Here is a 115343-nt window from a genome sequence, read left to right as displayed (position 1 = left end):
CAAAATCAATCAGGTAAAAACCGTGGTTCAGGTTGGGGCAGAAAATTTGTTAAACGAATATTACAGTACTTATGCCGATTGGGGAAATATTCCGAGAATGGGACGTAATATTTTTACTTCTTTAAAATTCAATTTCTAATAAAAATGAGAAAAGTTTTTAGTATCACCATGACAATGCTGTTTCTGCTGGTTTCTTTCCAGCAGGCATTGATTATTGTGCACTTTAAACTCAATCAGCAAAGTATTGAACAGGAATTTTGTGTCAACAAAGCCCAGCCGAAACTCCAATGTCACGGTAAATGTCATTTGAAGAAAGAGCTTGAAAAATCAGATGCTACCGATTTGGAATTGACCAGTATTGGCAAGAAAATCGATATGGTCCAGATTTGGAATATTGAATTTAAAGTTCCTATTTTAAAATTGATAAAATCTAGTAAAACAACCATTTATAAAGAATTGGGCTTGTTAGAACCCTGTCTGGAAATTTTTGTACCGCCGCCTATTTATGATGTAGTACCTCGGTTTAAATCTTAAATAGAAATACAAAATTTTAAAAAAATGCAAAATTTAAAAAAATACCTTTTAGTATCGATTGCCTCTTTGGCATTAGTATCTTGTTCAAGCGATGATGACAATCCAGCAGCAAACAATTTAACATTGGAATTCAATAACACTTTCAAGAGTACAACAATTGTTTTAGGAAATGCGGCTTCAACTTCTGCTACAGCAAATACATCGGCAGCAGGACAAGTGCATCATTTTTCGGAATTGAAGTATGTCATCAGCAATATTCGTCTTGTGAAAGATAACGGAGATGAAGTTCCATACAATGTAAACGATTTGGATAAAGGCGCAACAGTAATCGATCAGGCAAAAACTGCTTCATTGAGTTATGTTTTAAGCAACGTTCCATCTGCAACTTTCAAGCAAATTAAATTTGGTTTAGGGATTAAACCAGAGCAAAATACATTAGATCAAGTACGATTTCCTAATTTTTATGCAGCAGCAGGAGCAAATGATACGCAAATGATGTGGGAATGGGGAAGCGGTTACCGTTTTACAAAGATTGAAGGTTTTTATGCGACCGATAATAAAGCAATGTCTATCCATACAGGAAGCACGGTTGAAGGAACTTCTCCAAACTACACACAAGGTGTAAATGCTTACAGAGATGTAACCTTAAATCTTACTGCAAATGCAGTTGTGGGAAGCAAAGCGCCAAAAATTAAAATTAAAGCAGATTTCGATAAATTGTTAAGCGGAAAAATAAACACAATTACGCTTTCAACTGGAACAGGAATGAATGACAATGCTACGCCAAATGTTCATACTGCAGCTCAAATGGTAAAATTTGTAGATAATTTGGGCGGAAACGGATCAAGTGATATTACAGGAATGTTTTCGGTTACAAGCGTCGAAAACTAAATTCATATTGCAGAACTGTCTGAATTTTAAAAGACAGACAGTTCTGTTTTAAATTCATTTAGAATGAAAAAAATAATTGGTTTCTTATCGATTTTAATAGTGCTGATATCTTGTAATAATGATGAATCAGATATGATTTCTATTGATAATCCTGAAGTCGAGCTGCAAATTCCGTCTGGATTTCCGGAGCTAAATGCTTTTGTGAGCCAAAACAAACCAACAAAATATGGCGTGGAATTGGGAGAAAAGCTTTTTTCTGAAAAGAAATTCAGTGCAGACAATACTATTTCGTGTTCGAGCTGTCATATTCAGGCCAATGCTTTTACAGACCAAAAATCTCAAGCTGTTGGAATTTCTGGCAGAATTGGACTTCGAAATACGCCGTCGATTCAGAATTTGGCTTTTATGAAGTTTTACAATTGGGACGGCAGTAAATTGCAATTGGAAAATCAGCCTTTGGTTCCTATTATTACGCACGAAGAAATGGATTCTTCTATTTTGGAAGTTATTGGCAAAATCAAAGACGATTCGGTTTACAAGGATTTATTCAGAAAAGCTTTTGGAGATGAAAACATTACGCCCGAAAGAATTTTCCAGAGTATTGCCCAATTTGAATACACTTTAATTTCGGCAAACAGCAAATACGATAAAGTAAACCGAAAAGAAACAGCTTTTACAGAAAGTGAATTGGAAGGTTATAAAACCTTTCAGCAGAAATGTGCAAGCTGTCATTCGGGAGAATTGTTTACTGATCAGAGTTTTAGAAATATTGGTTTTCCTTTAAATACCAATACAAATGAAGCAGGTCGCGGCAGAGTTACGGGAATTGTTTCTGATTTTATGAGTTTTCGTGTTCCTACTTTGAGAAATATTGAATATACTGCTCCTTATGGAAGCTTCGGTCAGTTTGCTAATTTAAGATCAGTTTTGGATTATTTTGATAATGGTGTCTTAGAATCAGATAATCTTGATCCGATTTTTAAAAATAACGGGGAAAGAATTCCGTTAACCGAAGAAGAAAAGATTGATCTTATTTCTTTTATGAAGACCTTAAGCGATATTGAATTTATAGTGAATTAAAGATATATCAATTAAAAGACCTTTAGTGCACATTTTGAAAGCAGACATTATAGGATTTTATCAAATCTGAAATTAGAGTGTAATATTTAAAAAGCCTGTTTATTTTAGATAAACAGGCTTTTCACTTTATATTAATTAAAACTTCATTCGTTGTATTCTAATTGCATTCAAAATAGCTAGCATAGCCACACCGACATCGGCAAAAACAGCTTCCCACATTGTCGCTAAACCACCAGCTCCCAGAATTAAAACGACTGCTTTTACGGCAAATGCTAAACCAATATTTTGATAAACAATTTGTTTGGTCTTTTTACCAATGTTTATAGCTGTGTATATTTTATATGGCTGGTCATTTTGAATTACAATATCTGCCGTTTCAATAGTGGCGTCACTACCTAAACCACCCATTGCAATTCCTGCATCTGCTAAAGCTACTACTGGGGCATCATTTACGCCATCGCCGACAAAAGCAATTTTTAGGTTTTGAGATTTTAATTCTTCAACTTTTTCGACTTTGTTTTCAGGCAACAAATCACCGTAAGCCTGATCAATATTTAATTCTTTTGCAACAGCATCAACAACAGCTTGTTTATCTCCGGATAGCATTACTGTTTTTACATTTATTTTATGCAAACTTTCAATAGCTTCTTTTGCATCTTCCTTGATTTCGTCAGCAATTAAAAAGTAGCCGGAATATTTTTGATTGATAGCAATAACGATTATTGTAAAGGGTGTATTCTCAATTTCAGCATCATAACTGATATTGAATTTCTTCATCAATTTTACATTTCCTGCCAAGATTTCGTTTCCATCGACTTTTCCTTTTAATCCGTGTCCTGCAATTTCTTCTACATCAGTAACGCTTACATTTTTTTCAGAACCTTGGGCATATTCTATAATAGCTGTTCCGACAGGATGTGTTGATTTGGTTTCGAGTGCTGATGTATACTTTACTAAATCACCTTCTGCAATATCCACAGGTACCACTTTTTGAACTTTGAAAACACCTTTGGTCAATGTTCCTGTTTTATCCATAACTACCACTTGAATAGCTGCCATTATGTCGAGAAAACTAGAACCCTTAAACAATATTCCATTTTTACTCGCTGCACCAATTCCTCCAAAATACCCTAATGGAATTGAAATTACCAAAGCACAAGGACAAGAAATTACCAAGAAAACTAATGCTCTGTACAACCAGTCTTTAAATACATAATTATCTACAAAAAGCATTGGAAGTAAACAAATTGCAATTGCTAAAAACACTACAATAGGTGTGTATATTTTAGCAAATTTTCTAATAAATAATTCGGTTGGTGCCTTTTTAGCTGTAGCTTCCTGAACCATTTCAAGAATTTTGGATAATTTACTATCTGTGTAGGCTGTAGTGACTTCAACTTGAACAACAGTATTTAGATTAATCATTCCTGCAAGAATTGTTTCTCCTTTTTGTTTCGTGTCGGGTTTACTTTCCCCTGTTAAAGCAGCTGTATTCAATGAAGCAGTGTCTGAAAGTAATTTTCCATCAAGAGCTACTTTTTCTCCAGGGCGCAGTTGGATAATCTCTCCAATAGTTATTTCGGATGCCTTTTTAGAAATAGTGTTTGCACCTTCAATTACCGTAGCTGTATCTGGTCTTTGATCCAATAATAATTTAATGTTCATTTTCGCCCTTTGTACTGCAAGTGTTTGAAATACTTCACCAACTGCATAAAATAACATTACTGCCACACCTTCTGGATATTCTGCAATAATAAAGGCTCCAATGGTTGCAATACTCATTAACAAAAACTCTGAAAAAATATCGCCTTTACGAATGCTTTCAAAAGCTTCTTTAATTACAGGAAAACCTACTGGAATGTAAGCTACAATATACCATCCAAGTCTTACCCAGCCAGTGAACCAAGATTGAGTAAAGTAATTATCAAAACCAATTGCAATTAGTAATAAAGTAAAGCTTATTAAAGATGGTAAAAACATTTGAAACGTCGTTTGGTCAGTATTAGAGTGGTCGTGACCGTCATCATCAGAATGTTTATCGTGGCTGTGTGCATCGTGGTCGTGACCATCGTTATTGTTGTGTGTCGCTTTTACTGGTTTTTCATCGGCACAGCAACTGTCTTCTTTAGTTTTGGCTTTGTTTTTTTTGTCTGCCAAATGATTTATTTTTTCTTCTTGTGTACAGCAAATTTGTTTGCCTTTTGCATCATATTTGTGTATATGATTTGAGTCTGTATTTTTCATAATTTGATTTTTTAAATTTGTTATTTTAAATTAGAAATTGCACTTATCGTGAGTGCTACTATAATTGTGTTAAATAGAAATGATATTAGGCTATGCATTAAAGCAAATCTTCTAATAGTTTTTGAAGTTATTACAACGTCTGATACTTGAAAAGTCATACCAATTACAAAAGAAAAGTAAGCAAAATCTACATAATCAGGTTTTGACTTACCCGGAAATTTGATTCCACCAATGCTAGAACCGGTGTTGAGCTCGTTGTGATCGTGGTAGAAATGGGCATAACGAATTGTGAAAGTGGTATGTAAAAGCAACCAAGAAAATACTACTGGTGATAAGGATATAATAGAATGAAACAGTTTGCTTTCCGGTATGTCAGAAGTCTGATCAATAAGTGATAAAGTTCCAAAAAGACTTAATACAACAGCAATAACCACTATACTAAAAATAGTTTTGAGATTTTCGTCTTGTTTAGCAACAATCTGACATAATTCATTTTCATTGGTTGAGAAAAAAAGTATCCAGCAAAAAAACAAACTAGTGATACAAAAAGTATCCCAACTTAATATAATTCTACTTTGGTTATCAATCTTAAAAGACAGCAGCACTAAATATACAATTAATGAAAATAGTATCGAAATAATTAATCTAATAACGCCGGAAATTTTTTCAATCCAGTTTTGTTTTATTTTATTTTTCATATTAAATTAAATTATCATTCCTATAAAAGGAATATTAAAAAAGCAAATAAAAAACTACTATTATAATTACTGCAAAATCGATCAAAATACTTTCAAAACATATTCATTTTTAATTTTTCTAAAATTATTTATCAGATCAACCAAACCTGAAGCCATAAAAGCGTACCTCAATTATTTAAAAACAGTCAAAAAAAAATCTCTTACATTTTTTGAGCCCTTTTTAAAGTGTATTACAACATTGAACTGAGTGTCAAATCCTATTTTTATAGTTTTCATTTGCTCTAATTTTAATTTTTATAATAGTTATCGAATCGCACACTTTCTTTTTGATAATTTACTTCCCCTATAATTTGATTGATATTATTTTCTATGGTATTGCAAATTGTGGTCATAGGAATATCAGTAGGTATATTCTCAAATGGATCCTGCATTATTATAGCTGTTTTTTCAAATGCTATAAACATTAAAGGAATTAAGGCGGTTAACAAAATTTCAGTAACAATATCTATTTCGCTTAGCCCAAAAGGCAATAAGGTCACAAATAAGTAAATCAGGCAATGTATCAAATAGCTGTAGTTTCTTGGAAAAACTGTATTTTTAATTCTTTCGCACTTACCCATAGCGTCCGTCAATCTAGCCAATGTTGTATATACCTGCACCTGCAGATTTGAATTTAAAGCATATTTTTCTGTGATAAAATGCAGGTTTTCGGAATGTTTTTGCAGTAAAAGCAGCGGGATATTATCGGCTTGTAAATTATTTTGCGTTAAATACTGCTGTACTTTATGAGAAGATTTTTGTCCTCTCAAAGATTCTGAAAGCGTGTAGCACCATATTATTTGTCTATCTGCATATATTTTAATATCAGATTTCCGCTCTTCATTATTAGGAATAAACAGCATTATCTGCCTAACCAAAGTTCTGGAATCATTAACAATTTCGCCCCATACTTTTCTGGCTTCCCACCACCGATCATAAGATTGAGCAATTCTGAATGCCAATAATAATGATATCATTGTGGCTATAACAGTTGAAATAGTGATGGGGATATTTATTAAAACTCCAACAGAACTATGATCAAATAAGCTTGCAATTATTGCATAGGATATTATCAATACAATTTGCCATTTGAGTCCTTTGAGAAAAAACAGAGTGGCTTTATAATTATTTTTTATCAGCATAAGTAGATTAATTATATGGGAAATAAAATCTTTATAGATTTGTTGAATTCATTCCCAGTTGATGCTATATTTTCTTCTAACTTTATTTATTATTCATTCTCGTGCTCTTCTCCATGTTTTTTAATCATTTTTTCTTTCCATTTAATATACCATTTAAAATGGTGTAATGAAAGTAAAAAGTACAATGTACCAGAGCCAATTACTGCTATAATAAACATATTCAATCCTATAGCAACGCCAACTGCTGAAGTACACCAAACTGTTGCTGCAGTTGTTAAGCCGTGCGATGTTCCTGCTCTAGAATTACGATAAATAATTCCTGCACCAAGAAAACCAACACCAGTTACAATATTTGCAATTACTCTTGAAGTATCCGCTGGATTATTTACTAAGTGGGCTGTGATTGCTGTAAACAAGGTTGCGCCAATACAAACTGCTGCATAGGTTCTTATTCCGGCATCATGACCATGCTTTTCTCTGTCTAAACCAATAAAAGCTCCTAACAAAAAAGAAATAATCAGTTTAGATATGATAATTAATTCGGCATTTATATCCATAAATTTACTTTCTATTAGTTTATTAAATTTTTAAATCTCTATTGCTTTATTGTCGTCTGCGATACTAATTTTATGTTTAAGTTTTACTTAAATTTACCAGCAAACCTGTTTGCTGTTTGCATCGTATTTGTATTGATGCTTTATAACAGTTATTTTTTTTCATGTTAAACAGAATCAGTAAATTGTTTAGTATATATATAATGTTAATGCATATTTATACCTGCTGTTATCAAAGGGTTTACTGTTGTATTCACCTTTAATACCATCTTTATATTCTACATCTATAATGAACATACCTTTTGAATTTGGTATAGTAAAAAAACCATTTTTATCTGTTTTTACTTCCTCCGGTTCACCTTTATCATTAGTAATTGATATTGATTTATTCGCAAATTCTATATTATCGAGAACTAATTGGTACTTTTCTTTTTTAACAACAATATCTATTTTGCTTGTGTCAAAATTTGCGAGTTGTGAATTTTTCACCTTTCCAACATTATAATTTACTTTTAAATTTTCAAAAGGTCTGATAATTCCCATGCCGTGTTTTGTCCAATCTTGAACTGCTCTTGAATTTTCTTTCATCATTATAGTGTAAATTCCATCGCTAGTTGGAAAAAAACTTGCTTTGTAACAATTACTGTCTTTTTGCAAAATCAAATCTTTTTTTATTCCCTTTGAGTCCAAATAATAGGCAGTAAACGATTCCATATTTTTAAAGAAATGTTCTTTGCTTTCTCTCAATCCTTTTTCAAATTCACCAAAATATAAATATACCGTGGCTGTATCATTTACTTTGCCATTGCCTTTTACTTCAAGCCAATACGAGTGTGCATTTGCATTTATACAAAAACCTATCATTGTGCATAAAATAATTATTTTTTTAGTTAACTTTTTCATTGTTCTACGTTTAAAATGTTGTTTTAATTAAAACTGGTTAAATTAATTATTTATTTTTTCTTCGAGTGTTAATATATTTTTGTCGGCATTGTATTGATATAAGTGTTATATTATTTTATTTTTATTTTCTTGCAATAAATAGAATAACAGCTATACCAATAATTATAATAGCCGAACCTATCAAATCGTATTTGTCTGGTTTAAAATTATCAATCTTCAATGCCCATATTAATGCCATAACAATGAAAATCACACCATAGAAAACATAAGATTTTCCAAAAGAGGCAGTTTGCAAAGTCATTACATATCCATATAAAGCAAGAATTATTGCTCCTGTAACACCGTACCAAACGGATTTTTCTTCTTTTAGCCAAAGCTATACAAGATACCCCCCGCCAATTTCACATAAACCTGCAAGTATAAAATAGACTATGGTTTTCACAAATGAAATCATACTATTTTGTTTTACAAAACCCCAAATTTAAAATGCTAAAACCTAACAAACTGTATTCATTTCGGTTTCCTATTGAAAAAACATTTTTACAATGGGGTTTGTTTTTATTTCACTAATTAATGTTCGTGTTCTCCTCCGCCTTTAGTTGCAGATAGTAAATAGAAAGCACCTTTGATTACAATTTTTGCATCGGCAGGAATTTTTTCCACAAATTTCACTTCGGTATAACCTAAATCCGTAGTTCCTGGTACAACTTCAATTGCTTTAAAATGAATTTCATTGTGTCCTTCTTCCTCTCCAGAAGCTTCCTCTGCATGAGCCTCGCCTTCTTTGTGTTCGTGAGCTTCTGCTTTTTTAGCTGTGGTTTTTTCTTCGTGTTCTTCTTGGATATACACAAAATATTTATCTCCATTTTTTACAACAGCATCTTTGGGTAAAGCTGGAACAGTTGCATTTTTAATATTGATATTGGCAGAAACATACATTCCGGAAATCAAATCTTTTGAATCAGCCGGATTAATTTTGGCGTGAACCGCTACAGTTTTACTTTCGTTTGAAAATGATTTATTGATACCAAATATTTTTCCTTTAATAGATTTGTTCCCTTGGTTTGTTAAAATAAAGTCTATCGTTTGTCCTACAGAAATAGATCCTAAATCTTTTTCATAGACATTCAAATCCAAATGCATCTGACTATTATCAACTACTTCAAAAAGTGTAATTCCTGTTTCAGCAAATGCTCCTTTGGCAATACTAATTTTCCCCACATAACCTGATATTGGAGAAACTATTGGTACCAGACTTGATCCTTTTGTATTCATATTCAAAGCCTGCAGTTTATCTTTTGATGCTTTAGCTCTTGCTTTTTCAATTGCTAATTTTGCTTTTACTTCCTGTAGTAATTTTCTAGGATTTACATCTTCGTCGCTTAATGTTTTCTGACGATTGTATTCTAATTGCAGGTATTCAATATTAGCAACAGCCGAATTATAATTTTCCTGCATTTCAACCACTTCCAAGTTCTGAATAGTTGCCAATACTTTTCCTTTGTTTACATAAGTACCTTCAAGAACTAAAATATCTTTGACAGTTCCACCAATTAAAGTAGAAACATTTGCCATATTTTGTGGAGGAACTGTAGTGTATCCATTGGCTTTTATTACTAAATTCAAATTTCTATTTTCTACAGAACCAGTTTCTACACCAACTGTTTTGAACTGCATAGCAGTCAACGCTACTTCATTTTCTGATTTTTCTTCTTCGTGAGCGGCTTCTTCGGTTTTCTTTTCTCCACAGGAAGTAAGAAGTAAGATGCAAGAGGTAATAAGTAAGAGTGTTGTTTTAATCTTGATATTTGAAATTGTATTTATCTTTATATTTTTCATTGTAGAAATTATTAGTTGTTAGAAATGGATGGGAATTGCAATTGAATAGCACTTTGATTGTAGGCGTTAGTTGCTTCGGCATTTTGCTTTTTGATATCGATAGCCTGATTCAAAAAACTGATATAGGACCAATAACTCATATCGCCACTAGCATAACTTTTTTGCGCTGTTGCAATAATCTGTTCTGCATATTGCAAGCCTTCCTTTTGATAATATTCTAATGCTTTTTGTTGTTTTTCGAAATCATTTTTTAATTCCTGCATTTTTAATTTCAAAGCCAATTTATTTTTGTCTAATTCTAATTGGGATTGGGAAATACTAATGGCTGATGCTTTCGCTTTTGCCGAATATACGCCACCGAATAGCGGAATTTGCAGGCCAGCGGTAAATCCTTGAAAATAAGATTTGGTATCAATCGTTTGTGCAAAATAACCCAATCCTAGTTTTGGAGTTCGCATTGCTTTAAACGTATTGGCTTCTTTTTGATACACTGAAATTTGTTGGGTGTAATAATCACTTACTAAAGTTGCTGCTTTAGATTGGTTTTCATCCAATAGTATTGAAAACTGCATTGGCGTTGCGCTGTCTGGCACAACATTGTCCTCGGTTTGAATAAAAAACTGTAATTGCTTTTGATAAATCGCCAAATCAAATTCGAGTTGTGCCTGTTGTGTTTCAATTTCTTTAGATTTTGCTTTAGCACTAATTACTTCAATTTTCCCACTTTCACCGGTTTCAAAACGAAGTTCTGCATTTTTCAGGAATTTTGAATAAATGGCTAATAAATCTGCATTTAGCTTTTGAATAGAAACACCGTACAAATATTGGTAGTAGGCGATTGATACCGCTTTTTCAATTTCATATTCGGATAATGCTTTTCGTTTTTCGGCTAGCTTTACCAATTCTTCCTGTAATTGGCGATTGGCTTTTGTAATTCTTCCTATTGGGAAATACTGCTGCACCGAAACATTGCTGTCATAATACTTACTATTAAATTGTCCACCCTGGTATTGTACCTGCAAAGGATCTGCCTGAAATGCTGTCTTTTTCAGAACAGTTTGTTTTTCAATTTCCTTATCGGCAATTTTCAAATCAATGTTGTTTGTTTTTGCCATTTCTATTGCTTTTTGAAGTGAAATAGGCTGACTATTTTGAGCAAAAGAAAAACTGCTTATCAATAGAATAATTAGGGTAATGATTGGTGTTTTGATTTTTTTTCTTCTTTTAATTCCTTTTTCAAACAACAAATAAAGTATTGGTAAAACAATCAATGTCAATAATGTAGCTGAAAATAATCCACCGATAACCACAGTTGCCAATGGTTTTTGAACTTCTGCTCCGCCGCTTGTTGATAATGCCATTGGCATAAAACCTAAAGAAGCTACCGCAGCTGTCATTAAAACTGGTCGTAATCTTGTTTTTGTACCTATTAGAACCCTTTGCAATGGATCTGTTATTCCCTCAGTTTTAAGCTGGTTGAAATAGGAAATTAATACAATTCCATTCAATACTGCAATTCCAAATAAGGCTATAAATCCAATTCCTGCCGAAATACTAAAAGGCATTCCCCTCATCCACAGCGCAAAAATACCACCAATGGCTGATAACGGAATAGCTGTAAATATTAATCCCGCCTGCTTCATACTATTGAAAGTAAAAAACAAAAGAACCATTATTAATCCTAATGCAATTGGCACTGCTATGGAAAGTCTTTTAGTAGCTTCGATTAAATTTTCAAACTGTCCTCCATACGTAACGTAATAACCTGCGGGAAGTTTAAAATCCTTATCTAGTTTTTGCTGAATTTCTTCGACAACACTTTTAATGTCCCGACCACGTACATTTAATCCAACAGTAATTCTGCGTTTACCATTTTCACGAGAAACCTGAACAGGACCTTGTTCATAAGAAACCGTTGCTACTTGTGAAAGCGGCACTTGTTGTCCGTTAGGTAAAGGAATAAAAAGGTTACTTACATCAGTAATATCACTTCTATTGTTAGCGTTCATTCTTACTACTACATCAAATCGTTTACTTTCTTCATAGATTTTGCCGGCACTTTCCCCTGCAAATGAGGAACGTATAATTTGATTGATATCAGTAATATTCAAACCGTATAATGCAATTTTATTATAATCGTATTTTACAGTAATTTGAGGTAACCCCGTTACTTTATCTGCTTTTAAATCGCCAACACCTTCAATTTTATTGATTTTGCTTATTAACTCGGTAGCTTTGTTACCTAAAGTTTCTAAATCATCACCAAATATTTTAATGGCAATATCACTTCGGCTTCCTGTCATTAATTCGTTAAAACGCATTTGGATGGGTTGAGAGACTTCTATATTAGCACCTGGAATGGCTTCCATTGCTGACTTCATTGCATTGGCTAAATCTTCCCAGTTTTTATAATCGCCAGTCCATTCACTTTTATCTTTCAGCACAATAATCATATCTCCACTTTCAATAGGCATTGGGTCGGTTGGAATTTCACCACTCCCAATTTTAGTAACTATAGTTTTTATTTCCGGAAATTTTGTTTTTAGAATTTTTTCGTATTCTGTTGTTGTTTTGACCATTTGCGAAAGCGAGCTTCCTGTCATAATAGTAGCATTGATTGCAATATCTCCTTCTTCAATTGTTGGAATAAACTCGCCACCCATATTTTGAAAAATTACGATTGCCAATACAAATAATCCTAATGAGATTGCCAAAACGATTTTTTTGAAATGCAATGCTTTTTCAAGAAATGGGGTATATATACCTTCTAACCAAGCCATCATACGGTCACTGAAATTAGATTTGTGTTCCGTATTTTTGGATAGGAACATCGCACTCATCATTGGTACGTATGTCAAAGAAAGAATAAAGGCTCCAATTACGGCAAAACCAACTGTCATTGCCATAGGTCTAAACATTTTACCTTCTGTCCCTACCAATGCCAGAATGGGTAAATACACAATCAGAATAATTATTTCCCCAAAAGCAGCACTATTTCTAATTTTTGAAGCCGATTGATATACTTCTTCATCCATTTCAGATTGGGTTAAATCTTTCTTTCTTTTGAGTTTCTGCAAATGATGCATTGTGGCTTCTACAATTATGACTGCACCATCGACAATAATTCCAAAATCGATTGCTCCCAAACTCATCAGATTTCCGCTGACCCCAAAAGCATTCATAAGTATAACTGCAACCAACATTGAAAGCGGAATTACCGAAGCAACGATTAATCCTGCACGAAGATTTCCCAGAAATAAAATAAGTACAAAAATTACGATTAATGCTCCTTCAAGTAGATTTTTAGTTACCGTTCCAATTGCATTATCTACTAATTTACTTCTATCAATAAAGGCTTCAGCAACAACTCCCTCGGGCAGGCTTTTGTTAATCTGAACCATTCTTTCTTTTACCCTTTCGGTTACGGCTTTTGAATTTTCACCTTTTAGCATAAGAGCCATACCACAAACAATTTCACCTTTACCGTCTTTGGTAGAAGCTCCATAACGCAAGGAAATTCCTTCTCTTACTTCTGCTACATCACGTACTAAAACCGGTGAACCATTTCTGTTTTTGACTACTACTTTCTCCAAATCTTTGATGCCAGTTGCCATACCAACACCACGAATAAAATAAGCATATTGGTCTTTTTCAATGTAAGCACCACCCGTATTTTGGTTGTTTTGTTCTAAAGCATCAAATATTTCTGTGATGGTTACTCCCAGACTATTTAAGGTATTTGGATTTACTGCTATTTCATATTGTTTTAATTTTCCACCCCACGTACTGACTTCGGCTACGCCTTCAACTCCCTGTAATTGGGGAATGATAATCCAATCCTGAATGGTTCGCAATTTTACTGCATCGTATTTGTTCTCATAGCCTTTTTTGGCGTAAACATCATATTGGTAAATTTCACCCAAGCCCGTAGAAATTGGACCTAAATCTGGTTTTCCTGCATATGCCGGTATGTTTTCTTCGGCTACTTTTAACCGTTGTGAAACTTGTTCTCTGGCCCAATAAATATCTACATCATCTTTAAAAACTACGGTTACTACCGATAATCCGAAACGAGAAATACTTCGCAATTCAATTACTTTGGGAATCGTTTTTACAGATTGTTCAAGAGGATAGGTAATTAATTGCTCCACTTCCTGACTTGCTAATGTCGGTGCTGATGTAATAATTTGTACTTGATTATTGGTTACATCCGGCAGAGCATCCAGAGGTAAATTTTTAAGAGAATAACTCCCCCAAGCTATAAGCACAAGGGTAAATAGGAGTATAATGAACTTGTTCTTTATACTAAATTGTATGATTTTGTCTAACATTGAAAATATTATAATGAATTAGAAATTAGCAAATAAATTATCTGCTATTATTTGTGAAAAAATCACAAGATTCTAACCCCGCCAAAGAAGGCGGGGCATCATTATGCTATTTGAGGCGGTTGCCAAATACTTCCGAAGAAATTGGAAGTAAAAATTGATTTGTATGTAGGTAATTGCGTTTTAATACCATTAGAAGGTATTGGAAAGTCAATAATTATAGATTGTAAAAAAGTTGTCATTTGTGAACCACAACAATTGCAAACACAAAACGGAGAACATAAATCATGTGCTGTATCTTTAGAATGCTTTTCATGGTTAGAAGCCAATGCTGTTTTACCATATGCAGAACTATCCACTTTCATATCTGCACAAGGCATACAAGAAAGTATTAGCAAAAGAATTGATAATATGTAGATTGATAATTTCAAGACAGTAAAAGTAATAATTTTTATTTATTGTAACTAATTAATTCCAATGATTCTTAAAATAGTGAATAAACTTTGCCACTATCCCTAATATCAAAATTAAGCAAACTAAAATTATAATTATAATACGAATCACTGCGTACGCTGTGATTGGCTTTTTAGATTTAGTTTTTGGTTGAAATTTTGGTTTGTTCTGTTTTTTTGTTCTTTGTTTTACCATATTGCAATGCGTAATTAATTTAAAATCCAAGAAATATAGGGATTGATTTTAGCAGAATTGTTTTCTTTATCCATAGCTTCAAATGCGAAATTTTATAGGCTTTAGCAACAATCGAAATTAACCCGGCAAATACCTAAATGTTAATTAATTTCTGATTCATTTAAAGCTAATGTATCAGAACCTCTAAACCATTTTTTATTATTGCTATTTCAATTTTATTGGTTTTTAAGTTGTGTAATTCGCCGTCAATTTGTGTGTCCAAGAAAATTTTCTTTGGCATTTCTATGTTTATCTTTTCGATTAATATGTGTTTTGCTTTTTTGAATTTCTCAATTGTATTTGTTAGTACACACACACCGAAGGTTAGCTTATCCAAAAAACTTAGTTTTGGAACAATTACTAAGTCTAAAAAACCGTCATTTAAATCTGCATTAGGTGTAAGGGTCATTCCATATCCCATTTGATTAGAATTAGAAATAAAAAGCATAAAGGCATTTGTACCGATAATTTTACCGTTAAATGATAGTGTCGCTTGAATGGGTTTAAAATCAATGCTTGATGCTATTGTAGCCCGAACATAAGAAATCAAAGTTCTCTTATTATATCTCTCATATTTCTTTATGATTAATGCATCAATTCCAACACCAACATTGCTGAAAAAATAATGTTCGTTTATTTTTCCAACATCAATAAATTTTGTTTTACCCTTACGTATTATTTCTGTTGCTTTTTCTAATGATCTTGAAATACTTAGATTTGAAGCCAGACCATTTCCAGAACCAACTGGAATGATTCCCAACTTAATTTCAGTATTGATCAAACAAGACGCTACTTCGTTTATAGTACCATCCCCACCACAGGCTACAACATAGTGGGGTTTTTTGGTAATTGCCTTTTGGGTAAGTACTATAGCGTGTTTTTTATAATTTGAATAATCAACTTCAATCTTATAAATGCTCTTTGGAAAAAATTTTTCTAATTCGGTTTTGGCAAAATTGTGTTTTCCACTGCCTGATATTGGATTGACAATAAAATGAATGTATATCATTACTTTAAGAGTTTATTGGTGAATAAATAATCGGCAGTTTGATACCATGAAATTGTTTCATTAAGAAAAGATTTATTCATTGGTAATGGCTTTAAACTATTATCAGTTTTATTCCATGTATAAAAAGTCTGCTTTTTTTGATCGGATAAAATCATTACTTTATCTTTTTTCATTAAGGCTAATTTTCTATATGTTCCTACCAAGGCTCGCTCTTCAAAATTTGATTCCAATACGTTTTTACCGAAGAAGTTGCTTTCATAGCTCCAATTCATCATTGCAAAAAAAGTTGGAAAAAAGTCTATTTGAGAACATTGTTTATTCACTTTTTGATTTAGTTCTTCTGGAAAATTTACTATAAATGCCGGAATGTGATAATTGGCAACATCTATTTCGTCTTTACCAGCACTGCTGGCACAATGATCGGCAATGATTATAAAAACAGTATTTTTGAACCAAGGTTTCTTTTTAGCCTTCTCAAACATTTTTTTTATCGCATAATCAGTATATTTCACAGCACCTTCACGACCAGTTCCCGATGGAATATCTATAGTATTGTTCGGATAGGTAAATGGTCTGTGGTTAGAAGTTGTCATTACAAAATTGAAAAATGGTTTATCGTTCTTGTGATGTTCATCAGCCACTCTAATCATTTTAGAATAGATGTCCTGATCACAAATTCCCCAAGCATTTTCAAAAGTTACTTCATCATCATTGATGTTATTTCGGATTGTCTTAATTTTGTCGCTCAATATACTACCACGTCCGCGATCGTAGATGGTAAAACCATTTCCGCCAAAATAGGCGTTCATATTATCAAAATATCCGTCGCCTCCATAAAAGAAATTAGCGTTATATCCTTTTCTTTTAAAGACATTTGAAATGGTATATAAGTTTTGATTTTCTGGACGTTTGACAATACTTTGCCCCGGGGTTGGCGGAATACAAAGCGTCACCGCTTCCATACCACGAACTGTTCTTGTTCCTGTAGCGTATAAATTTTCGAAGAAGATACTTTTTTGCGCTAAACTGTCTAAAAATGGTGTTATATTTTGTGTATTACCAAACTCTTTCATAAAACTTCCACTGAAACTTTCTGCCAGAATAAAAACTACATTCTTCTTACTTGGCTCTTTGTTGGTTGTATCTGTTATTGTTCTATAAATAGATAATCCTTCCGATTGGAATTTGCTGCTTTTATCGCCTAGTTTACCTCTAATAACATCAAAAATTATTTTGTCATTTATAGCAGTATAGAATTCATTGTACACCATTTGATTGTTTCTGAAAGCTGCGAAAAATGAATAAATTCCTGATTTTGAAATTTCAGAATTATATCGGTTTTTAGACCATTCTGCTTGTTCGTTTGTGATGAAAAATGTAAAAAATAATGTTATTGCAGTTCCAGTCGATAACGTAATGATTCTGTCTTTAATACTTACTTTGGAATGAAATGTGTTTTTGATAATATTTTTTTTATAAAAAACAAAAAGTATGATTGAAGTGATCATTAAAACGCCAGAAACAAGCATTGGTAACGGATATGATTCTTGTATGTTAGCAACTACTTCGTGAGTGTAAATTAAATAATCTACAGCGATAAAGTTAAACCTTGTTTTGAATTCGTCCCAAAAGGTAATTTCAGCAAAAAAAGTAAAAACTAATATAAAAATTATTAGAGAAGTGAAAAACCAAACTAAGGTTTTATCAAGCCATGATCCAATCCATTTATTAGGAAAGATAAAGTAATAGAGTAGTGAAGGAATTAAGACATAGCTTATAGTACCTATGTCAAAAAACAATCCAGTTAACAGTGTTCGAATAATTACAAACAAATTAAAAGAAACTTCGTCGTACTGCCAAATAATGAGTACTAGACGCAAAATGAACGAGAATGTAAGAAACCAGTACAAAAATGCAAAAAGTAAATTGTAACGCGGTGATATATTAATTTTATAGAACATAATTTACAATAGAATTATTTAAATTAAACCTTTCAAAGTTTCCTTCTTTTACTATTTTATCTCTTAGTGTAGGGAAGTTTTGAAAAGTATATTTTTGATTATTTGAAATACATTTTATTTGAAGTCACAGAAACAAAGGATATTATCATTAAAATTTTCAAGATTTATGATTTTACAATTATTTAAAAATTAATAATAACCAAACTGCTATTCAATAGCTTAAAAGAAATTGTAAGTACTCACACAATGATTTTGCCTCCATATGGTAAAAGGCAATAAATAAAGTGAGAATTGTTTATGCAATAGCCGCCAAAAGCTAATAGAATTAAAGCAAATAAACATATAAGCTTGTTCCTAAAGCTGAAGATTACATTTTGCTAAAGGTTGAAAATATTATAATGAATTAAAAATCAGCAAAAGTAGTTTTGCTTTTATTTGTGAGCAGTCACAATCTAACCCGAATCCCGAAGTGTCAGGACGGACTTTATTACACTAATTGAGGAGGCTGCCAAATACTTCCGAAGAAATTGGAAGCAAAAATCGATTTATAGGTAGGTAATTGTATTTTAATTCCTTTAAAAGGTATTGGAAAGTCAATAAAGGTTTGTGACAAACTTACCATTTGCAAGCCGCAACAGCTGCAAATACAAAATGGTGAACATAAATCGCGCTTGTTGTTATGAGAATGATCATCATCATGGTTAGAACCGAATTCCGTTCTAGTATGCGATGAAGCTACTTTCATATCTGCACAGGGCATACACGAAAGTATTAGCAAGATAATTGATAATATGGTATTTGTAAGTTTCAAGGCTGTAAAAATAAGTTTTTTTTTTAATCCATAGTTATTATTTGAGATGAATATTAAAACAGTACATAATCCTTTTTATTATAGCAGGTAAATAAGATTAGCAAATAGAGTTTTATGCAGTAATTGTTTTTTGTTTTTATCTTATTCATTGTGTGTTTATCATTAACTTTTATTATTTATAAAATGTAAAAAATATTGTGTCTTAAAATATTTTAGGGATAAAAATTTGTATTTCTAAATATTTTTTTAGCTTTGCCTAAAAATAAAATCATGAATTATTTAAATGTTTTTTTAAACAAATCTTTTTTGTTGATAATCATTTGTTTTTTCCTATTTTCTTGCGATGCAAGCTATGTTGAAATACCCTCTGATGATGAATTATTAGATGGACCGATTGATGGTTTGTCTAATTCTGAATCTGCACAATTCTTAAGAGGTGATGTAGCAGTAAACGAAGTTTTTACCCGGGAAACAGGTCTGGGACCAACATTTGTTGGGACGAGCTGTATCAATTGCCATGCGGGAGACGGAAAAGGGCATTTATTTACAACACTTACCCGTTTTGGACAAATTGATGAGACAGGAAATCAATTTTTAAATCAAGGAGGTCCACAACTTCAAAACAGAGCTTTACCAGGTTACTTACCGGAACAAATCCCAGCTGGGGCAACATTCTCTAAATTTACCCCCCCTGCATTTACAGGCTTGGGTTTTTTACAATATGTTTCTGATACTGATCTGATTCAGATGACAGATCCGGACGATAGTAATGGTGATGGTATTTCAGGTACTGTAAACTGGATTACTATTCCTGATTATTCAATTCCAACTTCCAATGCAATAACCCAAAATGGTAAATATATTGGCCGGTATGGCAAAAAAGCGTCTGCATTTGATTTATTACACCAAACTGTTAATGCCTATAGCCAGGATATGGGAATTACCTCTTTGTTTAACCCCATTGATCATTATTCTAATGTAGAAATTGACCCAGAGATTTCAACTGCAAAAGTCAATGATGTTGTTTTTTACTTGAATACCTTAAAAGCTCCTATCCAGCGGAATCAAAATGATGCTGCTGTTATTCGCGGTAAAAATATTTTTAACCAAATAAACTGTACAGGCTGCCATAAATCAGAACTGAAAACAGGTTATTCCCGTATAGGACCACTCTCCTATAAAACCTTTGCTCCATATACTGATTTGCTTTTGCATGATATGGGAAGCGCATTAGATGATGGTTACACAGAGGGAAGTGCCAAAACATTCGAATGGAGAACCCCGCCGCTTTGGGGTATTGGCCTTTCGGAAAATTCTCAAGGCGGAAACTTATTCCTGATGCATGATGGCCGTGCAAAAACTATTGAACAAGCCATACTATTACATGGCGGTGAGGGGGAACAAAGCAGAAATTCATTTGAGAAACTTTCTAAAGACGATAAAGAGGCTTTACTGAAATTTATAAAATCATTATAATAATGGATAGAAAACAATTTTTAAAAACATGCGGTTTCGGCTGTTTGGCAACAATTACCGGAGCAACTTTATTGCAAAGCTGTTCTTCTTCACAGATTATTTCACGAGAGATAAAAGAGTCCGATCTTTTAGTTCCTGTTTCTGATTTCATAATTCAAACTGGAACAAAAACAGAATTCAAAAAGTATATTATCATTCAAAATGAAATATTAAAAGCTCCTATTTGTGTATATAGATTTAATGCAGAGGATTATTGCGCCATGTTTATGTTATGTACGCATCAGGGCGCCGAATTGCAGGTGTTTGGAGATAAACTGCAATGCCCTGCGCACGGAAGTGAATTCAGTAACCGTGGAAATCTGGAGAGTGGCCCTGCAAATACTGACCTGAGAAGATTTCCTGTAACGATAGATAATAATATTTTAATAATATCTTTAAAATGAGATCGAAACTAACATTATTGCTAACGCTCACTTTTTTATCTTATATAAATTGTTCTGCACAGATCGATCCTGGTTTATTAAAAAGAATACCAAAAGATACAGTAAAAAGCATCTTAAACATGGATGCTCTTTACAATAGACCAACATTGAATATAAACAAAACACCAATTTCTATTGGAGGGTATGTTGAAATGAACTGGCAAAAACTAACCACAGATGGAGTATCAGAAGGTCATCAATTTCAAGCCAGAAGATTATCTATTTTCATGTCATCAGCCATTAGTAAAAGAGTGAAATTTTTAAGTGAAATTGAATTTGAAGAAGGAGGACAAGAAATTGCAATTGAATTTGCATCTGTAGACATTGAATTTGATCCTTTGGTAAATCTAAGGGCGGGAATAATATTGAATCCTATTGGTTCTTTTAATCAAAACCATGACGGTCCTAAATGGGAATTTACCGATCGGCCAATTTCATCAACTCAAATGTTACCCGCTACATTTAGTAATGCCGGAGTGGGACTTTTTGGGAAAAAATATACAAAAAATTGGATGTTTGGATATGAAGCTTATTTATCAGGAAGTTTTGATAATTCTATAATTGAAAATACTGAAAATAAAACTTTCTTGCCAGCAGCAAAAAATAACCCTGAAAGATTTGAAGAAATAAATAGCGGCGAACCTTTATTTACCGGAAAAATAGCCCTTAGAAATAATAAAATAGGTGAACTTGGAATTTCATATATGGGTGGGATTTATAACAAATTTAAGGATGATGGAATTGTTATTGACAAAAAAAGACGTGTAGCTGTTTTCGCCCTGGATTTTAACACTACACTGCCAAAAGTCAAAACCTTTATCACAACAGAATTTGCCTGGATTTATGTTGATGTTCCCGAAACTTATTCTCAACAATTCGGAAATAAACAAAAGGGAGGCTTTATAGATATTGTACAGCCCATCTTGACAAAAACAATTCTGGGCTGGGAAAAAGCAACTGTAAATATTGCCTGCAGATTAGAATATGTAGACTGGAATGTGGGAAAATTTGAAGAAACAGGTGGCAATATTGGAGAAGATTTATGGAGTATAATGCCGGCTGTTAGTTTTAGACCAACCTCTCAAACGGTGATCCGCCTTAATTACCGTTATCTAAAACAAAGAGATATTTTTTCTAATCCACCCGCTGTCACCGATGGATTTAACTTGGGAATTTCTACTTATTTTTAAACAATAAAGCCTGCAGAAATTATCCGGCAGGCTCTTGTTTTTATTTGCTGGAATTATATTTTAATTTTAATGCCGGCATTTACTACAAATCCATCAAGAGGAGCATAAATGTCTTTAAAGACAGGGTTTGAAATAGTTCCGGTATAAATAGTTCCAAATTTGGTTTGTCTGGTATCAGTAAAATTTTCGAAATTAGCGAACACTGAAAAATTCTCCCAAAGTTTTTCGACCATAAAACCAAAAATCCAGTATTCTTTGCCTGTTGTGCCGTCATTTAATTTTTGAGCACTGTAATAATAGGCCTCTAATCCGGCTTTCCACTTATCTTCCACTTCATACATTAAAACATTATTGAGTCTGTGTTTAGCAGTTAGAGGATTTTCAGATTTTGTTCCGTTACTAACTATAGACGCATCAGTGTAGGTATAACCTACAAATAGTTTGAAATCTTTATATCCTAATTTAACATTTGTTTCGGTTCCTTTGGTATCTAAATATCCATCAACATTTACAAACTGATAAATGTCATTAGGAAGCGAAGTTAATATCAGCGGATTATCGACATTGGTATAAAAGAATAATTGATTCAATGATAATGAAATATCTTCGGTAATTTTAGTTTTATAGTTTACATCAAAGTTAACACCGTAACTTTTTTCAAGTTTATTGAAATCACTACTGATAGGAAGTACATTTTGATATTGAATACGCTCGCTTTCTTCGGTAAAAATAGTCGGTGTTTTGTAGCCTAAACCCCCGCCAAGCCGAGAAGTAAGTTTAGGATTTATTTTAAATAAGGCTGAGATTCTAGGTAAAAATGAGAATCCATAATCAACAACATAATCACCTCGAAGACCAGTCTCGATATCCAGCCATTCTTTAGCTTTGATGGTATTCTGAACAAAAGCGCCATAAGTTATCTGATTATAGTTTCTTAATGGAAAAGCTGTCTGACTGTTTTCAGTAAACTTGTCAGTATATAAATTTCCACCGGCGACCCATTCTGCAATTTCTCCATTTTTAGAATAGCTGATTTCAGAAAAGGTACTGTTCTGCAGACCGTCAAAAATATAATCAGGAATAGTTATAATACGGCTGAAATTATTAAAACTGTTTTTAATCGTGATAGATTCCTGTTCATTAAATTTATGAGTAAGGGTAAACTGAGTGCTTATTCTCTGCGTTTTATTTTTTTCGAAATAACTGTCAGGATACTTACTTTCGTCTTTGATATAGTCAATATTCCCGCCGATACGATTTTCAAAAACGGTATTGATACCAAAATTTAGTTTAGTATTTTCATTAAAATTGACAAAAAGCTTTGGATTAAAATTAAAACGTTCGAATTTCGGAATAGCGGTAAGCTGTATGTCAGCAGGGTCATAAGGAGCGTTTCGATCATGAGATGCAAAAACAGTCAATCCAATTTTATCAAACTGCTGTGAATAAAAACCATTAATATTCAAACCAAGGGCAGAAGTCCCATTAATTAGAAACCGCAATTCTCTTTCTTCAGTTGGGGTTTTAGATACAAGATTAACCAAACCTGCAATTGCTCCGCCTCCATAAAGGGTAGAGGCAGAACCTTTAATTATTTCAACCTGTTTTAAATCTAATGGAGGAGTCTGCAGCAATCCCAGTCCGCTTGAAGCACCTGAATAAACTGGAAAGCCGTCTTTTAGAATCTGGGTGTATCTACCGTCCAATCCCTGAATCCTAATGGAAGAATTTCCTGAAGTAGCTGAAGTCTGCTGGGTCTGGATTCCGGTACTTTCATTAAGCATCATACGGATATCCCCCGGCTTCATATTTGCTTTTTCTTCCAGTTCTTCTCCTGCTATAAATTCAACTCTTGTCGGAATATTGCTGATTGTTCTGGTTCCTCTGGTTGAAGTAACTATTATTTCTTTCATTTCTTCAGCTTCTTGGTCCTTGCTCTGCAATGTTATTTCTATAAAATTGACAGCTGAAGGTGCTTTAAAAAGCGTTTTGTTTGGAGCATAACCTTCTACAGATAATGTGTAATCTCCATTTTGAAGATTTTCAATAATGATATTTCCATCATTATCTGATGTAAAAACTGAATTAGTTTCTTCAATTTTTGCCAATGCACCTTTTATTGGTTCATTACTGGTATAATCTTTTAGATGGAATTTGATTTTATTCTGTGCTTGTGCAGTGCCAATAGTTGCTATTGCCACAATCAGTAAAATATATTTAAACATTTAATTTTCTTAATAATTAATAAACATAATATGCTTGAATGATCTAAATCAAACAAGACAAAAGTGTATTGTATTAAGCGTTTTTTGGAGGCTGCCAAATTTTACAGGTAAAAGAAGAGTCAACAAATTTATCATATGACAATACCTGCACCATTTGATCAGAACTAAATTCTAATTTTTCATTAACGATTATGTAATTAAAATTTATTGTAAAGCCAGCACAACTTCCACAGGAATAAAACGGAGAGCACTTTCCATTACAATCATTGCCACAATCATGTGAATTCTTTTCACAATTTTTCTCTACACTGCATTCTGAGTGTTTAGCATATGCAGAGCACGGTACCGTTGAAAGAAACAGTACAATAAACGATAATATTGTTGCAAATATTTTCACTTTGCGAATTTATAGATAATATTTACGATAAACTTATTTCATTAGAAGTTTCTTTAAATGATTTTATCAACTATCTTTTATGAATTATAAAAAAGCAATGCTTCATTTTTTTATAGCTTTTGTGATTAAAAAAAGCTCGTCTTATTTTAAAACAGCTTTATAGCAGCAGAAGAGTATGTTTATTTTATCAGTTAGCAGCATTTTTTGTCCTGCTGAATAGGCGGACAAGCAACACTTCCAAAACTACAGTATACACAGCAGTCGCCTTGATTTGGTTTAAGAACCTGTTTGCAATTTTCACATTCATAAAAAAACTGGCAGGCATCAATAGGCATTGTTTCTTCTTTCTTGTGTGTACAGTTTGGGCAGGTAATTATTGATTGTAATATGATTTTCATTTTATTTTTTTGTTAGTCACAGAATATCCTGTTGAATTAATTGCTTTTTCAATTTCAGTAATATCGGTTTTGGAGTTATCAAATTCTACAATCGCTTTTCCAGTAACATAAGCGGTATTTGAAGTTATTATTCCAATCAATTTATTCACTTCGTGATTTACGTGTTGCTCACAGCTTGCACAAGTCATCCCACTAATTGAAAATTCCACTTTTTGGATTCTGGCTTTGTTTGCTACTATGATTTGCTTTTCTATTTTTGGATAGAAAATGTATGAATAGTAAGGAAAGGCCAACATAACAATTACAAATACAGTAATTATACCTAGAAACATTTTGGAATGAGTGAATTTTGGTTTTTCCTTAGCATCGCATTCACAATTAGTTTGCGTTTTAGGTTTTAACTTTTGATACCATGCAAAGCCAATAATTAAAATGGTAAAAATGATAAAATAAGGTCTGACAGGTTCAAGCCGGGAAAAAGTTGAAGCTAGTCCGCCTGTTCCGGCAATCAGGACCAAAACAGGAGTTATACAACACAAGGATGCTGCAATTGCAGTGAAAAATCCAGCTCCAATTAGTTTGTTAACTGTTTTCATATCGCTTCTAAAATTTTATTTTCTTCAAGTATTTTAAAAAATGGCTGCAGAATTTTTGTGTATTCCACAGTCAAGGAATAGAAAATTGTTTGTGCCTCTCTTTTAGTTTCAATAAGTTTTCTGTCCTTTAATTTTCGTAGATGTTGAGATATTGAAGAAATACTCATATCCAGAATATCACTTATATCACAAACACATAATCTTTTTTCTTCATAAAGTAAGAAGAGAATTTTTAGCCTAACATTATTACCCGCTAATTCAATTCCATTTGATAAATGCTCAAAAGAATCATTGAGTTCAGATACTCTATTTTTACAGCTGTTTATTTGCTTAATATCTGCTTTTTGTCGTATACAAGTACTATTGTCCATGATGCAAATATACATTATTTAATTATTTAAGCAATTGCTAAAATAATCAGCGTTAATTTTAAGGACTTTTACTTTTACTAAAAATTAGATTTTGAAATATTTGCAAGTATTTATAAAATCGCTATAAACTATAGATATACAATATATTTAAAATTCTTTATAATTTTTTGTTAAATTATTGTAAGTCAAATATTTAATACAATTTCAAATGCATATACTACGTAAATATTTTTCTTAAAGTGTTTAAAATATTTTTGAAGCAATCATTATTTTCTAGTAAAGTTAATTTGTCTTAAAATTTTATTAACAAGTATTTGGAAGCCGTGCTTGTATTTATCTAACAATGGTTTAAATCCTGAGTAGTAGCCTCAAAGAATATCAAAATCATTTTTAATACAGGTTAAAACTTATAGAATGTAGAACAAAGTTATACAAAAATGCTAAATGCTTCGATTTAACATTTTTGTAGAGTGCCCTTTTAACCAATTTGTGAATTATTTTTATGAGGTTTAATACATTTTCGAACCTAAATACTGTAACTCCTGTAAATACTAATGTCTATTTTTAAAATAATCACTGTTCCAAGATTTTGCCACAAACTAATAATGTCAACAAGTAAAATAATAAGAGGCTTGACAATCTTAATAAAAAAAATGATAAACAAACCATTTTTTTGACTACAGTTAGCAAGAGGTTCGGAGTAGATTGATCATATAATTTTAGTGTAGAAAGAGCATCTGAAATATGATTGTAATTATGTTGTAAAGTGTTTATTATTATTTAATTTGCATGAATTGTTTAAGGACGAAGTTCTAAATTTGCTATCTATTTTAAACCCAATTTCAGTGGTTAATTGATTTTGATATTAGATGGTTAATGGTAACGATTTTTGCACTAATTGTTATTTAACTTATAGAGTGGTTTATCAATTATCGAAAGTGTTTAAAAATAAAATACTAAAACACAAACATCGTTAGTTATATTGCGATTAGGTAATGAGCAATATAACTAACGATGTTGTTCCGTTTTAAAGCGCCCCGCAATTGCCCGCCCGTAGGAAGCTCAATTGCGGGGCGGCGGGCATCAGCCCACCATTATTGGTTCTGTTTTAAAACTTCCCAGATTCAGAAAAAATCCTCTATGACCAGTCATTCCTTCACGAAACAACTTCCATAAAAGTGATGCTCCCATACTGGAAAGTGTGGCATTTATAAACAAATCCTGTTTTTCGAGTGCCTCGGCAAGGGAACAGCTCGGCTCATTGTTATCGCTCTGCGCTTGCAGTAATTCCTTAAATTCATCAGTTACCATCGGAAGACTCGGCACAGTCCTGTATAGTTTGGAATCAGGCTGTTGAATTTCGCTGATGGTAGAAAGTATCGCCTGTCCCGTATTTTGAGCATTGCCGAGATCAAGCCAATATAGGGATTTGGTACGTTCAAAATCGCTGTTTACATTACAATTCAGCAGGAAATCTGCAATATCAAAACGTGCCGATACGGTATCCACACAACTTACATAGAGGTTTGCCCTGCCACGATTGGGCAGGGATTTCAGATTCTTTGTTGAGAACTGCTCTGTTACGGCTTTCCAATTCGTTCCGAAAAAACGGTTGGTGCGGTTGATGAGTGCTACGGCTTTAGGAAGTCCGACCTCAGTATCAGCAAAAAGCTGGCGTCCCTGATTGGCATTAGTGACTACATCATCATCAAATAAATTGACCTGCAATCCTGTATGACCTAAAGCAATAAGGCTGTGGTTCATTCTTGCGAGTTCTGTCAGCATCCTGCTTCCTGTTCCTCCTGCGCCAATCAGGTTTACTGTTATGGGATTGGTTGGATTTATAAGGTAATTGTGCGTATAATGTATTGTTTTTTGTGTGTTCATGATAGTATATTTTTAATTGTTAAATCATTTTTGAGTAATGATTTTATCGGAAACGGTTTATCGCTACCCATAAGTTTTTGCCAAAGCTGAATAATGTTTCCTTTTACAGGACTTTTATTTCCAATGAGGTGACTGAAATAGCTGTTAAAAAAATACTGCTCCCAAAGTGACATAAACTCTTCCAAATGGCAGTTGGGCTTTATGTTAACTGATACCGTTCCCATACAGACCCTGCCATCGGTGTATACATTAAAAAAGGGTGCATGATATAAATTAGTCTGTTCGTTTATCTGCGTTTCGGTATCCATTGCATAAATATAAAGGGTGCTTTTAGAAGCTTTCCACAGCAAAGGCGGTACGAATGCATCGCCGTTTTTTATCCCTAAACTTTCCACAAAAAACAAACTGACTTTTTGGGCAGGCGTGAACCAAATAGCAGAACCGTTATGGTCAGGATTGAGATGCAGTACATTTTTAGGTAACAGTCCTGATGGTTTTAGAAATTTACGTGTGAGTTCGTCTGACGTATCAAGGGCACTGGCGAGCTGTGTACTTTCTTTAAGGTTTAAGGGATGGGCGTTTATGGGACAGCCATTTTTATCCATGTCATACGCTTCCACATAAATGGATTTTTCAGCGGAATTTTTCTGATAGACTACAAAGGCTTTTACAGGATTGTATAGGCTTCCGAATTTTTGGGTTATATCTCTCATGGCATATTGTTTAAAAGGGTGCATAAATCATTTAGAAGCGGAAAGAGCCTGTATTCAAAATCAAGTGCTTTAGGTGTTAATTCGTTTTGGGTATCATAAATCTGCAGGAGTGTAGGTTCTTCTATTTCGGAGCATTCATTAAATTCATCATTGATTACCCGTGCGATATTTTCATAAAGTACTCCATCGGTATCTGCGATAAAAGAAATATACTGTTCTGCCCTTATAATCCCTTCCTCACTTTCAAATTCCCGATTCGATGTATTTTGAAAAATTGTACCTGAAGGATATTCGAGCATTAGTGCCAATGCCTGTTTGGCAACGCTCAGACATTCTTTTTCGAAACGGTTATTGCATTTATAATTGCCGATACGTTTTTCAAAAACACTCAAATGATAGGTATTGTACATTTTGCGGTGCATCACATCTCCATAATAAGAAGCCGTGTTTAATTCTGAAATCATACTAGTTCCACCTTGGCACTCTTCATCCTCCAACTCATCAATGAGCCATTCTTCCATGCATTCATAATGATAATACAGACAACTGCTGTCTTCCCTGTAATAGGGAATCCCTGCAATATGGTAGAGATAAGCAAAAACAGACAGCAGTAATTCTGCGGTTGGTTTTTGTCTGCTGTCCTGTAACAGCCTGTACAGGGGCAGTACAGGAATATAGTACAGCGTATTGCAAGTATTATAAATATGTTTGGTTGCTAATTTTACACTCCCATCATTTTCCTGTATAATTGACAATTCAATATCGCGACCCAAACCGTTAAGCTGTTTCTGCGCATCTGAATGTGCCAAGAGTATATTATAGGGATAGGATTTGCCTGTGGTGTCCAAAACTTTAAAACCATACAGTCTGGAAAGAACAGCAAGCGAACTCAAAAAATCTTTTTCCACCTGATTTGGCTTTGGTACTTTTTTACCCATTTCGAATACCGGCAGAAAGGAATGTCTTAAAAAACCATCGGCAAAAGGTCGAGTGGAGCGGAACTGTTCGGGTTGTTTTTTACTTCCTGTGCATCGGGAAGCCTGTCTGCGTTTTCTGCCCATGTCCCTAACTGTCTGTATAGTCTGCATAACTTTTTATTTTTGGGCAGTTTGATACTGCCTGTTATCGTTATCGTTTTCATGGTTTATCCTTTTGTTCCAATCTGTGATACAAATTTGTATTGCACGGCATCATCATTTATAACGGGTCCCTCTATGGATGCGGTTGTCAATATTGGATAGGTCTGGGCATAAAAGTTCAATACCGCTTCGGGACTGAATGACGGGGATGGGTCAGCGAGTTTTATCTCTGTTTCTTTATCCCTGAAAATAAATATGCGTTCTAAGGTGGTGGCTGTTAACATGGCTCTTCTGTATTAGGGTCATTGAAAAGGTCTATTGGGAATTTATCGGAAAGCTCTGCTTTGCGGGTGTGAATAATGTCTTTATACTCAGGATAAAGTTCAGCAGACGGGACTTTCATCCATGCCTCTTTAAACTTTCCTGCTGTTTCAAGTTCTTCTGCTTTTTTCATAGCAGATTCGTACTGTTTCTGCAATTCGAATTTTTCTTTGTCCATCTTCAGAATGTTGTCTTTTTCCATCTGCGAGGTCACTTTTGCCTGTTCTTTTTCTTTAAGGAACTGCTCCATATTGGCAAAAAGCTGTGCGGTATCTTGTACAGGCTGTGCAATCACTTCAAAAAATCCTTTGTCAAGTTCCTCAGCCGTACCTTTAAGCAGAATAGGCGGTACTTTTTTACGGGCATCATCGCCAATGGCATCGTTAAAGAATAGTACCGATACGATAAGCCTGTCAGTATCTTCCCGAGCTATGTTTATTTTCCAATTCCCTGCTACCTGCAAAGAAAGGACTGCTTTAAAAAAATTGGTTTCCATTGCTTTACTATTTTGTTTCTTTTACCTCTAAATCGCTAATTTTTATAAGTTTTTCATACATATCCTGCCAATAGGCTTGTCGTTTCTTATCAAACTTTTCAAAGAGTTTATCGGTATGGGAAAAATTTCTGAAATAATCTGCCTGCTTTATTGCTTGGTTTAAATTGTTAACCTCTACATTTTCTCCGTTTTTATCTTCTATCTGTATCATGCTGTCAGGGTTTAAAAGGAGAGGCAGTTTCTGCCTCTCCTGATTGGTTAATTCAGAATCAAAGCATCTGAACCTTTACTTACAAAATCCACACAAAGATTAAAAGCCGATTGTGTGCGAATCTGCGCTGTGCCACCCATCAAAAGGGAGGTTAATTTGGCTTCTTCATCTTTGTAATTTCTCATATTCTGGAAGTAGCCCGTTACGGCGTTGTACGCACCAAAGACAGTTCCTTTAGTTGTCTCCATAAGCTGTGTGGGGTTGTTCATAGCATACTCGAAAGCACTATCAACCATATTGGTAAAACAAGTTGAAAGTTCATTCTCTTTACCATCTTGTATGGTTTTAAGCACTTCTTTGCTCGGAACAAGGGCAGACTGTATTAGTTTTTTAACTTCATTGTCCGTGATTCGGATTTTTGTCCAATGGTTAAAAATGGATTCCATCTGCGCTGAGAGCCTATCGGATATGCCCATTACTTTGTGCGCCTGTTCCAAACGCTGTTTAGCATTAGAAGTATGACGAATACGAACGGTATTGGTCTTGTTGTTCATAGCGGCATTCAGCGTATTGTTGCATACTATTCTTATGGGCGTGAATGCAGCAGTTATGCTTCCGCTTCCGTCATGGGAAGTGGTCAGGAAAAGATATTTTTCAATCAAGTCATCATTACCGACCCTGATATAATCGGGCAGTTTTGCTGTTATAAAAATGCGTTCTCCTTTTCCGAGTGCTCCTGCGGTTTCGTATAGGATACCGTCACCGCCTACGATACTATCAAAAAAAGAAAAGGCATCCCTGTTTTGTACAATCTGGTAATCTTTACCAACCACACCAAGTACGGCATCATTATCGGTGCGCACCGTACTGAAATAATTCGGGACTTCTATTTTATTGTGAATGCTTTCATTATCCAAAATAATTTCGGCTGAAGTAGGTGTAAACAACTTTCGTTTTTCTACTTCATAATCCAAACCTGCGTGTAAAATAGCTTCGGCGCTTGTTGGATAATCGGTAATGATCTGTCCTAAATTGTGCCATGCTGTTTGTTTAGTGCTGAAAAAACTGTGTTTTCCTGACTGCTCGTTGTAATTTATATTATGTGCCATGATGTTAAATTTTAAGTTATTGTTATATTTGTTAAAAAGGTACATCCTGTGCTTTTTTTGCTTTCTTTTCCTTTACTGTTGAACTGGCTTTAGCTGTTTCTTCTTTTTTAGGAAAAACCAAAATTTTAATGTTATTGGTATGAAAGGTCAAAGTACCCACTGCTGTACCTTCGCTGTTATTGTACACATTCAAACCAATGCGCCCAAAGAGCTGTACGAGTGTTCCTTTTTTAAGCCACTGTGCTGTTTTAGCATTCAGCCAATAGTAACAATTGATATAGGTTGTTACTTCTTTTACTTCGGTACTGCCTTTAGGCTTATAGGTGTCATTGATGGCAATACTGAAATTGACCACTTGTTTTTCGCTGTTCACTTTTTGAACTGACGCATCCCCTGTTACTCGTCCTGTGATTTCCATAATTTTAATTTTTAAAGATTACTACTGTTTACTTTTTCTCTAATCCTGCCTTAACAAAAATTGTTTTCAAAAGAAAAAACGGAAAAAAAGAAAGCAAGATGCCAGTGGATTAAGGATGCGCAAGTGCTATAAGTCCCGAAGGGTGGCAAGGAAGCGCCGCCATTATGCGCACGCAGCATGCTTGAGCCACTATCTTAGCTGCCCTTTTAGTCCGTTTCGAGTGAAAGCATCTACTATAACTCAATAAAGAAGTAAGACATAACTATACAAACTAAATTAGGTAGTGAAGTTCTAGCTGCAGAAAGACAAAAAACATTCTTTTTAGCTATTCAGAATATTGAAGGAGATAATATTTAAAATTCTCGTGAATTAAACGTTATTGTTTAAACGATAAAAAAATGTAATCTAAATATTGTTATATTTGTTATTAAACGAAAATATTAAGATGAATAAATTAGATTTTTCAAAAATTGGATTTGATTATGGATTGAGGCCTCACTTAATGTTAGTTAGTGATCCTGAATTCTCAGTTTTATTTAAAGCAGCAAAATGTATCGGTTTAAGTTATGAGTTTTCAAAGGGTGAAAAGGATTTAATCAAGCCAGAAGCACTTTCATTTATGTTTGAAAATGAAAAACCTGCTGAAGACTTTTTTAATATATTATTAAACTGGATTGATAAATCGAATGGAGATGGAGATGCTGTAGCTTTGGATTTTATTGAAACAAATGAAGGTGGTTATGCTATGGGAATTTCACCTGATATAAAAAGATTTATTGATCGTATGGTTCCGAAAAGCCATAAAGAAAAAGTTTCTCCGGTTGCTATTATGTGTACCCAATTCAAGGAGATTCCAACTTTAAGTAAAAACTACCTTACTTTTAAAAATAATATAAATAATATAGACCAATTTTCTATCGGATATGTTATTGTCGAGAAAGAAAAAATCATAAAAAAAAGTAAAAAACATTTTATTAAAACAGAATTTAGCTTTTTTGAAGAAAATAATATTCCTGAAGACCATATGTTAGTCTCATATCGCGCAGTAAAAAAACAATCTGATTTTGTAAAAAAGTCTACGATAAAACGTCCAAAAGTACCAGTAAAAGAAATTGGGGAACGAAGACTTTTAGAAATGAAGTCATATCTTCCGTTGACTTTGAATAGATTAAAAAATAAATGGCTTGAAATCATTAGAGAAAAATTAGAGAAAGAATATGAAAATGATCAAATAGTTCAGGCTATTTGTAACTTGACAATATTTGAAAGACTAAGGCAAAATGCTGATCTTACTTCTGATTTTTCAGGTCACGGATATCCAAACAATATTTTAGATTACCTTTTATTTACGTTTGAATCATTTGACAGCTATTATCCTGATGATGATTTTTATACGGAAGATAAAATTATACAACAAATCCAAAATGATAAAAACGAACTAGAACAATATTTTAATAAACCTTAAAACTATGCTTACAATTTTTTCAGCAGTGAGTGCTTTTGTATTGGCCTATAAAGCTGATATTGCCACTAAAGTTATAGCCAGTGCTACTTATGATGTTTTAAAAAACACAATTGATTTTTCATCCTTAAAAGAAAGAATTAAGAAATTCTTTAAAAATGAGACGGAGGTTGATACCTATTTAGAAACTATATGCAGCCAAAAATCAGTAAATACTTCAAAACCACAGAGAGACATTGAAGATGTATTTGAATCAGTAACAGGGGAAAAATATAATGAAGATATCTTTTCGGAGATTAAAGAATGGATCAAAGAAAATGAATCTGTCCTAACACAAGTGTCCACAATGAAATTTAATAATACTAACGGCTTTAATATCGGAGTTCAGAATGCTAAAAAAAATATTATAAATATCTCTGGAGATTATAAACCCAACCAGAAATAATTTATGAAAAATGATATACCCTTACAGAGTGCCCATACTATATATAATGTAGCGGGAGGCTTGCATATAAATAATTCTCCTGAAATGCTTGAACTTCTTAATAAGCAAAAACAGGAGAAGCTTCAGGAACTATATTCTACACCGTTTTTTGAAGCATTGTCCGAGGGACTATCAAAAAAAAAACTTATTGAGAGAAAAGACAAGGTTTCAAAAATTCAAGATGTTTTAGAAGAACATAATCAATTGATCTTTTATGGAGAACCCGGTATGGGTAAGACAACCATATTATATCAGTTTGCAAAAAACCTTGAAAATGTCATCTATATTTCTGTTAAAGATAAATCTCCCATAAGTATCTTTTCGTATTTAATAAATAAAATTCGTCAGCTAAACGATGACGATTTGCTTGAAGTGGTTGATGTTGATCAAGCCGTTGAATGGCTTCAAAGTAGTTTACAAAAAACGAGCGCTACGATAATAATTGATGATTGCGAGCAGCTTTCGGATACTGTAGCAAAAATTATACCCCTGGAAAAATTCAATAATCAATTTTTATATGCAACCCGAAACAAAAATATTTTTTCAAAAGCGGGTGTAATAACTTATGAGTGCAAAGCTTTTATCGATTCGGAAATAAAAACTTTTTTGAACTCTCATGGCAAGATAGTTGGTGCTTTAGAATTCAATGAAATCCGAAAAGCATCGAAAGGTAATCCTTTGTACCTCTTCTACTTAACTAACTTCCAAATTACTTCATTGCCTGAAAGTTTAATTGCTTTTCAAGAAGCAATTTGGAGCGACTTAAAAACATCTGAACAAGAAATTTTAATACTAATTTCAGCTCCTCATTTTAGTATAAATAGTTTACAATTATCAGAAGTTCTTTCGTTTGCATCACCGCTGGAATTTTCTAAAGTGATTGAAAATTTATCTACATTGGTCTCCAATATAAATGGTTCATTGCATATTTTTCATCCTACCTTTAAAGAATTTGTTTTAGATAAGATAAATGATAAAGGACTACTTGGACATTATTTGATAAAACTTGGTGATTACTTTTTATCCAAGGATGAAATAATTCAAGCAACCTATCTCTTAATTGACTTAGCTCCGGAAAAAGTTGATAAATATTTGTTTGATGTTTTTCCAAGATTACTAGATTGGGGAGAACTTTTTTTTGCTGTAAAAGTTATAAAAAGAACTCTTAGTAAGGTTAAGAAAAATATTGAGAAAGGATATTTATACTATCATTTAAGCCATGCAAATCATCTACTTGGAAATAAGGCAGAATCACGTTCGGAATTAGATCATTCCATTTCTTATCTTGAAAAGGTAAAAAATAAAAAAATGCTAGCAGCTGCATTGATATTTAAAGCAGCTGATTTAGTTGAACAAGGATGTATTTCTGAAGCAACTGAAATGGCTGATAAAATTTTTTCTAATCTGAAAGAAGAAAATAAAGAAGTAAAAGCTCCATTATTAGTTACTCTGGCCAAAATTTATGTAGATATGTCAGAAACAACAAAGGCCGCAATGGTTAGTAAGGAAGCTTTTGAAATTTTCGAAGAGCTTGGAGACAGAAGAGGAATGATAAGCAGTTTAGCTAATTTAGTTTCAAGTCTTGCTCATGATGATACGTATCATAATGATGCAGAGAAATATGGTTTACAATTATTGGAAATTATAAAAGGTGACGATACTGAATTCTCCATTGAAGTAATCATTTTAAATGCACTAACATCAATTTATCGAAAAAAGAAAAAATTTGAGAAAGCAAAAATGCATTGCAAAAAAGCAATAGAACTTTGTCAAAAATATGAGATGAAGGACAGAGCAATTTTGAATTTAATTAATTTTGGTAATATCTTAAGGGATGAGAAAAATATTGAAGGAGCCAAGGCGATTTATAACGAGGCATTAGTTTATACAGTTCAGTATAATATCAAAAAAGATGAAGGCCGGGTTTATTGGATTTTGGCGAGTGTTGAAGCAGCGGATGGAAATTTAGAAGTTGGTCTTGAATATGCTGAAAAATCTTTTACCGCATGTTCCGCAGTAAATTATTATTACGGTATCGCTAATGCATTAAATGAAAAGGCAGAAATATTAGAATTACTTGGAGAAAATACCAAAGCGGCTCAGGCGTACGAAGATTGTGCTAATTATTATGCTAAAATTAAACAATACAACCAAAATTATAGAAGCAATACAGCTAAAGCTATAAATCTGTATAAATCTGTCGGAGCAAAAAAAGAAGCCAATATTTTAACTACAAAATTAATCGAAGATGCATTTGTTGATGAAGATTTTGATGGTATTGAAGAGGTAATAAGCAATGATTCCTCAGATGAGTCTGTTGTAGAGAATTTTAGAATTTTATTTCAAAAGTATTTTTCTCATTCAGATAATCACAATAATATAATTCAGCAATTTTTATCTTTTGTTGAATTTTGTAAAAAGCAAAATAAAGGAAAGGGCAAGTTACTTTTTAAAGAATTCCTAAATATCATTATTGATAGCGGTTTTAAAGCTAAATATTCATATAGTATCTTCGGATTAGCAATAGAACAATCTGAAGATCTATTATCAGATCAAGATTTAAATTTTATTTTCTCTCTACTTGAGAATTGTTTGCCTTTTCTATCATGCAGAACTATCGATGAGGAATTTCAAATATTGGTAAGTATAGCTGGTAAAATTAATTTGGAAATTAAAGTAATTTCGGATGAACTTATATGCAAAAAACTTGCTTTATCTTTATTAATGCTGCTTCATGAAAAACCAGATCTAATTGTTAATGAAGACACTATGAAAGAAAAAAGGTGTGGAATCTTTTTTTTAACGCATAACCCAGAAATGGAAAAGATTTTAAAAAATGAAATTCCAGCAAAAAGTAAAATTTTTACAGAACATTCACAGTCTGTTCATATGGGAAAAGCAGATTATTCTATACTTGAAATGATAATAATAAGCCCTGAATTTGAAACACATTGTAACCTGTCAAAAAATTCTGATGGTAAGGGTTCAATGTATTTCTATGTAAATACCATTATAGGCATAAAAGAACATTTTTATCATAGTAAAATTAGAGATGACACTAATAAACGTAAACCTATTGTTCAAACCATTGCAGGTCTTCTTGGTTATACTGATTTAGAATATAAAAACCATAAGGCTGATAATTTTTCTCTTGATTTAAGTAAAGTTTCGGGATTAGCTACATTACAAAAAAAATAAAATTTTACTATTATGGAATTATTATCCTTATTGAATGATCCTGTCACCAATGTACCAATTCATTATAACAATGAAGGTTTTAGAAATGCAATCGCTTCAAAATTAACCGATTTTAAAACTTTAGTAGATAACTCAGAAATGTTATCATCACATCCTGATTTGAATTATCGAGATGTAGGTGATTATAAAAAAAAGATTGCAGTTCTAATTAACGGGCTCCTCAGGACAATTGATAATTTTTATAAAGGTAAACCGGCTCAGGCTTATATAACTTTCAGGAATACAATGAAAGCCATAAATATAACCGAATATCTCGATAAGAATTCAAGGCTACCATCAGGAAATAATCTTTTCCGTATTAGAACTGCCAGTGGAAATTATCCACTTAGCAAAGACGAATTATTTCATATTCCATTTGAGAAACGTGGAATAGTAAAATCACAAAGATTTAGTATTCCTGGGCTCCCATCTCTTTACACAGCAAATTCTATATATGTTGCTTGGGAAGACATGCGCAGGCCAAATATCGATTCAATTCAAGCAATTAGATTAGTTAATCAACATGATTTACTACTACTAGATTTAACTACAGATATATATAATAGTTGTTTAGAAAATAATACCCTAAGAGCAGATGCAAATACTTCTCTATATAAGGTTTTAACCTGGCCCTTAGTGGCCTGCTGTTCAATTAAAGTTAAAAATTCAGAAGATACATTTAAACCAGAATATATTATACCCCAACTTTTACTGCAATGGGTTTCTGAAAACCTTGATGGTATTAAGTATTCGTCAACCCATATTGACTTAAACAAAGTAAAACACACCGGAACATTTCATAATGTAGTTTTACCAGTCAAAACTTTTAATCTGGATGTGGGTTATTGTGGTCATTTAAAAACACTGTTTAAAGGAACTGATGTACTTCCAATGCAATTAAGACAATTTGCAACTTATAACGATCGCTTTAACCATCAGGCAAGTATAAGAATGGATGTTAACCAAAATGTTAGCGAATTGGCACTTATTGAGGGGACTTCCCAATTTTACTCTCAAACACTATTTGGGATTTTGGAACACGGTTTAAATGGCCTTGAAGTCCATGATTTATAGTGATTTTTATTATTCATAAAAAGAGTGACAGTAAAATTTAAAAGATTTATTAAGAATGAAAAATGCTGACGATAAAATTATATCTAATCTTACAATAAGACTTACAAATAGAGTAACTGGTAACTGTATAGGATCAGGAATTGTATATTATAACGACCACTTAAAGGACTTGGTCTATATTTTTACTTCTGCACATTGCTTATTTCAAGACGGAGATGGGTTTCAAGAACCTTTAGAAGAAATAAATATTGATTTTTATAATTCCAAAGATGACTCTTATTACAGTACAACCAAAATAATCGATAACCGATTAGTTTTTAAGGAAGCTGATAAAGATGTTGCGGTACTTGTTTTTGATAAGAGTGAATTAGAATCCCATATAGGACAAATACCTAAAATATTATGTGTAAACCATAGGCAGTCCTTTAATCAATTTGCTGTTAAAGGATTTCCAAATGCTACTCAGGGTAAAGAATTAGATGTGATTTTCCCGACTTGGAAACAAGAGATGACGGAAGTTCATAAATTTCAATTACAGCTGCATGAAGATTATAACTCATGGGCAACAGAAGGTTTTTCAGGTAGTGGAGTTTTTCTAGAAGCAAACGATGAAATATATCTTTTTGGGATTTTTACTCGTTTTAGACCCGAGGATATGGGAAAAGTCATTTATTGTCAATATTTGGATACTCTTAATGAACTTCTTAATAACTGTTATTTTCCACCGATCACATTTTCATTTATGGGAGGACAAGGGTTGATACCCTCATTTTTCAAGCAAAAAGTAGAATTAGCTATTGAAAATCTAGGTCCTAGATTTAATGAAAAACTAAATTTCAGATTACCTATAGCACTGAAATTTAATGACATTTCAAAAGATCAGAATTTCAAATCAAGAACATTCAAAATTTTCGACGACTGGATCAGTGAAAAAAGTTACCATACTCTATTTGAAAATGAGCATGTAGGCGAGATAGAAAAAAAACTTGTAGCATTTCGTCAGAAAGTTAAACAATGGCTATCGGACATTGAATTCAAAGCAGATAAAATCTTTGACCCAGAATGGATTCTTATTGAAATCAATGTATTTAATGAACTAACAAATGACAAAACAGATCAGTTGTATCAACTTAGAAGACAAAAAGAAAGTGAAATAAAAAATATAAAAAAAGAATACAATTATCGAGAACCATATAGTGCTGAAATTGAAAGGCTGTGGGAAATGCGTAGGGATAATAATACTTTTTTAGGAAGGTTAGAGAATGATATCGATATCAGACTTGCAAACAATCCTTTTCTTATTATAAAAGGTGAAGCTGGTTGTGGTAAATCGCATTTATTGGGAGATGTAGCAAATGAGAGGATAAAAAAAGATATCCCAACAATTCTATTACTGGGACAGAATTTTACTAGTACTAAAAGCATATCTGCGAATATTCTTGAAAAGCTTGATCTTCAATGCAGTTTTAAAGATTTTTTGACCAGTCTTAATGATATCGGGGCTCAGATAAATTCCCGAGTTCTTATCCTTATTGATGCTGTGAACGAAAGTAAAACATCTGATTTATGGACAGATAATCTTGCAGGATTTATAAAAGAAATTTCTACCTACCCTTTTATAGGGCTTGTATTAACAATACGCTCAACCTATTTTAAATTTGTAATACCGGAAAGTACTCGTAAAAACGAAGAAATAACATTTTTAACACATGAGGGGTTTAGAGGTAATGAATATGAAGCCTTAAAATTATTTTGTAACTTCTTTGGGCTCAAACAGCCAACATTTCCAATTCTTGCTCCAGAATTTACCAATCCTCTGTTTCTGCAACTAGTCTGTATTGGCCTAAAAGAGTCTGCAGATAAAGCTTTTCCGTTAGGATTTCATGGAATAAAAGAAGTCTTTGATATGTACATTACATCAATAAATATCAAATTGCTATCAAAAATTGAATATGCTAACCGTACAACTCTTGTTAGAGAAGCGATTAACAAAATTGCTGCCCTGTGTTTTGAAAAAGGAAAAAGAATTCTCTTCTTACAAGAAGCTGTAGAGCTTTTTGATGAAGAATTTTCAAGGTTTCCTAATTTATTACATGATTTAATCCAAGAAAATGTTCTTACAAAGAATATGAATTATAACTCTGTAAGAGATAAACATGAAGAGACAATCTATTTTGCCTATGAAAGATTTGGAGATTTTTATATTGCGGAAGAATTATTAAAACCTTACAAATCAAAAGAACAAATAGTTACAGCATTTGAAAAAAATACTCCTCTTGCCATTCTATTTGATAAGTACTATAATTATGGAATCATCGAGGCGATAGCAGTTTTGCTCCCCGAAAAATATGAAATTGAGATTTTTGAAGTTTTTAACTGGATGATTGATGAAGAAAAACAATTTGACACTTATCGTAACCATACCCACATGATAAGCAATTATTTTCTTAAAAGTCTCACGTGGAGATCAATCGATAGTATTAATTCTGAAAAATTAAACGATTGGTTATCAAGTGCCGTTTTTTTGGTAGATAATGATGATTGGATTCATAAATTACTAGAGTTCACCGCCATCCCTGGGCATCCATTAAATAGTGACCGCTTGCACCATGGTTTAAAAAAGTATACAATGTCAGAACGGGATAGTTTCTGGCAATCATATCTTTTAGCTTTCGGAGGTAATGACGATTATGGAAGTGCTTTTCCTATTAGACGTTTAATTGACTGGGCTTGGACAAAAAATATTTCTCCAAATTTGGATTATGAAACAGCACGACTTACAGCTCAAAGCTTATCCTGGGTTTTAGCAAGTACCTGTGTGGAACTTCGCGATAAAACAACAAAGGCCATGGTCAATCTTCTAGAGAATCAACCGCAAGCATTAATTTCTACGCTAAAAGTATTTAGGCGAACTAATGATATGTATATACTGGAAAGACTTTATGCTGTTGCTTACGGCTGTATTCTCCGGACGACGCAAAAGGAATCGATTTCAGAAATAGCAAAGTATACCTATTTTTCTATTTTTAAAAATGGTAAACCGCCCAGAAATATATTACTCCTTGATTATGCAAGAAATATATGTGAATATGCTTTTTATCGAAAAACAAACTTAAATTTTGATATGACATTAGTACGTCCGCCTTATCAGAGTAATGTTCCATTTTTCCCAACCAAGAAAGAAATTCAAAAATATGAGATTCCGTATAATAAGAAGACTGAAAAAATCCAGTACAAGAATTCTTTTAATCAAATTTATCATTCAGTGATAAGCGGTGATTTCGGTAATAAAATTGTGAATACAGCTTTAAGTTCATTTTCCCCTTTAAAAAAGAATGCTGATGAAGAAATGAAAAATTTCTCTAAATCGCTAAATAAAAGTGAAAAAAAAATACTTAAATTGATTTCACAAAACATCGAATTAATTTTTTTATATAGTGAAAAACGCGATAGAAATTTTACTTCTGAATTTTCTGATAGTGAAAAAGAATTAGCTGAAAAAATTAAATCTTTGGAAGATTTTCAAGAGAATGCCCTTGGTACTTTTGCTACAGAACAAAGAATATGGTTAGATAGAATAGGAATACCATACATGCAAATTAAAATAAAAATAAAGTATAGGAACATGTCTTTATTTTCTACAGCTCCTATCAAATATTGGATTGTGCAACGAGTATTTAAGCTAGGCTATAAAAAAGATTTACATGGTGAGTTTGACTCTGGAGCCGGTAGTTATAATAATCGCCATAACAATAAAGTTGAACGTATTGGCAAAAAATACCAATGGATTGCTTTTTATGAAATTCTTTCAATTATAGCGGATAATTATGAAATGAAAAAAAGATGGGATTCCAGAAAACATAATTATTATAACGGAGCCTGGCAGCTTTATACCCGAAATATAGATCCTGCTTATACAAGCTTAAACATCAATGAGGATAATATAGAAGATGACCTTGGGATTGTTTACAATGAGAAAAAGTGGTGGGGAGAACCTACATACACGCATTGGAACGTTCCTTCTAATATATGGGCATTCCAAATTGAAGACTTGCCAATGGGTAAGGATGTCATTGTCAAAAAAGATCCTGAGGATGTTGAGTGGTTACATTTGGAGCATTATATTGGATGGAGACAACCCAAGAGCCTAGGAGAAGATAAATATTTTTCTCCCCACAAACATATAGAATATTTGATTCAAGCATATTTGGTAAAAAAGAAAGATAAACGAGCAATCGTAACATACTTGTCGGATAAAAATTTTTTCGGACTTTGGATGCCTGAAAATCATGGTACAATAAGCCGTTTAATCAATCGAGAAAAGTTTTGGTCGCCAGCTTATTTTGATGAAGGACAAGAAACTAAATGGGAATTTATTCGGGACACTGATTATAAAGTTATTGTTGCTACAACATCAGCAAAAGGAAGCATGGAAAATGATAAATCTGATGCAAATTTTGAATACAACATTCCATGTCAGACTTTATTTGAAGGATTAGGATTGCAGTACGCATCCAACGATGGAGATTTTATAGATTCAAGTGGAGATTTAGTTGTGACAAACATCAATCCTAAAGGGGTTCTGATTCGCAAAGATAAACTTGTTGAATTTCTTACTAAACATAATCTGGAAATAATCTGGATTATACTTGGAGAAAAAATTTCAGATTTAGGAAATCAGGATTATGATTTTGGAGTTCCATGCGGTGTTTTCTCACTTGAAAACGGGATCGTTAAAGGAGAAATGCTAATGTATGAAAGAGACTAAAATGAAAATATATTTTTACCAAGCAGAGTGCGGAGATGCTTCACGAATTAATTACAAAGGAGATGATAACCAAAATCATAATATTTTTATTGATTCTGGATATGAACGAACCTTTAACCATATTCTCTCGAAAGAGATTGAAAAACTAATTACCAATAAAGAAATTATTGATATGTGGCTCATTTCTCATATTCATGATGATCATATTGGAGGCGTAATAAAATATCTTACTACAATTAAAAGAGGGGAATTTACTGATATTGTTGAAGAATGGTATTACAACCCCCCGAGAATATATCCTGCTTTAAAAGTCATTTCTGATGAAAAAAAAATCAGTGAAATAAAAAGTATTGATCAGGGTGACCAACTCTATAATTATTTGAATCAGAAAGGAAAAATTAAAAACTTTGACATAACATCTGAAATTACCCTTCCCCTTATTTTTGGTATGGAATTTAAGGTGCTCACACCATCAGTTGAAAAAATTAATAAACTTCGGGAGAAGTATCGTTTACCCATAGTTCCACTTCAAAAAAATGAATCTAGCGAAATCAGCGAGGCCAAGAAACCCAAAGAATATGACTATAATGTCAGGTTAGACGACTTTGATCTTGATTTTTGGGATGAAGATACATCTGTTGAAAATGGCAGTAGTATTAGTGTCTTGACTATTTTTGAAGGAAAGAAAATTTTGTGGCTTGCAGATTCACATCCTTCGGATATAGTAAGGAGTCTAAAAACAATGGGGTATTCTAAAAATAATAAAATTAAATGTAATTTGGTTAAAGTAACCCATCATGGAAGTAAGGCAAATAATTCTAATGAACTTTATGATCTTATTGACTGCGAGAATTATTTAATGAGTGTTAATGGAATTAACAAAGATTATTTACCTACTAAAGAATCAATGGCAAGGATAATAAGAAATAAAAATAGGTCAATAAACTCACACTATAAATTCTATTTTACATACGACAATAAAATACTGCGTGGAATATTTAAATCCGATGAAGAAAGTGTTTTTGAAAAATGGAATTTTGATGTCCATTATCTTACAGAGGGAGAGTATTATGAGTTTGAATTATAGTAGTTTATAATACGGTTCTTAAAAATTAATTAAAGATCGGTCAGCTTTTGTGTTAATAGTCTTTTGTCCGGCAGTTGAATTTTATATTCTGCAACCATCGTTGGAGAGAGACTTCGGCTTAAAGCATATTCTACAACTGCGTGATCCTGGTCTTTGCATAATAAAATACCAATACTTGGATTTTCGTTTTGCTTTTTCACATCTCTATCCAGAGCTTCTAAGTAAAAATTTAACTGCCCCAAATGTTCGGGTTTAAACTTATCTGATTTTAACTCAAATGCAACAAGACATTGCAACCCTCGATGATAAAATACCAGATCAATATAAAAATCACTATGTCCAACCTGAACTTTATATTCTTCTCCTATAAATAAAAAATCTTTGCCTAATTCAAGAATAAAATTTTTCATCTGATTGATCAGACCTTTTTGTAAATCACTCTCGCTGTAGGATTCAGAAAGGTTTAAAAAATCAAAGATGTAGCTGTCTTTAAAGGTATTTGCGATATCGGGATGTAATTCTCTCATCACTGATGAGACTTTTGAATTTCCAATCATTGTTCTTTCAAAAACTCCGCTGTTTATCTGCCTTTCCAATTCCCTTGAACTAAATTTCTCCTGACTTGAAAGGCGCAGGTAAAATTCCTGTTCTTCGATTGACTTGGTCCTGCTTAAAATAATGAGATTATTGGTCCAGCTAATTTCTCTCAGCAGTGCTGAGAGTTTTGGAAAAGCTTTATAGGTCTGATAAAACTGCTTCATTCTCCAAAGATTTTTATCCGAAAATCCCTTTAAATCCGGTTCGCTTTTCTGCAGAAAATCGGCCAGTTCTTTCACAACTGATTTTCCCCATTCTTCGGTTTCAATACGATTGTGGATGTACTGTCCAATATTCCAGTACAGATTGATCATTTCAGTGTTAACTGCTGTAATAGCATTTGATCTGGATTGTTTTATTAATTGGATTATATCGGTAAATTCTTCCTGTATCATTATTTCTAAGTTTAAGTTTTTATTTATTATCATTTCTTAATTACCAGATGGCTCAATTCAATATCATTTAATAATCTTTCCTTTTCAGTATAAATGATATCCTTGATGTCCTTTTTTATTTGCAGATAATTTCGTTGTACCATCGAATTATCGACTTTTCGAATGACAGGAATATCGACGTAATTATCCTGTTCTTTTTTCAAGGCTTCATGGTCATTTATTATTTCAGAATGAAATGTTTTGAGTTCAATTTTACAGTCCGGATCATCCGCTACCATACCTACAAATTCACCCGAACTAAGTCCGGAAATTTTGGACGGCGGTACTGCAGATTCTAATTGTTTGGACCGGCTAATAGAAGTATCCCCACTATTAATGGAAAGGCTTTCCCTGTCCTGCATGATTTTTCCGAAACGCTCTGATAATTGCTTGGCAGTATCTCCTGTAACCTGTCCGCTGACTATGTTCCCAACAATATTCATAATCACATCCGCCTGTTCCCGTCCATAATCTTTACGCAACTGGCTAAAATCCTGAATCCCCAAACAAGTTGCTACTTTATTACTTCTGGCTGTGGCAATTAGACTATCCATATTATTGAGATAAATAGTTGGAAATTCATCGAATATCAAACTGCTTTTCTGTTTATTTTTTTGGTTTACCTGCTTTACCAATCGGTTTACATAAAGAGACAATACAGCTCCATATATCTGTATTTTTTGTGGATTATTACCCATACATACGATCTTGGGATCGTCTGGATTATTGATGTCCAATGTGAAATCGCTGCCGGACAAAACATAATACAATTGTGGTGAGGAAAGCCTTGCCATGGCAATTTTTGCTGAAGCAATCTGCCCCTCCAATTGGTCCATTACATTATTTAGGTAGGCATTGACAAAAGGATTAATAAGCACCTCTATTTCTTTTTCCGTTCGGAGCAGTGTAAAAAGATCATCGTAATCAACTTGCATAAGCTCAATTACATGGGGAAGCGTACAGAATTCGCCGTCTTTGTATTTTCGTAAATACCATATTATAGCAGAGAGAAAATTAATCGGTGATTCCACAAAAAAATCACCCTGTCTTTTGATCCATTCCCTGTTGAGTCCGAGCAAAATAGTCCTAGCTGATTCTGAGGCATCGGTAATATCACTCATACCTGAAGGCTCTAAAGGATTACAGCGGTTGCTTCGGGTCAGATCATCAAAATTAATAACATAAAACTGTGGTAATTTCGGATAAAGATGTTTGTATTTAAGCCAATTATTGTAGACAATTCTAGTCAGGTCATCAAACTTGAAATCATAGACAAACATGGTGAACTTTTTACGGATGTGCTGGGTAATAACATGACGTATGACAAAATAGGATTTTCCTGCCCCAGGAGTGCCTGAAACAAGCAATCCTCTAAAGGGATTAATAATGTTTATCCAGCTGTCCCGTAACTTATCCTTTAAATGATAGCGAGCCGGCAGGTTAATAGAATATTCATTTTCCAGAAGTCTTTCTTCCTGAGGAAAAGTTTCATTTTCTTTATTAAAAATATCTTTGCTGTTGAGCCTGTTTTTTATAATACGCGAGAGTAATGTACCACCAGTAAGCATCAGAAGAAATCCAATGGAAGTTATAGTCATGTAAGCAATTGCTGCCAGCATTAGTTCAATTTCCAGGTAAAGTGAAAGACAACTTATAAAGTAAATAAGAATCCCAGTTATGATGTAAGCCAAAGCTGTTTTGTAATTCAGCTTTTCATCTTTTCGCCCTTTGGCACCAATTAAGGAAATGATTAAAAATCCTAGTGCAAAAAGTTTAGATTTATGAAAATTACTGAACAATCCTGTCTGGTAAATATTTCCCATAATTTTATCACTAAACCCACTGACCAGATGCCACTGCTGAAAGGCAGCGTAGCAGTAATAATAAAAATGGATTACTAAAATAATAATACTAATGAGTCTTGTCATATCCAAGATCTTTCTCAGTGCCTGTTCGTTTTCTCCTGTCTGCATAGCCATAATTTAAATTTTATCGATTATTAGACTGTCCTCGTCTTTTTTTCTTTTTGTTTCTAAGCTCGTATGGAAGGTAAGCAGACGTCTGTTCAGATTGCGTAAGCATATCCCATAGCTGCCTCATTATGTTATCGGTACCTATGTATTTGTTATCTCTAAAATCATCACCAAAAAGTCCTGCAATAATTTCCGACTTCGACGTTTCAAATGTGATTTCGTGTAATTTTGTACTAATCAAATTTGGATTTTTTTGCTCGGTTGGATTAATGGATGTACAACGTTCCTGTATTGCTTTTGCACTGTATTGTTTGCCCAGTGTACTGCCGTTAAAAACACATTTTGTGGTATGGTCGACATAGGTAATTCCGTAAAGTAATCCTTCTGTATTTTTTCTAAAAACGGTATTTATTCCCTCTTTTTCCAGTATTTTGACCAGTTCTGAAAGTGATATTTTCGTTCTTAAAAAAGCCATATCGATAGCATTTTTTACCCTTCTGATATCTGAAATTTGATTGGTAGTATTGGTTTTAAATTTTTCTTCTAAAAACTTTAGAGTTGGTTTATAATAAAAGTCACTAGCCTTTATAGGTACTCCAATAGGTTTTCCATTTTCATCAAGTATGCGATACACTAATCCTTTAGCTTTAAATATTCTTGAATTTTCATTGCCCCGGTCAGCCAAAACATTATATTGTCTGAGTACGGCATTGAACTCTGCAAGGCTAGCAAATTTATAAGACGAAAGAACCTGAGACAATACATTTGAAATTGCTTTTTTGGACTGGATTCTTCCGTATCTGACTTTGCCTTTTGAAATAGGCTGAAGTTCGATATTCTGATTTTTTGTACGTCCCTCAGCTACGACGAGTCCAAAGGATTTTTCGATTTCTTTTCTTGCCGTTTCAGATTGATTGCGGCCTATATTATGCATATTAATTCTACTTCCATCTGCTCTTACTTTTATGGAGGTAATGTGAATGTGAGGATGTCCTGAATCGTGATGCTGGTATACCAGATAAGGCTGCTGTCCAAAACCAATTTTTTCCATATATGAATTAGCGACTTCCATCAGTTTATCTTTTGAATAGTTTTCAGACGGATCAAAGTTGAGCGATATATGTACGCTGCTACGCTTTACATTGTCATTTAAAGCGGCTTGTTTTAGAAACCGGTTTAGTTTCATAGTATCACTCATTTTATCCGCATCCAAAGGATAATTTCCTTCGCCGATACATTCTGCTACTCCTTGTTTTACTTTGTTTTCGTTGTAGTTAAAAATACTGTGTATCGAATGTCCGGTTTTTATGATCGCAACCATCTTACCGAAATTTGCTGGATGTATTGCTTGATTTCTTCAACCTTCTCCAATAGGTTTTTTTTATCTAGTTCAGCGCTAATAATCCATACTTTAAATTCCGGAATCTGATTCAGTGTATGCAGCTTTTTTACTGCCTGGTTAAAGTTGTTTCCAATGGCACTTAGTTCCCCTCGAAGCCGTATAATTTCTAGCATAAATTCGTCAAGGGATTCATTACGAAATTTAGTTGTAACAGGCTTGTCAAATAAGTGTCTGCGAATGTAGTCACTTAGCTTACGGGAAGTACTGGCTTTCCATTTGCGCTCAATTTTCACATACTCTTCGGGTGTAAAGCGTAATCCGACTATGCGTGTTCTGTTTGAATTTTCTTTTTCCATCATTTCTCTTTTTCATTGTTATCAAACTCTTTTTTTATCCTTGTAGTTTCACTGCTCACGAGTTCCGAGTGTAGAGCAGACAGATCGGTTGTTTAACAACCGGACATCTGGCCGATTGCAGGAACGTTGCAATCTTGCTGATACTTTAAGATGTTCTTTAGACATTCTAATATTTCTAAAACACTCAAAACTTAAATTTCTCTTTTTACAGACTGTTTTTATATTATGTGATGTATTAATTGTAGTATTCCGGAAATTTAATACTGTATCCATTAAGTCATTAAAGTTAAATATCCTTTTATAAAATCTGTTTGACTTTTATTTTTAAAACTCAAAGAAAGTGCACACTGCATATAATTCGGAACTAATGTAAAATGTTAACTATAACGTCAAATTATCCTCTGGATTTTAGATTGAAAAACGTGCTCTTTCACAGCAATAAATGAATTTTAAAACAACAAAATCCTGACCGTTTTAGAGAAGGTTTTTGATTGCTCATTTTACCCTTTCCTGATATTTCAGATACAAAATTAAGTAAGCGAAATGGATTTTACCTATGATGGACATATTATGTCCATGACATTTTAGGACTAGCTTTATACCTTTGTATAAATAAATTATTAATTAAAAATGTGAAGATTATGACAACAAATGATGTGGCCAAGGTTTTTGATACTGTGCTTAGTATCCCTAGCATGAATGATGTAGTGAAGATTGATTTGAAAATTTCACGAAAAAATGTGTTGTTATTAAACCATGTTATTCAACGTGGGTTAGCAGCTAAAGGAGATGATAAACCATCGATACTCTTAACAAGTGTTTCAGAAGATAATCTACAGGATTTAAAACTGTTTGGAGAGGAATGTCTTCTAAAAGCAGGGCTTATAGAACTTAGTGAAAAGCTCAACACATTAAATGAGACAGGAAAGTCATAACAGATTAAAAAAAGCACGAAAACATGAGAGGTTCAAATAAACAATTATTGTTTATTTGAACCCTTTTTTATTATCAAATTTATTTTACCACTGTTTTTATTAAAACTTTAACTAAAATATCGGATTTTGACAAATTGATGTCGGATTTTGATAACGTACTATAAAACAAGCTGTTGTAATTTTGTTTTCGCCCCAACTCCAAACAATTGAATCACAGTTAAAATGCTTTTCATTTTTTAGGGTTTAAGGAAATTTAAATTATGTTGTTAAGATTTATTAGGTGAATAACAGCAAAACTTAAAACTAGAATAAAAATTTCATATGAATGATACCGATTTAGTATTCATTAATTATATCAGCTTAAATCTATAGAAAACATGAAACTGAATATAAAGATTAAGAGTGTAATTCTGGACGCAATTTGTCTATTGTATATACTTCTATTTGTATATGCAGCAGTGAGCAAATTACTCGACTATGAGAACTTCCATCTGCAACTTGGACAGTCTCCTCTTTTAAGCGCTTTTGCTTCCTGGATTTTCTGGATAGTACCGCTGAGTGAATTATTGATTGTACTGTTACTGGTTGTTAAAAGATTTAGAAACTGGGGGCTACTTGCTTCAGTAAGTATTATGACCATGTTTACGGCATATATTTTTATTGTACTCCATTACAGTTCTTTTGTTCCTTGTTCTTGTGGTGGTATATTGGAGAAAATGAGCTGGGATGTACATCTGATTTTTAATATTGTTTTTGTACTGTTAGGATTGTTGGCTCTTCTGTTAGAACATAATATACGCATAGAAAGTGAATCCTTTGCAAGACCGGTTGTGGGGATAAAAATAACTATAGTTTCAGTTGCACTTAGTATCATAACAGTTGTTGTTTTGTTTTTATCATCGGAACAAATTATGCAACATGAAAATCCGTTTATCAGAAGGTATCCACAACATCCGATTATGTTGCAAAAAACAGTAAATCTGAAATTCAATTCGTATTATTTTGCTGGAAGCAGAGGCAATCAGGTTTATCTTGGGAATTACACAGATCCACTGCATATTATTGTTTTTGATTCTGGTTTACAGACTAAACAGACATTTAAAATCTCTTTTAACCCAAAAGATATAGCATTTAAAAGGATCAAAATTTTAGTTAGAGGATCTTACTTTTATTTGATGGATGGAACCGTTCCCTGTATTTTTTGGGGAAGGACAAATAATTGGAAAGTGATCAGCGAAATAAAAGGTCTGCATTATTTTACAATCGCAGAGCCTGTGGATAATACTTCTGTATTATTCAGGTCTAATAATGGTAAGAATGCTGCTCACATTTTAAGCACCTTTAAAACCGAAAGATCACCAAAGATTATCTATAACGACACACTTTTACAACAACAGATAGATGGTGTTTTTGATACTGACGGGATGCTTGCCTATAGTGAAAAAATGAAACGGATGATTTATCTCTATTATTACAGAAATGAATTTATGGTTGCAGATGAAAACTTAAATTTATTATACCGCGGTCATACTATTGATACAATATCGCATGCTCAAATTAAGGTAGCTTATTTCAAGGATAATACAGAGAGAAGAATGGCAACACCTCCGATGACCGTAAATGCAAATCTTGCTGTAAATGCAAACCTGCTTTTTATAAACTCCAAAATTCAAGGACGTTTTGAAGATAGGAAATTATGGAAACAGGCTGCGATAATTGATGTATATGACCTGAATAAAAAAGCTTATTTGCTGAGTTTTGCAATCTACAATGTTGAGGATAAAAAGCTTCAATCCTTTATAGTTACAGATACTAATTTGTATGCTTTGATGAGTGATGAGCTGGCTGTTTATAAGCTTAGAGATATATTAAAAAAAAGAAATAAAAATGCTGGATTGAAAAAGCAGCATTAAAATACATTGGCCAATGTCAGGAAGCCAGATCGAACACCTGTAGAAAAAAGTAGATCATGTTTTTAATTTAATATTTATTATTATGAAAACTTTCTTAAAAAATGTAATGCCGGCAGCAGTTATTGCGCTGGGAATTACCGGAGCATTTGCTACTATGTCCATGCAGAGTACTGAAAAAAACCTTGTACCAAAAATGGGATATATTCTCAATGCACAGGGAGCCTGCGATATTCAGGTGAATTGTGAGACGAGCGGAAACCAAGTCTGCCGTTTAAACGGCGCAACAGGACCACAGGCATTTGGTAAAAATGCCCAAGGGAACTGTAATGAAGTATTGTTTCGACCAGCAAACTAACGGTTTGAGGTTTCAATAAATGGCAATGCAGTTCCGAAGCGGAACTGCATTGCTTTTTTAGTTTATTTTAAAATTTATTTCACGCCTTCGGTTATCCATTGTGCCGATAAATCATCTTTGAGATAGTAAGCAAACCACTGCTGAACACGGTTTATCATATCGATTTGATTAATTGGTTTTGAGATCCCGTGGCCTTCTTCAGGATACAGAAGCATAATGCATTTCTTGCCAAGAAGACGAAGGGCAAAATAAAACTCCATGCTCTGATGCGGGTCTACATTATAATCCTCTTTTCCGCTCCATAGCAAAAGCGGTGTATTGATTTTATCTGCATAATTGATTGGGGAATTTAGTTGATAAACTTCTGGTTTCTCAAAGGGGGTATTGCTAGTTTTCCACTGCCCGTCGGTGAATCGAAACATATTAGGGAAATAAAAATTTTTGGCCAGTGTAAAATAAAAACTGTTCAGGTCACTGCTGCCCGCACTTGAAACGGCTGCCGCGAAAAGATTCGTCTGGGTGATTATGAAATTAGCCTGATAAGCTCCGAAGGAGTGTCCAATAAGCCCAATCTTATTGGATTTTATAAGCCCCTTTTCTAGAACCTTATTTACAGCTGCACTGACACAATCCAGTGCTGAATAACCAAGAAAGTCAGGCTCTGTTATTATATCTGGTCGTAGTACAAAATAGCCTTGAGTGGTCCAAATGGCATCATTATCCGCATCTTCAAGAGATAATGAAGGATTAATGTATTTATGTTGCTCCTGATTTTGCCTTTGGTAAATATGTACTATCATTGGATATTTTTTCAGGGCATCATAATTAGCGGGGTAACGTAGAACCCCTTTCAATCTTACCCCTTTTTTGTTTTCATATTCGATCAATTCAGAGCTTCCCCAGAAATAATTCTTCTGCTGCGGATTGCTCTGAAAAACACAAACAGGATCAGACTCTTTCTTCTTTACCATTACCCGAGGAGAAAGGTCGAATCGCTGTTCCCTGTAGTACAGATATTCCTTACGTGAACTATAAGCCAGCTGATCGATATGTGAATCTTTATATACAATTGCCTTCTCGCCAGAGGTTGTGTTCCATCTGAAATAGCCAGTCTTCCCATCGTCTCCCTGACCATGCAAATAAAGCTCTTTTTCTATGTCAAAGTTATAGGACTGTTGCCCGTCGTAGAGACCAGTATAAAGCTGTTTGCCGGGGATATTAGCCAGCCTGTATCTTATCTTTGATTCTCGTCCATGTGTGAGTCTGCGAAAAGAGGATCCATCGGCTTTTACAGACCATAAATCAAAGTCGTCGTATAGTAGAATTTCACTGTCATCATTGCTCCATCCTGCATTGGCTTTTTTGGATGTAATGGAATAGTGCGGATCAACAGACCTGAATGTGGTTGGAATATTCTTTGTAATGTTATGATGTACTGCTGTAGCAATAGTATAAATCCACCAGTTGCCTTCTTTGAAATAAGCTATATATTTTCCAGTCGTTGATACAGTAAGTTCGAAATTATTTGAGGGATGTTCTTTTAAAAGCAGTCTTTTCTTAAATGTATTCAGGTTTATAATATAGACGTCGGAAAGTCCCTGCTGCAATTTGAATTGGGGTTCGTACTCTTTGGGATTGAATAAAAGAGCATACTGTTGATCCCCTGAAAGCATCATTTTTGGAAGCTCGTTTGTGGTAAGTTGCTTGACCAGTTTTGATGCCGGAAGCCAAAGTACAGTTCTAGGGACAGTTAGTAATGATCCGTTTTTTACCTTTTCCACAAACAGGGATTTGTCATTTGCGTTCCATACTTCAACATCTGTACTGTTTTTTTTCTCTAGTAATTGACTATTTATTTTTGTTGTAAAAAACACTTTCTGCATATCATCAGAGACTGTCAGTTTAAAAGTAAAGTCTGAAGGGATAAAGGTATTCTTTGGCAAGTTTAATTCTAGCGCCAAATCAAGCTTAAATAACTTTTTATTTTCGAGTGTATAATAAAACAATAATGTCTCAGTTATCAAATCTGACTTTGTTGCAAAAGCAACTGCATTTCCATCTTTATGCCATGTAAAGCCAAAACTTCTGTCACTGTGATTGGTTAGAATCAACTTTTCCTGTTCCGTTTTTTTTAGATTCAAAAGGATAACGGAATGTTTGCCATTTATAAATGTTCCGTAAATCAGATGCTGCTGGTCAGGACTTAAAGAAGAACCTGTAACGAAATCTATTTCTCTGATTACTTTACCATTTGGATTTTGAATGGTTAGTTTCTTTTTGTTCTCGGGCAGATTTGTTGTCACTATCAAAAGATCGGCGGTTGCTGAGTAATCGAAATGATCCGCTGATTTTATACTTCGCTGCTTTCCTGTATCTAGTTCTAAAATTTTTAGTTCCTGATTATTTAGATATATAAAAGTATTATTTTTAGTAAATATGGAATGATGTACCCCCGGGAAGCTAAAGGTTTTTAAGGTTATAGTATTACGAACAAATAGTGTGTCAATAGTATTATCGTAAGTCATACTATAGCTGGCCCAATTTTGGTCAGGAGATATTTTTTCAAGACTCAGAGCTCCCCACAGGTGATAATCAGCAGCAGTGAGATCTTTTTTTTGCACCACCTGCCCCCAAAGGAGACAGGTTACTAATGGCAAAATAAAAAATAAAATTAAAAAAACAGGTAAACGGATATTTAGTAATAAAATACCGTTCATATGACTGAAATATTTTTGAGTAGCGTACTTCATGATCTTAAACGATTTTAATATCCCTGGTTTTGAGGACGAAGATTCGGATTTGAACTTAGTTCACTCTGAGGGAGAGGGAATAAACTATCAGACGCATTCCATCCCGGCTTACTGCCTGAAAGCACCACATCTATTTGATTGAAGCGTTTCAGATCGAAAAAACGATGTCCATACTCGGTAAAGAATTCCCATCGTCTCTCCTTTAATACAGCATCCAAGATTTCTTCTTTAGTGATTGCCGAAGTATCATCAAGACCAGCTCGATGTCTGATTTTGTTTAAGTCTTCTTTGGCACCAATAAGATCACCTTGCTGTGCTCGTGCTTCGGCTCTGATAAGATATTGTTCGGCAAGCCTGAAAACAATCGAATATTCTTTAGAGATCGAAGTAAAGTTTTGCTCTTTATACTTGTAGGCATGGTACCATGTTGAGGTGTCGTCATTGACCGCTTTAATCCAATTGGAATATCGCAGGTCAGATGCTGAAAAGGAATTTACAAGATTATCATTTAGAGCTACAATTGCAGGTGGACCAGATAAGAATATAAAGGTTGATGCTTCCTGTGTATTCTGTCCTGCTTCTGCTGATTGCAGCTGCCAGATGGTCTCTTTTGAATCCACTAAAAAGGTTTGGTCTATATTTTCCAAAGCAAACAAATCGGTCTGGTTAAGAACTGCCGAGGCTTCATTGGCAGCCTCAGGATAAGATTTAGTGTAGAGGTAAACTCTGGCTAAAAAGGCATGGATAACATATTTGTCAGCGCGGATTCTTCCCATTTCGCTGTAATTATTTTGCAATAAAGCAATAGCACTTTCCAGATCATTTATAATATTCTGATATACCTGATTGACAGGCATTCTGCTTACTGTACTGTTTTTTTTATAATCGGTCACTGTGATGTAGGGAATGTCTCCAAAGAGATTGACCAGATAAAAATGCTGTAGTGCGCGAATAAAAAGAGCTTCTCCTTTAAGTTGTTTTTTATTTTGGTCTGAAAGCTTAGTGCTCGCTTCTATACCTTCCATTAAAGAATTGGCAGCATAAATCTGATTGTAGGAGTCGTTCCAGTACTGCGCAATATCTGAATTCTCAGCTAAAAGGCTATTGTTATAAAAGTTCAAACTTGGATTTGAAGGTGTACCATAAGGAATTATCTCGTCTGTGTAGTTACCAAGCTGATTTGACAGCCCTCTGTTGTTGCCGGTTAGTAAGCCCTTATCCCTGATTTTTGCGTATATGTCCGTAAGGGCTGCATCAGCAGTAGCATAATCCTCAAACACGGTTACAGTGGTAAGTTGTGATTTGGGAAGATCTACCTCTACAAAAGAATCGCAGGAATTCATAAAAAAAGACAATATTCCTAACCACAACATTTGCTTTTCTATATGATAAAATGTTTTCATAAAGTATGTTTTAAAATGTTAATTGAATACCTGCAGTTGTCACTTTAAGAGGCGGTAAGTATCCGGACGAGGTAAATTCAGGATCGCCGTCTTTGTATTTGGTAAAAGTCAAAAGATTCTGAGCCTGCAGCATAATTTTACATTGCACTGTGTTTGAGCTCATGGGTAATAGATAGGAAAGCGAGATGTTTTTAACTCTTATAAATGAAGCGTCCGTTATTGAGGCGTCACTTCTGTCGTATAAATAATCTGCTGTTACAGCCTCACTATTATTACCGGTTGTATACAATTGATAAGTAGGGATGTCTCCGACCTCTTGCCAGCGATCTATTTTAGAAATAGGCTGATTGGACATCTGTCCTGCAAATCCCATTGGATTTATTCTGTTTTTTTGTTTGACGAACTGAAATAAAAAATCGAGGTTCCAGTTCTTATAGCGAAGCTGATTTTGCAGACCGCCGTAATACTTTGGATTAAGATCGACAGCTTTCTGTCTGTCTTCAGGAAAAGTAATTTTACCGTCTTTATTAATGTCTTCAAATTCATAGACACCTGTTTGGGAATTAACCCCTTTATACTCGTAGACAAGCTCAATGTTTAAGGGCTCATTAAGGCGATATTTCTGGCTGTAGGGAGAACTTTCTAATCCCGGAAAACTAAGAAGTTTGTTCTTGGCAAAGGTTAGGTTGAAGCTGGTTGTCCAGCTAAAATTTGCATTACTGAAGTTATTGGTTCTAAGTGTCAGTTCCAAACCGCTGTTTTGAACTTCGGCATTTAAATTTGACTGAAGAACGGTAAAACCAGTTGTTCCGGGCAGTGGGACTCCCACGAGCTGATTAGATGATTTGTTCTGATACCATGAAGCTGTTGTAAATATTTTATCGTGAAAAAAACCTAATTCAAGCGCGGCTTCTAGTTTTTTGTTGGTTTCCCAACCAAAATCAGCATTGTAAAGCCGGGTTGGCTCAAGGCCGACATTTCCTCCATAATTTATCCCTGTAGTAGTATAGGTATTTAAGAACTGATAATCGCCAATCTGGTCACTACCGGTTGTTCCGTAACTGGATCTTAGTTTTCCAAAACTAATCCATGAGCTGTTTCTTAGAAAATTCTCATTTGAGAAGAGCCATGCCACACCTACGGCACCGAAAGTAGCAAATTGATTGCCTGGTCCAAAACGGCTTGACCCATCACGCCTGCCTGTAAGGTTGATGATGTAACGTTTGTCGAAACTATAGTTAATACGTCCAAAAAAGGCCTGATACTTATATATGGTTTCATCATTTAGTAGTACATTAATGTACTTAGCAGATGCCAGATTATAAATCAGACTGTTGGAACTATATCCTGTACCTGACTGAAACAACCGGGTGGTAGTTTGATTTTGAAAAGTTGATCCTGCGAGCAGGTCCAGTTTTCCTAAACCTAATTCTTTTGTCCAACTTATCTGTGGTTCTATGATCCAGGAAGAGCGGTCTGTATTGTTTAGATAAAGTGATGAATTAGCACTGCTGATATTGTAGGCAGGATTATATACAGACGATGGAGCTGTACGGGTTTCCACAGTGCTTAAATTAGTATATCCAAAATTGCTTTTAATCAAGAGACCTGAAGATATTTCATATGATAATACGGAATTGGCAATAAGGTCATTTGTTTTAGATTCAAATTCAGCATTAAGGTTCCGAAGCGGATTGTCCCAAGTGCCGTTTTCCCAGTTTAGTTCACCATTAGAATCATAAAGGGCAGGTGCATTAGGAGGGAGTGAGCGGGCATCATAGGTAAAATCAAAGGCGGGCTGATCATTGTTTTGACTGTTATATCCGGCTGAGAGCGTAACCCTGAATTTATTGTCTTCTGAGCGGTGGTTTAAATTGAATTGCGAACCGCCTTTTCTATAAATAAAATCACCCGGAAATACGCTGGATTGTGTATGATAATTTCCACTGATCAGGAACTGTGTTTTTTCAGATCCCCCTGAAATCGCAGCCTGCAGATCTGTGATGCTGGCTGTACCACCGATAAGTTCCTTTTGCCAATCGGTATATCTGTTTTGGTCCCATGTTCCATTTACATCATAATCCCATGAATTGTAGGCAATGCCGTCATTTTTAAAAGCCTCTCTTCGCATGGCTAGATACTGCTCTGTATTCATGAGTTTCATGAATTTTGTTACAGTTCCGGCACCTGTGGAGGCAGTTACTGTAAAAGTTGTTTTTCCTGCTTTTCCTTTTTTAGTTGTGATGAGGACCACACCGTTAGCACCTCTCGAACCATATATAGCTGTGGCATCTGCATCTTTGAGTATTTCAATACTTTCGATAGTATCAGGATTTATGCTATTTAGAGGGCTTGTAGGTGATGGATAAATAGTAGAGGTCTGATTGTATCCAATTGTTTCAGAAGCATATGGCACACCATCTAGAAGATAAAGTGGTGCATTGCCATCAACGCGAATACTGTTTTGTCCCCTGATTTTAATATCGAAATTACCTCCGGGAACTCCTGTATTTTGTATAATATTTACACCTGCCATACGACCCTGCATCGTGGCAAGTACATTAGTTACGGGCTGTGTTTCGATATCCTTTGAAGTAATTCGTGCTATACTTCCCGTGCGTTCGCTCTCTTTAACGGAATAATATCCTGCATTAATTTTTACTTCCTGAAGAGAAGTGGCATCTTCCTTCATTTGTACATTAATTACTAAGCGCCCTGCAACTGGAATTTCAATTGTTTTAAAACCAATGTAAGTAAAAATAAGAATATCGTGTGGTGACACTGTTATTGTAAATTTGCCATCAAAGTCAGTAGCCACAGCTTTTTTCTGGTTTTTTACTGAAATACTGACTCCCGGAAGAGGAAGGTTGCCATCAGTTACGATACCTTTGACTTGTGTTTGTTGTTGTGAAACTGAAAATAGCAAAGTATTCCTTGCTAAGGCTGGCGTACAAAAAAGGTAGAACCCGAAAATAAACGGATACCAAAGTCCCGCCAACCCTTTATTTAATGAAAAAGTTTTCATAATTTTGGGGTTAGTTAATTTGAAACGAAAGTTTTATTAATTCAGCTCTCTATACTTGTTGATCGCGGGTTAGAGAGCTTTTTTTTTATCAAGCTGAAAGTCTTTTTAGGATAATGCTTTTTACTATATCATAGATGCGTGGATTTAGGTATTAAAAAAACTCATCTTGATTATCTTTCCTAAACAAGCTCTAAAAATTTTAACATACAATTTGGAAAATAGGAATAAAGACAATACTTTTAAAGTACAAGTTAAAATAGAAAAAGCTTAAACATAAGTCCCAAAAAGCATTTTATGTTTGGGGCGAGGTTAGATATGCAGGAGATTATTATTTTATAATTCCTTTTATATATCAGGGTAGAGTTAAGTATGTCCATACTAAAATTTTGGCTAGGAAAGTGTATCTAGTAAGAGTATTTCTCTTTGATTCACTATCCTAACATAATATTTGTTTAGTTTTTGGGAAACAAAAGGTAGATTGTTTTTTAGCAGGTCGCTAAGGTGGTTTGGTAACCGTTGTGCATAAAAAAAACGTTCTCATAATTTATAAGTTTATGGTTATGGAACGATGTATTTCGTGGTATGAATAGTACTTGCATAAAAAGCAAGGAACGGTTTCACACTTTAGACTCATGGGTGACCAAACCCGTCTTTAAAATCTTTCGATTGAAAAGTTATCTTCTAAAGCTAACGTGAGAACCGCTCGCATGCCATATGTAAAAGTAAAAAACTTTTTGACATGGAGCGACTTCACGATATTCTCGAAGATAAAATTGGTCATTTTGAGTCGAGAAAACATCGTTTTAATTATGCCAAAAAGGCTAATTATCAATTCGCTACTACAAATATATGAAAATATTTTAACCATGCAAATAAGTTTCAAAATAAAATCAAAATAACATTAAAATATTTAAATATAATGATTCAAAAATTTGAAAAAGAAGAGAGTAAAACTCCAATGTATAGAATGAAACTTGGTTTAAAACTAAAGGAGTTTAGACTTGAGAAAGGTTTTTCAGTTAAAGATATAATTGATATGACGAACATATCAAAAAGTAGTATTTTGAAGATTGAAAAAGGTGAAGCAAAAAACATCGATAATTACGTAGAGTATGCAAAAGCTGTAGAATATCCATTGGAGACTTTAGTTGATTTTAAAATCAAGTTAGAGCCTTTGAATCAATTATCTACTGAACGACAAGAAGCAACCAAATTAACTGCGAAAATCCGTAAGCATATTGTAAATACTGCTTTTTTAATCAATGGTAAAAAGATTGCTGAAATTAGAGATGAACTTATCAGAATAAATCAAATTGATATTAAAGTTAAATCTGCAGATATTGCTGGTGTTATGAGGAATCTTGCTGATGATGATGTGATTAAGAAAGAAAAACTTGGAAACAAGAATCTTTATAAGATTTGAGAGATAATTTTAGTATAGCTAAAATTGTGTTTTTTATACACAAGAATTGATTTGCATTTTTGCAGAAATGGTGGGCGTTAGTAAAGACAAAAATGCTGTTCAAGAAATATAAATTACAATGACAGATTAGTGAAAGTATAAATATACCATTCTGCCAAAGATTGTAGATAAATGATTGTTTAGTTATTTTCAATATGTAGGTATATACCTGAACTAAACTAATTGATTTTACTTAGATAACTCGATTGATCTGATAAAATATAAAAAAGAACCTTTTTCTTCATTTATAAGGAATGTCAAAGATTAATAAAGTAACATAAATTAGAATAATTTCTAAAGACCTCACTTAAGCAAGGTTATCTATAAGTCCTTTTTTTTAAGCTCTTTCATAAAATATGAGGTTGGCATTCCGGTTCTGTAAAAAAAAGCTTTTGTGAAACGTTCTATACTACTAAAACCCGCTTCTTCTGATAGCGCTTTATTTGTATAATTCTGAATTTTTTTTTCCTCTTTCATTAATTCTATCAAATAGTCTATCCTTAGGTCATTGATGTACTTTACAAATTTTTTTCCTCTGTAATGTAATATTATTTTTGAAAGATATTTTACATTTGAGTCAAACAAAACCGCGAGTTTTGCTTCCGTCAAATCTTTTACCAAAAATTTTTTATCCTTTTCAAATTTCTCTAATAGTCTCAATATAAACATTACAGTATCTGCATTTATATCTTCAATTCCATTATTTAGGTTTTTTGATTCAAACTTAGATACAGTCTTACTTTTTTTCATTAAATCATCAAATCTTTGCCGATAAACTTTCTTATTCCTACTATGATTATAAATGAGAAAGATCACAGATAAAAATAAAAATACTATTATACCCTTAGAAATAAAATCATTACGCTTTCTCTCTTCCAATAATTTTTCAATTTTATTTTTCTGAGACAGTAATTCTTTGGTATGATAGTCTTTGTAAATTCTTTCCGATACGTATTTGTATCTGCTGTTCATAATATTATTTACTTTAAGCAGTTTTTCAATATAGTAAAGTTGTTGCTTTAGATTTTTTTGGGATTTAAAGTAGCTGATTAATAATTCATAGCTATTGAGAAGATCAGGACGGATGTATCCTTTATTATTAAAAATAGCATCTACTTTTTTGAAATAAGGTATTGCCATTTGGGGATTCTTAAGATCCCAATAACTTTTTCCAATGTAAAAATAGCCCACAGCTTCGTTTCCAAAGTCTTTGTTTTTTATAATCATTGGTAGTGAATAGTTGATTTTGCTAATAGCCAAAGTATAATTGCCTCGAAAATACTGATTAACTCCTTCGGAGATAATAAAGTACTCTTTCATCTCATTGTTAGATAGTCTTTCTCCTTCAGATAATCCCTTCTCATTTGTTTCTGTACATAAACTATAGCTGCCAATACGATTGAAACAAAGGCCCAGAGAATGTAAGGAATTCAGATAGCCCCTATCATTATTTTCTTTAAAGTAATCAATACATTCCTTAAATAAAGAAATTGCCTCATTATAAAATCCAAGATAGTATTTTATATTTGCAATATTGTATTTTACCTTATATATCAAATACTTATCATTCGTTTTAGAGATGTAATTATCTGCAATAAGGTAATTATCTAATGCATAATTATGTTTTTTCGCGGCATAATATACAATTCCTTTTGAAAGATAAGCTGAACCTATCAAAGCATTATCCTTTGACTTTTTTGCAACGTAAATCATACTGTCTACATAGATCAGTTTCATGTTTTCCGGAGAGTGATGGACATAGTTTTTATAGCCATTTACGAGCTCTTCTAAATTTTTTTCTGCTTTCGATTTTACTATAAAGGATTTAAGGTATAAGGATTTTTTAACGCTATCTTTTTCAGATTCTTCTATCCTTTCAAAGAGGTAATCATAATCCTTATTTTGAAGTGTATCGGGAATTTTAAAATGGATTTCCTGTGCGCAGATTTGATCTCCCAAGCAAAGAGAGAGTACAAATAGATACTTTCTAATCATAGTTTGAATTAAAATGAGACATTATTTTTTCTACAAATTCATCCTGAAAGCTAAATAATAGGCTTATAAAAAGACTCATTAGTGTTTTTCAAAAAATTCGCCTTAAATATAGTGTAAACAATTGATAATGAACGAATTTTTATTAAAAAAAGGTATATGGATTTTCGGAAAATCCATACTGTTATTCTCGGAAATCCACATACTAATGTTTTGCAAATCAAAAAATCTACTTTTAGATTTGCCTCGAATTCAAAAGCAAAAATATTTAGTAGAGTACTAAATTAAAGTTCTGCTTACCTGGGTGAAATGAACTGACTAAAAAAATAGTCGGTCACATTTAACACATTTTAATCATGAAAAACATTTCATTACGATTAATAATTTTACCATTATTAATCATTTCCTGTAACACTGATACTATTGATAATATCGAAAGTATTGATAGTGAAATCAGTAACAAGAATACGGAAAAGACAGCACGTTTGATGCAAAACATGACCCCTGAAAACCCTGCAAACATTTACGACTTTGCCGGGAAATTGCATAATGATATTCTTGATGCTTATTTATCAGGTAACTATCAGTATAATACGATAGGACAAATTTCTCAACAGATCGAAACTATAGCGGCTCAAAATAATGATCTAATGCTTTTAACTTCAGGGACAAATTTGTCTCCCAATCTGATTTTGATACAAGAGATTATAAATAATCCACAGTCTAAACTAGATCAGACTATTTTAAATTCTACAATGACAATTGTAGCAAAAGATAATCTTTCGAATTTTATGAATGATATCCTTGTATGGGAAAATGATTCTTACGAGGAAATTTATCAATACATAATATCTTTTGAATCAGCTGTGATAAGTAATCAGGCATTCAACAGTGAGGATAAGAGAATTATCCTTACTACTTCCTCCATAGCTAGGTATTCAACGTATTATGATATGGAACGCAAAGATAAAGACTGGGACACTTCTACTGGTCACCGTGTTGCAGGGCTTAGTGGAGCCATTGATGACCCTTGTACGGCAATAAAACGTTCACTTGTAACAGGAATCATGATATACAATCAATGATCTGAGTGATGATGTATTATATCTATTGCTATGAAAAAGAAATAGTATACGTGTTTACTGTGTGCTTGATTCTTTTCAATCTTGTTAGTCTTTATTTCATCATAGATCTATTATCCTATGATGAAATAATTGGCTATCTCACAAATGGCGAGATAAAAAGTGATAGTCCACGTAGTCTGGCCTACCTGCTTTTTGTGAGCGGCATGTCAAATTTACTTTTTGTTACAGTTACATTGATTTCCAGGTTAATGTCAGAGTAGCCTACTGTCAATAATAAAGTAAGATTTGTTTTAACTGATTATAATTTCATAAAGAGTATTGTCGTGGTAAGCAAAAAATCAAAATATTTTCATATTGGTCTGCAAGTTTACATTTTTGAAAAATTTGCATCTAAAAAGTCTTTGAGTAAATTATTTAAGATAGATCATTTCTCTATACTGATTGTAAATTCGGGTTCTTTATCTGTATTAATAAATAATATGGAAGTGACCGTCTGTGAAAGTGAAATTCTTGTAGTACCTATAAAAACTTCATGTAAAATAGTAATCATGAGTGATCAATTACAAATTTGCTTGCTCTCATTTACTACAGACTTTGTTATTGAAAATAGTATCCGAAGACCTCATATTAGGTATTTTGAATTTTTTATTACCAAGTTATCCTCTAAAATCTTTCTAAAAAATAAAGATGTTTTATTACTAATTGATTTATTGATATTACTTAATAGCAAAGTATTAAGACCACGCTCGCATGTTTTTAAAGATGAGATAGTACTTTTTAGTTTTAATCTGTTATTGTATGAATTAGCAGGTATATATCACAGATCATCGTGGAATATATCGCTTCAACATTCGAAAAGAGAAAAACTAGTACTTCAATTTTTTAAAATTTTAGAAATGAATTGCAGAAAACAACACAGTGTAAAATATTACGCAAATAGTTTAGGTATTAATACAGATTATTTTAGTAGAATAGTTAAACAAGTTACAGAAAAAACGGCGAAACAATTTATTGAAGAAGCGATTGTTCTCGAAGCAAAAGTTTTGCTGCAAAACAATCATTTAACCATTTTATATATTGTAGAAGAATTGCACTTCAGTAATTCTTCTGCTTTCAGTGCTTTTTTTAAAAGGCATACTTCCCTGTCTCCTTCAGAATACCGTTTACGATTAAATTCTAATTAAATACTTTATAATACATGTTTGACCGGGTTAAGAATGTTCTATAAGCATTGATTTAGAGTACTGTCGATTGTAAGTCGAGAGAAATATTTACTAAGTAAAAGTAAAAAAAATGACTCAAACATATCTTTTAGAATGGATGGATTTAACGGTGACCTCAACCCTTAATCCTGGTAAAACAGATCTTACTATGATTACTCCAATTCAATCCAAAGCGATTATTAAAAAAGCGACCGAGCAAACATTCTTAATTCAGTCACAGTTTACGGTACAGGTTTTTTCGCTTACCAAGGAGAAACAGATTAAAATTTTAGTTGGAAATTATTATTCATCGCTGTTATTTCTTTTAGATAAAATTACAGAGATAAATAGTACCGATGATGAGCATAGAGAACATTTAAAAGAAGTAACTGCTACTTTAATTTCTTGTTTGGATGAATTAATAACTTTTGTAGAATCCAGATTTGCAAACTATTTAAACAAACCTTTACCAATTATTGAAAAGAAGATGCGTGATTCCTCCGTTATAGACTCTTCTTCTAATAAAGTCTTATGTAAGCTTTCGACAGATCAGACAGCCTTAATACTTAGGGCATCTGATGAATTAAAAATTCTTATTTCAAAATCAATGAATCATTTATTTAAAACAATTGTTCCATTTCTATCCACTCCGAATAAAGTGGATCTTTCATACAATGCCATGCGAAGCAAAGCTTACATTTTTGAAGAAAGGGATAAACGAATAGCAATTGAAACATTGGAGCGCATGATTAAACAGATTAAAGAATATTAACTAAATAATTTAAAACTTAAAAACATGAAAAAGCTATCTTATATTTTAGCCACTATGATTTTGATCATAACAGGTTGTCAGCCTAAAAAGCTGGATGAGAAATTGGCTACCGCCCTTATTCTGGAAAAAAATCATTACCCTGTTATTGTAGACCATGATATTTTCTGTGGTGATCCCGCGCATGCTTACACCATTTTTAAATCGGGACTTGTAGAAAAAGGATTTGTAAAAGTACTGCAGTCGAAGAAGCTTGGTGATACAACTTCCTTCATAAGTTTTACTACAGCAGCAAAACCCTATTTACTGCCAACACCGGCAGCTGATAAAATAAATAAAATTCAACGTGTAAAAGTTGCAGATGAAGAGTTTGGAGCAATTGTAACCATACGGATTATGAGCTCAGGAAATAAGGCAATTGTTGAATATACTACTATTCGAAGAAAAAATGTTTTTACTGCTGCAATTAAAAACGGATTGAAAGACACATTGCCACATAAAGTTTATTTTATACGATCCGATGATGGCTGGCAGCTACTTGATAAAAAGTCGGAGATTGAATTTTTGTCATTTTAGAATATGAAAATTATTCTTAAATTACTTAGATAGCTTTATTACAATCTTTTATGGTTTTTGTGATTACCAAGTTAGTAACAATAAGAACGGTATCTAAATAAATTATCTTAGATCTCCTATTTATTGATCCTACAATACTGTATGCAAACAATTTCACGCATGATTTAGAGAAAATTTCAATGAGATAAAACTTATAAATTATTTTTGCTTCAATTTAAAAAAGTTAAAAAATTGTAGTAAAAATATTTCTTATATTCGCTTGAAGAAAAGCTCACTTACTTCACAAACATAACTGAAGAAAGTTGTATTGACGCCATTTTATGGCTGGTATTGACTAGTTGGCAGTAATTTTAACGCAGAAAATAATTAGACAATAAAAATTTATATTATGACGACACCTGAAATAGTTACGTTAGTTGGTATTGGACTTACTTTCCTAGTAGGAGTTTTTAACTTAATCATAACTTTCAAAAATGTTCGTAAAACAGCTTTCATAAATTCGGTTACAGCTTCTAGAATAAAGTATATTCAAGAATTAAGAGAAAGTATTTCTAAATTTTGTGGACTTGCCCATAGTTATGCAAACAAAATTTATAAGTTAGAATATAAAGAAGTTTGGGAATTACACAAAGAAGCGGATAATTTAAGATTTCTAATTCGTCTTTACTTAAATCCGGAAGACGACTATTGGGACAATAGAATCATTAGTCTAATTGACCAAATTATATTAAAATCAGACAAAGATCCAACAGAGCCTATAAATGAACTAATTACAATTACTCAATATTTACTAAAATTAGAATGGGAAGGTGCTAAAAGAGAGAGTGAAATCGGAATTATTTCTGAAATAAAGAAAAGAGAATTATATAATAAATATGTTGAACGACATAAAAAAGCAACAACAGAAAAATGAAAAAAGAATCCATATTTTATTTAGCAATAATATTTACAGTTTTTGGATTATTTTTAACAGGTTTAGGAGTTGGAAAAATATTTCATAAAGGTTGCGAAGGTGCAATTGTTGGTGTTGGAATAGGTTTTACAATTACTGCTTTAAAATTATTCAACATTTTTAGACACATTGATGTTTACGAAAAAAAATAAATTCAAAAATTATGAGCTACGCACAAGTAATTAGGCAAATTCAAAAAATAATGAATAACTGTGGAGACCCAGTTATTCTAACAATGACTGGAGAACAAATAATGAGTGAATCAGGACAAATGTCAATTGAAATCGAAAGAGTATTAATTAAAAGGCAGAATAATTGTTGTGTAATTCCACCTCCAAACCCGACTTGTAATGATAATCCTGACGACAAATATTGGGTAAACAGAATTCGTATCTCGCCTAGTTTAGCAGATGACTATTCAAAAAACTATCCTTTACGCGATGAAGAGATGAAAGATTTAATTTGTACGAAAACCTTTTTATTTGGCTGTTATTAAATGAACAGAATAAGAAAAACTGTTGCCAACACAATCTACAATCAAGCTGGGCATTTGGCAAAATTCGAAGATGGTTTTGTATTTGAAAAATTAGTGTTTAATCGAGAGATTATGCATTTTTAATCCCAGCCTACGTGTAGCTCGGGAACGTTATGCGTTATTTTCCCTCAGAGACCGTTGAGAAAACTGAAATTGAAACAATTAATGAAATATTTTTAAACTCATATAAATAAAAATGGAGAGCAAACCAGACAACTACATCATAAAAAAAGCTGTTAAGAAAAATATTGCTGCAGACGGAAGAGCAAAGTTTGTTGATGTTGGTGTAACATTAAAAGTAGAACTTGGAATAAAATACATAAAGCTTGTGCCTTTCTTGTCGCAATATTCTGATATTTTAGACATAGAAGAAGATAATAATTTTGCTCTTCCTGTTTTTTATGCAAGATTAAAAGATGAAAACCTTCAAGAAGTTATCTCTGTTTGGAAACCAATAGAGTTTTCAAATTCATGGGTTCAGTGCAACACAATTAAACTTGACAATATTTTGCCTTCATGGATTAGAAGAAGAGAAACACTTACCGAAAATTCTGAAGAATATAAAAATTTCATTGACAGGCTGAAAAGACAACATGCTATAGAAACAGGGATTGTGGAAAAGTTATATGATTTGAAAGAGGGGATTACAGAAACTTTTGTTAAGGAAGGATTTGTTGAAGCATATCTACAGCATGGAGACAGTAATATTCCACCTAAACAATTAATGAATTATTTACAAGATAATTTTGAAGCAATTGATTTTGTATTTGATGTAGTAAAAAATGATAGAAATATTACAGTTAGCTTTATTAAAGAGCTACATCAATTAATAACATCACATCAGGAAACAGCGGAAGGACGTGATCAATTTGGTAACAAGTTACAAATTGAGTTGTTGAAAGGAGATTTTAAGATAAGAGATAATAATCCAACTAGAGCAGATGGAACAACATTTATTTATTGTCCTCCAATTCATGTTGCCTCTGAAATGGACAATCTTATCCTAATTTATCAAGATCTATTAAAAAGACAAATTAATCCAACAATAATTGCAGCTTGGTTTCATCATGCTTTCACACAAATACATCCATTCCAAGATGGTAATGGAAGGATTGCCAGATTATTAGCAAGCCTTATACTTATTAAACATAACTTGTTTCCTCTTACAGTTAAAAGGAATGAAAAGCCACGATATATTGATGCACTAGAATGGTGTGATTCAGGCTGGGCACAATTACTAGTTGACTTTTTTTGTGAAACACAAAAAAGAAATATTGAAGCAGCTCTTAATTTAAAACTAGATCTTTCATTATCCGCTTCTTCGCTTAGTGATGTTGCCGATATTTTTGCTCAAAAATTAGCAAACAAAAATTTAAGTCTTGAAAAGGAAAGGCAAAATACACTTACAAAAAATAGAATGGAAATTTTTAACCTTTGTAAAGAAGCATTAAATAAAATTGAAAAAGAAATAAAAGACAAGTTAAACGGAAATGCTAAAGTTTATATAGGATTTAATCCACCTGGAGACGAAATAAAAAAGAACTATTTTTTTTACACAACAGTTGAATATGCAAGAAAACATGATTACTTTTTCAACTTCCACTTCCCAAGAGCATCATTTAAATTTGCTATTGAATTAATGACTAATCGAAAGTATGAACTCATAATCACGCTTCACCATTATGGATATGATGATTCAACATTTGCTATTGGAGCAATTTTACAATATAAAGAACCTTCAAAAACTAAAAAAAATGCAGAAGATTTGACTACATTGCTTCCACTTTCAATTGAACCTTATACAATCTCTTTGGAAGTTAATCCAACAGAAATTAAAAATTCATCCTCTGATATTCAAACCTTTCTACAGAATGCTGTAACTCTTACATTAGCGCAAATTGTAAGTGAAATTAATTAGAAGAAAAAAGCAACAACGCATAACAAGCGTCTGTAGCCATTTGCGAATTTAGTGAAATTACCGTTTTAATTCGTATTTTCGTTTAGCCGAAAATACTCGTCTTTGTAAGTCGCAAATAGCTAGAGGCTCTAGAACGTCGGGCTGTGAAAAAACCTCTTTGAATTTAGAAAGTATTCGGAGGGCTACCGAAGAAAAAACTCAAATTCGGGATTCTCATGAAGGCGGTTTTAGTTTTTTCACAGCCTGACGTTCCTAGCAATTTTAACATGAAAGTGCAATTAAGATTGTGGACAAAATATCAAGTCTAATTAATAAAATAAACACTAACAGTATATAAAGAACAAATACATGAGTCATCAAAAAGTATTATCACATCTCGAAAGTCTACTTAATAAAATGGGTAATAATATTCATATTGTATCTACTGGAAATACAAACAATTCACAGATTCCAGGAGAGCTTTCTATTGAAATCAATCCAATCACAATATTAAACTCTTTTAATCAGCTGTTGATACCTAAACCTGGGCCACAATCTAAATCTGATTTAGGCGCAGAAACTTATACAATAAATTGGATTAGGCTCTCAACTTCAATAATCGATGACTATTCAAAAAAAATTCCTCTCAGTGATGAAGAATTGCTTGATGTGATAATGCATAAGGAACTCTTATTCGGCAACTATTAAAAACTTCTGGTAACAGCTACAAAGGATTTGGGCAATTGTCTTAATGGCAATTGATTTTGTATTTTTGAAATTTGGCAAATCAGAAAAATAGGACTTAATTTAGTCCAAAACCCGCTTTAGTCCCAGAACGTTTGGGGATATTTTACAAAAAAAATAGAAAATATGATTTACATTTTACCTACTAAAAAAGGTTTTGGGATAGAATTATGGGGGAATTATGATGACATAGTTTTTTTGCATAAAACTATTTCAAAATTTTGGAATAGTGAAAATACATTAGCAAAAGTTGGCTTTGAAAATAGAGATAAATTAATTAGTGGTTTTTCATATGAAATCCGAAAATGCTATGAGGGAAGTCGCCTAAAAAAATCCAATAGTCATTTTTCATTAGAGAAAATTGAATATTTGGGAGTTGAAATATCTTGGGTTCATTTTTTATTTTCATTAAGCGCATTAAGATATAATATGCGTTATACTGAAAACAATAAAATGGATTTATAACTAATGTTGCATATCGAATTTTGGCTTGAAAATGCAATGAATAAATATGATAAAATTGGCGCAGAAAAATTAACATATTTCATTTCTGATGGAATTCATGCAGGAAATAATTATTTATATCAGTTTATGAGAAGTATAAATACTGATTATTTTAGAATGAATGGCGAAAAAAAAGCATTTAGAAAATTACCCGAATTATTAATGCGTTCAGTTGTATTTAGCGAAGAATATAAATCTTATACCATTAATCTAGAAAATGAAGCGAAAAGATTAGAATGCGAAATCGAAAATCTTGAAATAAATGATGAGGATATTGATTATGAAAATATTAAATGGTAATCTTAACTAAAATGAACATACGAACGTACATAAAAGAAATTCAAAAAAGACTTCCAGAAGACATAATAATCTAAAATGAAACTTCATTTGAATTTAATGACGATGAATTTCTTGTAATTTAAGCATGGATAAAAATAGTAATATCAAAAATAGAAAAACAAATTTTTAAATAACTAATTGTAACAACTATTAGCTGTCCATTAATGTAAGAATAAATCTAGTCAATAATCTCGGCTTTACTAGGTTGGGAGCTATTTTGCAAAACTAAATAAAAACTAAACCAATAATTAAACATTAAAAAATGAAAAAAATTCTTATTTCTGCATTACTAATTTCAATTGTTGCTTGTCAAAAAAAATCTGAAGATAAAACTTCTCAAGAAGTTAAAGTTGAAAATATTACTAAATCAAAAAACATAAATCAAAATATAGAAGAAGAAGAGAAAAGAGCGAATGATGAAAAAATTGCAGAATTCAAAAGTGAAAGCAAATTAAAAGGCTTATCTGAAAAAAACTTTAATTTTATTATTAATAAATTACTTGAAGATAAATTTGGTTTAACTAAATATAACTATTTAGATTTCGATAAAATAGATAGTGATTTTTGGAATAGTGAAATAAGTACACCTCCAATTAATAAAATGGATCAAAGAGTTACAAATAAGAATTTATTTGTTTTTGAATTTAATTATGGAACTAACTCTTCTTTAAGACAAAAATATTTTTTACTGGAAAATAATGAAATGAAAAATATTGATTTTAAGCTTAATGAAACTGATAACCAAAAACTGAATTTGCTTCTAGAAAAAATTGGAGGAAAAGGAAGTTTTCTACTAACTGACAGATTAAAAGCTATTACTAAAGATAATCAAAACAATTATGAACTTACATTTGGTTTGCAAAAAAGTTCAGATTCATATAGTAATCCAAGTATATCAATTAAGTATAAAACAACAGATTTCAAATCTATTGTTCCAAATTCTATTATGAAATTCAATGATGAGAAAGGTAAATTTGTAGAATTGAAATAAATAAAAAAATGCTACCAACCTAAGTCTGACGCAATTTGCAAATTTTGTTGAATTAACGTTATTTCATCATATTTTGTTTACCCTAAAATACTTGCCTTGGTAAATTGAAGATTACGTTAGTTGCGGGAACTTAAGATGCAAAAAAAAGGACACTTATTAAAATTAATAAAAAATATGGCAAAAATAAATCTAAAACTTCCTGAAGAAATACGAAAAGTAGAATATCTTGATAGCTTGGTGCTTAAAATAATTGATTATAGAGAAGATTTTAAGCCTTTTGTTGAAGTTTTAAACGTTAACGTTGAATTTATTATATCTTCATCTATTGAAAAACAAATTGTTAATTCTCTCACAGAAAAAAACGGATTATTTGAATTAACCATTCCGATGAAAAGATATTGGATAAGTCCTGGCAAATTAACATCACTTCCAAGTTCTAAAGACGTTTATAGTTCTGTAATATTTGCACTAAATAGTGCTTTAAAGGATTTTAAAGAGAATAATATTCCAAATGATTCTGAGGATGATTTTGAAGAAGAACCTGGAAATGAAATATCTAAATAAAGTGCCTATAACTACCATAGATTATAAATTCCTTTTTTTTACATTTTAGGACATAAAAAATTATCCTAAAAAAATTATCTCATAATCAAATCAGCCTTCCATTCGGGAGGCTTTTTTATTTTTTACATTTTTTTAATTTTTTTTCTCCTTGATTTTACTGGGGGTTCAACGGGGTACAATTGGGGTACAACAAAAAGTTGTACTTGTGGCAGTTTTATCTCTATCGTTTCTTTGCCTTGTAATGATGAAGAACCTGGTTTGGAATTATCCATTTGCCGGGATTGTGAGAACTAATGTAGAACGATAAAATGATGAGGTATGTTTACAAACATTTCATGGGGTAATTACATAGTTGTAGTTATTCTGCTATTGGCAAGCTGGTATTTATTTGTTGGATTTCGATTTTATTTTGATGACCTCAAAGAAGTCATATCAGGAAAGCGGAAACTTCAATTCCGCGGATTTGAAGACTCAAATTACCAAGATCCTCAATCTGAATTAAAGTATCAGGAATCACCTGAAGCAATTTCAGACCAAAACTCCTTGGGAGAATTTGACATCACTTTTCAGGATGTTGATGCTCTGGTGGGACGATTAAAAAGTTTTATCGCAGATGCTGCAAAGAAAAAATTAGTCAAAAAAGAATTTACCTATTATCTGCAGCTTCTTCTAAGAGAATTTCCCTCAGTGAAAAATTCCCCTTTTAATTCTTCAGTAAGCGAACTGATAGTCTCAGAATGCGACAAACTTGAATCAATCAATTTAACACAGAAGGAAGCAGAAGCCCTTTGGGAATAATCTCTAAAACAATTTAACGGAGGAATCGCCCCTGTCCATCCCCGCGCAGTATGGCAGATGTAACAGGAAAGTGGAACTGCGACAGCGGCTACACCTCCGTTTTTTATCTGATTTTTTAAATTTTAAAATAAATGTGCGATGAAAAAATGGAACTGGAATTTTAAAAAGTTTATTGAGCAAAAAACAAATAGTATCTGTACGCTTCTGGCACAATTACTTTTTGTAATCAGTTATGAAACCTACGCCCAGGATGGTCTGGCAGGAATTAACGAAGCCAATCAGCAGGTTCGAAGTTACTTTGATGCAGGAACGGAACTGATGTATGCCGTAGGGGCATTATTAGGTCTTATTGGTGCTGTGAAAGTATATCAAAAATGGAACGCCGGTGATCCCGATACTGGAAAAGTAGCGGCAGCCTGGTTTGGCAGTTGTGTTTTTCTGGTGGTAGTGGCTACCGTAATCAAATCCTTCTTTGGGATTTAAAACAAATCGTTATGGAAGATTTACTCAAAGAAAAGTTATGGTTTTACATTATCCACAACAATCCAGATTTGATGTTTACACTACAGGAAGATTATAGTGTATTGGATTATCTCAATGAGAAAATAAGTAGTGTAAAATCCATATTGGAGGATATGTTATCTGATGGTACACCTAAATACATCATCGAAGAAATCTGTCTCAATGTACTTACCGAAGATCTGAAACCTTCCCGGTTTTTATATATCCGCTCGTTGCTTTCAGATGAGTTTGAGAAAACCTATACCGCTTTTCAGGAATCAGGTATCCTGACATATGAGGTAATGAATCTTATGGAAAGCTGCAGGCCTGTTTTTGAAACTATTGGTTTTACTAAAGAAAATGAAGAAGATCCTAATTTAAGAAATGCCCTTATCGGTCAGATTGCTGACTATGTGAGTTGAGCTGTTTACAGCAGTGTGTAGTATGAAAAGGAGTAATTATGGCTTACAATCTATCCCAAAAATTAAGCGCCAATATCCAGGCGATTACCATTGCAATGCAATGGCAGCAAGGTGATGCTTTATCGGAAGAAGCGGTTGCAGCACTTAAAGGCTATGCCGGCTTTGGAGGTATCAAGGCTGTATTATATCCAAATGGTACTACCGAAGACTGGATAAAATCCGGAGCTACAAGAGAAGACCTGAAGCTGTATGCAGAAATGACAAGACTGCATGAATTATTGCAGGAACACTATTCTGAAAAAGATTATAATTCAGTTGTTTCTTCACTTCGCAATAGTGTCCTTACTGCATTTTATACGCCGGAAATTGTACCTAAAACTTTGTACACTGCTTTGGAAGAACAAGGTATTAATCCTAAAAGATTATACGAGCCATCAGCAGGATCAGGTATTTTTATCACTGAAGCAGACAGCGCATTTTCAAATTTGGAACAAATTACTGCTGTGGAAAAAGACCAATTAAGCGGACTAGTGCTTTCAGCATTAAACAGTACACTTTCAACCCAAAATACCACTCATGTAATAGGGCTCGAACAAGCGCCAACAAATGATAACGGTAGTTATGATCTTGTGGTCAGCAATATTCCTTTTGGTAATTTTTCTGTATATGACGAAGCCTATCCCGATAAAACTATTTCGGGGAAAATTCACAATTACTTCTTTGCAAAAGGACTGGACAAACTAGCTGATGGTGGTCTTATGGCTTATATTACAACAGACGGTTTTTTGAACAGTCCTTCTAATCAGAGCGTGCGAGAATATCTTTTTCAAAATGCGGATTTTGTGAGTATAGCAGTTATGCCTGATAACCTGATGAAGGAAACGGGAAATACCGATGCTCCTAATCATCTGCTTATTGTTCAGAAAAATGAGCATAAACAAACGCTGTCTGACAATGAAAATGAGCTGCTGCAAACCGTTGAACTGGAAAATGAATTTGGAAAATACAGTATTAATAAATATCTGCACAATAGAGAAGAGCTCCTAATTGGTAATGAAATACAAGCCGGTAAAAACCAATACGGACAGGCGCATCAAAGTGTGAGACAAAACGGTGCTATCAATTCTATTGGAAACTACCTTGGTGAAAATATTACCAAAGGATTAAAAGAAAACTTTAACCCCGAACGCTTTGAGAAGGCTCAAAAAACGGAGATAGTTCAGCCCGCTGAAGCAATCGGACAAAAATTCACTTATTTACCCATGCCAGAGAGTAAAGCAAGCGGTATTTCAGTCCAGCTTGGCTTGTTTGATACTGTGCCTGCAGAGAATATCAACCGTGCTATGGATTACATCAATCCTCTTGATGAAACTGTAGTGGATAAAAAAACAGCACGAATACTCAGTACCATACGCACAAATGATAATCCCTCACATGAAAATGTGGTGCTTATCACTGCTAAACAAATTAAGACCAATCGATACCTGTATAAATTATATTCCAATGTAAAAGAAATCGATGGCTTTTCAGCCAATTGGATGAATGGCGGATTACTGCCACATGAATTATTGGCTTTATCCAATACCCTTCAATACTATGATCACAAATATATTTATGAAGGAGATAAAACCCTTGAACCTGCTTTTAACCTTGAAAAACGACTCAATGAAGAAGTTGCTTCATTGAAATCTTTTTATACAGAAGGTACTCTTGTTAGAGTTGGAGAATCCGTTGGAATTATCAGTGATATCAATGAGCAGCAAAAACAGGCCTTTTTCCAGCCATTAGTATCACAAGGCAATCTAAAATTCTATGATTCCTATATTGCTATTCGGGATCATTATCTGGAATTGTTTGAGAAAGAGCAATCAGATAAAGCTGGCAGTGAACAGGTTCGGAAAAATCTAGACGAGCAGTATACCAAATTTGTTTCCAATTATGGTATTTTGAACGGTGCTGAGAATCGCAGGTTAATCATGCAGGATTCCGCTTTCGGTTTCACCATTCTTTCTTCATTGGAACGCAAAGAAGGCGAACGTTATGTGAAGTCTGATATTTTAATTGAGTCTGTAGTAAAACAGCAAGAACGCTATTATACAGACGATCCGATTGAAGCGCTGGCCCGAAGTCTGAATGAAAAAGGAGCTGTTGACTTAGGATTTATAACTGCTGCAACAGGACTTGAACAAAACGAGGTTATAGAACGTCTGAACCATCATATTTATTTGAATCCTACAGGTCAGAATTGGGAAACTTCAGACCTCTATTTAAGCGGCAATGTTGTAGAAAAGTTACAACAGGCTAAACAGGCTGTGCAGCTATACCCTGAAAACACACAATACTACAAAGGATTGCAGGCACTGGAAAAAGTACAACCGGAGCGTATCCCTTTTGAATTACTCGATTTCAATCTGGGCGAGCGATGGATTCCCAACCGATACTATGAAAGTTTTGCCGGAAAATTATTTGACCAGCCAACTGAAATTAATTATTTTCCATCTCTGGATACCTTTAAAGTAAGTACAGGTCACAATACAAAAATAGACAGAGAATTTTCGGTAACTCCCAAAAGCGGCAGAACCACTTATGGTTACACGATATTGGAGCATGCCCTCGAAAATACGGCTCCCTTTTTCACCTATGAAGTTGAGGGAGCCGGCGGAAAACCCATCCGACTGCCCGATAATGAAGCCATACAGCTTGCCCATCAAAAAATTGAAAACATCCGTAACGGCTTTATTGAGTGGCTGCAGGAGTTACCAGTAAATGAGAAAAACGAATTAGAAAGCCTTTATAACAATACGTTCAATTGTTATGTATTACGCGAGTATGACGGAAGCCATCTGAGCTTTCCGGGTTTGGATAAAAAAGAACTTGAAATTGATGACTTGTACAGCTCTCAAAAAAATGCGGCCTGGCGTATTATTCAAAACCGTGGCGCTTTAATCGATCATGAGGTTGGGCTTGGAAAAACATTAACCATGATTGTCGCTGCCAATGAAATGAAACGATTAGGGATTATTTATAAACCTGCAATACTGGCATTGAATGCCAATGTAAATCAAATTGCAGCAACCTATCGAAAGGCTTATCCCAATGCAAGAATATTGGCACCTGGTGAAAATGATTTTACTCCGGCCAAAAGAATGAGGCTCTTCCATGAGATTAAAAATAATAATTGGGACTGTATCATTTTAACGCACGATCAATTTGGTAAAATTCCGCAGTCACCGGAAATACAAAAAGAGATTTTACAAAATGAGCTGGATAACATAGAACGGGACCTTGATACGGCTAGAGATCTGGGAGGCGATATTTCCAAAAAAATATTAAAAGGTCTTGAAATACGAAAAAATAATCTGGACGGCAGACTAAAAACACTGCTCAAAGATATAGAAGATAAAAAGGACATCGGTATCAACTTTAAAGAAATGGGGATTGATCATTTGTTTGTAGATGAATCTCACAAATTCAAAAACCTGACTTTCACTACCCGTCATGACCGTGTTGCCGGAATTGGAAATATGCAGGGAAGCCAAAAAGCGCTTAACATGTTATTTGCGGTACGCACACTTCAGGAAAAATTCGATTCTGATCTGTGTGTGACCTTTCTTTCAGGTACTCCTATTTCAAACAGTCTGACAGAAATGTACCTTCTTTTCAAATACCTGCGACCTAAAGAAATGGAACGCCAGCATATTGAAAACTTTGATGGATGGGCAGCTGTTTTTGCCAGAAAAACAACTGATTTTGAATTTTCGGTCACCAATGAGATTATTGCAAAGGAGCGTTTTCGCCATTTTATTAAAGTTCCGGAACTGGCACTGTTTTATAATGAGATAACCGATTACAAAACAGCCAAACATATTGATCTGGACAAACCTGAAATTGAAGAGCGACTTATTAATGTCAGTCCGACACCGGAACAAACCGAGTTCATTACCCAACTCATGCAGTTTGCCAAAACAGGTAATGCGACACTTATCGGCAGGGCGCCTCTTACACAGCAGGAAGATAAAGGCAGGATGCTAATAGCTACTAATTACGCTAAAAAAATGGCTGCCGATATGAGGCTGATAAATGAAAGATATGATGATCATCCGAATAATAAGGTCAATACATGCGCCAGAAATGTGGCTGAAATTTATCAGGCTTCCATCGAGCATAAAGGCACCCAGATTGTTTTTTCGGATATCGGGACACCCAAGCCAGATGCCTTTAATATGTATGATGCCCTTAAAGAAAAATTGGTAAGGGATTTTAATATCCCTGCTCATGAGATTACCTATATACACGACTGGACCGATAAGAAGAAACCGGAGTTGTTTTCTAAAATGAATACAGGTGAGATACGTATTCTTCTGGGCAGTACAGAAAAAGCAGGTACCGGGCTTAATGTGCAAAAGCGTGTTGTGGCGATGCATCATATGGATATTCCCTGGAGACCATCAGATCTGGGACAACGCAATGGCCGAGGCAGCAGACAAGGGAACGAAGTTGCCAAACAGCATTATGGTAATAAAGTAAAGAACTTCATCTATGCCACAGAGCAATCCCTGGACAATTACAAATTCAACCTTTTGAAGAACAAACAGACTTTTATCAGTCAGATGAAAAACTGTGAACTTAATGTGAGGACTATTGATGAGGGAGCCATGGACGAGCAAAGTGGAATGAACTTTTCAGAATATATCGCAGTATTATCAGGTGATACTTCATTACTGGAAAAATCAAAATTGGAGAAAAAAGTAACGGTAATGGAAAGCCTTAAAAAAGCACATTACAAGGAAATTTCCAGAACTAAATATCAGGTTGAATACCTAATGGAGGAAAAGGGAATCACTACTAAAACTCTGGACAAACTAACTGCTGATTACAGTTTTTACAAAAACAATCTGAAGTATGAGCCTGATGGTTCCAAAGCCAATCCCATAGAGTTGTATGAATGCAAGACAGCAGATCCTGAAAGTATCGGCAAAGAAATTATCCTGCTCTATAAAAACTGGAAACCTCCCGAAGGAGAAAACCAGGCCAAACAAATTGGGAAGTTATATGATTTTGGACTCTATATAAAAAGAGAACGTGAAGCCTATCAAAATGATGGTTTGTACCAGTATCGTTACTCCAACAGCTTTTATGCACAACGTTTGGAAGATGGTATTAAATATACTTCCAATGGAGGAACTCCAAATGTGGACAATCCAAAATTGGCAGCACGTCATTTTCTAAATGCTATTGATAAGGTGGAACATCTCAGGTCTAAATACCAAAAGTCCCTGAATGATATTGAAAACCAACTGCCGGAATTACAAAAATTAACCACAAGAGTATTTAGTCAGGAAGATGAGCTTCAAAAAATGAAAAGCGATCTCTCTAGTCTGGAAAGGGAAATAGCCCTGAAAATTCAAGAGAACCAATTGAAAGAAGCCAATCCGCAAGAGGCTAGTCTCAGTCATGAAACAAAATTAACGGATACAGCTCCGGTAATTCAACTGCCAATAAAGAGCAGTGAAGAATCACAGCGTCTCACAGCTACAGAATGCAATACTGATAAATGGCAGGAGAGCTCTTTTTCGGAAATGAGACGCAGCAGCAGGATGAAATTTTAAAAGAAATACCATGTCAAACAGTGTGTATCAGATCAACAAAGGAATTAACCAGAGCATAGAGTTTAAAGGGCTAAAGGCACAATATATCTGGTATTTGGGTGGCGGCGTAATTGTGCTTATGATACTCTTTGCAATTATGTACATAGCCGGTTTGCCATCCATTATCTGTATCGGAATTATTGGTATTTCAGGAACATTGTGGGTTTTGAAAATATATAAAATGAGCCACCAATACGGCGAATATGGAATGATGAAAGCTTTAGCGAAACGACAGATTCCAAAAGCTGTGAAATCGCAAAGCAGAAAAATATTTATGATGAAGAAATAGAATTTGCTCAGCATTACCTGAGCGGTAAAAAAGAGAATGATGGAAAAGATGATAGATGATATTTTACCAATTATGGATGTAGAGCACGATTGCATCCTGTCCAAACAAGGCGATGTGACAGTAGTGTTTAAAGCAGAACTGCCCGAGATATTTACCTTGTCGGATCAGGAATACGAAGCATTTCATCAGGCGTGGCTTAAAGCGATAAAACTGCTTCCGAAATTTAGCGTATTCCATAAGCAGGACTGGTTTATAGACAGCAAGTTTGAACCCGATTTCACAAGCGAAGATTCGAGTTTTCTTACCCGAAGCAGTGAACGCTTTTTTAATGAACGTCCCTTTCTGGATCATTCCTGTTACATTTTCCTGACCAAAAAACCGGCAGGCAGAAAAACGTCAAGTTCCCTATTTTCAAATTTACTTAGAGCTTCTATTGTTCCTGAAGAAACATTAAAAGCACAATTGCGTCAGGAATTTATTGACAGTACTGGTCAATTCAGACGCATACTGGAAGACAGTGGTTTTGTCAAATTGACCCGCCTTGGTAATGATGAACTTAAAAGCCACAGCAGAAAAATTGGAATTATTGAACAATATTGTTTTTTGTCTGAAAAACAAAACTCATTTGTTTTTAAGGATATTGCTTTTGATGATGGCCTGCAGGTTGGTGACAAGCATTGCCAGATTTATACTTTAGGGGACGCAGCTGACCTGCCTGCCTTATGCGGTTCGAGGATTAATTATGACCGCTATTCCACAGATAAGACCAAATTCAGTATTGGATTTGCTTCGACTCTGGGGCAATTACTTTCCTGCAACCATATTTACAATCAATATATTTTCATAGAGGACTTCCAAAAAACGTTGCAAAAACTTGAAAGTAAAAGACTGCGATTACAATCCTTATCAGCCTACAGCAGGGAGAACCTTATTGCCCGTGATGCCACCAATGATTTTCTTAATGAGGCTATCAGCCAGCAAAGACTTCCTGTCAAAGCTCATTTTAATGTACTGATCTGGACGGACAATAAAGAAGAACTCAAAGATTTAAAAAACAAAGTTTCTTCCGCCTTAGCTCAGATGGATGCAGCTGCTAAACAGGAAACAGTGGGCGCAGCACAAATGTTTTGGGCAGGAATTCCTGGTAATTCCGCAGATTTCCCAATGAATGACACCTTTGATACGTTTACAGAACAGGCTACCTGTTTTTTGAATCTGGAAACAGGCTATCGTTCTTCCCTTAGTCCAACTGGAATTCGCTTAGGAGATCGTTTGACAGGAAAACCGGTTCATGTAGACATTAGTGACGAGCCAGTTAAGATGGGAATTTGTACCAATCGAAACAAATTTATACTGGGGCCTTCAGGAAGCGGAAAGTCCTTTTTTACCAACCATATGGTTAGAAGTTACTATGAGCAGGGAACCCATGTTGTACTTGTTGATGTTGGACACAGCTACAAGGGACTATGTGATATGGTTAAGGGCTACTACTTTACTTACGATGAAAAGAACCCAATTCGGTTTAATCCCTTTTATATCAGCGAAGGAGATTCTCTGGATACCGAGAAAAAAGAAAGTATCAAAACACTCTTATTGGCACTTTGGAAAAAAGACAATGAAACATTCAATAGAAGTGAATATGTAGCACTGTCCAACGCACTTCAATTGTATTATGAAAAGTTAGATAGCAATTCTGATTTGTTTCCCTGTTTTGACAGCTTTTATGAATTTCTGAAAAATGAGTTTGTATCCATACTAGAGGGTGACAAGGTAAAGGAAAAGGATTTTGATGTAAACAATTTTCTGTACGTACTGCGTCCTTACTACAAGGGAGGAGAATTTGATTACCTGCTCAACGCTACGGAGAATTTGGATCTGTTGAAAGAACGTTTTATTGTTTTTGAACTCGATAATATCAAAGACCATCCGATACTCTTTCCAGTGGTGACCATCATTATCATGGAAGTCTTTATCAGTAAAATGCGCAAGCTTAAAGGAGTCCGTAAAATGATCCTGATTGAAGAAGCCTGGAAAGCTATTGCCAAGGAAGGAATGGCAGAATATATTCGGTATTTATTCAAGACTGTTCGTAAATTCTTTGGGGAAGCCATTGTAGTGACTCAGGAAGTAGAAGATATTATATCCTCTCCGGTCGTTAAACAGGCTATTATCAATAACAGTGACTGCAAAATACTACTGGACCAAAGTAAGTACCAAAATAAGTTCGAACAGATTCAGGAACTGCTTGGGCTTACCGAAAAAGAAAAGGCACTCGTACTATCGGTAAACAAAGCCAATGATCCTGATAAGAAATACAAAGAAGTGTTTATCTCCCTTGGAGGTATGCAGTCTAAAGTATACCGCACCGAGGTATCCCTTGAGGAGTATTATGCCTACACAACTGAAGAAACTGAAAAAGTAAAAGTACAGGCGTATGCTAAGAAATTTGATGGAGACATCAGAAAAGGCATTGCGGCACTTGCTAATGACTTAAGAGCATAAAAAATATAAAAACTAAACAACAATACTTATGAAAACAAAAAAGAAAATCATGATTTGCCTGTTGTGCTTTTTACTGATCAGCACTCCGGCAAGACCGGCAACGGTTGCAGCAATACCGATTTTAGAAATTGTAAAAGCGGTTGCCAAAAAGGTAATTAAGGCTATTGACCTAAGGATCCAAAAACTGCAGAACAAAACGATCTGGCTGCAGAATGCGCAGAAAAAAATAGAAAATATCCTCTCCAAACTAAAGTTGGATGAGATTTCCGATTGGACTGAGAAACAAAAAGAACTCTATAAGAATTATTACGAGGAACTGGCAAAAGTTAAATCCATTATTACCTATTACCAGCGTATCAAAGATATCAGTGAAAAGCAGGTTCGTTTGGTAGATGAATACGAAAGAGCATGGAACCTGTTTCAAAAAGATGCTCATTTTAATTCCAGCGAACTCGATTATATGCAAAGTGTGTATTCCGGAATACTCGATGAAAGCCTGAAAAACATCGATCAGATTTTCCTTGTATTGGATTCTTTTACCACACAGATGAGTGATGCCAAAAGACTGGAGATTATAAATGCTGCTGCAGATCAGATTGATGCTAATTATGATGACCTGACGCTCTTCAACAGACAGAATATACTACTGAGCCTTCAAAGAGCCAAAACAGAGCATGATGTCAAATCCGTTAAACAATTTTACGGAATTCCGTAAACAAGTAATAAAATCATGAAAAAGATATTTTCACTCGTGCTTTTTACTGCACTGGCCACAGGGAATCTTCATGCACAGGCAAAACAGCAAAGGATGCTTTTAGAGCAAATAGCAGCCCTGCAAGTCTATATCGGATATGCTCAAAAAGGCTATTCGGCAGTCAAAAAAGGACTCAATACCATAGGAGATTTCAAACGTGGAGAATTTAATCTTCATACCGATTATCTGAATTCTCTTAAGACAGTCAATCCCAAAATAAAAAAGTATGCCAGGGTAACGGAGATTATAGGATTTCAGACAAAAATCATGAAAAGCTACAAGAGCTTATATCAGCAAATCCGGCAGGATGATTTGTTTCATGGAGATGAAGTCGATTATATCAGAAGGGTCTTTGAAAGGTTAATCAAAAATTGTGATACCAATCTGGATGAGCTTCTAACAATCGTTACGGACGGAAAGTTAGAGATGAAAGATGACGAGCGAATGAAACGCATCGATATGATTTACCAGAATATGCTGGATAACTATACTTTCTCTGAGAGCTTCAGTAATGAAACTAAAATCCTGGCTGTATCAAAAGCAACCGAATTGAAAGAAGCAAAAAACAGCCGTGTCGTAAACGGCATTAATACTGATTTGCCATGAAAAAATTATTGATTATAGGAATTGTGTTTACCGGATTGCTATTTCCATCCCAGATAACCGCTCAAAAACAGGAAATCCAGCAATTGATTTTGAACATAGAGAAGTTAGCCCAGTTCAAACAGATTTTAAAGGATATGAAAAAGGGCTATGAAATACTAAGTGGAGGATATAATACGGTAAAAGATTTGTCTGAAGGAAATTTCAACCTTCATGAAACATTTCTTGATGCGCTCATGCAGGTTAGCCCCACAGTTAAGAATTACAGGCGTATTGGTGACATTGTGAATTATCAGGTGCTCTTGGTAAAAGAATATAAGTCCGCTTTTAGCCGCTTTAGGGACAGTGAAAATTTCAATGCTGAAGAAATTGCCTATTTCGAAAGGGTGTACGATAATCTGTTTAAGCAAAGTCTTAGAAATCTTGATGAACTGACCTCTGTGATTACCGCAAATAAAATGCGAATGTCTGATGATGAAAGGCTGGCCGCTATTGACAAAATATATGCAGATATGCAGGACAAACTTTTGTTCCTGAGAAACTTCAACAATAATACAACTGTACTGGCTTTACAGCGTGCAAAAGAGCGCAATGATACCCGCGCAATGCGCAGTATTTATAAGTTAAACAACTAAATATCCAGTGTTATGATAAAGATAAATAAGCAAATAATAATTGTTCTTCCTGCAATGATATTGCCATTTACGATCCAGGCACAAGGAATTGCAGACGACATGAACGGCCTGCATAGTGTACTGGAACAATTGTATGATGAAATGATGCCTTTATGCAGTAATCTGATTGGGGTTGGACAAGGACTTGCCGGTTTTGCAGCTATGTGGTATATCGCCTCAAGAGTCTGGAGACATATTGCCAGTGCTGAACCCATCGACTTCTATCCACTCTTTCGTCCTTTTGTTATTGGATTTTGCATTATGATTTTTCCCTCTGTTCTCTATATGATTAATGGTGTTATGAAACCTACCGTTACAGCAACTGCTGCAATGGTGGAAGGATCGAACAAAGCGATTGAAAGGCTGCTTAAAGAAAAAGAAGAAGCACTCAAAGAAACAGATCCCTGGAAAATGTATGTTGGTTCGACAGGAAGCGGTGATCAGGATAAATGGTACCGCTATACACATGATGATGCAGATCCAAGTGGTCAGGGAATGCTGGATGGTATTGGAAATGATATCAAATTTGCTATGAGCAAGGCCTCTTATAATTTCCGCAATTCAGTAAAAGAATGGATGAGCGAGGTACTGCGTGTATTATTTGAATCTGCTTCCCTGTGCATCGACACACTTCGGACTTTTCAATTGGTGGTACTTTCTATTTTAGGTCCAATTGTTTTTGGTATTTCGGTCTTCGATGGTTTTCAACACACCCTGACCGTCTGGCTGGCACGTTACATCAATATCTATCTGTGGCTTCCCGTGGCTAACATATTTGGAAGCATCATCGGAAAAATTCAGGAAAATATGCTCAAAATTGATATTGCGCAAGCAGGAGAATATGGAGATACTTTCTTTAGTAGGACTGATGTTGCCTATTTAGTCTTTATGATTATTGGGATTATAGGCTATTTCACTGTGCCTTCTGTTGCTAATTACATTGTTCATGCCGGAGGTGGCGGTGCACTCGGACAAAAAGTAACCAGTATGTTTAGTAATTCAACAACTTCCCTTGTCAATACTACATCTCAAGGAACTACAATGGTAGCGGATGCTATGGGGAATGCTGCCGGGCGTATGTACCAAAGCATGTCTGATTCCGGTAATTCTGCGCCTTACTTCAAGGACAAGGACAATTATATGGCTGACAAATTAAAAGGTAAATCTTAACCCTAAATTCAAAGTTTATGTTTAGCAAAATGAAAAATATTGACACTGCCTTTCGACATATTCGCGGATTTACCATGCTGGTCATTATAGGGTGTATCCTTATTAGCTGCTTTTCATTTTATAAAAGTTTTTCGCTTGTATCTCAAATGCAAAATAAGGTTTATATACTGGCTAACGGAAAAGCACTGGAAGCCTATGCTTCGGACCGAAAAGACAACATTCCTGTAGAGGCAAGGGATCATGTAAAGACATTTCATAAGCTGTTTTTTACACTTGACCCTGATGATAAAGTCATTAAAAGCAATGTAACAAAGGCTCTTTATCTGGCGGATGACAGTGCAAAACGAGTCTATGATGATTTAAAGGAAAACGGTTACTACTCCGGTATCATATCAGGGAACGTCAGCCAGACGATACAGATTGACAGTGTGACTATTGACCTTAACAATTATCCATATGGATTCCGATGTTATGCTACTCAAAATATCATTCGTACTACCAGTATTGCGCATCGAAACCTTATTACGGAAGGCAACCTTCGTAACGTATCAAGAAGTGACAACAATCCGCATGGCTTTTTAATCGAGCGTTGGAATACTATTGAGAATCGGGACATAAGTACCGAAAATCGAAAATAATAAACTACTAATTATGAAAGTCACTTTTAAAAGAAAGAACAATACTGTTACAGGTACTAAAGATAGTATTTGGCAGAAATTTGAACAGGCCAATCTTCGATTGCAAAATAAGTGTGCACAATGGCTAGAGCGTAAAACAGCTCATTTTTCAAGACTCAATTGGATTGTGGTTCTATTCACTTTTATAGTGTTTACAGGAGGTTGTAGTAGTTATCTGATTGTAACAAGCTTTTCTGGAAATACAACTAAAAAAATAACTGTAATTCCAATTACTAAACCGACGAGTTCGGTTTCCTTAAAAGAAAAGCCCACTGAGTTCGATACAAGTATTAGTAAAGTCGAATTGGAAAAAATTACAAGTTTTAGGAAATATATGGATAGTCTGGGGCGCAGTCCCACAGGAAAAAAAATGCATGACAGTATTGTGTTAAACCGTCCGGGACTTTTGGACAGTTTAACAATAATAGAAAATTATTATTACGCACATCTTAAAAAATAATATCATGGAACAAAAAGCAAAATCACTAAAAGTACTAAAGCAGCGTAAGATGTTCTTGGTACTGCCAATATTGGCTCTGCCTTTTATAACTGCCATTTTTTGGGCATTGGGCGGCGGAAAAATGGATGCTGCCAATTCAACAGCACCACAGCAAAAAGGTTTTAATCTAAAACTTCCCAATGCGAACCTTAAAGAAGGGCTTTTACTGGATAAAATGAATTACTACGATATGGCAGCGCTTGATTCAGCAAAGCTTAATGAACTTATCAAAAAAGACCCTAATTATTTAAGCCAGTCATTTCAGATTGATTCAACCGAAGACAGCAGTGCTGTTACTCATAGAAAAGAAAGACATGGTTTAAATAAATCCGTTTATCGCGATCCAAACGAAGAAAAAGTACATCAAAAATTGGAAGCATTGCAAAAAGCAATCAATTCTCCGGTATCAGTTCCGGTGCAAAACCCAGATTATGATCAATATACAAAATCAAGTAAAACCTCAATGCAGTCCAATGATGTAGACAGGCTGGAACAAATGATGCAATCCATGAATGGAGAGCAGGAAAGTCAGGATCCGGAACTACAGCAACTCGGTGGAATGCTGGAGAGTATTTTGGATATCCAACATCCAAACAGGGTACAGGAAAAATTAAAAAAAGCTTCCGAGGCTCAGCGTGGACAAGTCTTTACTATTTCCACCAAGGAGTATGAAGATCCTGTTTCTTCTTTACAAAACAAAACATTGAACAGTTCTGAGTACAAACAGAATGGTTTTTACTCTTTAGACGAACTCGAAAATGATGATTTAATGCAGAATGCCGTAGAAGCCATTATTCATGAAACACAAACAATTGTAAATGGCTCCACAGTTAAGTTTCGACTCATGAACGACATATTTATAAATGGCATTAAAGTTCCAAAAGACAATTTTTTGTTTGGAGCAGCTTCCTTAAAAGGAGAACGATTAACTATTAACATTACTAGTATCAGATACAACAGCTCCCTATTCCCAGTGGATTTGTCTGTTTATGATATGGATGGACTTGTCGGTATATACATTCCGGGAGCCATTAATCGTGATGTTGCCAAAGCCTCGGCTGATCGCTCCATGCAAACTTTAGGAGTTGCATCTCTTGACGATTCCTGGGGAGCTCAAGCAGCCGGAGCAGGAATTGAAGCCGCTAAAAGTCTGCTAAGCAAAAAAGTAAAACTGGTTAAAGTAGTTGTAAAAGCAGGGTATAAAGTACTGCTGCATGATGAAAAACAGAAACAAAAAGATTCCAATTAAAAACTAAAAATGATACAGATGAAAAATTTTAAACTATTGGTGATGGGCCATTTATTATTTATGACCATCGGTGTATTGGCACAGCAAACAGGTAAAAACCATTTATCCAAAATAGAATCGGACTCCTTAATGATAGCCTATTCAAAAACGACCAATATTGTATTTCCTTTTGCCATAAAAAGTGTCGACAAAGGAAGTACCGATATATTGGTACAAAAAGCAAAAGGTCTTGAAAATATCCTTCAGGTTAAGGCTGCCCAAAAAGGATTTTTTCAGACCAATCTTACGGTAGTCACAGCAGATGGGAAACTCTATTCTTTCGTATTGGATTATAATGAAGATTTCCCGCAGCTGAATCTTACACTGAATAAAACTAAACCTTATGGACAGGAAATTTATTTTTCAGATGAAATTACTAATGATCAGGATATTGAGCAATATTCAAAGTTAGCGTTATACGACAAAAAAAAGCTACGAGGTCAAAAGGAAAATAAATACGATATTGACTTTAGGCTCAACGGAATTTTTATTCGTAATGAAGTAATGTATTACAGGATAAAAGTAACCAACCATTCTAAAATCAATTATGAAATCGATCAGCTTCGTTTTTTTATTCGTGATACAAAAAAAGTAAAACGTACCGCTTCTCAGGAAATTGAAATTACGCCCATTTATATACTGAATGATATTGATAAAATTGAAGCTGAAGCAGAAAATATCTTTGTGTTTGCGCTGCCAAAATTTACAATTCCGGAAAAAAAATATTTAGCCATACAGCTAATGGAGAAAAATGGCGGCAGACATTTAGAAGAACATGTCAAGAATACAAAACTGGTACAGGTGACTGTACTTCCCAAACTATAAACTATTTAATAATTAAAAAATTGAAATCATGAACGAGAAAAATTTTGAATACTTAAGAGATCAGATTAAGTATACCGGTTTCGGTGAAGCACTGGACTCTCAATTAAAAGAAAAAATGCAGAAGGAAGAGCCTAATTTTACTTTGACGCATAATGCGCAATATGGTAATGATATTGCCGCAGCTACATTAAATTTCAATAAGTCAAAAGAAAGTGATCTGTATTTCTTTAATTCTTATAAAGTGGAACTGCAAAAAGAGAATTCCAAAGAAAATTTGGAGCAAACCTTTTATATCAATAAAGGCAGCAACATAACCATGAAAGAGGCTTACAATCTTATGGAAGGCAGGTCGGTAAATAAAGATCTCACTAGTAAAGAGGGGGAAGTTTATAATTCTTGGGTTCAAATGGACTTCAAACAATCCGAATCTAATGGAAACTTTAAACTAAACCATTACCACCAAAATTACGGTTATGATTTAGAAGCAGCACTCTCCAAACATCCGATTAAAGAACTGGAAACCCCAAAATACAAAGAAGACTTGATAAATTCTTTGAAAAAAGGAAATCTTCAGAGTGCTACTTTTTTAAAAGAAGGCAATGAGATCAAGCAGTATATTGAAGCCAGCCCGCAATTCAAAACAATTAATATCTATGATAATAATATGAAAAGGATTGACAATCGTAAAGCTCAGGAAGAAAAGCAATCCGAAACTCAGCAAACTTCCGAAAAACAGGGCAGTAAAAAGCAAAACCAAACAGCCGATGATGATGGACCAGAAGTGCCAAAGGAAGCTAAGAAGAAAAAGAAAAGTCAATCCATGTAATCAGTAATGATGAACGAACAACTTCCCATAAACAGAGTAGAGATGGAATTGAACCAGTGGCGCTCCAGGGAAGAGCGTTTTAGTAAACTGTTTAATTTTAGTCTTTCCAATAATAGGTCACTGATCAAAGAAAAGCTGTATCATTACGAGCGAATTGGAACAAAGTATAAGGGCAGCAAAAATATTGAGGAACGTTTTGCTTTGCAGATGCTCAAGCAGGAAAAGGACAAGATTCTAAAACAGCTTTATCCTAATGTATTAGTTCGTCTTGTTCGTAAACTTCTCGTTGCGCCACTCATAGATCAAATTGCGGTACAAAAGAATGCCAAAGAAGAGGAAAAAAACAACCAAGCGCTGCACGAACAGGTGCAGCGTATTGGTTTTAGAGATTTATCCTCTAAAATTGATCAGCAAATCAAACAAGGTCATGAGCAGTTCACTATTCCGGTTTCCTATTACGTCAACGAAAAAGAACGACTGGATCATGAGTTGTCTTTTGTTAAAGGTGAAAGAGAACAATATCAATTTGAGGGTTATAAAACTAGTCTGCATAATGAGTTAAAACCGGAAGGAAATAGGAATCAGTACTTCAAAGTGGAAAAGGAAAATTCTGTTGACACAACACAGGCTTATAATTTGTTAGCAGGGCGAGCGGTTCAAAAGGAAAAAACTTGGATACAATTGAATCTTAACGACAAAGATGCTAGTGGAAATCATAGAATCAAAGAATTTCATTCCGGATACGGTTATGATCTTGTAAAAGCCGTACAACAACTTCCTTTAAAGGAATTATCAAATAAAACCGAAGCCGATAAATTAAAGAATGATTTAAAACAAGGAAATCGGCTGCCTGTAACCTTGATTAAAAATGGAAATGAATATCGATTTTATATTGAAGCAAATCCTCAGTTTAAATCGGTAAACATTTATGATGAGCATTCCAGAAAAATTACGCTATCAACAGCATTGGGTAATAAAACAATGGAAACTGTAAAACAAATACAAAAAACGAATGAGAGCCAGCAGGTGAAACATTCGAAACAGAATGGCATGCGTATAAGCTGAGAAACTGAAATATGAAAACACTAAAACCTTTATCTGATTTTTTTACGGCAATAGAAAAAGATTACCGTATTAGTATCACTCATATTGGTATATATGCTGCATTGCTTCAATTTCGGGTAGAAAGAGGTTTTGTTAATCCTATTGAGGTCTATAGATATGAAATTATGAAGTTAGCGAAGATAACAGGGCCTGTTACCTATCATAAATGTATGCGTGAACTAAATGAGTATGGTTACATTAATTATCTGCCAAAACGCAATAGAAACCAGAGAAGTACGATTTATTTCAATTCTTAGCAGTAATGCTACAGAAATAAAATTGCAAAAAAGAGTATAGTATGAAAAAGTTAACTTTTGAAGAACTTCCTGATGCAGTTGAAAAACTGTATGAGAAGATGAAAGAAATAGAAAGATTTTTTGAATATAATAAAACTAATCTTAAAAAAAAGAACTTACCTCTGTATAACTTAACCAAAGAAAAATGCAGTACTTATTTAAGCAAGAGTGATTTGGCCCAGCTTTTTTATATTCTTATGGATGAGAAAATTTTCTTTTTTGATGATCACAATCAAAAGTCGAATAGAAGTAAAGTCCAGCTTTTTGTAGAAGAAAATTTTACTTATAAAGGAGATTCCGGAAATCAAACTACTATTGATACAATAAGCAAGCAGTTTTCTGAGTCAAAGGGATTTACTTATAAAGACAAACAGATAAAATTTCTTGAGAGTATTATCAATACACTTGAAAAGCGGAAACACAAACTGATTGGCTGGTAATCTTTGTTATTTAAAATACGATACTAAAAATTAACGATTATGTCTAAAGAAGGTAATAAAACAAAAATTTCTTACATAACAGCAATCAAACAATTGCTAGATCCTTTGTATGTAAGACTAGAAAAAATAGATTCTAAGATAAAAGGGAGCAATACAAAAGACAGCCTAAGATATTACAGAAATGAAGATCTAAAGAAAATATTTGGATTGTCAAATAATACCATCATAAAATACCGTCAAACCGGGATACTTCCTTATACTAAGCTAGGCGATATTTACTTATACGAATCAAATAAAATAGAAAAAATACTTAGCGAAAATCAGACGTAATCTTATTTTTTGAGAGCCGAAATTAACCGCTAATGTAATAAAAGGCAGAAGGATTCTAATTGCGAATTCTTCTGCCTCTTTGATTAATGATTTGTAAGTATTTGAAATTGAATACTTAATCAAGTATATTTTTGTTTTAATTTTGACATATCCTCCATGATGTTTATATCCAGTACCTTAGCATAATGCTGAGTCTGTTTAATGTTAGTATGCCCCATCATTGCCGAAACATTCTCTATTCTTACCCCATTTCCTAAAGTCACCGTTGTCGCAAATGTATGTCTTGCTACATACCAAGTGAGGTGTTTATCGATACCGCACAAATCAGCAATCTCCTTAAGATAAGCATTCATTTTTTGATTTGATAACTTTGGGATCAACCCAATTTGCATATTTCTGTATTTGTTAATAATTGCCAAAGTGGGAGGGAGAATGGGAACATTTGCTCTAATTGTTGTTTTTGCTCTATTGGTCATGATCCAGAGATTATCCTTTCCATCAGAAGATATATTATTGGAGGTAAGATTGGCAGCATCTACAGGAGCATAGCCTGTGTAACAGCTAAATAAAAATACATCTTTAACTTTTTCCAGACGTTGTGCTGAAAATTTTTTGCTTTCAATTAAGTTTAATTCTTCCTGTGTAAGAAATACAGCGTCGGTTACATGCAGTTTACCATCGTATAGATTAAATGGATCTTTTTCTATTATTCCCATTCTGATACTGTATTTACAGGCTGTTTTGTACATTCGCATATACTTTACTACCGAATTATTTTTAATGCCTGTTTTGCCTTTAAAACGGCTGTCATATTTAAGAAATGATTCAAGGTTGTAAACATAAGCACTGTTTACTTCAAACAGAGGAATATCTTGTATTCCATACTGTTTTGTCATAAAAGTGATGAGCAAATCTTTTGCACGCTCATATTTCTGGTAGGATGCTTTCGATCGTTCTCCTGCATTGACCTTTTTTTTAAAGAACTCATTGTGCTTATTCATAATTTCGATTAAGCTTACACAATTTTCTTTTACGACTGTCTCTCCTTTAAATTCATCTTTGAGTAATTGTAAAGAAAAATCCTGATCGATTTTAAGAAGTTCATTGAATTTCTTTTCCATACCAATAAGAAAAAGATCCAAGGCATTCTTGATTACTTTTTCTTTTTCAAGCTTGAGAACACTTCTTAAGTTGTCAGTAAACTGCCATCTCTCTTTTAAGATCGATTTACCCGACGCCATAGTTATGGATTGTTTCTTGTACGAAATACGGGCATAAATTGGAGATTCTCCACTTTTGTTGAATTTACCTGCTTTGAGATAAAAAATTACTTTTAACATAACTCACAATTTTAAATTAATAATCAAATTGATTTAAAATCGCTGAAAGTTTGTAGTGTTTTCTGGGAATTCCCGGGCAATTCACTTTTTTTAGTGACCCTTTTTTTGCAAAAAAACTGCAAAAAAAATAGGGTTACTCATAGGGTCACCGTACTTTGATAATATATGTGTTTTTTGAGTAGTTACAAAAAACAAAAAACCCTTTAAATACTTGTATTTAAAGGGTTTTGACTTTTAAAGTTTTTTTTGAAACTTCTACTGGCGGAGAAAGAGGGATTCGAACCCCCGGACCTGTTACAGTCAACAGTTTTCAAGACTGCCGCATTCGACCGCTCTGCCATTTCTCCAGTATGTCGCTCTCATTATCTGATTGCGAGTGCAAATATAGTACGCTTTTCCGATTATAAAAACTTTTTTAGCGGTTTTTTTAAGTTATTTTTCAAGTGTCTAATTATCAGTATTTCCGAAAGTCATGTTTTTGGAAAATTTACTCTAAGTCGTCTAAAATTGGCACTGGTTTTTTGTTTTCATCCACTGCAACAAACGAAAAAGTTCCTGAAACTACCGTTTCGCGAAGTTCTGAATACATTTGTTCCATAAAAATATCAACGTGAATTTTACAACTTGTTCTTCCAACGCTGACAACATTTGCTACTAATTCGATTAAAGTACCAGCTGGAATTGCTTTTTTAAAATCAATTTGACCAGTTGAAATCGTTACAACTTTCTTTCGACTGAATCGCGTAGCACAAATAAAAGCAACTTCGTCCATTAGATGAAGCGCCGTACCGCCAAACAAAGTGTCGTAATGATTCGTTGTAATAGGAAAAACCGCTTTAAAAATATGAGTTTCCGATTTTGAAATTCTTTCTTCTAATGTTCCCATAGATTAATACGTTACGTATTCAGTAATTTCAAGACCATATCCAATCATTCCAACGCGTTTTGTTTGTTCTGTATTAGAAACTAATCTAATTTTTGAAATATCAATATCGTGGAGTATTTGAGCGCCAATTCCGTAATCTTTACTGTCAATAATTACTTTTGGAGCTTTCAAAGTTCCTTGTGCTTGTAATACCTTAAGTTCAGAAATTCTGTTTAGTAAGTTTACAGCTGTCATATCTTGGTTAATAAAGATAACAGCACCTTTACCGTTTTCATTAATAACTTTAAACATATCATCTAATTGCTGTTCAGCATTATTAGTTAGTGTGCCTAATAAGTCGTTATTTACTTGCGAAGAGTGAATTCTTGTTAAGATTGGCTCACCAAGATTCCATGTTCCTTTAGTTAAGGCAATATGAATTTGTTTATTGGTAGTTTGTTCGTAAGCTCTTAATCTGAAAGTCCCAAAACGAGTTTCGATATCAAAATCTTCTTTTTTAACGATCAAGCTGTCGTGCTGCATTCGGTAAGCAACTAAGTCTTCAATTGATACCAATTTTAAATTGAATTTTTTAGCTACTTTAAAAAGTTCTGGTAAACGAGACATTGTTCCATCTTCGTTTAAAATTTCACAAATTACACCAGCAGGTTTAAAACCAGCTAGTCTTGCAAAATCAATAGCAGCTTCTGTATGGCCAGTTCTTCTTAAAACACCTCCTTGTTTGGCTATTAAAGGAAAAATATGACCAGGACGTGCTAAATCATGAGGTTTTGTATTTGGATCAACTAATGCTAGAACAGTTTTAGATCTATCTGCTGCCGAAATTCCTGTTGTTACTCCATTGCCTTTTAAATCAACAGAAACAGTAAAAGCAGTTTCCATATGATCTGTATTGTTTGTAACCATTGCGCGTAAATCAAGTTCCTTACAACGGCTTTCTGTAAGTGGTGTACAGATTAATCCGCGTCCGTGAGTAGCCATGAAATTGATCATTTCTGGTGTTACTTTCTCGGCTGCAGCCAAAAAATCACCTTCATTTTCGCGATCCTCATCGTCGACTACAATGATTACTTTACCTTGACGAATGTCTTCTATGGCTTCTTCAATGGTATTCAGTTGAATTTTTGTTGACATAATTATTGTTTATTTTGAGTCGGTGAAAACCGCTCAGCAATTTTTTGAAATAGTTGTGAAATAGGAGTGGTTATCGCATCAAAATTAATTAATCCGTTGTCGTTTGTAGCACGATAAGTAAGTAATACAGCTAATGGGAGTAATATAAATGAAGACATCCATGATCCCATAAATGGAGACATTCCGCCTTCTTGCGATAATCTTTTTCCAAACGTATTGATGAAATGAAAAGAGATGAAAATTAAAACTGCAAAAACAATTGGTAGTCCAAGTCCTCCTTTTCGGATAATAGCTCCTAATGGGGCTCCAATGAAAAACATTAAAAAACAAGCAAAAGCAATTACGAATTTTTCGTACAATGCTGTTAAGTGTTTGTTGATTTCGCGCTGTTTGTCTTTTAGATCTTTTTGAGTCGATTCAATTGAGTAAATGTTACTGGAAACATTACTGCTGGCCATTTTTAGAATGTCAGACTTTTGTTTGTTTGTATATAAAGACAAAAGGTCGTTTGGTAAAGCTTTTTTCTTTTTAGCCTTATCTACATTGATTGGAGCTATTGATTTTCTAATACCAACACGCTGATTGATATTTTCAGAGAACGAAATAATTTCGGTGTCTAGATTTTTGCTTAATGAGTCTAAAGTATAGCGCAGTTCATTTACATTAAGCATTGCATTTGTTCCGGCAATACTTTCTTTACTGTCATCAACTTTATTTAATTCTGATAAATCAATGTTAATGATATGTTTTTTAAAAGCAGCTTTTATAAATGGAAGCTTGGCACGATCCTCGTATTTTTTTGGAGTAACATCTTGATAATAGTAACCATTATTCAAAACCAGTTTTAAAATACTAGAATTTTCATTACTGATTAATTCTCCATCTTTGGCTTTGATAACAGTTTTGTTTTCTCCAACGTTATTTGATTTTTCATGAATTGTAACGCCGGTTAGTATATTTCCGTTTTCTCCAGATTTTTTATTTACTTTAATATTGTAAGTTCCAACATCGTTAAATTGTCCTTCGGCAATTGCCATTGCAGGTTTTGCTTGAGCGATATTTTTTCGGAAATTAACAAATTTATATTCAGCATAAGGAATAACGTTGTTGGCAAACCAAAAGGCTACAATGCTCAGAACGAATATAAAAACAACGAGAACTCTCATGGCTCTTTGAAGCGATATTCCAGATGATTTCATCGCTGCAAATTCATAGTTTTCGGCCAAATTTCCGAAACTCATAATCGAAGCTAATAAAACTGATAAAGGTAAAACCAGCGGAATAATACGCGGCATTGAGAAAAGCAGGAATTTAATAACTAATACAAAGTCAAGATCCTTACCTGCAAGTTCTGCAATAAAAAGCCATACGGTTTGTAATATAAATATAAAAAAAAGGATTACGAATACCGTAGTAAACGTAATCAGAAATGTTTTTAGTAAGTATTTGTCTAAAATTTTCAACCTTGTAATTAATCTAATTTATTGATGTAGTATTTCGGGTATTTACTCGCTACAAAGGTAAATTGATTTTTTGATAAAGGCTGATTGGTTTTAAAAGAATTAACGGTCAAAGTAGTTTTTGTTCCGTTTTTTCCAGTTTCAATTAAATTGTATATGTGTTTTGTCTGAACATCAATGCCTAAAAGAATCTCTTTTCTTTGGTCTTTTGCATTTGTAGGAGCTAGTTTTATGTATTGGATTTTTCTCCCTTTAACATTTTGTACAATATCCATATTGTATTTGTAGCCAGAATTGAAAAAAGTCAACATTTTTGAAGGTGTAATAGCGTTGTCGTCTTTTTCGTTTATTTTAGAGATGGTAACTTCTTCATCTTCAGGATTAATTGTGTATGTTTTTTGTCCGTCGAATATTTTAGTTACGCCCATAAAATTCAATACATATTGATTTCCTTTCATGGTTACATTTCCTTTACTGTCTTGATTAATGTTTTCCTTTGCGTTATTCAAAGAATATTTAAAATCGATTACAATATTGTTGTAGCTTTTTATTTTTGAAGTTACTTCGTTCAATAAATCTTTGGTTTTTTTATCCTGAGCTTGAATAGAAGTGAAGCTCAAAAGCAATAAGATTGCCATTTGAAAACACTTTTTACTCATGTTAGTGATAGAATTGTTCTTGATTTCCTGAATTTTTGTTCTCATGATTGGATTAATTTTGTTCATTGTTAAAAAATTGATCAAGAGCACTAAGATCAGAGATGTTCACGCTTCTCGCTTTACTGCCTTCAAAAGGGCCAACAATTCCAGCTGCTTCCAGCTGATCGATCAAACGACCGGCTCTGTTGTATCCTAATTTTAATTTTCGTTGCAGTAATGAAGCAGAACCTTGCTGCGCATTGACAATAATCTCTGCGGCTTCTCTAAATAAGGTGTCTCTTTCGGAAATATCCATATCAAGATTAATGCCAGTTTCCTCTCCAACAAACTCTGGAAGTAAATAAGCTGTTGAATATGCTTTTTGTGAACCAATAAAATCAGTTATTTTTTCAACTTCTGGAGTGTCAATAAAGGCGCATTGAACACGAATTACATCATTCCCGTTTGAGTATAATAAATCTCCACGTCCAATTAATTGATCAGCACCTTGCGTATCTAAGATAGTTCTAGAGTCAATTTTTGATGTTACTCTAAAAGCAATTCTCGCAGGGAAATTGGCTTTAATTAAACCTGTAATTACGTTTACAGACGGTCTTTGTGTTGCGATAATTAAGTGAATACCAATGGCACGCGCTAATTGTGCAAGACGAGCAATTGGAATTTCAACTTCTTTTCCTGCAGTCATAATTAAATCGGCGAACTCATCAACAACCAAAACAATGTAAGGCAGAAAACGATGTCCAGCTTCTGGATTTAATTTTCTTGATTTGAATTTTTCGTTGTATTCTTTGATGTTACGAACCATTGCGTCTTTCAATAAAGAATAGCGATTGTCCATTTCAACACAAAGAGAATTTAAAGTATTTACAACTTTTGCATTATCTGTAATAATAGCATCTTCCGTATCTGGAAGTTTTGCTAAATAGTGTCTTTCAATTTTGTTGAAAAGCGTAAGCTCTACTTTTTTTGGATCAACCAACACAAATTTTACTTCGGCAGGATGTTTTTTGTATAAAAGCGAGGTTAAAACAGCATTTAATCCAACAGATTTCCCTTGTCCTGTAGCACCTGCCATTAATAAGTGAGGCATTTTGGCTAAATCGACAACAAAAGTTTCGTTCGAAATGGTTTTTCCTAAAGCGATCGGCAATTCCATTTCAGCTTCTTGAAATTTGGCTGAACCAATTACGCTTTTCATAGAAACCATCGTTGGATTCTTGTTAGGAACCTCGATACCAATTGTTCCTTTTCCTGGAATTGGAGCGATAATACGAATTCCTAATGCAGATAATGATAAAGCAATATCGTCTTCTAAACTTTTAATTTTTGAAATTCTGATTCCGGCTTCCGGAACAATTTCATATAAAGTTACCGATGGACCAACGGTTGCTTTAATCTGTGCAATTTCAATTTTGTAGTTACGAAGTGTGTCTACAATCTTGTTTTTATTTTCTTCTAATTCTTCTTGATTAATAGTGATTCCGCCAGTCGAATATTCTTTTAATAAATCGATGGTTGGGAATTTGTAATTTGATAAATCTAAAGTTGGGTCAAATAAACCAAAATCAGCAACCAATCTTGAAGCTAGATTTTCTTCAATAATATCTTCTTCCTCAGCTTTTTCAATGACAAATTCTTCAGTATGAACTGGAGCAGTTACAGTTACGGGATTAATATCCATCTGAACTGGTTTTACAACTGGATTTAAATCAATTTCTGATGAATGTGAAATTGTTGGTTTTAAGGCTTCTTTGTTGATTTCGAATTTAGAATCGTCTGTCTTTAGATGAATATTATCCAATTCAGGATCTTCTTCGATCGCAAATTCTTCTAGATTATAGGCGCTTTCTGGTTGTGGTACAGGTTTTATAGCATTTAATTCAGTTTTGAACTCCTTTTTGGTAGAGTCAAAGTAAGATTGAATTTTTTCTGGCGAAAGTTTAATTTTAAAAATTAAATAAACGATCAATCCAAAAAGCAATGTTAATAAAGTTCCTGTTTTACCAATATAATCCTGAAGGAAAAGGTTTAATTCATAACCAATTGTTCCACCAAGTTCTGGTGCCGAAGTTGCGAAAAAACCAAATAGAATTGAAATGATTATAATAGCAAATAGATCCCAAAACCAAGTGTTTTTTAGTTTTTTAGTAGAAAGTTCTAATGCTAAAAACAAACCGGTTAGGAAAAATAAGCGTACAAAAATAAAAGAGGCGATTCCGAAACCTCTATAAACAATTAAGTCAGCAAGAAATGCTCCGAATTTTCCGAGCCAGTTTTCTACAACTTCGCCGCGATCTCCAAGCTGGCTGACCGCACTTTGATCTGCTTGCCATTGTCCGTTAACATAAAAAGAAATAAATGCAACTAATAGTGCAATTGAAAAGAGAACCAAAAGACAGCCTGCAACAAATTTTTGTTGTTTGGAAAATTTCCATGACCTTATTGTCTCAGTTTTTGATTCGTTTTTTTTGTCTACAGTTTCCTTTTTGGTTGTTTTTGCCATTCTTGCTTTCCTTGCCTATGTAAATTTTGGAATATAAATAATCAATCCTATTGCTATTGCTGTCATTGCGGCAAAAAACACTGCGCCTGCAGCAATATCTTTAATAAAACCGATTCGTTTGCTGTAATCAGGATGAATAAAATCGGCAATTTTTTCAACAGCCGTATTCAATCCTTCAACACTTAAAACTAAACCAATGGCTAAGGTTTGACAAAGCCATTCGGTTTGTGAAATATGAAAATAGAAACCAGCAATAGTCATTATAATTCCCAATGAGAATTGAACCATAATGCTGTGTTCTGTTTTTATAAGTTTTACAGCTCCGTTAAAAGCATATGTCATACTTTTTAATCGGCCGGTAACAAAGGTATTATCTTTTTGAAACTCCATTTATAGGAAAATATTATAGTGCAGCAAGAGCTGCTTCGTAATTTGGTTCATTTGCAATTTCTGCAACTTGCTCTGTATGTGTAATTGTTCCGTCAGCATCTACAACAATAATTGCTCTTGAATGTAAACCAGCTAAAGGTCCGTCAACGATTTCTAAACCGTTTGCTTTACCAAAACTTCCGTCTTTAAAATCAGATAAATTAACAACATTTTCTAAACCTTCTGCACCACAAAAACGTTTTTGAGCGAAAGGTAAATCTCTAGAAATACATAAAACTTTTGTGTTTTCTAAATCGCTTGCACTTTGATTAAATTTTCTAACAGATGCTGCGCAAGTTCCAGTGTCAACACTTGGAAAAATGTTTAAAACTAATTTCTTACCAGCGAAATCACTTAATGAAGCAACTGATAAATCGTTTTGAACTAATTTGAAGTCAGCAAGTTTAGAACCAACTGCTGGTAACTCTCCTGATGTATGAACTGGATTACCTCCTAATGTTATTGAAGCCATGATTTTTGTTTAAAATTAATGAGGCTCAAAAGTAAGGATTAATATTTGAATCTAAAAGTATTTGTTTTGGGTTTAAGGAGAGATTAAGGATGGTTTTTGGATAGCGACGAATTCACGAATTTGTTTCATAATTTTAGGTTTATTACGCTTGTCAGGCTGAGCGGAGTCGAAGCCCGCGTAAGTAGCTCCACCATTTAAATTGCTCATCTTTTTCGATTTGCTTTGTGTAGGCTTCGACTCCGCTCAGCCTGACAAAGGTTTTGCGAAAACTGTGACTGAACAGTAAACACTGTAAAATAAAAAAAAGCGTCTCTTATTCAGAAACGCTTTCTCGGTCATGTTTTTTTGTTTTTTCTCTGAAAAAGAGGTCGATTTATTTGTCAATCGAGCCCAAAACGCGTTTCATGAATGCGTTTAAAGCTTCTTTTTTATCAGTTCCTTGCGAAACCATTTTGTGCACTTCAAGAGCGCCATACATATTTGAAATCAATTCGCCAATTACGTCTAATTCTTCATCTTTTAAAGAAGGGATTTCGGTCATAGCTTCTAGAACTTCGATAGTCTCAATGATATAATCCTGATCGTTTTCTTCGATAAATTGCGTTAACTGCTTTATTACTGGTAATTTCATATTTTTTTGTTTAAGCGTTAAATCGTTTATTTGTTTAATCGATTAAACGAATAAACAAATAACCAATTAAACAATTGCGTTTACAAGATCGATTAAAACTTCTTGTTTGTTGGTTTGAGTTTCTCCAACTAATTGTCCGTTTACAAAAGTTGCAAATGTTGGCAAGTTGCTAACGTTAGCAAGCTTTCTTGATTCAGGAGAATTTTCTGCATCAACCAAAACAAAAGTGATAGCTTCATTTTCTGTGGCTAATTTTTTGAATTTTGGTTTCATAATACGGCAGTTTCCACACCATGATGCTGAATATTGTACTACTACTTTTTCGTTTTTAGCAACTAAATCTGCTAACGTATCTTCGTTTAAGTCGATTAACATAGTTATATTTTTTAAGGTGCTAAGTCGCTGAGGTACTAAGGTTCTAAGTTTTTTTAGCCCTTAGTCCATAAAATGACTTAACGTTAAAATTATTTTTTTTGAGATCTAAAGCCATCGAGGTTCTAAGATTCTAAGTGTTAATCTTAGAACCTGATAACTATATTGTAGAATTGTATTTAAGATTTGGAAGTTCAGTAAAAAAAACTTAGCGTCTCAGTACCTTAGAACCTCAGAACCTTAAAAAGAATTAGTTTGCGCTTAAGTATTCAGCTGTACTTAGTCTGTCTGCAGACATTGCTTCTTTACCAGCTTCCCAGTTTGCAGGACAAACTTCACCTTTAGTTTGGATGTGAGTATAAGCATCAACCATTCTTAAGTATTCGTTTACGTTACGTCCTAATGGCATATCGTTTACACTTTCGTGGAAGATTTTTCCAGTTTCGTCAATTAAGTAAGTAGCTCTGAATGTTACATTTGAACCTTCGATAATAACTGAATCAGTTTCTTCACTGTATTCTGTAGAATCAATATCAAGAATACCTAAAATGTTAGCTAAGTTACGGTTTGTATCCGCTAAGATTGGGTAAGTAACACCTTCGATTCCACCATTGTTTTTTGGAGTATTTAACCAAGCAAAGTGAACTTCGTTAGTATCGCAAGAAGCACCAATTACGATAGTATTTCTTTTTTCGAATTCTGGTAATGCAGCTTGAAAGGCGTGTAATTCAGTTGGACATACAAAAGTAAAATCTTTTGGGTACCAAAATAAAAGTACTTTTTTATTGTTGTTTACTGCTTCTTCAAAAATGTTGATTTTTAAATTGTCACCCATTTCTGAGATAGCATCTACTGCAATACTTGGGAATTTTTTTCCTACTAAAGACATAATATTCGTTTTACGTTAAAAATTTATTTGATGCAAAAGTAGGGCATAACTACAGGTTCTTACAATAAGATGTGATTATAAAAATTTATAAGTTAATAAGTTTTGACTATGTTTAATTGTAAATTATTGAATATCAATATTTACAGGAAGAGTCCCGCTGGTGATAAAATTTTCTAAAAATTGAATTCCTGCCGTTTTTTGAAATTCTTCAAAATCTTGATACGCCTGAAATAATCCTGAAGCCTTTTTTAGATTCGGAATTATAGGTAAAACGTATGGATTTCCAAAAACATAAAGGATGCATTTTTTGGTTTCAAGCAAATCAGAAAGCAATTCTAAAACTTCATTGTCGATTTCGAAATTATTCATTGGTTTTGCTTTTGGAACAAATAATGAAATAATAATGGTTTCGAAATTTTCTAATTGTTTTTTAATTGTTGTAATATCTGAAGCTTCCAGATTTTCAAAGTCAAATTCTGGTGAAGGCAATTTTGCGTCTAAGGTTTTGAAGAAGCTGTTTTCGTTGTTTTTATATAAACTTAGTTTGGCTAGTTTATTGTCTTTTTGAGCATCAAAAGCTAATTCTGTGCTTGAATTGTCGATGATTTTTGTAATCACATTTTGGGCAATTTCTAGATTTAGAGCTGCTGTTTTTTCGAGGTTTAATTCGCCCAAAGCAGCTGTGCTTCCAGAAAGAATTCCCGCTTTTTCTTTGGCTTTCATAATTCTATTAAAGCTTTCTTCGATACGTTCTGGCGAAGCATTTTTTAAGATTTCTTCGATTCCTTCAGGTACATTTTCTGCAAAACATAAAACATCGTTTCCAGCATTAAATGCTTCCCATTCTAAATGTCCTTTAGTTTCATATAGTTTCGAAACGCTGTGCATATTTAAAGCGTCAGAAATAACCAAACCATCATAACCTAATTTATCACGCAAAAGATCTTGAATAACAGCTTTTGATAAAGTTGCCGATGTGTCTTTTCCGTCGTTCAAACTGGGAACAGCCAAATGTCCAATCATAATCGAATCGACATTATTTTCGATTCCTTTAATGAAAGGGTACAATTCGTTCTCCATTAATTCTTCCAGTGTTTCCTTTAAAACAGGTAATCCTAAATGGGAATCAACATTAGTATTTCCGTGTCCAGGAAAGTGTTTCAGACAGCCTAAAACGCCAACTTCAGACATTCCGTTTAAATATTCAATCGAAAAATCGGCTACTTTTTCTTTGTTTTCACCAAAAGAACGATATCCAATAACCGGATTATTTGGGTTATTATTGATGTCTGCCAAAGGCGACAAATTGTATTGAATTCCGGCTGCTTTTAAGTCTAAACCAATTTGTTTTCCAACTTCGTAAACTAACTTAGATTTGTTTGCTGGCAAAGCACCAAGTGTAATTGCATACGGATATTGTGGTGTTTTTTCGATACGCATTGCCAATCCCCATTCAGCATCAATACTGATTAAGAGCGGAGTAGAAGCTGCTTTTTGATAACGAGCAATCAGCGCCTTGATTTTTTCGTAACTGTCATCGTTAAAAACAACTTTTTTCTTGCTTTCGTAGTTTGTTGCAGCGCTGGCACGACTATGGAAAAACGTTAATCCGCCAATGTTGTGTTCTTTTATTAAATGTTCCGTTTCCTGAATATTTTCTTCGGTATCGTTGATAAAAACGGCAGGAAAAAAGAACTGCCCGATTTTTTGTTTTAATGCTTCGGTTGTGATTTTCATTTTTATAAAGTCTTTTTCATACATACACTATTATCAACCTTTTCGTAAGGCGGATAATTTGGAATGATGGTATAGTTTAATTTCTGATATAGATTTATGGCTTCTGGCTGGTTTTTGCCTGTCTCCAGAATAGTGTGTTTGTATTTTACTTCGGCTGCCCAAATTTCTAATTCGGCCAATATTTTTGAGGCTATTCCTTTTTTTCGATAGTCAGGATGAACATACATTCGTTTAATTTCGACCGTATCTGATTCTTTTTCTCTAAATGCGCCGCATCCAACAGCTTTATCATTTTCATAAAAAACGACAACGTGTTTTATTTTATCGGTTTTATTAAACTGATTGTAAAATGCATGATCATCACCATCTCTAATGGCTAAATCCTGATCTAATAAAACGACCAGATTTTTAAAATCGATATCGTCAGAATTTGTTCGTTTTATGGTAATCATGATCTAAAATATTTTTATCAGTATCGCTTAATTTTTAACACATAGAAACATAGAATTTACATCTCGGAAAAGGCGTTTCACTTTATTTAAAATACATCTCGACACTTCGCGACTATGTGTTGAGAAATGAGTTTCTCTTTTTTATTCTTTTTGCACAAAAAAATCTATGTTTCTATGTGTTAAAAAAAAATACTTTATTTCAGTTTTGCCTTTTTTTGTTTGGCTAATTGTTTTTTGTTTTCAATTGCTTTTTCCAGTCGGTTTTTAAAACGGAAAAGCTTTGGCAGCCCTTCAATTCTGTCTTCGATTGTAATTTCTTCGTAAATAATAATAGCTTTTTCTAAAACCCGAATTTCATTGTCTAGATCGAGCTGATTTTTGTAAATAGCGGCAAGTCGATCATAAGAGTGATTTCCTTTAAAACCTTCTTTTATGTTTTCTTCGTATAACGCAATTGCTTTTTCAATTTCTACGGCTTTTTCAAATTCAATTGCTTTCAGGTTTCTTTCGGCCTGCTTAGTTTCATTGATTTCCATGGGCGTTATAAGGTATAGCGGTTATTCTATTTTTTTACCAAAATCTTTTGGGAAATCTAAAAATCTAGAAAGTATCAAACCTGGAATTGTAGCTAATAATACCCAGATAAAGAAATTCTCGTAACCTAGATATTTTTGTATAAAACCGCTTAACATTCCTGGAAGCATCATTCCTAAAGCCATAAAACCAGTTGCAAGAGCGTAATGTGCTGTTTTCGATTCTCCTTCGGCAACATGTATTAAATACATCATAAAACCTGTAAAGCCAAATCCATATCCAAACTGCTCAAGAACAACTGTTACACAGGTATAGAGATTTAGAGGAGAGTTAATTTCGAAAAAATACAGATTTAAATGCAGATGAAAGATTTCTTCAGGTTGAAAATGAGCTAACCCAATAAAGCCGATAATAGGTAAATGCATGGCAAGAAACATAGGAAGCATCCATTTTGTAAGTCCATGTTTAGAGATTGCAATTCCGCCTAAAATACCTCCAACGGTTAAAGCGAAAATCCCCAAAGTTCCATAGATTATTCCAACTGCTTCCGTATCTAATCCCATTCCGCCTAATTCTTTTCCGTCAAGTAAAAATGGACTTAACATTTTTAGAAGCTGCGATTCTCCAAGTCTGAAAACAAGTATAAAAGCCAGAATTAAACCAATTTGCTTTTTTTGAAAGAAGCTGATAAATACAGTTGCAAAGCTTTGGTGCTGCTGTGTTTTTTTATCATTTGCAGATGCGTTTATTTCATTTTTTGGCGTGAAGATAAAGTTGTAAGCAGTTATGAATGTCATTAATAAACCAACAGCAATCATGGTATAGGACCAAGCTTTGGTATTATCACCATATTTATGTTCCAGATAACCTGCAAAAAGCACGATTAATCCATTTCCCGCTAACATTGAAAGTCTGTAAAATGTACTTCTGATTCCGAGGAAAAAAGATTGCTGTTCTTTTGGTAAAACCAATAAATAAAAGCCATCGCTGGCAATATCATTTGAAGCTGATGCAAAAGCAGCAACCCAAAAAATAGCCAAAGTCATTATAAAGAAACCATTGAGCGGAATTGTAAATCCTACGAGTAAAAATGCAATTGAAATTAATAACTGCATCGATAAAAACCATTTTCTTTTGGTTCCGGTTAAATCAATAAAAGGACTCCATAAAGGTTTAATTACCCACGGTAGATATAGTAAACTGGTGTAAACACCAATGTCTTCATTTGAAATTCCTAAGTTTTTGTACATAATTACCGAAACGGAGATAATTACGGCGTACGGTAATCCTGAGGCAAAGTTGAGAAGCGGGATCCAAAACCAAGGAGTATGATTATCTGTTTTCATTAGGTTGGGCAGGTAAATAGATTTTAAAATTCTTTTTTAAGTCTGCGGCAGCTGGTGTACTTTCATTGGCAAAATAGTCAATAAATGTAACTGCGCAGGCTTTGTATTGTCTGATTTTTTCAGCAGGGATTGAAAATGAGATAACACCATCTTTTTCAATCGCTCTTACTTTGTCGATTATTTTTGTTGCATCGTTAATATCGACTTTTGAAATATGATCGCCGCCATAAATTACAATATAGCGCACATTTGTATTCAGTGGATTTTTTAAACTGAATGAATATTTTGTACTGTCTTTTACAAATTCAGTTACTACAGGCGTATCAATAATAATGTGTTTTAAATTGGGAACGGCTGCAGGAATTGCAGGATATTTATATTGATTTTCTTCTAAAATTCTTGCGACATCAAAGTTTTTATTCATAAACCATTTCGAACTGAAATAAGCGCTGCCCGAAACATTTTTGAAGCTTCTTGCAAAGTCAACCTGCGTTGGAATTTCATTGGCAAAATTCCAGCTTTTATCACCATCACCTCTAATTTTATACGAAGCGTGTCCAATATAAATAGCTGTATTATTGGAGTTTTCTGACCACCATTTCACCAATTTTGAGTACGAAGCTCTCGGATTGTTCATACTCCAATATAATTGAGGTAAAATATAATCGATCCACTTTTGATCCATCCATAACAACGGATCAGCATATAAATCGTCATAGTTTGAAGTAGATTGTGTTTCAGAACCTTTAGGATCTTGTGCTTTATTTCGCCAAACGCCAAACGGACTAATTCCGAATTGAACCCACGGTTTACTTGCTTTTATTGTAGTAGAAATGGTGTGTACAAAGTTGCTCACATTTGCACGACGCCAGTCAGAACGGCTTAAGCCTGAGCCATATTTTTTGAAGGAAGCATTGTCATTAAAAACTTTTCCAGGAATTGTATACGGGTAAAAGTAATCATCAAAATGAATGGCATCAATATCATATTTATCAACTACTTCCTTAACTACTTTAGTTAAATGTTCCTGAACTTCAGGTAAAGCTGGGTCATAATACCATTTTCCGCCATATTCAATCATCCATTCCGGATGTTTAAAAAGATCATGATTTGGACTTAGTTGCTGCTTATTTAAATCGAAAGTTGCACGATATGGATTCAGCCATGCGTGAAATTCAAAGCCTCTGTTATGTGCTTCTTCAATCATCCATGCCAATGTATCATAATATGGGTTTGGTGCCTGACCTTCTTTTCCTGTCAAAAATCTTGACCAAGGTGCTAGTTCTGATGGATAAATAGCATCACCTACACTTCTAATTTGAACAATTACAGCATTATAATTTAGCTTTTTATAGGTGTTTAGAATTTCTAAATAATCAGCTTTTTCTTTTTCAACATTATCAATTGATGTTTTTGGCCAGTCGATGTTTACCACGGTGGCGATCCAAACACCTCTAAATTCATTTTTAGGATGCATTACTTTTTCTTGTGAAAAGGATTTCCATCCGAAGAAAAATAAAAATAGTACAGAGAACAGTAAGTGCTGGTTTTTATGCATTTCAATCTTTTTTAACAGAAACCAAAAATAGTTTTTTTAATGGATTATAATAAATAATTCAGAAATTATAATTTGAACGTTATTTATGCGGATTTCTTACAATTGGTTTTTGTTTTTTACGACAGTTTTACCGATTTTCAATTTTTGGCAATTACTGTTTGATATTACTAGTTTTTTGATAATAAATTAAATGTATTTAGAAGATAAAAATCGAGGCGTAACTAAACGCCTCGATTTTAATAGATCTTATATTGCAGGATCTGGAGGTGTATTAGTATTGTTGTTTCTTTCAGAATCTGGATAAGGATACCAATTACGGTTTCTTTCTGCACCAGCAGTTCCAGCACCTGGACGATCAAATCTTCTGCTGTCTTCTAGTTTTAAACTCGACATATACATTTCGATACAGCGATTTCTGTAAATCTCAGTCAAAATAGCAGGTTTTGTAAGTGCTCCAGCGTACGGTGCTAGATTTGCTCCAATTCCGTAAGTATCAGCGGCAGCTGTTTTAGTCAAAACTTTGTTCAATTCTATAACGGCTTGTGGCAGATTATCTTTTCTAGCATACGCTTCTGCAGTGATCAGCGTCATTTCACCTGGTAAATAAACAGGAATCGGCTTAAGATTAGTATCAAAAAATCCAGTTGCAACTGTAGGGTTTGAACCTGGTTTAATGTAGAAATTCAATCTTCCGTCAGAACTTGAAGGAGCTAGGGAAGCAGGCAGACCTAATGTTAAATCAACAGGCTGAAATACGTTGTTTGTCGTTATAGAGATATAAGCAATTGGATTTGGACTAATTTGATCGAAAGCAAATACAGATTTAACCGAAAGGTCAACTTTGGCTGCATATGCGATTGCATTATCATAATCTCCAGCCATTAAATAAGTTCTGGCTAAAAGAGCATATACCGTATTTTTGTAATTAACAGTACTTACTAAGCCGGTAACTCCAGTTGCTTTATCTAAAAATGGTTCTGTCGCTTTTAGTATTTTAATCGCTTCAGCTAAAACGTCGGCTCTACTATCAAAAGTGGCATTTTTTCCTGTTTTTAGAGGAACACTTTGAAAGTACTGAACCATTGTAGTTATAGCCATTGCTTTAAAAATAGTAGCATGAACAAGAACGCTTGCTTTTTCAGTTTCGGCAGTTAAAACATCGACATGATCAATAACTTTTTGCGATTCAGATTTAATCACAAGACATTGTGACCATAGATTATTTACTACATTATTTTTAGTAGAAAGTACTTCGCCGCCCACAGAAAGTTCACCTTCGTCAACATTTCCTGCATTTAGCAATCGAAGTTCTTTTGTTGTAAATCCGTTTCCAGTAATAGTATTGTAAACAGGACTTGTTCTGTCAATAGTCCAAAGTTGCTGTAATCCGTTTGCAGCACCAATAATACCTTCTCTAGAGCCAAAAACTAAATCCTGAGAGGGCTTTGTTGGGTCTAGATACTCTTCGTTGCAGCTGATAAAAAGTAATGCAAAGGCTGCTATAGGGATGAATATTTTTTTCATAATATTTTTGTTTGATTAAAATTGAACTTTTACTGCCAATGAATATGAACTAGGAATTGGCACTGTTCCAAAATTGTATTTCGCCACCGAAGATTGTCCTCCAGAATTTGTCTCTGGATCGAAACTCGTAAAATTATCCCATGAAATTAGGTTTCTTCCGCTTGCCGTAATTACTAAATCATCAAAGAAATTATTTAATTTTCCAAAAGAATAATTTAAAGATACTTCTCTTAATTTTAAGTAGCTTCCGTCAACTACTCTAAATTCTTCGATGTTGTAAACAGACCAAATGTACCCGCGAGGTAATTCTCCGCTAAGTTCTTTAGCAACTAGAGTTCCAGAACCTACACCTTGTCTTGTTCTATAATCTGCATCAAAAACATTTACGCCTTGTACGCCGTCAAATAATACTGATAAACCGAATTTTTTGTAATTCAGATTTGTTCCAAAAGAAATAATGTAATCTGGATTTGGGTTTCCAATTTGTTTGTTCAAAATTGTTCCTGTAGGTTGTCCAGAAGCATCTCTTTGCGGAACTCCAGTGTTTACATCTCCTTTTTCAGTTTGAGGATAACCGGTTGGAGTAAGCAATAAGCTTCCGTCTGCATTTCTTGCAAAGTACGTACCGTAGAAAATACCAATTGGTTTATCCATTTCAACAAAAACTGGCGCTCCAGCTAAATTGCTGTCTAGTTTAAAACGCTGTTGTGGTAATCCCGTTACTTTATTTCGGTTGCTGCTGTAGTTTACAAAAAGATCAAGATGCAGGTTTTCTTTTTTAATAAGGTCGTATTTAAGGTTTACCTCAAAACCTTTATTGTTCATTTGACCAATGTTTTTAATTGTGTTTGTAGCTCCTTCAGAAGCTGCTAATTGAACTGGTAATAACAAATCATCAATATCAGCATTGTAATAACTGAATGATAAATTCAAACGATCTTTTATAAAACCAAAATCACCACCTATTTCATAAGTAACACTTTGTTCTGGTTTTAAGTCTAAATTTCCTTGTTTGAAGCCTTCAATAGTAAAAGTACTATTTCCTAAAAGTGTTCCTGTAGAGTAATTTGTAAAACGAGCATAAGGTTTAATAGCGGTTAAACTTCCTGATTTTCCCCATGAACCTCTAAGTCTCGCAGAACTTACAACATCATGAATACCTTCCATGAATTTTTCATCAGAAAGTACATAACTTAAACTTGCTTTTGGATAAAACTGAGATCTATTGTCTTTAGAAAATATAGTCGAAGCGTCTTGTCTTCCTGCCAAAGTAATGTATAATTTGTCTTTATAACCAATAGTTTCCTGAAGATAAAAACCCCATAAATTGTATTTTGACTGGCTTGAACTTGGTGAACCTGGAATTAAAGTATTGAAAGCATTTATAGTTTCAATAAATGGTTTTAAGTTACGTCCTTCAACAGCTGCAAAATTATCACGATACGTTTGTACGTTGTAACCACCGTAAGTTGTAGCTTTCCATTTGTCGTTTATATTCCAAAGATATCTTAAGTTCAAGTCATTATTAAATTGAACCACTCTGTTAGTCGCTTCAGAAACGTAACCATCATTATAATAAGCAGGATTAACTACATATGGATATCTCGGAATAAATACATTTCCTCTTTGATTATAATTGTCAACACCAAAAATCATATCAGCATTGAAATTTTTAAAAGGAACATAATTTAATTGTAAGTCCGAAATAATACGATCCGTATTTTGTTTGATTTTGAACGTTTCTATAATAGAAAGCGGATTAACTCTATTAGGATCAACCGCTAATAAGTTTCCATTAGCATCTCTTTTATTAATGTCGTAAGTATTATTAGTAATATTTATAGAGTTAATTGGACTCCAGAAAACGTTTCCATCAGGTTTTTCATTTGAGGCAGAATTAATATAGTTCAAACCTACAGTTGCAGACAATTTTGAATTGAAATCATGTTTCAATCTTACTTTTGCACCCGCTCTTTTAAAATCGGTATTTTTTACAATTCCTTCGTTTACTAAATAACCAAGCGATGCAAAGTATTTTGTTTTTTCATCTCCGCCTTGTAATGAGAAATAAGTATCTGTTCCAACACCAGTTGTAAAAATGTCATCTTGGTAATCATAACGTTGTACATCTATCGTTCTAGTTTCAAGATCTCTTCCTAATACATTTACAGTAGTTGGGCTTTTAGGATTCCCCTGAATAGGGAACAAAGCAGGTGAAGCATTTACAAACTGTTTGTTAGACGTATTCAAGTCTAGTTTTTTGCGGATTTGGTTAGAAGTTACACTAGTCGAAAAAGTATATCTTGTTTCGCCTGCAACACCTTTTTTAGTTGTGATTAAAACCACACCATTAGCCGCTCTCGATCCGTAAATAGCTGCGGCAGCTCCACCGTTCAATACTTCAATACTTTGTATATCATTAGGATTAATATCAGATGATCTGTTTTGACCAATCTGCATATTAGAGTTTCCAGTCGTTACATTTAAGTTCGTTACGTTTGTTGTTGCATTGTTTAAAACAACTCCGTCAATAACATACAAAGGGTCCGAAGAACCTAAAATAGACGATGTTCCTCTAAGTTTAATGCTGAAACCTCCTGCAGGATCACCCGAGTTTTGAGAAACCTGCGCTCCAGCAATTTTACCTTGTAAAGCAGTCGAAAGTCCGCCTGGCTGAGCTTTTATTAAGTCTTCTCCCTTTAAACTAGTAACGGCGTTTCCTAACTCTTTTCGAGTAGCGCGTACAGTAGATCCAAGTACAACGACTTCAGAAAGAGTGTTGGTTTCTTCGGCCATTCTTAGATTAATTACATTAGTGCTGTTAGAAATTTTGACCTTTTTAGCACCAAAGCCAACAAAACTAAAAACTAATGTTTCATTTTCATTTACGGAAATGCTGAATTTTCCGTCTAAATCGGTTACAGTGCTTTTAGAAGTTCCTTCGATCAAGACAGAAACCCCTGGCAGCGAAAGCCCGTCAGATTCACTTTTAATTGTACCACTTACGGTTTTTGTCTGAGCAAATATGGGCTGCGCAAACAAAATGGTTCCAAATAAAATAAATAATAGTTTTTTCATATTAAAGTATTTGATTAGTTATAGAATCTAAATTTAGAAAATTTTTTTAATAAATGCGATTTTTTGCATCTTATTTAATTTATTATATACAAAATGCATAATAATGCATTTTATTTTTTTGTTTAAACGTTATTTCTGATTTGTAAGCGTCTTTGATAAAATATCACCCTTAAATCGTGCACAATAATGCAATATATTTTATATTTGTAAAAAAAATCAGATGCTTAAAAGAGAAAGACATCAATTTATCATGGATAAATTTAAGAATGTCGAAAAAATCAATACTATTGATCTCGCTTTAGAATTAAATATCTCTGAAGATACAATACGCAGAGATTTTAATGAATTGCATAATAAAGGCTTGATTAATAAAGTTTACGGAGGCGCTTTTCTAGTAAAAGATAAGCCGGGCAATGTATTTGATATTGCTATCATTAATGAAGATAAAAAAAACATAGTAGGACAAAAAGCCTTGTCGTTTTTAGTTGACGGACAAGTAATTATAATGACTGGAGGAACTACCAACTTATCTTTTTGTAAACTTATTCCAAAAGATTTATCCGCTACTATATATACGTATAGTCTGCCCATAGCCATGCAGTTGTCACAGCATCCTAATATAGAACTGATTTTTATTGGAGGGAAATTGCAAAAAAATGCAATGGTAACCGTAGGAATCGATGTTGTGCAAGTATTGTCAAAAATTAAAGCCGACGTTTGTTTTTTGGGCGTAAGCAGTCTAGACGTAAATCAAGGACTGACCGAAATGGGCTATGAAGTTTCGATTATTAAAAAAGAAATGATTAAAGCTTCTGCTAAAGTTATCGTTTTGGCAACTTCAGACAAGATCAATGGCAAAATGCCCCATAAAGTCTGCGATCTAAATCAAATAGATGCTATTGTAACGGAATTAAGTCCTAATAGTTCTAAAATTAAAAATTTTGCCGATGCCGGCGCCCATTTATTTTAAAGAGTTACATGCTTTTTAAAAATCTTAAACCGTTGCAGTTGATTATACAAAAATTGATTTTCTATACCGCCACACGAAAGAATTCGCGCAGGAGCCTCGGAACTAGTTATCTACTTTTATATTACAAATAATCTTTGATAACTATTCTGCAGCTCCTACACCTCCATATCTAGTATCTTTATATAATTCTTTAAAATCAGATATGTTGTAATAATTATTTTTCTTAAATTCTTCTTCAAATTTGTCCTCATTTAGTCTTGGAAAAAAAACAAAAAGATCAGATGAATCGAAATTTTGAGAAAGTTTAGTTGAATAATAGCAATATAATGCCTGAATTCTAATTTCTTGATTAGAGTTATTCTCATCAATTTTCGGAAAATGTTCCCTCAAAAAAGCAAGATATTTTTCTTTCGCTTTTGCATCAGATTGCTTCATAATTTCAAAAATTTCTTTATGAAAAATATATTTACCATCGCAAGTTTTTGTAAATATTAATTTATCAAATTCATCATCATTTAGATTTCTATCTACAACCCATTTCAACAAATCAGAATCTGCAACATAACCAAAAGTTTTTACTAGTGATTCTAAAAAATCTTGATCATTAAATTTTAGCCAAGCTAAACTAGCTTTATTATTATTGAATAAATACTTATTTCTATTAACTAGTATGTCAATATTTTTTTTGCGTTGTTTAGCTAAATCTGGAATATCTTTCCATTTAGTTAAATATATTTTTTCAGTACCTCCATCTTTAATTATTTCTGTAGGAAACTCATCTTCTTTAACAGCAATTTCTTTATATTCTTTTTGATAATCTACAATTT

At 33.7% G+C, this 115343-nt stretch carries 99 protein-coding genes, 1 tRNA gene and 2 pseudogenes (1 of these 102 running past the window's edge); 49 read left to right on the top strand and 53 right to left on the bottom strand.

The annotated features are described in order from the left end of the window. The 4 genes from B0A81_RS04285 to B0A81_RS04270 all read left to right on the top strand — a co-directional run. Positions 1-139, top strand: the 3' portion of a protein-coding gene (locus tag B0A81_RS04285; RefSeq protein WP_089056869.1) for a TonB-dependent receptor plug domain-containing protein. Its footprint begins 1841 nt before the window's first position; only the last 139 of its 1980 coding nucleotides appear in the window; its start codon lies off the left edge, out of view; its stop codon occupies positions 137-139. Positions 140-144: 5 nt separating this feature from the next. Then, on the top strand, positions 145-534 hold the full coding sequence (locus B0A81_RS04280) for a hypothetical protein (protein WP_089056868.1): 390 nt from the start codon (positions 145-147) through the stop codon (positions 532-534). A gap of 24 nt (positions 535-558) precedes the next feature. Then, entirely contained in the window at positions 559-1425 is an 867-nt protein-coding gene (locus B0A81_RS04275) for an MbnP family protein (RefSeq protein WP_089056867.1), read from the top strand. Positions 1426-1488: 63 nt separating this feature from the next. Then, on the top strand, positions 1489-2505 hold the full coding sequence (locus B0A81_RS04270; RefSeq protein WP_089056866.1) for a cytochrome-c peroxidase: 1017 nt from the start codon (positions 1489-1491) through the stop codon (positions 2503-2505). A gap of 135 nt (positions 2506-2640) precedes the next feature. On the opposite strand, the gene B0A81_RS04265 is transcribed toward B0A81_RS04270, so the two are convergent. The 12 genes and pseudogenes from B0A81_RS04265 to B0A81_RS04205 all read right to left on the bottom strand — a co-directional run bounded on the left by B0A81_RS04265 (position 2641) and on the right by B0A81_RS04205 (position 18720). Continuing rightward, on the bottom strand, positions 2641-4749 hold the full coding sequence (locus B0A81_RS04265) for a heavy metal translocating P-type ATPase (RefSeq protein ID WP_089056865.1): 2109 nt from the start codon (positions 4747-4749) through the stop codon (positions 2641-2643). A 20-nt stretch (positions 4750-4769) separates the two neighbouring features. After that, positions 4770-5447 carry a DUF1345 domain-containing protein gene (locus tag B0A81_RS04260; protein ID WP_089056864.1) on the bottom strand — a complete coding sequence of 226 codons (678 nt, stop codon included), beginning with the start codon at positions 5445-5447 and terminating at the stop codon, positions 4770-4772. A 287-nt stretch (positions 5448-5734) separates the two neighbouring features. After that, positions 5735-6628, bottom strand: coding sequence for a bestrophin family protein (locus tag B0A81_RS04255; protein WP_089056863.1), 894 nt, complete (start codon positions 6626-6628; stop codon positions 5735-5737). 89 nt (positions 6629-6717) lie between these two features. Next, entirely contained in the window at positions 6718-7185 is a 468-nt protein-coding gene (locus B0A81_RS04250) for an MgtC/SapB family protein (protein WP_089056862.1), read from the bottom strand. Between the two features lie 186 nt (positions 7186-7371). Next, the gene (locus B0A81_RS04245; protein WP_089056861.1) at positions 7372-8085 is read right to left on the bottom strand and encodes a hypothetical protein; all 714 of its coding nucleotides are present in this window, start codon (positions 8083-8085) and stop codon (positions 7372-7374) included. A 121-nt stretch (positions 8086-8206) separates the two neighbouring features. Next, positions 8207-8539 (bottom strand): annotated as a pseudogene (locus B0A81_RS04240) (YnfA family protein). 116 nt (positions 8540-8655) lie between these two features. Beyond that, a complete protein-coding gene (locus tag B0A81_RS04235) occupies positions 8656-9924 on the bottom strand; it encodes an efflux RND transporter periplasmic adaptor subunit (protein ID WP_089056860.1) in 1269 nt (422 codons plus the stop codon). An 11-nt stretch (positions 9925-9935) separates the two neighbouring features. After that, positions 9936-14255, bottom strand: a complete 4320-nt coding sequence (locus tag B0A81_RS04230) for a CusA/CzcA family heavy metal efflux RND transporter (RefSeq protein WP_089056859.1) — start codon at positions 14253-14255, stop codon at positions 9936-9938. Between the two features lie 101 nt (positions 14256-14356). After that, complete coding sequence (locus B0A81_RS04225) at positions 14357-14683, bottom strand: DUF6660 family protein (protein WP_317044404.1); 327 nt, start codon at positions 14681-14683, stop codon at positions 14357-14359. Between the two features lie 383 nt (positions 14684-15066). Beyond that, a complete protein-coding gene (locus tag B0A81_RS04215) occupies positions 15067-15948 on the bottom strand; it encodes a diacylglycerol/lipid kinase family protein (protein WP_089056856.1) in 882 nt (293 codons plus the stop codon). Further along, on the bottom strand, positions 15948-17828 hold the full coding sequence (locus B0A81_RS04210; RefSeq protein WP_317044403.1) for an LTA synthase family protein: 1881 nt from the start codon (positions 17826-17828) through the stop codon (positions 15948-15950). The genes B0A81_RS04215 and B0A81_RS04210 overlap by 1 nt, the downstream gene beginning before the upstream one ends. Positions 17829-18396: 568 nt before the next feature. After that, complete coding sequence (locus B0A81_RS04205) at positions 18397-18720, bottom strand: DUF6660 family protein (protein WP_317044402.1); 324 nt, start codon at positions 18718-18720, stop codon at positions 18397-18399. Between the two features lie 309 nt (positions 18721-19029). On the opposite strand from B0A81_RS04205, the gene B0A81_RS04200 reads away from it, so the two are divergent. From B0A81_RS04200 to B0A81_RS04190, 3 genes are read left to right on the top strand one after another with little or no spacing between them, the layout of a single operon-like run. After that, positions 19030-20196: a di-heme oxidoredictase family protein gene (locus B0A81_RS04200; protein ID WP_244281267.1), complete on the top strand. Its 1167-nt coding sequence runs from the start codon at positions 19030-19032 to the stop codon at positions 20194-20196. Positions 20197-20198: 2 nt separating this feature from the next. Next, a complete protein-coding gene (locus B0A81_RS04195; protein WP_089056852.1) occupies positions 20199-20639 on the top strand; it encodes a QcrA and Rieske domain-containing protein in 441 nt (146 codons plus the stop codon). Further along, complete coding sequence (locus B0A81_RS04190; protein WP_089056851.1) at positions 20636-21868, top strand: hypothetical protein; 1233 nt, start codon at positions 20636-20638, stop codon at positions 21866-21868. Before B0A81_RS04195 ends, B0A81_RS04190 begins: the two co-directional genes overlap by 4 nt. Positions 21869-21921: 53 nt before the next feature. Here the strand turns inward: B0A81_RS04190 and B0A81_RS04185 are convergent, their stop codons facing one another. The 13 genes from B0A81_RS04185 to B0A81_RS04125 form a co-directional block, all read right to left on the bottom strand. Beyond that, the gene (locus B0A81_RS04185) at positions 21922-24093 is read right to left on the bottom strand and encodes a TonB-dependent receptor (RefSeq protein ID WP_089056850.1); all 2172 of its coding nucleotides are present in this window, start codon (positions 24091-24093) and stop codon (positions 21922-21924) included. A 73-nt stretch (positions 24094-24166) separates the two neighbouring features. Further along, positions 24167-24490: a DUF6660 family protein gene (locus B0A81_RS21945; RefSeq protein ID WP_089056849.1), complete on the bottom strand. Its 324-nt coding sequence runs from the start codon at positions 24488-24490 to the stop codon at positions 24167-24169. A gap of 191 nt (positions 24491-24681) precedes the next feature. Beyond that, complete coding sequence (locus B0A81_RS04175) at positions 24682-24888, bottom strand: GDCCVxC domain-containing (seleno)protein (protein ID WP_089056848.1); 207 nt, start codon at positions 24886-24888, stop codon at positions 24682-24684. Continuing rightward, positions 24885-25484, bottom strand: a complete 600-nt coding sequence (gene merTP / locus B0A81_RS04170; RefSeq protein ID WP_089056847.1) for a mercuric transport protein MerTP — start codon at positions 25482-25484, stop codon at positions 24885-24887. Before merTP ends, B0A81_RS04175 begins: the two co-directional genes overlap by 4 nt. Then, positions 25481-25855 (bottom strand): ArsR/SmtB family transcription factor, encoded by a 375-nt coding sequence (locus tag B0A81_RS04165; protein WP_089056846.1) that lies wholly within the window; start codon positions 25853-25855, stop codon positions 25481-25483. Before B0A81_RS04165 ends, merTP begins: the two co-directional genes overlap by 4 nt. Positions 25856-26938: 1083 nt before the next feature. Beyond that, on the bottom strand, positions 26939-27742 hold the full coding sequence (locus tag B0A81_RS04160; RefSeq protein WP_089056845.1) for a PRTRC system ThiF family protein: 804 nt from the start codon (positions 27740-27742) through the stop codon (positions 26939-26941). After that, a complete protein-coding gene (locus B0A81_RS04155; RefSeq protein ID WP_089056910.1) occupies positions 27739-28455 on the bottom strand; it encodes a PRTRC system protein B in 717 nt (238 codons plus the stop codon). Before B0A81_RS04155 ends, B0A81_RS04160 begins: the two co-directional genes overlap by 4 nt. Beyond that, positions 28452-29543: a hypothetical protein gene (locus tag B0A81_RS04150; RefSeq protein WP_123922158.1), complete on the bottom strand. Its 1092-nt coding sequence runs from the start codon at positions 29541-29543 to the stop codon at positions 28452-28454. The genes B0A81_RS04155 and B0A81_RS04150 overlap by 4 nt, the downstream gene beginning before the upstream one ends. A 56-nt stretch (positions 29544-29599) precedes the next feature. Continuing rightward, the gene (locus B0A81_RS04145; protein WP_089056843.1) at positions 29600-29818 is read right to left on the bottom strand and encodes a PRTRC system protein C; all 219 of its coding nucleotides are present in this window, start codon (positions 29816-29818) and stop codon (positions 29600-29602) included. Further along, positions 29812-30351, bottom strand: coding sequence for a prtrc system protein e (locus tag B0A81_RS04140; protein ID WP_089056842.1), 540 nt, complete (start codon positions 30349-30351; stop codon positions 29812-29814). The genes B0A81_RS04145 and B0A81_RS04140 overlap by 7 nt, the downstream gene beginning before the upstream one ends. Positions 30352-30358: 7 nt before the next feature. Further along, positions 30359-30562, bottom strand: coding sequence for a hypothetical protein (locus B0A81_RS04135; protein ID WP_089056841.1), 204 nt, complete (start codon positions 30560-30562; stop codon positions 30359-30361). A 47-nt stretch (positions 30563-30609) separates the two neighbouring features. Next, positions 30610-31671, bottom strand: coding sequence for a DUF932 domain-containing protein (locus tag B0A81_RS04130; RefSeq protein ID WP_089056840.1), 1062 nt, complete (start codon positions 31669-31671; stop codon positions 30610-30612). A gap of 31 nt (positions 31672-31702) precedes the next feature. Next, a complete protein-coding gene (locus tag B0A81_RS04125; protein WP_089056839.1) occupies positions 31703-32089 on the bottom strand; it encodes a single-stranded DNA-binding protein in 387 nt (128 codons plus the stop codon). Positions 32090-32534: 445 nt separating this feature from the next. Between B0A81_RS04125 and B0A81_RS04120 the strand changes: the two genes are divergently transcribed. From B0A81_RS04120 to B0A81_RS04095, 6 genes are read left to right on the top strand one after another with little or no spacing between them, the layout of a single operon-like run. Next, positions 32535-33554 (top strand): hypothetical protein, encoded by a 1020-nt coding sequence (locus tag B0A81_RS04120; protein ID WP_089056838.1) that lies wholly within the window; start codon positions 32535-32537, stop codon positions 33552-33554. Between the two features lie 4 nt (positions 33555-33558). Further along, positions 33559-33996: a hypothetical protein gene (locus tag B0A81_RS04115; RefSeq protein WP_089056837.1), complete on the top strand. Its 438-nt coding sequence runs from the start codon at positions 33559-33561 to the stop codon at positions 33994-33996. Between the two features lie 3 nt (positions 33997-33999). Then, a complete protein-coding gene (locus B0A81_RS04110; protein WP_123922157.1) occupies positions 34000-37233 on the top strand; it encodes an NB-ARC domain-containing protein in 3234 nt (1077 codons plus the stop codon). 12 nt (positions 37234-37245) lie between these two features. Next, positions 37246-38346: an RES domain-containing protein gene (locus tag B0A81_RS04105; protein WP_089056835.1), complete on the top strand. Its 1101-nt coding sequence runs from the start codon at positions 37246-37248 to the stop codon at positions 38344-38346. A 55-nt stretch (positions 38347-38401) separates the two neighbouring features. After that, entirely contained in the window at positions 38402-43114 is a 4713-nt protein-coding gene (avs2, locus tag B0A81_RS04100; protein ID WP_089056834.1) for an AVAST type 2 anti-phage system protein Avs2, read from the top strand. After that, the gene (locus tag B0A81_RS04095; protein ID WP_089056833.1) at positions 43101-44201 is read left to right on the top strand and encodes a ComEC/Rec2 family competence protein; all 1101 of its coding nucleotides are present in this window, start codon (positions 43101-43103) and stop codon (positions 44199-44201) included. Before avs2 ends, B0A81_RS04095 begins: the two co-directional genes overlap by 14 nt. A 29-nt stretch (positions 44202-44230) precedes the next feature. Here B0A81_RS04095 and B0A81_RS04090 read toward each other — a convergent pair whose 3' ends face one another. From B0A81_RS04090 to B0A81_RS04075, 4 genes are read right to left on the bottom strand one after another with little or no spacing between them, the layout of a single operon-like run. Continuing rightward, positions 44231-45193, bottom strand: a complete 963-nt coding sequence (locus B0A81_RS04090) for a PDDEXK nuclease domain-containing protein (protein WP_244281265.1) — start codon at positions 45191-45193, stop codon at positions 44231-44233. A gap of 29 nt (positions 45194-45222) precedes the next feature. Then, entirely contained in the window at positions 45223-47205 is a 1983-nt protein-coding gene (gene mobC / locus B0A81_RS04085) for a conjugal transfer protein MobC (RefSeq protein WP_089056908.1), read from the bottom strand. 16 nt (positions 47206-47221) lie between these two features. Then, entirely contained in the window at positions 47222-48526 is a 1305-nt protein-coding gene (locus tag B0A81_RS04080) for a relaxase/mobilization nuclease domain-containing protein (RefSeq protein ID WP_089056832.1), read from the bottom strand. After that, positions 48511-48906 carry a plasmid mobilization protein gene (locus tag B0A81_RS04075; protein ID WP_089056831.1) on the bottom strand — a complete coding sequence of 132 codons (396 nt, stop codon included), beginning with the start codon at positions 48904-48906 and terminating at the stop codon, positions 48511-48513. The genes B0A81_RS04080 and B0A81_RS04075 overlap by 16 nt, the downstream gene beginning before the upstream one ends. A gap of 638 nt (positions 48907-49544) precedes the next feature. Here B0A81_RS04075 and B0A81_RS04070 point away from each other — a divergent pair. The 3 genes from B0A81_RS04070 (at position 49545) to B0A81_RS04060 (ending at position 52106) form a co-directional block, all read left to right on the top strand. Then, positions 49545-49838, top strand: coding sequence for a hypothetical protein (locus B0A81_RS04070; RefSeq protein ID WP_317044401.1), 294 nt, complete (start codon positions 49545-49547; stop codon positions 49836-49838). A 377-nt stretch (positions 49839-50215) separates the two neighbouring features. Continuing rightward, positions 50216-51751, top strand: a complete 1536-nt coding sequence (locus tag B0A81_RS04065) for a MauE/DoxX family redox-associated membrane protein (RefSeq protein ID WP_089056830.1) — start codon at positions 50216-50218, stop codon at positions 51749-51751. 82 nt (positions 51752-51833) lie between these two features. Next, complete coding sequence (locus B0A81_RS04060) at positions 51834-52106, top strand: DUF6520 family protein (protein ID WP_089056829.1); 273 nt, start codon at positions 51834-51836, stop codon at positions 52104-52106. A gap of 74 nt (positions 52107-52180) precedes the next feature. Here B0A81_RS04060 and B0A81_RS04055 read toward each other — a convergent pair whose 3' ends face one another. From B0A81_RS04055 to B0A81_RS04045, 3 genes are read right to left on the bottom strand one after another with little or no spacing between them, the layout of a single operon-like run. Next, positions 52181-54856, bottom strand: a complete 2676-nt coding sequence (locus B0A81_RS04055) for a S9 family peptidase (protein ID WP_089056828.1) — start codon at positions 54854-54856, stop codon at positions 52181-52183. A gap of 14 nt (positions 54857-54870) precedes the next feature. Beyond that, positions 54871-56259 (bottom strand): RagB/SusD family nutrient uptake outer membrane protein, encoded by a 1389-nt coding sequence (locus tag B0A81_RS04050; RefSeq protein ID WP_089056827.1) that lies wholly within the window; start codon positions 56257-56259, stop codon positions 54871-54873. A 10-nt stretch (positions 56260-56269) separates the two neighbouring features. Then, positions 56270-59284: a SusC/RagA family TonB-linked outer membrane protein gene (locus B0A81_RS04045; protein WP_089056826.1), complete on the bottom strand. Its 3015-nt coding sequence runs from the start codon at positions 59282-59284 to the stop codon at positions 56270-56272. A 919-nt stretch (positions 59285-60203) separates the two neighbouring features. Here B0A81_RS04045 and B0A81_RS04040 point away from each other — a divergent pair. Beyond that, complete coding sequence (locus tag B0A81_RS04040; RefSeq protein WP_089056825.1) at positions 60204-60707, top strand: helix-turn-helix domain-containing protein; 504 nt, start codon at positions 60204-60206, stop codon at positions 60705-60707. Positions 60708-61067: 360 nt separating this feature from the next. Here B0A81_RS04040 and B0A81_RS04035 read toward each other — a convergent pair whose 3' ends face one another. Then, positions 61068-62741: an AraC family transcriptional regulator gene (locus tag B0A81_RS04035; protein WP_089056824.1), complete on the bottom strand. Its 1674-nt coding sequence runs from the start codon at positions 62739-62741 to the stop codon at positions 61068-61070. Between the two features lie 353 nt (positions 62742-63094). Between B0A81_RS04035 and B0A81_RS04030 the strand changes: the two genes are divergently transcribed. From B0A81_RS04030 to B0A81_RS03880, 31 genes and pseudogenes are all read left to right on the top strand, one after another. Beyond that, the gene (locus B0A81_RS04030; RefSeq protein WP_089056823.1) at positions 63095-63823 is read left to right on the top strand and encodes a hypothetical protein; all 729 of its coding nucleotides are present in this window, start codon (positions 63095-63097) and stop codon (positions 63821-63823) included. Between the two features lie 323 nt (positions 63824-64146). Then, positions 64147-65007 (top strand): helix-turn-helix domain-containing protein, encoded by an 861-nt coding sequence (locus tag B0A81_RS04025; protein ID WP_089056822.1) that lies wholly within the window; start codon positions 64147-64149, stop codon positions 65005-65007. A 109-nt stretch (positions 65008-65116) separates the two neighbouring features. After that, positions 65117-65797, top strand: a complete 681-nt coding sequence (locus B0A81_RS04020; protein ID WP_089056821.1) for a hypothetical protein — start codon at positions 65117-65119, stop codon at positions 65795-65797. Between the two features lie 24 nt (positions 65798-65821). Next, positions 65822-66370: a hypothetical protein gene (locus B0A81_RS04015; RefSeq protein ID WP_089056820.1), complete on the top strand. Its 549-nt coding sequence runs from the start codon at positions 65822-65824 to the stop codon at positions 66368-66370. A gap of 388 nt (positions 66371-66758) precedes the next feature. Then, positions 66759-67283 carry a 6TM ABC transporter family protein gene (locus B0A81_RS04010; protein WP_089056819.1) on the top strand — a complete coding sequence of 175 codons (525 nt, stop codon included), beginning with the start codon at positions 66759-66761 and terminating at the stop codon, positions 67281-67283. Beyond that, entirely contained in the window at positions 67280-67474 is a 195-nt protein-coding gene (locus B0A81_RS04005) for a hypothetical protein (RefSeq protein ID WP_089056818.1), read from the top strand. Before B0A81_RS04010 ends, B0A81_RS04005 begins: the two co-directional genes overlap by 4 nt. An 11-nt stretch (positions 67475-67485) precedes the next feature. Further along, entirely contained in the window at positions 67486-67818 is a 333-nt protein-coding gene (locus B0A81_RS04000) for a hypothetical protein (RefSeq protein ID WP_089056817.1), read from the top strand. A gap of 235 nt (positions 67819-68053) precedes the next feature. Beyond that, positions 68054-69775 carry a Fic family protein gene (locus tag B0A81_RS03995; RefSeq protein WP_089056816.1) on the top strand — a complete coding sequence of 574 codons (1722 nt, stop codon included), beginning with the start codon at positions 68054-68056 and terminating at the stop codon, positions 69773-69775. A gap of 348 nt (positions 69776-70123) precedes the next feature. Next, positions 70124-70462 carry a hypothetical protein gene (locus B0A81_RS03990; protein ID WP_123922156.1) on the top strand — a complete coding sequence of 113 codons (339 nt, stop codon included), beginning with the start codon at positions 70124-70126 and terminating at the stop codon, positions 70460-70462. A gap of 162 nt (positions 70463-70624) precedes the next feature. Further along, a pseudogene (locus B0A81_RS21965) lies at positions 70625-71302 on the top strand (DUF6904 family protein). Between the two features lie 301 nt (positions 71303-71603). After that, on the top strand, positions 71604-72332 hold the full coding sequence (locus tag B0A81_RS03980; protein WP_089056814.1) for a hypothetical protein: 729 nt from the start codon (positions 71604-71606) through the stop codon (positions 72330-72332). A 174-nt stretch (positions 72333-72506) separates the two neighbouring features. After that, positions 72507-72896, top strand: a complete 390-nt coding sequence (locus tag B0A81_RS03975; RefSeq protein ID WP_123922155.1) for a hypothetical protein — start codon at positions 72507-72509, stop codon at positions 72894-72896. Positions 72897-73214: 318 nt separating this feature from the next. Beyond that, positions 73215-73694: a hypothetical protein gene (locus B0A81_RS03970; protein ID WP_089056812.1), complete on the top strand. Its 480-nt coding sequence runs from the start codon at positions 73215-73217 to the stop codon at positions 73692-73694. A 138-nt stretch (positions 73695-73832) separates the two neighbouring features. Then, positions 73833-74177 (top strand): DUF4134 domain-containing protein, encoded by a 345-nt coding sequence (locus B0A81_RS03965; protein WP_089056811.1) that lies wholly within the window; start codon positions 73833-73835, stop codon positions 74175-74177. A gap of 11 nt (positions 74178-74188) precedes the next feature. Further along, a complete protein-coding gene (locus tag B0A81_RS03960; protein WP_089056810.1) occupies positions 74189-74617 on the top strand; it encodes a DUF1896 family protein in 429 nt (142 codons plus the stop codon). 38 nt (positions 74618-74655) lie between these two features. Continuing rightward, positions 74656-80226 carry an Eco57I restriction-modification methylase domain-containing protein gene (locus tag B0A81_RS03955; RefSeq protein WP_089056809.1) on the top strand — a complete coding sequence of 1857 codons (5571 nt, stop codon included), beginning with the start codon at positions 74656-74658 and terminating at the stop codon, positions 80224-80226. 10 nt (positions 80227-80236) lie between these two features. Beyond that, complete coding sequence (locus B0A81_RS03950; protein ID WP_089056808.1) at positions 80237-80554, top strand: DUF4133 domain-containing protein; 318 nt, start codon at positions 80237-80239, stop codon at positions 80552-80554. 39 nt (positions 80555-80593) lie between these two features. Continuing rightward, positions 80594-83056, top strand: coding sequence for a TraG family conjugative transposon ATPase (locus B0A81_RS03945; RefSeq protein ID WP_089056906.1), 2463 nt, complete (start codon positions 80594-80596; stop codon positions 83054-83056). A gap of 28 nt (positions 83057-83084) precedes the next feature. Continuing rightward, positions 83085-83771, top strand: a complete 687-nt coding sequence (locus B0A81_RS03940; protein ID WP_089056807.1) for a conjugal transfer protein TraI — start codon at positions 83085-83087, stop codon at positions 83769-83771. Between the two features lie 15 nt (positions 83772-83786). Next, positions 83787-84416, top strand: coding sequence for a hypothetical protein (locus B0A81_RS03935; RefSeq protein ID WP_089056806.1), 630 nt, complete (start codon positions 83787-83789; stop codon positions 84414-84416). Further along, entirely contained in the window at positions 84413-85048 is a 636-nt protein-coding gene (locus tag B0A81_RS03930) for a hypothetical protein (RefSeq protein ID WP_089056805.1), read from the top strand. The genes B0A81_RS03935 and B0A81_RS03930 overlap by 4 nt, the downstream gene beginning before the upstream one ends. A 12-nt stretch (positions 85049-85060) precedes the next feature. Beyond that, positions 85061-86257 (top strand): conjugative transposon protein TraJ, encoded by a 1197-nt coding sequence (gene traJ / locus B0A81_RS03925; protein WP_089056804.1) that lies wholly within the window; start codon positions 85061-85063, stop codon positions 86255-86257. A gap of 29 nt (positions 86258-86286) precedes the next feature. Then, positions 86287-86895 carry a conjugative transposon protein TraK gene (traK, locus tag B0A81_RS03920; RefSeq protein WP_244281262.1) on the top strand — a complete coding sequence of 203 codons (609 nt, stop codon included), beginning with the start codon at positions 86287-86289 and terminating at the stop codon, positions 86893-86895. Positions 86896-86908: 13 nt separating this feature from the next. After that, complete coding sequence (locus B0A81_RS03915) at positions 86909-87394, top strand: hypothetical protein (protein ID WP_089056802.1); 486 nt, start codon at positions 86909-86911, stop codon at positions 87392-87394. Positions 87395-87443: 49 nt separating this feature from the next. Further along, positions 87444-88682, top strand: a complete 1239-nt coding sequence (gene traM / locus B0A81_RS03910) for a conjugative transposon protein TraM (RefSeq protein ID WP_317044400.1) — start codon at positions 87444-87446, stop codon at positions 88680-88682. An 18-nt stretch (positions 88683-88700) separates the two neighbouring features. Continuing rightward, entirely contained in the window at positions 88701-89546 is an 846-nt protein-coding gene (traN, locus tag B0A81_RS03905; RefSeq protein ID WP_089056800.1) for a conjugative transposon protein TraN, read from the top strand. Between the two features lie 28 nt (positions 89547-89574). After that, on the top strand, positions 89575-90372 hold the full coding sequence (locus B0A81_RS03900) for a hypothetical protein (RefSeq protein ID WP_089056799.1): 798 nt from the start codon (positions 89575-89577) through the stop codon (positions 90370-90372). A 6-nt stretch (positions 90373-90378) separates the two neighbouring features. Next, positions 90379-91437, top strand: a complete 1059-nt coding sequence (locus B0A81_RS03895; RefSeq protein WP_089056798.1) for a hypothetical protein — start codon at positions 90379-90381, stop codon at positions 91435-91437. An 11-nt stretch (positions 91438-91448) separates the two neighbouring features. Next, a complete protein-coding gene (locus B0A81_RS03890; protein ID WP_089056797.1) occupies positions 91449-91733 on the top strand; it encodes a hypothetical protein in 285 nt (94 codons plus the stop codon). 41 nt (positions 91734-91774) lie between these two features. Next, positions 91775-92212, top strand: a complete 438-nt coding sequence (locus B0A81_RS03885) for a hypothetical protein (protein WP_089056796.1) — start codon at positions 91775-91777, stop codon at positions 92210-92212. A gap of 39 nt (positions 92213-92251) precedes the next feature. After that, entirely contained in the window at positions 92252-92542 is a 291-nt protein-coding gene (locus B0A81_RS03880) for a helix-turn-helix domain-containing protein (protein ID WP_089056795.1), read from the top strand. 119 nt (positions 92543-92661) lie between these two features. On the opposite strand, the gene B0A81_RS03875 is transcribed toward B0A81_RS03880, so the two are convergent. The 19 genes from B0A81_RS03875 to B0A81_RS03785 all read right to left on the bottom strand — a co-directional run bounded on the left by B0A81_RS03875 (position 92662) and on the right by B0A81_RS03785 (position 113546). Continuing rightward, the gene (locus B0A81_RS03875; RefSeq protein WP_089056794.1) at positions 92662-93882 is read right to left on the bottom strand and encodes a site-specific integrase; all 1221 of its coding nucleotides are present in this window, start codon (positions 93880-93882) and stop codon (positions 92662-92664) included. A gap of 259 nt (positions 93883-94141) precedes the next feature. Then, positions 94142-94229, bottom strand: a tRNA-Ser gene (locus tag B0A81_RS03870). A gap of 140 nt (positions 94230-94369) precedes the next feature. Then, positions 94370-94768 (bottom strand): acyl-CoA thioesterase, encoded by a 399-nt coding sequence (locus B0A81_RS03865; protein WP_089056793.1) that lies wholly within the window; start codon positions 94766-94768, stop codon positions 94370-94372. A gap of 3 nt (positions 94769-94771) precedes the next feature. Then, positions 94772-95902 (bottom strand): 3,4-dihydroxy-2-butanone-4-phosphate synthase, encoded by a 1131-nt coding sequence (ribB, locus tag B0A81_RS03860; protein ID WP_165768031.1) that lies wholly within the window; start codon positions 95900-95902, stop codon positions 94772-94774. Positions 95903-95904: 2 nt separating this feature from the next. After that, on the bottom strand, positions 95905-97365 hold the full coding sequence (locus B0A81_RS03855; protein WP_089056791.1) for an LptF/LptG family permease: 1461 nt from the start codon (positions 97363-97365) through the stop codon (positions 95905-95907). Positions 97366-97373: 8 nt separating this feature from the next. Continuing rightward, on the bottom strand, positions 97374-98066 hold the full coding sequence (locus tag B0A81_RS03850) for a LolA family protein (protein ID WP_123922154.1): 693 nt from the start codon (positions 98064-98066) through the stop codon (positions 97374-97376). Positions 98067-98073: 7 nt separating this feature from the next. Beyond that, entirely contained in the window at positions 98074-100524 is a 2451-nt protein-coding gene (locus B0A81_RS03845) for a DNA translocase FtsK (RefSeq protein WP_089056790.1), read from the bottom strand. A gap of 15 nt (positions 100525-100539) precedes the next feature. Then, the gene (locus B0A81_RS03840; protein WP_089054575.1) at positions 100540-100914 is read right to left on the bottom strand and encodes a diacylglycerol kinase; all 375 of its coding nucleotides are present in this window, start codon (positions 100912-100914) and stop codon (positions 100540-100542) included. A gap of 13 nt (positions 100915-100927) precedes the next feature. Further along, a complete protein-coding gene (tpx, locus tag B0A81_RS03835; protein ID WP_089056789.1) occupies positions 100928-101425 on the bottom strand; it encodes a thiol peroxidase in 498 nt (165 codons plus the stop codon). A gap of 373 nt (positions 101426-101798) precedes the next feature. Continuing rightward, entirely contained in the window at positions 101799-102056 is a 258-nt protein-coding gene (locus B0A81_RS03830; protein WP_042566605.1) for a DUF6952 family protein, read from the bottom strand. Positions 102057-102122: 66 nt separating this feature from the next. Next, positions 102123-102431: a thioredoxin family protein gene (locus B0A81_RS03825; RefSeq protein WP_008462030.1), complete on the bottom strand. Its 309-nt coding sequence runs from the start codon at positions 102429-102431 to the stop codon at positions 102123-102125. A gap of 247 nt (positions 102432-102678) precedes the next feature. Continuing rightward, positions 102679-103317: a peroxiredoxin gene (locus B0A81_RS03820; protein ID WP_089056788.1), complete on the bottom strand. Its 639-nt coding sequence runs from the start codon at positions 103315-103317 to the stop codon at positions 102679-102681. Positions 103318-103440: 123 nt separating this feature from the next. Continuing rightward, entirely contained in the window at positions 103441-105054 is a 1614-nt protein-coding gene (locus tag B0A81_RS03815; protein ID WP_089056904.1) for a glycoside hydrolase family 3 protein, read from the bottom strand. Between the two features lie 2 nt (positions 105055-105056). Continuing rightward, positions 105057-105506 carry a GNAT family N-acetyltransferase gene (locus B0A81_RS03810; RefSeq protein ID WP_089056787.1) on the bottom strand — a complete coding sequence of 150 codons (450 nt, stop codon included), beginning with the start codon at positions 105504-105506 and terminating at the stop codon, positions 105057-105059. A gap of 194 nt (positions 105507-105700) precedes the next feature. Further along, the gene (locus tag B0A81_RS03805) at positions 105701-106042 is read right to left on the bottom strand and encodes a hypothetical protein (RefSeq protein ID WP_089056786.1); all 342 of its coding nucleotides are present in this window, start codon (positions 106040-106042) and stop codon (positions 105701-105703) included. A gap of 21 nt (positions 106043-106063) precedes the next feature. Next, positions 106064-107386, bottom strand: coding sequence for an MFS transporter (locus tag B0A81_RS03800; protein WP_089056785.1), 1323 nt, complete (start codon positions 107384-107386; stop codon positions 106064-106066). After that, positions 107373-108944: a glycoside hydrolase family 10 protein gene (locus B0A81_RS03795; protein WP_089056784.1), complete on the bottom strand. Its 1572-nt coding sequence runs from the start codon at positions 108942-108944 to the stop codon at positions 107373-107375. Before B0A81_RS03795 ends, B0A81_RS03800 begins: the two co-directional genes overlap by 14 nt. Before the next feature lie 246 nt (positions 108945-109190). Next, positions 109191-110468, bottom strand: a complete 1278-nt coding sequence (locus B0A81_RS03790; protein ID WP_089056783.1) for a RagB/SusD family nutrient uptake outer membrane protein — start codon at positions 110466-110468, stop codon at positions 109191-109193. 15 nt (positions 110469-110483) lie between these two features. Then, positions 110484-113546, bottom strand: coding sequence for a SusC/RagA family TonB-linked outer membrane protein (locus tag B0A81_RS03785; protein WP_089056782.1), 3063 nt, complete (start codon positions 113544-113546; stop codon positions 110484-110486). 220 nt (positions 113547-113766) lie between these two features. Between B0A81_RS03785 and B0A81_RS03780 the strand changes: the two genes are divergently transcribed. Beyond that, the gene (locus tag B0A81_RS03780; RefSeq protein ID WP_089056781.1) at positions 113767-114516 is read left to right on the top strand and encodes a DeoR/GlpR family DNA-binding transcription regulator; all 750 of its coding nucleotides are present in this window, start codon (positions 113767-113769) and stop codon (positions 114514-114516) included. 141 nt (positions 114517-114657) lie between these two features. On the opposite strand, the gene B0A81_RS21595 is transcribed toward B0A81_RS03780, so the two are convergent. Next, positions 114658-115343, bottom strand: a 686-nt coding sequence (locus tag B0A81_RS21595) for a hypothetical protein (protein ID WP_165768030.1), incomplete at its 5' end; no start/stop codon positions are given.

The organism is Flavobacterium plurextorum, from assembly GCF_002217395.1.
Lineage (GTDB): Bacteria > Bacteroidota > Bacteroidia > Flavobacteriales > Flavobacteriaceae > Flavobacterium > Flavobacterium plurextorum.
Note: the sequence above shows the minus strand (reverse complement) of the source record. Positions and strands in the feature narration are given on the sequence as shown.

Excerpts from the sequence above, each read along its gene's own strand:
- B0A81_RS03845 (WP_089056790.1), bottom strand. The coding sequence starts at position 100,524 with ATGGCAAAAACAACCAAAAAGGAAACTGTAGACAAAAAAAACGAATCA.
- mobC (WP_089056908.1), bottom strand. The coding sequence starts at position 47,205 with ATGCAGACAGGAGAAAACGAACAGGCACTGAGAAAGATCTTGGATATG.
- B0A81_RS04280 (WP_089056868.1), top strand. The coding sequence starts at position 145 with ATGAGAAAAGTTTTTAGTATCACCATGACAATGCTGTTTCTGCTGGTT.
- traJ (WP_089056804.1), top strand. The coding sequence starts at position 85,061 with ATGATAAAGATAAATAAGCAAATAATAATTGTTCTTCCTGCAATGATA.
- ribB (WP_165768031.1), bottom strand. The coding sequence starts at position 95,902 with ATGTCAACAAAAATTCAACTGAATACCATTGAAGAAGCCATAGAAGAC.
- B0A81_RS03805 (WP_089056786.1), bottom strand. The coding sequence starts at position 106,042 with ATGGAAATCAATGAAACTAAGCAGGCCGAAAGAAACCTGAAAGCAATT.
- B0A81_RS04150 (WP_123922158.1), bottom strand. The coding sequence starts at position 29,543 with ATGCAGACTATACAGACAGTTAGGGACATGGGCAGAAAACGCAGACAG.
- B0A81_RS04045 (WP_089056826.1), bottom strand. The coding sequence starts at position 59,284 with ATGAAAACTTTTTCATTAAATAAAGGGTTGGCGGGACTTTGGTATCCG.
- B0A81_RS04160 (WP_089056845.1), bottom strand. The coding sequence starts at position 27,742 with ATGAACACACAAAAAACAATACATTATACGCACAATTACCTTATAAAT.
- B0A81_RS03875 (WP_089056794.1), bottom strand. The coding sequence starts at position 93,882 with ATGTTAAAAGTAATTTTTTATCTCAAAGCAGGTAAATTCAACAAAAGT.
- B0A81_RS04175 (WP_089056848.1), bottom strand. The coding sequence starts at position 24,888 with ATGAAAATCATATTACAATCAATAATTACCTGCCCAAACTGTACACAC.
- B0A81_RS03935 (WP_089056806.1), top strand. The coding sequence starts at position 83,787 with ATGAAAAAGATATTTTCACTCGTGCTTTTTACTGCACTGGCCACAGGG.
- traN (WP_089056800.1), top strand. The coding sequence starts at position 88,701 with ATGAAAAATTTTAAACTATTGGTGATGGGCCATTTATTATTTATGACC.
- B0A81_RS03945 (WP_089056906.1), top strand. The coding sequence starts at position 80,594 with ATGGAAAAGATGATAGATGATATTTTACCAATTATGGATGTAGAGCAC.
- tpx (WP_089056789.1), bottom strand. The coding sequence starts at position 101,425 with ATGGCTTCAATAACATTAGGAGGTAATCCAGTTCATACATCAGGAGAG.
- B0A81_RS04050 (WP_089056827.1), bottom strand. The coding sequence starts at position 56,259 with ATGAAAACATTTTATCATATAGAAAAGCAAATGTTGTGGTTAGGAATA.
- B0A81_RS04020 (WP_089056821.1), top strand. The coding sequence starts at position 65,117 with ATGACTCAAACATATCTTTTAGAATGGATGGATTTAACGGTGACCTCA.
- B0A81_RS04005 (WP_089056818.1), top strand. The coding sequence starts at position 67,280 with ATGAAAAAAGAATCCATATTTTATTTAGCAATAATATTTACAGTTTTT.
- B0A81_RS03955 (WP_089056809.1), top strand. The coding sequence starts at position 74,656 with ATGGCTTACAATCTATCCCAAAAATTAAGCGCCAATATCCAGGCGATT.
- B0A81_RS04070 (WP_317044401.1), top strand. The coding sequence starts at position 49,545 with ATGACAACAAATGATGTGGCCAAGGTTTTTGATACTGTGCTTAGTATC.
- B0A81_RS03790 (WP_089056783.1), bottom strand. The coding sequence starts at position 110,468 with ATGAAAAAAATATTCATCCCTATAGCAGCCTTTGCATTACTTTTTATC.
- B0A81_RS03830 (WP_042566605.1), bottom strand. The coding sequence starts at position 102,056 with ATGAAATTACCAGTAATAAAGCAGTTAACGCAATTTATCGAAGAAAAC.
- B0A81_RS03885 (WP_089056796.1), top strand. The coding sequence starts at position 91,775 with ATGAAAAAGTTAACTTTTGAAGAACTTCCTGATGCAGTTGAAAAACTG.
- B0A81_RS03930 (WP_089056805.1), top strand. The coding sequence starts at position 84,413 with ATGAAAAAATTATTGATTATAGGAATTGTGTTTACCGGATTGCTATTT.
- B0A81_RS04080 (WP_089056832.1), bottom strand. The coding sequence starts at position 48,526 with ATGGTTGCGATCATAAAAACCGGACATTCGATACACAGTATTTTTAAC.
- B0A81_RS03815 (WP_089056904.1), bottom strand. The coding sequence starts at position 105,054 with ATGAAAATCACAACCGAAGCATTAAAACAAAAAATCGGGCAGTTCTTT.
- B0A81_RS04230 (WP_089056859.1), bottom strand. The coding sequence starts at position 14,255 with ATGTTAGACAAAATCATACAATTTAGTATAAAGAACAAGTTCATTATA.
- B0A81_RS04275 (WP_089056867.1), top strand. The coding sequence starts at position 559 with ATGCAAAATTTAAAAAAATACCTTTTAGTATCGATTGCCTCTTTGGCA.
- B0A81_RS04215 (WP_089056856.1), bottom strand. The coding sequence starts at position 15,948 with ATGATATACATTCATTTTATTGTCAATCCAATATCAGGCAGTGGAAAA.
- B0A81_RS04135 (WP_089056841.1), bottom strand. The coding sequence starts at position 30,562 with ATGATACAGATAGAAGATAAAAACGGAGAAAATGTAGAGGTTAACAAT.
- B0A81_RS03785 (WP_089056782.1), bottom strand. The coding sequence starts at position 113,546 with ATGAAAAAACTATTATTTATTTTATTTGGAACCATTTTGTTTGCGCAG.
- B0A81_RS03900 (WP_089056799.1), top strand. The coding sequence starts at position 89,575 with ATGAACGAGAAAAATTTTGAATACTTAAGAGATCAGATTAAGTATACC.
- merTP (WP_089056847.1), bottom strand. The coding sequence starts at position 25,484 with ATGAAAACAGTTAACAAACTAATTGGAGCTGGATTTTTCACTGCAATT.
- B0A81_RS03825 (WP_008462030.1), bottom strand. The coding sequence starts at position 102,431 with ATGTTAATCGACTTAAACGAAGATACGTTAGCAGATTTAGTTGCTAAA.
- B0A81_RS04130 (WP_089056840.1), bottom strand. The coding sequence starts at position 31,671 with ATGGCACATAATATAAATTACAACGAGCAGTCAGGAAAACACAGTTTT.
- B0A81_RS03820 (WP_089056788.1), bottom strand. The coding sequence starts at position 103,317 with ATGTCTTTAGTAGGAAAAAAATTCCCAAGTATTGCAGTAGATGCTATC.
- avs2 (WP_089056834.1), top strand. The coding sequence starts at position 38,402 with ATGAAAAATGCTGACGATAAAATTATATCTAATCTTACAATAAGACTT.
- B0A81_RS03940 (WP_089056807.1), top strand. The coding sequence starts at position 83,085 with ATGAAAACAAAAAAGAAAATCATGATTTGCCTGTTGTGCTTTTTACTG.
- B0A81_RS04245 (WP_089056861.1), bottom strand. The coding sequence starts at position 8,085 with ATGAAAAAGTTAACTAAAAAAATAATTATTTTATGCACAATGATAGGT.
- B0A81_RS03850 (WP_123922154.1), bottom strand. The coding sequence starts at position 98,066 with ATGAGAACAAAAATTCAGGAAATCAAGAACAATTCTATCACTAACATG.
- B0A81_RS04060 (WP_089056829.1), top strand. The coding sequence starts at position 51,834 with ATGAAAACTTTCTTAAAAAATGTAATGCCGGCAGCAGTTATTGCGCTG.
- B0A81_RS04000 (WP_089056817.1), top strand. The coding sequence starts at position 67,486 with ATGAGCTACGCACAAGTAATTAGGCAAATTCAAAAAATAATGAATAAC.
- B0A81_RS03995 (WP_089056816.1), top strand. The coding sequence starts at position 68,054 with ATGGAGAGCAAACCAGACAACTACATCATAAAAAAAGCTGTTAAGAAA.
- B0A81_RS04120 (WP_089056838.1), top strand. The coding sequence starts at position 32,535 with ATGAATAAATTAGATTTTTCAAAAATTGGATTTGATTATGGATTGAGG.
- B0A81_RS04030 (WP_089056823.1), top strand. The coding sequence starts at position 63,095 with ATGAAAAACATTTCATTACGATTAATAATTTTACCATTATTAATCATT.
- B0A81_RS04035 (WP_089056824.1), bottom strand. The coding sequence starts at position 62,741 with ATGATTAGAAAGTATCTATTTGTACTCTCTCTTTGCTTGGGAGATCAA.
- B0A81_RS03780 (WP_089056781.1), top strand. The coding sequence starts at position 113,767 with ATGCTTAAAAGAGAAAGACATCAATTTATCATGGATAAATTTAAGAAT.
- B0A81_RS04185 (WP_089056850.1), bottom strand. The coding sequence starts at position 24,093 with ATGTTTAAATATATTTTACTGATTGTGGCAATAGCAACTATTGGCACT.
- B0A81_RS04065 (WP_089056830.1), top strand. The coding sequence starts at position 50,216 with ATGAAACTGAATATAAAGATTAAGAGTGTAATTCTGGACGCAATTTGT.
- B0A81_RS03990 (WP_123922156.1), top strand. The coding sequence starts at position 70,124 with ATGAGTCATCAAAAAGTATTATCACATCTCGAAAGTCTACTTAATAAA.
- B0A81_RS03960 (WP_089056810.1), top strand. The coding sequence starts at position 74,189 with ATGGAAGATTTACTCAAAGAAAAGTTATGGTTTTACATTATCCACAAC.
- B0A81_RS04270 (WP_089056866.1), top strand. The coding sequence starts at position 1,489 with ATGAAAAAAATAATTGGTTTCTTATCGATTTTAATAGTGCTGATATCT.
- B0A81_RS04015 (WP_089056820.1), top strand. The coding sequence starts at position 65,822 with ATGAAAAAGCTATCTTATATTTTAGCCACTATGATTTTGATCATAACA.
- B0A81_RS03810 (WP_089056787.1), bottom strand. The coding sequence starts at position 105,506 with ATGATTACCATAAAACGAACAAATTCTGACGATATCGATTTTAAAAAT.
- B0A81_RS03865 (WP_089056793.1), bottom strand. The coding sequence starts at position 94,768 with ATGGGAACATTAGAAGAAAGAATTTCAAAATCGGAAACTCATATTTTT.
- B0A81_RS04105 (WP_089056835.1), top strand. The coding sequence starts at position 37,246 with ATGGAATTATTATCCTTATTGAATGATCCTGTCACCAATGTACCAATT.
- traM (WP_317044400.1), top strand. The coding sequence starts at position 87,444 with ATGTTCTTGGTACTGCCAATATTGGCTCTGCCTTTTATAACTGCCATT.
- traK (WP_244281262.1), top strand. The coding sequence starts at position 86,287 with ATGAAAAATATTGACACTGCCTTTCGACATATTCGCGGATTTACCATG.
- B0A81_RS03970 (WP_089056812.1), top strand. The coding sequence starts at position 73,215 with ATGTTTACAAACATTTCATGGGGTAATTACATAGTTGTAGTTATTCTG.
- B0A81_RS03965 (WP_089056811.1), top strand. The coding sequence starts at position 73,833 with ATGAAAAAATGGAACTGGAATTTTAAAAAGTTTATTGAGCAAAAAACA.
- B0A81_RS04115 (WP_089056837.1), top strand. The coding sequence starts at position 33,559 with ATGCTTACAATTTTTTCAGCAGTGAGTGCTTTTGTATTGGCCTATAAA.
- B0A81_RS04235 (WP_089056860.1), bottom strand. The coding sequence starts at position 9,924 with ATGAAAAATATAAAGATAAATACAATTTCAAATATCAAGATTAAAACA.
- B0A81_RS04040 (WP_089056825.1), top strand. The coding sequence starts at position 60,204 with ATGATTCAAAAATTTGAAAAAGAAGAGAGTAAAACTCCAATGTATAGA.
- B0A81_RS03795 (WP_089056784.1), bottom strand. The coding sequence starts at position 108,944 with ATGCATAAAAACCAGCACTTACTGTTCTCTGTACTATTTTTATTTTTC.
- B0A81_RS04090 (WP_244281265.1), bottom strand. The coding sequence starts at position 45,193 with ATGATACAGGAAGAATTTACCGATATAATCCAATTAATAAAACAATCC.
- B0A81_RS04155 (WP_089056910.1), bottom strand. The coding sequence starts at position 28,455 with ATGAGAGATATAACCCAAAAATTCGGAAGCCTATACAATCCTGTAAAA.
- B0A81_RS04265 (WP_089056865.1), bottom strand. The coding sequence starts at position 4,749 with ATGAAAAATACAGACTCAAATCATATACACAAATATGATGCAAAAGGC.
- B0A81_RS04075 (WP_089056831.1), bottom strand. The coding sequence starts at position 48,906 with ATGATGGAAAAAGAAAATTCAAACAGAACACGCATAGTCGGATTACGC.
- B0A81_RS03915 (WP_089056802.1), top strand. The coding sequence starts at position 86,909 with ATGAAAGTCACTTTTAAAAGAAAGAACAATACTGTTACAGGTACTAAA.
- B0A81_RS03880 (WP_089056795.1), top strand. The coding sequence starts at position 92,252 with ATGTCTAAAGAAGGTAATAAAACAAAAATTTCTTACATAACAGCAATC.
- B0A81_RS04125 (WP_089056839.1), bottom strand. The coding sequence starts at position 32,089 with ATGGAAATCACAGGACGAGTAACAGGGGATGCGTCAGTTCAAAAAGTG.
- B0A81_RS03800 (WP_089056785.1), bottom strand. The coding sequence starts at position 107,386 with ATGAAAACAGATAATCATACTCCTTGGTTTTGGATCCCGCTTCTCAAC.
- B0A81_RS04095 (WP_089056833.1), top strand. The coding sequence starts at position 43,101 with ATGAAAGAGACTAAAATGAAAATATATTTTTACCAAGCAGAGTGCGGA.
- B0A81_RS04010 (WP_089056819.1), top strand. The coding sequence starts at position 66,759 with ATGACGACACCTGAAATAGTTACGTTAGTTGGTATTGGACTTACTTTC.
- B0A81_RS04260 (WP_089056864.1), bottom strand. The coding sequence starts at position 5,447 with ATGAAAAATAAAATAAAACAAAACTGGATTGAAAAAATTTCCGGCGTT.
- B0A81_RS04255 (WP_089056863.1), bottom strand. The coding sequence starts at position 6,628 with ATGCTGATAAAAAATAATTATAAAGCCACTCTGTTTTTTCTCAAAGGA.
- B0A81_RS03840 (WP_089054575.1), bottom strand. The coding sequence starts at position 100,914 with ATGGAGTTTCAAAAAGATAATACCTTTGTTACCGGCCGATTAAAAAGT.
- B0A81_RS04140 (WP_089056842.1), bottom strand. The coding sequence starts at position 30,351 with ATGGAAACCAATTTTTTTAAAGCAGTCCTTTCTTTGCAGGTAGCAGGG.
- B0A81_RS03895 (WP_089056798.1), top strand. The coding sequence starts at position 90,379 with ATGATGAACGAACAACTTCCCATAAACAGAGTAGAGATGGAATTGAAC.
- B0A81_RS03975 (WP_123922155.1), top strand. The coding sequence starts at position 72,507 with ATGGCAAAAATAAATCTAAAACTTCCTGAAGAAATACGAAAAGTAGAA.
- B0A81_RS04250 (WP_089056862.1), bottom strand. The coding sequence starts at position 7,185 with ATGGATATAAATGCCGAATTAATTATCATATCTAAACTGATTATTTCT.
- B0A81_RS03950 (WP_089056808.1), top strand. The coding sequence starts at position 80,237 with ATGTCAAACAGTGTGTATCAGATCAACAAAGGAATTAACCAGAGCATA.
- B0A81_RS04165 (WP_089056846.1), bottom strand. The coding sequence starts at position 25,855 with ATGGACAATAGTACTTGTATACGACAAAAAGCAGATATTAAGCAAATA.
- B0A81_RS04145 (WP_089056843.1), bottom strand. The coding sequence starts at position 29,818 with ATGTTAACAGCCACCACCTTAGAACGCATATTTATTTTCAGGGATAAA.
- B0A81_RS04110 (WP_123922157.1), top strand. The coding sequence starts at position 34,000 with ATGAAAAATGATATACCCTTACAGAGTGCCCATACTATATATAATGTA.
- B0A81_RS03890 (WP_089056797.1), top strand. The coding sequence starts at position 91,449 with ATGAAAACACTAAAACCTTTATCTGATTTTTTTACGGCAATAGAAAAA.
- B0A81_RS04190 (WP_089056851.1), top strand. The coding sequence starts at position 20,636 with ATGAGATCGAAACTAACATTATTGCTAACGCTCACTTTTTTATCTTAT.
- B0A81_RS03980 (WP_089056814.1), top strand. The coding sequence starts at position 71,604 with ATGAAAAAAATTCTTATTTCTGCATTACTAATTTCAATTGTTGCTTGT.
- B0A81_RS04055 (WP_089056828.1), bottom strand. The coding sequence starts at position 54,856 with ATGAAGTACGCTACTCAAAAATATTTCAGTCATATGAACGGTATTTTA.
- B0A81_RS04195 (WP_089056852.1), top strand. The coding sequence starts at position 20,199 with ATGGATAGAAAACAATTTTTAAAAACATGCGGTTTCGGCTGTTTGGCA.